96 protein-coding genes and 6 pseudogenes are annotated in these 100,273 nt (G+C 67.5%); 56 read left to right on the top strand and 46 right to left on the bottom strand.

Annotated elements, in window-relative coordinates:
- Positions 1 to 93: 93 nt before the first annotated feature.
- Genes GTO19_RS15950 through GTO19_RS15905 form a run of 10 tightly spaced genes read right to left on the bottom strand, consistent with a single transcriptional unit; the run spans position 94 to position 10,132 of the window.
- On the bottom strand, positions 94 to 1,776 hold the full coding sequence (locus GTO19_RS15950) for a tannase/feruloyl esterase family alpha/beta hydrolase (protein ID WP_291022886.1): 1,683 nt from the start codon (positions 1,774 to 1,776) through the stop codon (positions 94 to 96).
- Positions 1,777 to 1,814: 38 nt separating this feature from the next.
- Positions 1,815 to 2,570: an SDR family oxidoreductase gene (locus GTO19_RS15945; RefSeq protein ID WP_291022884.1), complete on the bottom strand. Its 756-nt coding sequence runs from the start codon at positions 2,568 to 2,570 to the stop codon at positions 1,815 to 1,817.
- On the bottom strand, positions 2,567 to 3,469 hold the full coding sequence (locus tag GTO19_RS15940; RefSeq protein ID WP_291022882.1) for an SDR family NAD(P)-dependent oxidoreductase: 903 nt from the start codon (positions 3,467 to 3,469) through the stop codon (positions 2,567 to 2,569). Before GTO19_RS15940 ends, GTO19_RS15945 begins: the two co-directional genes overlap by 4 nt.
- Before the next feature lie 15 nt (positions 3,470 to 3,484).
- Positions 3,485 to 4,417: a 3-keto-5-aminohexanoate cleavage protein gene (locus tag GTO19_RS15935; RefSeq protein WP_291022880.1), complete on the bottom strand. Its 933-nt coding sequence runs from the start codon at positions 4,415 to 4,417 to the stop codon at positions 3,485 to 3,487.
- Positions 4,418 to 4,440: 23 nt separating this feature from the next.
- Positions 4,441 to 5,151 carry an ABC transporter ATP-binding protein gene (locus GTO19_RS15930; protein WP_291022877.1) on the bottom strand — a complete coding sequence of 237 codons (711 nt, stop codon included), beginning with the start codon at positions 5,149 to 5,151 and terminating at the stop codon, positions 4,441 to 4,443.
- Positions 5,148 to 5,903, bottom strand: a complete 756-nt coding sequence (locus tag GTO19_RS15925; RefSeq protein ID WP_291022875.1) for an ABC transporter ATP-binding protein — start codon at positions 5,901 to 5,903, stop codon at positions 5,148 to 5,150. The genes GTO19_RS15930 and GTO19_RS15925 overlap by 4 nt, the downstream gene beginning before the upstream one ends.
- A complete protein-coding gene (locus tag GTO19_RS15920) occupies positions 5,900 to 7,126 on the bottom strand; it encodes a branched-chain amino acid ABC transporter permease (RefSeq protein ID WP_291022872.1) in 1,227 nt (408 codons plus the stop codon). Before GTO19_RS15920 ends, GTO19_RS15925 begins: the two co-directional genes overlap by 4 nt.
- An 8-nt stretch (positions 7,127 to 7,134) precedes the next feature.
- The gene (locus GTO19_RS15915; RefSeq protein WP_291022870.1) at positions 7,135 to 8,076 is read right to left on the bottom strand and encodes a branched-chain amino acid ABC transporter permease; all 942 of its coding nucleotides are present in this window, start codon (positions 8,074 to 8,076) and stop codon (positions 7,135 to 7,137) included.
- Positions 8,077 to 8,079: 3 nt separating this feature from the next.
- A complete protein-coding gene (locus tag GTO19_RS15910) occupies positions 8,080 to 9,315 on the bottom strand; it encodes a branched-chain amino acid ABC transporter substrate-binding protein (protein ID WP_291022867.1) in 1,236 nt (411 codons plus the stop codon).
- Positions 9,316 to 9,340: 25 nt separating this feature from the next.
- Positions 9,341 to 10,132 (bottom strand): SDR family oxidoreductase, encoded by a 792-nt coding sequence (locus GTO19_RS15905; protein ID WP_291022865.1) that lies wholly within the window; start codon positions 10,130 to 10,132, stop codon positions 9,341 to 9,343.
- Between the two features lie 155 nt (positions 10,133 to 10,287).
- Here GTO19_RS15905 and GTO19_RS15900 point away from each other — a divergent pair, with 155 nt between their 5' ends.
- From GTO19_RS15900 to GTO19_RS15860, 9 genes are all read left to right on the top strand, one after another.
- A complete protein-coding gene (locus GTO19_RS15900) occupies positions 10,288 to 12,225 on the top strand; it encodes a helix-turn-helix domain-containing protein (RefSeq protein WP_291022864.1) in 1,938 nt (645 codons plus the stop codon).
- A 102-nt stretch (positions 12,226 to 12,327) separates the two neighbouring features.
- Entirely contained in the window at positions 12,328 to 13,119 is a 792-nt protein-coding gene (locus tag GTO19_RS15895) for an SDR family oxidoreductase (protein WP_291022861.1), read from the top strand.
- A 4-nt stretch (positions 13,120 to 13,123) separates the two neighbouring features.
- Positions 13,124 to 13,552, top strand: a complete 429-nt coding sequence (locus GTO19_RS15890) for a PaaI family thioesterase (RefSeq protein ID WP_291022860.1) — start codon at positions 13,124 to 13,126, stop codon at positions 13,550 to 13,552.
- A 16-nt stretch (positions 13,553 to 13,568) separates the two neighbouring features.
- Complete coding sequence (locus tag GTO19_RS15885) at positions 13,569 to 14,585, top strand: NADP-dependent oxidoreductase (RefSeq protein ID WP_291022857.1); 1,017 nt, start codon at positions 13,569 to 13,571, stop codon at positions 14,583 to 14,585.
- A 16-nt stretch (positions 14,586 to 14,601) separates the two neighbouring features.
- A complete protein-coding gene (locus GTO19_RS15880; protein ID WP_291022854.1) occupies positions 14,602 to 16,251 on the top strand; it encodes an isovaleryl-CoA dehydrogenase in 1,650 nt (549 codons plus the stop codon).
- A gap of 40 nt (positions 16,252 to 16,291) precedes the next feature.
- On the top strand, positions 16,292 to 17,230 hold the full coding sequence (locus tag GTO19_RS15875) for a glutathione S-transferase family protein (protein WP_291022903.1): 939 nt from the start codon (positions 16,292 to 16,294) through the stop codon (positions 17,228 to 17,230).
- The gene (locus tag GTO19_RS15870) at positions 17,227 to 17,673 is read left to right on the top strand and encodes a GNAT family N-acetyltransferase (RefSeq protein ID WP_291022852.1); all 447 of its coding nucleotides are present in this window, start codon (positions 17,227 to 17,229) and stop codon (positions 17,671 to 17,673) included. Before GTO19_RS15875 ends, GTO19_RS15870 begins: the two co-directional genes overlap by 4 nt.
- A 34-nt stretch (positions 17,674 to 17,707) precedes the next feature.
- On the top strand, positions 17,708 to 18,613 hold the full coding sequence (locus GTO19_RS15865) for an SDR family oxidoreductase (protein WP_291022849.1): 906 nt from the start codon (positions 17,708 to 17,710) through the stop codon (positions 18,611 to 18,613).
- A 6-nt stretch (positions 18,614 to 18,619) separates the two neighbouring features.
- A complete protein-coding gene (locus GTO19_RS15860) occupies positions 18,620 to 19,177 on the top strand; it encodes a methylated-DNA--[protein]-cysteine S-methyltransferase (RefSeq protein WP_291022848.1) in 558 nt (185 codons plus the stop codon).
- Here the strand turns inward: GTO19_RS15860 and GTO19_RS15855 are convergent.
- Positions 19,174 to 20,226, bottom strand: coding sequence for a DUF72 domain-containing protein (locus GTO19_RS15855; protein ID WP_291022846.1), 1,053 nt, complete (start codon positions 20,224 to 20,226; stop codon positions 19,174 to 19,176). The two genes, GTO19_RS15860 and GTO19_RS15855, sit on opposite strands and share 4 nt — an antisense overlap.
- A gap of 8 nt (positions 20,227 to 20,234) precedes the next feature.
- A complete protein-coding gene (locus GTO19_RS15850) occupies positions 20,235 to 21,206 on the bottom strand; it encodes a GlxA family transcriptional regulator (protein WP_291022844.1) in 972 nt (323 codons plus the stop codon).
- Between the two features lie 113 nt (positions 21,207 to 21,319).
- On the opposite strand from GTO19_RS15850, the gene GTO19_RS15845 reads away from it, so the two are divergent.
- Positions 21,320 to 21,868: a cysteine hydrolase family protein gene (locus GTO19_RS15845; RefSeq protein WP_291022841.1), complete on the top strand. Its 549-nt coding sequence runs from the start codon at positions 21,320 to 21,322 to the stop codon at positions 21,866 to 21,868.
- 1 nt (position 21,869) lies between these two features.
- On the opposite strand, the gene GTO19_RS15840 is transcribed toward GTO19_RS15845, so the two are convergent.
- Positions 21,870 to 22,856 (bottom strand): response regulator, encoded by a 987-nt coding sequence (locus tag GTO19_RS15840; protein ID WP_291022839.1) that lies wholly within the window; start codon positions 22,854 to 22,856, stop codon positions 21,870 to 21,872.
- Positions 22,853 to 24,535 carry a sensor histidine kinase gene (locus GTO19_RS15835; protein ID WP_291022837.1) on the bottom strand — a complete coding sequence of 561 codons (1,683 nt, stop codon included), beginning with the start codon at positions 24,533 to 24,535 and terminating at the stop codon, positions 22,853 to 22,855. The genes GTO19_RS15840 and GTO19_RS15835 overlap by 4 nt, the downstream gene beginning before the upstream one ends.
- Before the next feature lie 198 nt (positions 24,536 to 24,733).
- Here GTO19_RS15835 and GTO19_RS15830 point away from each other — a divergent pair.
- The 5 genes and pseudogenes from GTO19_RS15830 to GTO19_RS15810 all read left to right on the top strand — a co-directional run bounded on the left by GTO19_RS15830 (position 24,734) and on the right by GTO19_RS15810 (position 31,153).
- Positions 24,734 to 27,081 (top strand): annotated as a pseudogene (locus tag GTO19_RS15830) (Tex family protein).
- A gap of 88 nt (positions 27,082 to 27,169) precedes the next feature.
- Positions 27,170 to 27,997, top strand: a complete 828-nt coding sequence (locus GTO19_RS15825) for an HDOD domain-containing protein (RefSeq protein WP_291022835.1) — start codon at positions 27,170 to 27,172, stop codon at positions 27,995 to 27,997.
- A gap of 97 nt (positions 27,998 to 28,094) precedes the next feature.
- A complete protein-coding gene (locus GTO19_RS15820) occupies positions 28,095 to 28,958 on the top strand; it encodes an HDOD domain-containing protein (RefSeq protein WP_291022833.1) in 864 nt (287 codons plus the stop codon).
- Between the two features lie 29 nt (positions 28,959 to 28,987).
- The gene (locus GTO19_RS15815; protein ID WP_291022831.1) at positions 28,988 to 30,085 is read left to right on the top strand and encodes a phospholipase; all 1,098 of its coding nucleotides are present in this window, start codon (positions 28,988 to 28,990) and stop codon (positions 30,083 to 30,085) included.
- 30 nt (positions 30,086 to 30,115) lie between these two features.
- Positions 30,116 to 31,153 (top strand): rhodanese-related sulfurtransferase, encoded by a 1,038-nt coding sequence (locus GTO19_RS15810; RefSeq protein ID WP_291022828.1) that lies wholly within the window; start codon positions 30,116 to 30,118, stop codon positions 31,151 to 31,153.
- Here the strand turns inward: GTO19_RS15810 and GTO19_RS15805 are convergent.
- Both GTO19_RS15805 and GTO19_RS15800 read right to left on the bottom strand, forming a co-directional pair.
- On the bottom strand, positions 31,102 to 33,204 hold the full coding sequence (locus tag GTO19_RS15805; RefSeq protein WP_291022826.1) for a winged helix-turn-helix domain-containing protein: 2,103 nt from the start codon (positions 33,202 to 33,204) through the stop codon (positions 31,102 to 31,104). The two genes, GTO19_RS15810 and GTO19_RS15805, sit on opposite strands and share 52 nt — an antisense overlap.
- A gap of 223 nt (positions 33,205 to 33,427) precedes the next feature.
- Positions 33,428 to 34,570: an iron-containing alcohol dehydrogenase gene (locus GTO19_RS15800; RefSeq protein ID WP_291022824.1), complete on the bottom strand. Its 1,143-nt coding sequence runs from the start codon at positions 34,568 to 34,570 to the stop codon at positions 33,428 to 33,430.
- 83 nt (positions 34,571 to 34,653) lie between these two features.
- Between GTO19_RS15800 and GTO19_RS15795 the strand changes: the two genes are divergently transcribed.
- Positions 34,654 to 35,640 (top strand): alpha/beta hydrolase, encoded by a 987-nt coding sequence (locus tag GTO19_RS15795; protein WP_291022822.1) that lies wholly within the window; start codon positions 34,654 to 34,656, stop codon positions 35,638 to 35,640.
- Between the two features lies 1 nt (position 35,641).
- A complete protein-coding gene (locus GTO19_RS15790) occupies positions 35,642 to 36,508 on the top strand; it encodes a YbgC/FadM family acyl-CoA thioesterase (protein ID WP_291022820.1) in 867 nt (288 codons plus the stop codon).
- Here GTO19_RS15790 and GTO19_RS15785 read toward each other — a convergent pair.
- On the bottom strand, positions 36,495 to 37,316 hold the full coding sequence (locus GTO19_RS15785; protein WP_291022818.1) for an NRDE family protein: 822 nt from the start codon (positions 37,314 to 37,316) through the stop codon (positions 36,495 to 36,497). The genes GTO19_RS15790 and GTO19_RS15785 overlap by 14 nt on opposite strands.
- 1 nt (position 37,317) lies before the next feature.
- Positions 37,318 to 38,232, bottom strand: a complete 915-nt coding sequence (locus tag GTO19_RS15780; protein WP_291022816.1) for a folate-binding protein — start codon at positions 38,230 to 38,232, stop codon at positions 37,318 to 37,320.
- A 75-nt stretch (positions 38,233 to 38,307) separates the two neighbouring features.
- On the opposite strand from GTO19_RS15780, the gene mltG reads away from it, so the two are divergent.
- The 8 genes from mltG (at position 38,308) to GTO19_RS15740 (ending at position 45,132) form a co-directional block, all read left to right on the top strand.
- On the top strand, positions 38,308 to 39,315 hold the full coding sequence (gene mltG, locus GTO19_RS15775; protein ID WP_291022814.1) for an endolytic transglycosylase MltG: 1,008 nt from the start codon (positions 38,308 to 38,310) through the stop codon (positions 39,313 to 39,315).
- Positions 39,316 to 39,320: 5 nt separating this feature from the next.
- A complete protein-coding gene (gene tmk, locus GTO19_RS15770; protein WP_291022900.1) occupies positions 39,321 to 39,962 on the top strand; it encodes a dTMP kinase in 642 nt (213 codons plus the stop codon).
- On the top strand, positions 39,959 to 40,966 hold the full coding sequence (locus GTO19_RS15765) for a DNA polymerase III subunit delta' (protein WP_291022812.1): 1,008 nt from the start codon (positions 39,959 to 39,961) through the stop codon (positions 40,964 to 40,966). The genes tmk and GTO19_RS15765 overlap by 4 nt, the downstream gene beginning before the upstream one ends.
- Before the next feature lie 95 nt (positions 40,967 to 41,061).
- Positions 41,062 to 41,433 carry a PilZ domain-containing protein gene (locus GTO19_RS15760; protein ID WP_291022810.1) on the top strand — a complete coding sequence of 124 codons (372 nt, stop codon included), beginning with the start codon at positions 41,062 to 41,064 and terminating at the stop codon, positions 41,431 to 41,433.
- A gap of 73 nt (positions 41,434 to 41,506) precedes the next feature.
- Entirely contained in the window at positions 41,507 to 42,313 is an 807-nt protein-coding gene (locus GTO19_RS15755; protein ID WP_291022808.1) for a TatD family hydrolase, read from the top strand.
- 53 nt (positions 42,314 to 42,366) lie between these two features.
- The gene (locus GTO19_RS15750) at positions 42,367 to 43,005 is read left to right on the top strand and encodes an ankyrin repeat domain-containing protein (protein WP_291022806.1); all 639 of its coding nucleotides are present in this window, start codon (positions 42,367 to 42,369) and stop codon (positions 43,003 to 43,005) included.
- Positions 43,006 to 43,115: 110 nt separating this feature from the next.
- Positions 43,116 to 43,601 (top strand): tripartite tricarboxylate transporter TctB family protein, encoded by a 486-nt coding sequence (locus GTO19_RS15745; RefSeq protein WP_291022803.1) that lies wholly within the window; start codon positions 43,116 to 43,118, stop codon positions 43,599 to 43,601.
- Between the two features lie 19 nt (positions 43,602 to 43,620).
- Positions 43,621 to 45,132, top strand: a complete 1,512-nt coding sequence (locus GTO19_RS15740; RefSeq protein WP_291022801.1) for a tripartite tricarboxylate transporter permease — start codon at positions 43,621 to 43,623, stop codon at positions 45,130 to 45,132.
- Between the two features lie 375 nt (positions 45,133 to 45,507).
- Here the strand turns inward: GTO19_RS15740 and GTO19_RS15735 are convergent, their stop codons facing one another.
- Positions 45,508 to 45,966 carry a hypothetical protein gene (locus tag GTO19_RS15735; protein ID WP_291022798.1) on the bottom strand — a complete coding sequence of 153 codons (459 nt, stop codon included), beginning with the start codon at positions 45,964 to 45,966 and terminating at the stop codon, positions 45,508 to 45,510.
- Between the two features lie 714 nt (positions 45,967 to 46,680).
- On the opposite strand from GTO19_RS15735, the gene GTO19_RS15730 reads away from it, so the two are divergent.
- Complete coding sequence (locus GTO19_RS15730; RefSeq protein WP_291022796.1) at positions 46,681 to 46,914, top strand: helix-turn-helix transcriptional regulator; 234 nt, start codon at positions 46,681 to 46,683, stop codon at positions 46,912 to 46,914.
- Positions 46,915 to 47,158: 244 nt separating this feature from the next.
- Here the strand turns inward: GTO19_RS15730 and GTO19_RS15725 are convergent, their stop codons facing one another.
- Positions 47,159 to 47,515, bottom strand: coding sequence for a helix-turn-helix transcriptional regulator (locus GTO19_RS15725; protein ID WP_291022794.1), 357 nt, complete (start codon positions 47,513 to 47,515; stop codon positions 47,159 to 47,161).
- 63 nt (positions 47,516 to 47,578) lie between these two features.
- Between GTO19_RS15725 and GTO19_RS15720 the strand changes: the two genes are divergently transcribed.
- A complete protein-coding gene (locus GTO19_RS15720) occupies positions 47,579 to 48,163 on the top strand; it encodes a hypothetical protein (protein ID WP_291022792.1) in 585 nt (194 codons plus the stop codon).
- The gene (locus tag GTO19_RS15715; protein ID WP_291022789.1) at positions 48,160 to 48,903 is read left to right on the top strand and encodes a 3'-5' exoribonuclease; all 744 of its coding nucleotides are present in this window, start codon (positions 48,160 to 48,162) and stop codon (positions 48,901 to 48,903) included. The genes GTO19_RS15720 and GTO19_RS15715 overlap by 4 nt, the downstream gene beginning before the upstream one ends.
- Here GTO19_RS15715 and GTO19_RS15710 read toward each other — a convergent pair.
- Complete coding sequence (locus GTO19_RS15710; protein WP_291022788.1) at positions 48,891 to 49,091, bottom strand: hypothetical protein; 201 nt, start codon at positions 49,089 to 49,091, stop codon at positions 48,891 to 48,893. The genes GTO19_RS15715 and GTO19_RS15710 overlap by 13 nt on opposite strands.
- Before the next feature lie 25 nt (positions 49,092 to 49,116).
- Complete coding sequence (locus tag GTO19_RS15705) at positions 49,117 to 49,530, bottom strand: hypothetical protein (protein WP_291022786.1); 414 nt, start codon at positions 49,528 to 49,530, stop codon at positions 49,117 to 49,119.
- A 293-nt stretch (positions 49,531 to 49,823) separates the two neighbouring features.
- Between GTO19_RS15705 and GTO19_RS15700 the strand changes: the two genes are divergently transcribed.
- The 6 genes from GTO19_RS15700 (at position 49,824) to GTO19_RS15675 (ending at position 53,545) form a co-directional block, all read left to right on the top strand.
- On the top strand, positions 49,824 to 50,594 hold the full coding sequence (locus GTO19_RS15700; RefSeq protein ID WP_291022783.1) for an HAD domain-containing protein: 771 nt from the start codon (positions 49,824 to 49,826) through the stop codon (positions 50,592 to 50,594).
- Positions 50,591 to 51,007 (top strand): hypothetical protein, encoded by a 417-nt coding sequence (locus tag GTO19_RS15695; protein WP_291022780.1) that lies wholly within the window; start codon positions 50,591 to 50,593, stop codon positions 51,005 to 51,007. Before GTO19_RS15700 ends, GTO19_RS15695 begins: the two co-directional genes overlap by 4 nt.
- A gap of 297 nt (positions 51,008 to 51,304) precedes the next feature.
- Positions 51,305 to 52,069, top strand: coding sequence for a metallophosphoesterase (locus GTO19_RS15690; RefSeq protein ID WP_291022778.1), 765 nt, complete (start codon positions 51,305 to 51,307; stop codon positions 52,067 to 52,069).
- Between the two features lie 60 nt (positions 52,070 to 52,129).
- Positions 52,130 to 52,957 (top strand): metallophosphoesterase, encoded by an 828-nt coding sequence (locus GTO19_RS15685; RefSeq protein ID WP_291022776.1) that lies wholly within the window; start codon positions 52,130 to 52,132, stop codon positions 52,955 to 52,957.
- A 2-nt stretch (positions 52,958 to 52,959) separates the two neighbouring features.
- Positions 52,960 to 53,226, top strand: a complete 267-nt coding sequence (locus GTO19_RS15680; RefSeq protein WP_291022774.1) for a hypothetical protein — start codon at positions 52,960 to 52,962, stop codon at positions 53,224 to 53,226.
- Between the two features lie 136 nt (positions 53,227 to 53,362).
- Positions 53,363 to 53,545, top strand: a complete 183-nt coding sequence (locus GTO19_RS15675; protein ID WP_291025877.1) for a hypothetical protein — start codon at positions 53,363 to 53,365, stop codon at positions 53,543 to 53,545.
- Between the two features lie 201 nt (positions 53,546 to 53,746).
- On the opposite strand, the gene GTO19_RS15670 is transcribed toward GTO19_RS15675, so the two are convergent.
- The 5 genes from GTO19_RS15670 to GTO19_RS15650 all read right to left on the bottom strand — a co-directional run bounded on the left by GTO19_RS15670 (position 53,747) and on the right by GTO19_RS15650 (position 59,203).
- Positions 53,747 to 54,379 carry a GTP pyrophosphokinase family protein gene (locus GTO19_RS15670; RefSeq protein WP_291022769.1) on the bottom strand — a complete coding sequence of 211 codons (633 nt, stop codon included), beginning with the start codon at positions 54,377 to 54,379 and terminating at the stop codon, positions 53,747 to 53,749.
- A complete protein-coding gene (locus GTO19_RS15665) occupies positions 54,376 to 55,392 on the bottom strand; it encodes a hypothetical protein (RefSeq protein ID WP_291022767.1) in 1,017 nt (338 codons plus the stop codon). Before GTO19_RS15665 ends, GTO19_RS15670 begins: the two co-directional genes overlap by 4 nt.
- Before the next feature lie 115 nt (positions 55,393 to 55,507).
- Positions 55,508 to 56,614 (bottom strand): XRE family transcriptional regulator, encoded by a 1,107-nt coding sequence (locus GTO19_RS15660; RefSeq protein WP_291022765.1) that lies wholly within the window; start codon positions 56,612 to 56,614, stop codon positions 55,508 to 55,510.
- Complete coding sequence (locus tag GTO19_RS15655; RefSeq protein WP_291022762.1) at positions 56,611 to 57,210, bottom strand: hypothetical protein; 600 nt, start codon at positions 57,208 to 57,210, stop codon at positions 56,611 to 56,613. Before GTO19_RS15655 ends, GTO19_RS15660 begins: the two co-directional genes overlap by 4 nt.
- Positions 57,211 to 57,505: 295 nt before the next feature.
- The gene (locus GTO19_RS15650; RefSeq protein ID WP_291022897.1) at positions 57,506 to 59,203 is read right to left on the bottom strand and encodes a phage integrase family protein; all 1,698 of its coding nucleotides are present in this window, start codon (positions 59,201 to 59,203) and stop codon (positions 57,506 to 57,508) included.
- A gap of 186 nt (positions 59,204 to 59,389) precedes the next feature.
- Here GTO19_RS15650 and GTO19_RS15645 point away from each other — a divergent pair, with 186 nt between their 5' ends.
- The 6 genes from GTO19_RS15645 (at position 59,390) to GTO19_RS15620 (ending at position 62,944) form a co-directional block, all read left to right on the top strand.
- Positions 59,390 to 59,995, top strand: coding sequence for a TlpA disulfide reductase family protein (locus GTO19_RS15645; protein WP_291022760.1), 606 nt, complete (start codon positions 59,390 to 59,392; stop codon positions 59,993 to 59,995).
- Between the two features lie 62 nt (positions 59,996 to 60,057).
- Positions 60,058 to 60,459: a disulfide bond formation protein B gene (locus GTO19_RS15640; RefSeq protein ID WP_291022758.1), complete on the top strand. Its 402-nt coding sequence runs from the start codon at positions 60,058 to 60,060 to the stop codon at positions 60,457 to 60,459.
- Complete coding sequence (locus tag GTO19_RS15635) at positions 60,456 to 61,127, top strand: thioredoxin domain-containing protein (RefSeq protein ID WP_291022755.1); 672 nt, start codon at positions 60,456 to 60,458, stop codon at positions 61,125 to 61,127. The genes GTO19_RS15640 and GTO19_RS15635 overlap by 4 nt, the downstream gene beginning before the upstream one ends.
- A complete protein-coding gene (locus GTO19_RS15630) occupies positions 61,124 to 61,744 on the top strand; it encodes an SCO family protein (RefSeq protein ID WP_291022753.1) in 621 nt (206 codons plus the stop codon). The genes GTO19_RS15635 and GTO19_RS15630 overlap by 4 nt, the downstream gene beginning before the upstream one ends.
- A gap of 3 nt (positions 61,745 to 61,747) precedes the next feature.
- Positions 61,748 to 62,437 (top strand): L,D-transpeptidase family protein, encoded by a 690-nt coding sequence (locus GTO19_RS15625; protein WP_291022751.1) that lies wholly within the window; start codon positions 61,748 to 61,750, stop codon positions 62,435 to 62,437.
- Positions 62,438 to 62,533: 96 nt separating this feature from the next.
- A complete protein-coding gene (locus GTO19_RS15620; RefSeq protein WP_291022749.1) occupies positions 62,534 to 62,944 on the top strand; it encodes a hypothetical protein in 411 nt (136 codons plus the stop codon).
- A 33-nt stretch (positions 62,945 to 62,977) separates the two neighbouring features.
- On the opposite strand, the gene lpdA is transcribed toward GTO19_RS15620, so the two are convergent.
- The 8 genes from lpdA to GTO19_RS15580 form a co-directional block, all read right to left on the bottom strand.
- Positions 62,978 to 64,390 (bottom strand): dihydrolipoyl dehydrogenase, encoded by a 1,413-nt coding sequence (gene lpdA / locus GTO19_RS15615; protein WP_291022746.1) that lies wholly within the window; start codon positions 64,388 to 64,390, stop codon positions 62,978 to 62,980.
- 86 nt (positions 64,391 to 64,476) lie between these two features.
- Positions 64,477 to 65,154: a thiol:disulfide interchange protein DsbA/DsbL gene (locus tag GTO19_RS15610; RefSeq protein ID WP_291022744.1), complete on the bottom strand. Its 678-nt coding sequence runs from the start codon at positions 65,152 to 65,154 to the stop codon at positions 64,477 to 64,479.
- Complete coding sequence (locus GTO19_RS15605) at positions 65,155 to 65,604, bottom strand: TlpA disulfide reductase family protein (protein WP_291022896.1); 450 nt, start codon at positions 65,602 to 65,604, stop codon at positions 65,155 to 65,157.
- 54 nt (positions 65,605 to 65,658) lie between these two features.
- The gene (gene lspA / locus GTO19_RS15600) at positions 65,659 to 66,153 is read right to left on the bottom strand and encodes a signal peptidase II (RefSeq protein WP_291022741.1); all 495 of its coding nucleotides are present in this window, start codon (positions 66,151 to 66,153) and stop codon (positions 65,659 to 65,661) included.
- Positions 66,154 to 67,569, bottom strand: a complete 1,416-nt coding sequence (locus GTO19_RS15595; RefSeq protein WP_291022739.1) for a TRAP transporter large permease subunit — start codon at positions 67,567 to 67,569, stop codon at positions 66,154 to 66,156.
- The gene (locus tag GTO19_RS15590; protein WP_291022737.1) at positions 67,566 to 68,138 is read right to left on the bottom strand and encodes a TRAP transporter small permease subunit; all 573 of its coding nucleotides are present in this window, start codon (positions 68,136 to 68,138) and stop codon (positions 67,566 to 67,568) included. Before GTO19_RS15590 ends, GTO19_RS15595 begins: the two co-directional genes overlap by 4 nt.
- Positions 68,135 to 68,761, bottom strand: coding sequence for a phosphatase PAP2 family protein (locus tag GTO19_RS15585; RefSeq protein ID WP_291022735.1), 627 nt, complete (start codon positions 68,759 to 68,761; stop codon positions 68,135 to 68,137). The genes GTO19_RS15590 and GTO19_RS15585 overlap by 4 nt, the downstream gene beginning before the upstream one ends.
- Positions 68,761 to 71,658 carry a heavy metal translocating P-type ATPase gene (locus tag GTO19_RS15580; RefSeq protein ID WP_291022733.1) on the bottom strand — a complete coding sequence of 966 codons (2,898 nt, stop codon included), beginning with the start codon at positions 71,656 to 71,658 and terminating at the stop codon, positions 68,761 to 68,763. The genes GTO19_RS15585 and GTO19_RS15580 overlap by 1 nt, the downstream gene beginning before the upstream one ends.
- Positions 71,659 to 71,748: 90 nt before the next feature.
- On the opposite strand from GTO19_RS15580, the gene cadR reads away from it, so the two are divergent.
- Positions 71,749 to 72,147: a Cd(II)/Pb(II)-responsive transcriptional regulator gene (gene cadR, locus GTO19_RS15575; protein ID WP_291022730.1), complete on the top strand. Its 399-nt coding sequence runs from the start codon at positions 71,749 to 71,751 to the stop codon at positions 72,145 to 72,147.
- 3 nt (positions 72,148 to 72,150) lie between these two features.
- Here cadR and nadE read toward each other — a convergent pair.
- Positions 72,151 to 72,698: pseudogene (gene nadE, locus GTO19_RS15570) on the bottom strand (ammonia-dependent NAD(+) synthetase); the annotation flags it as partial.
- Between the two features lie 326 nt (positions 72,699 to 73,024).
- Here nadE and GTO19_RS15565 point away from each other — a divergent pair.
- Positions 73,025 to 74,011: an arsenic resistance protein gene (locus tag GTO19_RS15565; RefSeq protein ID WP_291022893.1), complete on the top strand. Its 987-nt coding sequence runs from the start codon at positions 73,025 to 73,027 to the stop codon at positions 74,009 to 74,011.
- Between the two features lie 52 nt (positions 74,012 to 74,063).
- On the opposite strand, the gene GTO19_RS15560 is transcribed toward GTO19_RS15565, so the two are convergent.
- Positions 74,064 to 74,501 (bottom strand): helix-turn-helix domain-containing protein, encoded by a 438-nt coding sequence (locus GTO19_RS15560; RefSeq protein WP_291026684.1) that lies wholly within the window; start codon positions 74,499 to 74,501, stop codon positions 74,064 to 74,066.
- A gap of 427 nt (positions 74,502 to 74,928) precedes the next feature.
- Here GTO19_RS15560 and GTO19_RS15555 point away from each other — a divergent pair, with 427 nt between their 5' ends.
- From GTO19_RS15555 to GTO19_RS15535, 5 genes are read left to right on the top strand one after another with little or no spacing between them, the layout of a single operon-like run.
- On the top strand, positions 74,929 to 75,300 hold the full coding sequence (locus GTO19_RS15555) for a hypothetical protein (RefSeq protein WP_291022725.1): 372 nt from the start codon (positions 74,929 to 74,931) through the stop codon (positions 75,298 to 75,300).
- A complete protein-coding gene (locus tag GTO19_RS15550) occupies positions 75,300 to 77,423 on the top strand; it encodes a protein-disulfide reductase DsbD (RefSeq protein WP_291022723.1) in 2,124 nt (707 codons plus the stop codon). Before GTO19_RS15555 ends, GTO19_RS15550 begins: the two co-directional genes overlap by 1 nt.
- Positions 77,424 to 77,434: 11 nt before the next feature.
- Entirely contained in the window at positions 77,435 to 78,100 is a 666-nt protein-coding gene (locus GTO19_RS15545) for a thioredoxin family protein (protein ID WP_291022890.1), read from the top strand.
- The gene (locus GTO19_RS15540; protein ID WP_363302975.1) at positions 78,016 to 78,282 is read left to right on the top strand and encodes an ATP-binding protein; all 267 of its coding nucleotides are present in this window, start codon (positions 78,016 to 78,018) and stop codon (positions 78,280 to 78,282) included. The genes GTO19_RS15545 and GTO19_RS15540 overlap by 85 nt, the downstream gene beginning before the upstream one ends.
- The gene (locus GTO19_RS15535) at positions 78,225 to 78,542 is read left to right on the top strand and encodes an ATP-binding protein (RefSeq protein ID WP_291022720.1); all 318 of its coding nucleotides are present in this window, start codon (positions 78,225 to 78,227) and stop codon (positions 78,540 to 78,542) included. The genes GTO19_RS15540 and GTO19_RS15535 overlap by 58 nt, the downstream gene beginning before the upstream one ends.
- A gap of 154 nt (positions 78,543 to 78,696) precedes the next feature.
- Here GTO19_RS15535 and GTO19_RS15530 read toward each other — a convergent pair.
- Both GTO19_RS15530 and GTO19_RS15525 read right to left on the bottom strand, forming a co-directional pair.
- Positions 78,697 to 78,993: pseudogene (locus tag GTO19_RS15530) on the bottom strand (NAD(+) synthase); the annotation flags it as partial.
- Between the two features lie 9 nt (positions 78,994 to 79,002).
- Positions 79,003 to 80,229 carry a sterol desaturase family protein gene (locus tag GTO19_RS15525; RefSeq protein ID WP_291022718.1) on the bottom strand — a complete coding sequence of 409 codons (1,227 nt, stop codon included), beginning with the start codon at positions 80,227 to 80,229 and terminating at the stop codon, positions 79,003 to 79,005.
- A 175-nt stretch (positions 80,230 to 80,404) separates the two neighbouring features.
- Between GTO19_RS15525 and GTO19_RS15520 the strand changes: the two genes are divergently transcribed.
- Both GTO19_RS15520 and GTO19_RS15515 read left to right on the top strand, forming a co-directional pair.
- Positions 80,405 to 82,594, top strand: a complete 2,190-nt coding sequence (locus GTO19_RS15520; protein WP_291022714.1) for a thioredoxin family protein — start codon at positions 80,405 to 80,407, stop codon at positions 82,592 to 82,594.
- A gap of 69 nt (positions 82,595 to 82,663) precedes the next feature.
- Positions 82,664 to 83,281 (top strand): cation transporter, encoded by a 618-nt coding sequence (locus GTO19_RS15515; RefSeq protein ID WP_291022712.1) that lies wholly within the window; start codon positions 82,664 to 82,666, stop codon positions 83,279 to 83,281.
- A 116-nt stretch (positions 83,282 to 83,397) separates the two neighbouring features.
- On the opposite strand, the gene GTO19_RS15510 is transcribed toward GTO19_RS15515, so the two are convergent.
- Entirely contained in the window at positions 83,398 to 83,736 is a 339-nt protein-coding gene (locus GTO19_RS15510; RefSeq protein ID WP_291022711.1) for a copper-binding protein, read from the bottom strand.
- Positions 83,733 to 84,449 (bottom strand): annotated as a pseudogene (locus GTO19_RS15505) (efflux RND transporter permease subunit); the annotation flags it as partial. The pseudogene GTO19_RS15505 and the gene GTO19_RS15510, both read right to left, overlap by 4 nt.
- Between GTO19_RS15505 and GTO19_RS15500 the strand changes: the two are divergent.
- The 3 genes and pseudogenes from GTO19_RS15500 to GTO19_RS22405 all read left to right on the top strand — a co-directional run.
- Positions 84,449 to 84,646, top strand: a pseudogene (locus tag GTO19_RS15500) (efflux RND transporter permease subunit); the annotation flags it as partial. The pseudogenes GTO19_RS15505 and GTO19_RS15500 overlap by 1 nt on opposite strands.
- A gap of 13 nt (positions 84,647 to 84,659) precedes the next feature.
- The gene (locus GTO19_RS15495) at positions 84,660 to 86,027 is read left to right on the top strand and encodes an efflux transporter outer membrane subunit (RefSeq protein WP_291022708.1); all 1,368 of its coding nucleotides are present in this window, start codon (positions 84,660 to 84,662) and stop codon (positions 86,025 to 86,027) included.
- An 87-nt stretch (positions 86,028 to 86,114) separates the two neighbouring features.
- Positions 86,115 to 86,429 (top strand): annotated as a pseudogene (locus GTO19_RS22405) (enoyl-CoA hydratase/isomerase family protein); the annotation flags it as partial.
- Between the two features lie 396 nt (positions 86,430 to 86,825).
- On the opposite strand, the gene GTO19_RS15485 reads toward GTO19_RS22405, so the two are convergent.
- Entirely contained in the window at positions 86,826 to 89,207 is a 2,382-nt protein-coding gene (locus GTO19_RS15485) for a heavy metal translocating P-type ATPase (RefSeq protein WP_287493042.1), read from the bottom strand.
- 57 nt (positions 89,208 to 89,264) lie between these two features.
- On the bottom strand, positions 89,265 to 89,465 hold the full coding sequence (locus GTO19_RS15480) for a hypothetical protein (RefSeq protein ID WP_291022703.1): 201 nt from the start codon (positions 89,463 to 89,465) through the stop codon (positions 89,265 to 89,267).
- 114 nt (positions 89,466 to 89,579) lie between these two features.
- Between GTO19_RS15480 and GTO19_RS15475 the strand changes: the two genes are divergently transcribed.
- The 4 genes from GTO19_RS15475 (at position 89,580) to GTO19_RS15460 (ending at position 94,248) form a co-directional block, all read left to right on the top strand.
- Complete coding sequence (locus tag GTO19_RS15475) at positions 89,580 to 89,774, top strand: heavy-metal-associated domain-containing protein (protein ID WP_287493038.1); 195 nt, start codon at positions 89,580 to 89,582, stop codon at positions 89,772 to 89,774.
- A gap of 91 nt (positions 89,775 to 89,865) precedes the next feature.
- The gene (locus tag GTO19_RS15470) at positions 89,866 to 90,408 is read left to right on the top strand and encodes a MerR family DNA-binding protein (RefSeq protein ID WP_353844601.1); all 543 of its coding nucleotides are present in this window, start codon (positions 89,866 to 89,868) and stop codon (positions 90,406 to 90,408) included.
- A gap of 846 nt (positions 90,409 to 91,254) precedes the next feature.
- On the top strand, positions 91,255 to 91,584 hold the full coding sequence (locus GTO19_RS15465) for a four-helix bundle copper-binding protein (protein ID WP_291022699.1): 330 nt from the start codon (positions 91,255 to 91,257) through the stop codon (positions 91,582 to 91,584).
- Positions 91,585 to 91,857: 273 nt separating this feature from the next.
- Entirely contained in the window at positions 91,858 to 94,248 is a 2,391-nt protein-coding gene (locus GTO19_RS15460; protein WP_291022697.1) for a heavy metal translocating P-type ATPase, read from the top strand.
- Positions 94,249 to 94,273: 25 nt separating this feature from the next.
- On the opposite strand, the gene GTO19_RS15455 is transcribed toward GTO19_RS15460, so the two are convergent.
- The 3 genes from GTO19_RS15455 to GTO19_RS15445 all read right to left on the bottom strand — a co-directional run.
- Entirely contained in the window at positions 94,274 to 97,420 is a 3,147-nt protein-coding gene (locus GTO19_RS15455) for an efflux RND transporter permease subunit (RefSeq protein ID WP_291022696.1), read from the bottom strand.
- Entirely contained in the window at positions 97,417 to 99,078 is a 1,662-nt protein-coding gene (locus GTO19_RS15450; RefSeq protein WP_291022692.1) for an efflux RND transporter periplasmic adaptor subunit, read from the bottom strand. The genes GTO19_RS15455 and GTO19_RS15450 overlap by 4 nt, the downstream gene beginning before the upstream one ends.
- The coding region (locus GTO19_RS15445; RefSeq protein WP_291022689.1) for a TolC family protein at positions 99,075 to 100,273 on the bottom strand (1,199 nt) is incomplete at its 5' end. The genes GTO19_RS15450 and GTO19_RS15445, both read right to left, overlap by 4 nt.

Below are 100,273 nucleotides of genomic sequence, written 5' to 3'. Positions count from 1 at the left end.
CGTGGTAACTCCAGTCTCCCAGACCCTTCCGGGTGAACAACCTATTGAGACATCACATCTAGGCGGGCGCGCCGTCTCGGGCCACGCCGGCCCTCAGCGGTAGGTGCACTCGAAGGACGCGGCGGCGTTCACGTCGCCCGCCCCACGGTACCGGGGCCAGGCGGGGTACTCGCACAGGGGTCGCTGGCGCCCGGGCACGCCCACCGTGTCGGTGGTCACCTGTTCCCGCGGTGCCGCGCCCCTTTCCACCCAGTGCTCCAGGGCCGTCAGCGAATCCCAGGTGGCGTTGAACACCGTGCTCACCGCGTGCCCGTAGCCCGGCACCTCGTAGTAGCGCACGAAGTCGTTCACCCGGGCCGCCCCCATCTGCGCCTGCAGGCGCTGGTAGTACTGCTCCGTGGCGCGGGCGCTCACCAGCACGTCCGACACCCCGTGCGCGAGCAGCAGCTTGCCGCCCCGGGCGGCGAAGGCGCTGAGGTCCGTGCCGACGTCGAGCATGGTGCTCAGCGCGCTGAAGCGGGAGGCCCATGGGCCGGGGTTCTCCGGGTCCAGCGCCAGCGAATCGAAGGCCGGGTTGCGCGTGACGCCGAGCTTGATCACCTGGTCGAGCTGCTTGGTGATGTAGGGGGCGCCCGCCGGCACGGGCATGGCCGGCTGCTCGGTGCCCAGGTTGAGGAAGGTCTCGATCGGGTGCACCGGCGATGTGCCGGCCGCGCCGCCCAGCGACGCGCCCCAGACGTTGTAGCCCGGGTAGCCGCTGGAGCCGCTGGCCAGGAAGAAGTTGAACCGCGCCGCCGTGTTCATGGTGTTGAGCGCGGCGATCTGCGCGTCGGACAGGCAGGCGTCACCCGTATCGGTGCCGCCAGCGCAGCGCAAGGGCGCGCCGGCGACCTGCGCCACGGCCGGATCGAAGGCGGCGTTGCACTGCGTCTGGTGGCTCACCACGCCGTCGGCCACGCCGTCGAGCAGGTCGCAGGTTTCCAGCACCGCGCGCCGCAGCAGGGCGCGTTTGGCGGGGTTGGGGTAGGCGCCCGGTTGCGCCAGGGCCCGGCTGGCGCGGTGGCCGCCCAGCATGGCCGAGAGCTGGTTCCACGCCGGGTACCAGGCGATGATGCCGTCCCAATCGCCCGGCCAGCGCTGCGCCAGCGAGAGCGCTTCGCGTCCGCCGGTGGAGCCGCCGGCGAAGTACGCCTTCTTCGGCGCGCCCCGGCCATAGTGCTTGCCGATCAGGAACACGGCCGCGTCGCGCGTCTTCTTGAGCGCTTCGCCACCGAAGTTGCGCACCGCCTCCTCGTTCAACAGGAACCGGCCGTCCAGCGACCCGCTGGCGTTGGCCTGGTGCCCCGAATCGCTGGCGAACGTCGCATAGCCGCGCCCCAGTGGCGTGGGCTGGTCGGTCGGGCCCGCCGGCACATTGCCCGCCACGTTGGGCACCGTGCCGTTGAAGCCGCCGCCGCCGAACATCATCCCCTTGCCGTTCCAGGCCAGGGGCAGTGCCACGCGGAAGCTGATGGGCGGGGCCTGCGGATCGACCGGGGCGATCGTGCCGGTGAGGCGGCAGTGGCCGGGTGTGGCGGAGGCATTCGATCCGGCGGCCGGCACCACCACCGCCTCGCTGACCTGTGCGCCGCCCGTGGGCAGGCCGATGGCCGACGCCGGGATGCTCAGCCCCTGCATCTGCGCGCACGGCAGCGGCCGGGCCGCCTGGGCGTGAAGGGCGGCGGCCGGGCCCAGCAGGACCACGACACAGCCGCTCGCGACGAATCGATTTCTCATCACTTCTGTCTCCTTCGTTGGGGGTGGAAATGCCAGGCTTACAGGTCGTTCACGTACATGCGGTTCCAGGTGGGGCTGATGACGAGCTGGTTGATGCAGACCCCGGGCGGCAGCTCGGCGATGAACCGGATGGTGTGTCCCAGGTCGTCGGGCTGCAGCATGCGCGAGCGCTCCTGCGCCGTGGGCGGCGAGGGTCGCGTGTCCAGGATGGGCGTGGCCACCTCGGCGGGGCACAGGCAGCAGGCGCGGATGCCGTTCACGCCGTCCTCCATGTTGATGGTCTCGGTCATCGCGACCACGGCGTGCTTGCTGCCGTTGTAGGCGGGCCCCGTGAGCTTGGGGTGGTGCACACCGGCCCACGACGACACGTTGATGACCAGGCCGCTGCGGCGCGCGCGCATGGCGGGCAGGACGGCGTGCGTCGTGTAGAAGATGCTGTCCATGTTGGTCGCGATGACCTGGCGCCAGCCCTGGGCGGACTGGTCGTGCCAGAAGCGCTCGGGCGTGTTGGTGCCGGCGCAGTTCACCAGCACATCCAGCCGGCCGCCATGGCGCTGCAGCAGTTGCGAGGCGGTGGCCGCCACGGCCGAGGCATCCGTCACGTCGAGCACCGCCACCTCGGCCTGCCCGCCCGTGGCGCGGATGTCCGCGGCCGCGGCCTCGAGCAGACCGGCCCTTCGCCCGGACAGCACCACAGTGGCTCCCGCGCTCGCCAGCGCACGGGCCGCCGCCAGCCCGATGCCCGAGCCAGCCCCGGTGACCCAGGCGACCTGTCCTGGCAGTCCAGCGCTCATGCGGCACCTTCCACGGCGCGCTCGCCCAGTTTCAGCTCATGCGCGTACTGCTCCCAGCCCGACCCCGGAACACGTTCTCCCTCGCGGCTGCAGACCTCGTCCAGACGCCCGCACAGCTGCTCGCCGGCCTGGGCCTGGTCGGCGATGTGGATGCCCTGCGTCATGGTGATGTGAGCGGCCTCGAAGCTGCCCGCGCCGGCCAGCAGGATGGTCCGATTGGGCGCGTCTTCGCAGACCAGGGGGATGAGGGCGGGGCTGACCCGTTCCGGCGTGAGCCGGGCCAGCGCCTCGGGCGGCAGGATGCCGTGCGTCATGGCCGTGGCCGCCGACGGGGCCAGGCAGTTGACGCGGATGTTGCGCTTGTCCCCCTCCAGCGCCAGCGTCTGCATGAGGCCCACCAGCGCCATCTTGGCGGCCCCGTAGTTGGACTGGCCGAAATTGCCGTACAGGCCCGAGGACGAGGTGGTCATGACGATGCGGCCGTACTGCTGCTCCTGCATCTGCGGCCACACCGCCTTGGTGGCGTTGACGGCCCCCATCACGTGCACCTCCAGCACCAGGCGGAAGTCCTCCAGCGCCATCTTGGCGAAGGACTTGTCCCGCAGGATGCCTGCGTTGTTGATGAGGATGTCGATGCGGCCCCACCGGGCCATGGCCAGCTCGGCCATGTCCTGCATGTTGCCGGCCCGCGTGACGTCGCCCAGGTGCGCCAGCGCCTCGCCGCCCTGGGCACGGATGGCGTCCACCACGGCCTGCGCGGCGGCGCTGCCGGCGGGGCCGCCGAGTTCATTGACGATCACGCGCGCGCCGTGGCGCGCCAGTTCCAGGGCATGGGCGCGGCCCAGGCCTCCGCCGGCACCGGTGACGATGGCAACCCGTTCTTGAAGCAGTTTTTTCATGGTGTGTGGAGGTGGTCAGAAATTGACGGCGTCGGCGCCCTTGAGCGCGAGCAGGGCGCGGGCCTCGGCGGGTGTCGCGATCTCCAGCGACAGCTCATCGAGGATGCGGCGGATCTTGCGCACCTGCTCGGCGCAGCTGCTGGCGAGGTGGCCTTTGCCCAGGTAGAGGCTGTCTTCGAGCCCCACGCGCACGTTGCCACCCATCACCGCGGCCATGGTCAGCAGCGGCATCTGGTGGCGCCCGGCGCCGAGCACGGAGAAGCGGTAGCCCTCACGGCCGAACAGGCGATCGGCCGTGGTGCGCATGGCGACGAGGTTCTCCGGGTCGGCGCCGAGGCCGCCGAGGATGCCGAAGATGCACTGCAGGAAGATGGGCCCTTGGATCAGGCCTTCGTCGCGGAAATGGGCCAGCGTGTACAGGTGGCCCATGTCGTAGCACTCGAATTCGAAGCGCGTGCCGCGCTCGCGGCCCAGCACCTGCAGGATGTGCTTGATGTCGGCGAAGGTGTTGCGAAAGATCAGGTCCTCCATGCCTTCGACGTAGGGCTTCTCCCAATCGTGCTGCCAGTGCGTGATCTTTCGCGCCACGGGGTGGATGGAGAAGTTCATCGACCCCATGTTGAGCGAGCACATCTCGGGCGCCGCCTGCAGGGGGTAGGCCAGGCGCTCGGCCAGCGTCATGCGGGTGCTGCCGCCGGTGGTGATGTTGATGACCGCGTCGGTGGCGGCCTTGATGCGCGGCACGAAGCGGTCGAACACCGCCGGGTCGGGCGTGGGGCGCCCGTCCGCCGGGTCGCGCGCGTGCAGGTGCAGGATGGCCGCACCGGCCTCGGCGGCCTCGATGGCCTGCTCGGCGATCTGCTCGGGCGTGATCGCCAGGTAGGGCGACATGGTGGGCGTGTGCACCGAGCCGGTGACCGCGCAGGAGATGATGACTTTGTCGGACATGTGAAGGCTTGTGCGAAGTCTCTCTAGACGGCCAGCCACTGCGCGAGCAGCGCCGGATCGGATTGCAGCTGGGCGGGCGTGCCCTCGAACACGATGCGGCCATGGCCCATCACGCACACGCGGTCCGACACCTTGAGCGCGATGGCGAGCTTCTGTTCGACCAGGACCACGGACACGCCCTGGGCGCGCATGTCGCGGATGCACTCGGCGACCTGCGCCACGATCATGGGTGCCAGGCCTTCGGTGGGTTCGTCGATGAGGATGACGCGCGGATTGCCCAGCAGGGAACGGCAGATCGTGAGCATCTGCTGCTCGCCGCCCGACAGGCTGCCGGCCCGCGTGTGACGCCGCTCCTTGAGCCGGGGGAAGTAGTCGAACATCTGCTGCAGCGTCCAGCGCGGTGCGCCGGGCGCCGGGGGCTGTTCGCCCATGCGCAGGTTCTCGTCCACGGTGAGGTTGGCAAACACCTCGCGTTCCTCGGGCACGTAGGCCAGGCCGGCGCGGCAGATGCGGCTGGGCGGGCAGCCGGCCAGTTCCTGGCCGGCCAGGCGCACGCTGCCCCGGCTGGGCGTCACCAGCCCCATCAGGGCCTTGAGCGTGGTGGAGCGGCCCGAGCCGTTGCGCCCGAGCAGGCTGAGCACCTCGCCCTGGCCGACGCGCAGGCCCACGCCCTGCAGGATGTGGCTCTTGCCGTAGAAGGCGTGCAGGTCGTGCACCTCGAGCAGGTTCGTCATGCCGCCACCTCCTCGCCGAGGTAGGCCTCGCGCACGCCGCGGTGCTGGCGGATCTCGTCCGGCGTTCCGGTGGCGATGACCTGGCCATACACCAGCACGCTGATCCGATCGGCCAGCTTGAACACCACGTCCATGTCGTGCTCCACGATCAGCAGCGCCCGGCCGGCGGTGACCTCGCGGATGAGGTTCAGCGTGTACTCGGTTTCCTCGCTCGACATGCCCGCCATGGGCTCGTCCAGCAGGATGAGCTGGGGATCGGAAGCCACGGTCATCGCGATCTCCAGCGAGCGCTGCTCGGAATAGCTGAGTTCGCCGGCCAGGCTGGCGGCGCGCGTGTGCAGGCGCACCTGTTCAAGCAGCCGTTCGGTGGCTTCGCGCAGGCCGGGCAAACGCTCGACGCGGCGCCAGAACGCCGTGGGCTGCGGCTGCTGGCGCATCACCGCCAGGCGCACGTTCTCGTACACCGTCAGCCGGGGGAAGATGTTGGTGATCTGGAAGGAGCGCGCCAGGCCCAGGCGGTTCACGCGCTGCGGCGACCAGCCGGTGATGTCGCGCCCCTGGAAGGCCACCGTGCCCGAGCTGGCGGCCAGGTTGCCCGAGATCAGGTGGAAGAGGGTGGACTTGCCGGCGCCGTTGGGGCCGATCAGGGCGCGGCGCTCACCGCGCGCCACCTCGAGGTCGACGCCGCGGATGATCGGCGTGTCGCCAAACGATTTGCACAGCGACTTGAGTTGCAGGATGGGCTCGGTCATGCGGCGTCCTCCGGGGTGCGCAGGCGCCGGTGCGCGAAAGCCAGCAAGCCGCCGCCCAGGGCCATCAGGCCCAGCGGCCAGGCCCAGGTGCCGGGGCGGGTCACGTCCCAGCTGGCATCGAGCAGGGTCACGGGCGGCCAGCCGTCCGCCTGCGCGGCCAGGGTGCGGTAGTCCTGCGAGCACAGGCGCTGCAGCAGTTCGATGAGGAACACCGCGCCGGCGGCCAGCAGCAGGGCCGCCAGCAGCCAGGCCAGCAGCAGGGGCAGGGCGCGCGCGGCGCCCAGGCGCCGCACACGCGACGCCGCCAGGCCGCCCAGGCCCACCAGGCCCTGCGGCATGAACATCATCACCAGCACGAACAGCACGCCCTGGTAGAGCAGCCAGGCCTGGGTGGTGTCGGACACGGCATAGCCGAAGAAGCTCATGAGCGCGGCACCCAGCGCGGGCCCCAGGAACACGCCGACGCCGCCGATGTAGCTGTTGAGCACCACGCTGGCCGACACGGCGGGGTCGAAGACCACGTAGTTGGCCGCCTCGTTGGCGAGCACCTGCAAGGCGCCCGCCACGCCCGAGAACAGGCCGGAGATGGCGAAGGCCGACACGCTGAGCCGGTGCACGTCGTAGCCCAGGAAGCGCAGGCGGTGGCTGTTTTCGCGCAGGCCCAGCGTCAGGCGCCCGGCCGGCGTGCGCGTGTGGAAATGCAGCAGCAGCAGGGAGACCAGCACCCAGGCCAGCGTGAGGTAGTAAACCTCGGTGGTCGAGCCGAAGCTCAGGCCCCAGGCCGGCATGCGCATGGTGGAGATGCCCGATTCGCCCCCGAACAGGCCCTTGAGCTGCGGGGCCAGCGAATGCAGCAATTCCGCGATGGCCAGGGTGATCATGGCGAAGGCCGTGCCGCTGCGCTGGGTGGCGAACCAGCCCGCCACCACGCCGAAGACCAGGCCCGCGACGGCACCCACCAGCGGCATCAGCGGCGTGGGCAGCAGCCCGGTGCCGCCCAGGGCGTTCATGCCGTGGACGGTGGCAAAGGCGCCCACGCCGAAGTACGCCGCGTGCCCGAAGGAGAGCATGCCGGCGCGGCCGGCGAGCAGGCCATAGGCGCTGGCGAAGAGGGCGGCGATCAGCATCTGCACGGCGGCGTTGAGCAGCCCCGCGGACAGCAGGAACGGCAACACCGCGAGCAGGGCCAGGCCGCCCGACAGGAGGGAGATGGAGGTGCGCATGGGAAGGATCAGCTCTTGTCGCCCAGCAGGCCCTGGGGCCGCAACAGCAGGACGAGCAACATCAAGGCAAATGGCAGCGTGGACGCCAGGCTGGACAGCTTGAGCGTGAGCAGCCCGCCCACGCCTTCGGCCCAGGCCTGCGCGCCCACCAGGCCCAGCAGGTCGGCCAGGCTGCGGTCGATGCCCACGGCCAGCGAGGTGAGCAGGCCGATCAGCAGGGACGCCAGCATGGCCCCCGCCAGCGAGCCCAGGCCGCCGACCACCACCACCACGAAGACCATCACGCCGATCTCCAGCGCCATGTTCGGGCTCGTGGTGTAGAAGGCGCCGGCAATGGCGCCGGCCAGCCCCGCCAGTGCCGCCCCGACGCCGAACACCCCCATGAACACGAACTGAACGTTGTGCCCCAGGGCCTCGACCATGCGCGGGCGGTAGATGGCCGAGCGCACGATGATGCCCACCCGGGTGCGCGTGAGCAGCAGGTAGAGCAGCGCGAACATGGCCAGGGCCACGCCTCCCATGAGCAGCCGGTACAGGGGGTACTGCTGCCCGCCGAGCGAGAAGGCCGACACGTCGAGCGCCGCGGGCACCTGGTAGTTCACCGGGAAGTTGCCGAACAGCAGCTTGATCGCCTCGGCCACGATGAACGACAGCCCGAAGGTGAGCAGCAGTTCATGCGCGTGGCCATGGTGGTGGACGCGCCGCAGGAAGAAGCGCTCCACGACCGCGCCCACGCCCCCCGCCAGCAAGGTGGCCAGCACGACGGCCGCGCCGAAGCCCAGCACGCCCTGCAGCGTGTAGGCGAAGTAGGCGCCGAGCATGTAGAACGAGGCGTGGGCGAAGTTCAGCACCCCCATCATTCCGAACACCAGCGTCAGCCCCGCCGACACCATGAACAGCAGCAGACCGTAGATGACCCCGTTGAGCAGGGAGAACAGCAGGGTGTCCATGACTCAGGACGGCCGCTGCATCTTGCAGGCGGGCTGCACGGGCATGGCGGCGTCCTCGGCGCTGAACACCTTCACCGGCTTGAAGCCCATGTCGGTGCCGTCCACCTTGTAGCGGGCGTCCCGGCTCACGGTGGACACCACCAGCGGCATCAGGATCTGGTGGTCCGCGGCGCGCATGCTGGCTTCGCCCATCGGGGTCTTCAGGCGCGCGGTCTCCATCGCGCGGGCGAAGGCGTTCACGTTGAGCTTGCCGCCTTCGGGCTTGGTGCGCCGCAGGGCATCGGCCACCATGTCCAGGCCGAACACCGTCTGCGGTTCGACGAACACGGGCGGACGGCCCAGCTTGGCCGAGAAGTCGGCCACGAAACGCTCGCCCTCGGCACCACCCGCTTCGCCGTTGAAGGCGTGCACGATGAAGTGCCCCAGGGCCGTGTCGCCCGCGTTGCTGATGTTGCCCGGCTGGTCCAGGAAGACCGTGCCGAACGTGGCCTTGAGGCCGGCGCCCTTGGCCGCCTTCATCATCAGCAGCAGGTCGTTGGACCAGTTGCCGGTGAGCACGGTCTCGGCGCCCGAGCTGCCGATCTTGGCGATGTAGGGCGCGAAGTCCTGGATCTTGTTGGTGTCGTGCAGCGTCTTCTCCACCACCTGGTAGCCGCCCGCGGCGGCGTTCTCGACGATCGCGGCCTCCATGTCCTGGCCCCAGGAGTAGTTCTGGTTGATGGAATAGACCTTCTTGCCCAGCGCGTTGGCCTCCTTCATGCCCTTCACCAGCACCTTGGTGCGCACCTGCGCGTTGGGCGCCACGCGGAAGTGGTGGAAGTTGCACTTTTCGCCCGTCAGCTCCAGGGCCTCGGCGCCGACGTTGATGTAGACGATCTCCTTGCCCGGGTTGCGCAGGTTGTGCTTGCGCACGTCCTCGGTGATCTGCCCGCCGATGGCCGACGACGCGCCCTGCACGACGATCTGCACGCCGTCCGCGATGGCGGCCTTGAGCTTGTCCGACGCGCCGGCGGGCCCGCCCTGGTTGTCGTACTCGACGAGTTGCACCGGCTGGCCGTTCCAGCCGCCGGCCGCGTTCATCTTGTCGATGGCGAAGCGCACGCCGGCGCGGAAGGTCTGCCCCGTCGAGGCCTGCGGGCCCGAAAGGGTTTCCAGCAGACCGATCTTGACCGGGTCGGCGTGCGCGGCCGAGGCGATCAGCAGGGCCGCGGGAAGGGCGGCGAGGCGAAACGGGTTCATGGTGTGTCTCCTGTTGTGAATGGGGTCAGAGGTACTCGACGTTGCCGTCCACGCTGATCACCTGACCGGTCAGGTTGCGCGCGCCCGGCGAACTCAGGAACAGCGCCGTGGCCGCGACGTCGTCGGCGGTGACCATGCGGCGCAGGGAAATCTTGTTCAGGTACTGCTGGCGCATCGCCTGCGGGCTGATGCCCAGGGCGCTGGCGCGCGCGGCGATCACGCCGTCCATGCGGGCCCCCTCGACCACGCCGGGCAGGATGGCGTTCACCCGCACGCCCTGCGGCCCGAGTTCGATGGCCAGCGAGCGAACGAGGCCCACGATGGCCCACTTGCTGGCGGCATAAGGGGTGCGGTACGCGTAGCCCAGGCGGCCCGCGACCGAACCCATGGCGATGAGGTTCGGGCTGGCGCCCGAGGCCTTGAGCAGGGGCACCGCGCGCCGCGCGAAGTGGAACTGGCTGTCCAGGTTGACGGCCAGGGTGCGCTCCCAGCCCGCGGCATCGATGTCCTCGATGGCGGCGGTGGGGCCCGCGATGCCGGCGTTGTTGACCAGCACGTCCAGGCCGCCCAGGTGGTGTCGCACGCCTTCGAACACGGCGTCCACGTCGGACGCGACCGAGGCGTCCGCCGGCGTGCCCGTGAGACCGGGGGTTTCGGCGAGCCGGCGGTCCAGGGCCACGCGGTCGATGTCGCAGATGTGCACCCGGGCGCCGGCGGCGTGGAAGGCGTTCGCGAGGGCGGCGCCGATGCCGCTGGCCCCCGCGGTGATCAGCACGCGAAGACCGGGGGCGGGGCGAAGGGATTCGTGGAGGGCCATGGGCGGGGCGGTGAGCAAGCTGGAGGCAGTGTCGGCAATGGGCGTCGGCCGATCCATGTACTGACGCCACATAAACAGCGGCCTGTTTGTGTGAAGCCCACACATAAGGGAGCCACCGGGCTCTGATACCCTTGCCGTCCCATGCAGGAGGCGCCTTGGAATCTCCCCCGTCGATCGCGCAGGCCCTGATCGAGCTGCTGCACCGCGCCGCGCCCGCCGAGGACTTCGCCGAGGCGCTGGCCCGGGTCGAGGCCTTACCCGCCGGGCGGGCCGACAAGGCCAGCCTGGTGGAGACGGTGCGCATGGCCATGGCCGTGCACAACCGCATCGAGGTGCTGCAGCAGCGCGAGCAGGGCATGGTGGCCTTGATGGAGTCGGCCCAGGACCTCGCCGAGCAACTGGACCTGGGCAGGCTGCTCGATGCCATGGTGGCCAGGACGCGGCGCCTGCTGGGCGCCGACATGGCCTGGCTGTCCGAACTGGACGAAGGCCGTGGCGTGTTCCAGGCCCTGGCCGCCGAAGGCGGTCTCACGCGCAGCTCGGTGGCAATGAACATCCGCAGCGACCGCGGCGTGGCGAGTGTGGTGATGGCCACCCGCATGCCCTTCACCACGCCGGACTACCTGCACGACACCCGCTTCAGCCACGACCCGCGCTTCGACGACATCTTTCGCGCCGAAGGCATCTGCGCGCTGGTGGGCGCGCCGCTGATCTGGCAGGACCAGGTGATCGGTCTGCTGTTCGCGGCGGACCGCTACCCGCGCGTGCACACGACGCAGAACATCGCGGTCTTGCGCGCGCTGGCCACCCACGGCGCGCTGGCCCTGAAGAACGCGCGCGACTTCAAGCGCATCCAGCTGGCGCTGGACAAGGCGGACGAGGCCCGAACCGAGCTGGAGCGCCACATCCGGGGCGTGCAGGCCGCCGCCGACGCGCACGAGGAAATCACCCTCTTGCTGGCACGGGGTGCCTCGCTGGCGAGCCTGTGCCAGGCGGTCGCGGGCCTGCTGGGGGGCAGCCTGCTGGTGCTGGACGAGCTCAACCAGGTCATCAGCCAGGGCGCGGCCGAGGGCTACGGCGGCACCGGCGCGCAGGGCTACCAGCCCCATGGCGAGCGCAGCGCCGACGTGGCCCGGGCCCTGCGCCAGGCGCGCCTGTCGGGCCGCTCGGCCCAGGCCTACGAAGCCGATGGGGAGTACTGCCGCGTCATGCCGGTGATCGGCGGCGACGACGCGCTGGGCGCCATCGTCCTGTTCCACCGCAAGCCCCTGGAGGAAGTGGCCGAGCGCACCTTCGAGCGCAGCTCGAGCGTGATCGGGATCGTGCTCCTGTCCCAGGAGCGTCAGGAGGCCAGCAGCCACCGGGACATGTCGGCCCTGATGCGCGCGCTGGTCTCCCCGCGGCAGGACGAGCTGGCCCTGCTGGGCGACCGGGCCGAGCGCTTCGGCCTGGACCTCACCCAGCCCCTGTCGCTCCTGATGATCGAGCCCAGCGGGCCGAGTGCCGGCTTCATTGCCCGCCGCCTGCTCCAGGTGCCCGGGGTGAGGCCCTGCCTGATCGACGACATCGACGGCACCGTGGTCGTGGTCTTCAGCACCCTTCGCGCCCTGGAGCTGAGGCAGGCGCTGTCCCAATGGCTGCGCCGGGAGGTGGGCAGGTCCTTCCGCGGCGTGCTCTCGCGGCCCATGGCCTCACCGGCCGAGCTGCCCTCCGTGTTTGCGACGATCCGGCGATCGATGGGTGTTCTGCGCCGCCTGGGCCTGCAGGAACAGCTCATCGGACAGAACGAGCTGGCCCTGTATTCCACGCTGTTCGAGACCCACGACGCCAGCAGCCTGGATCAGTTCCTCGACGCCAGCATCGGGCCCTTGATCCGGCACGACCGCAAGCGCCGCACGGCCCTCACCGACACCCTGCTGTGCTTCTTCGACTGCAACCAGAACGCCAGGACCACGGCGCAGCGGCTGGGCATCCACGTCAACACGGTGCGCCAGCGCCTGAGCACCATCGAAGGGCTGCTGGGCCACCTGGGCCAGGCCTCGCGGGCGCTCGAGGTGCACGTGGCCCTGCGGCTGTGGAGCCTGCGCGCCTGAGTGGCCGCGGGGCGCGCCACTGATGTGACACACGCGCGCCGGCCGCGGGGCCACAATGGCCGCTTTCGACGGTCCAGACAACACACACGAGGCAGACAAGACATGACCCGCACCATCTCCCAACTCTTCGACCTCAAGGGCAAGACCGCCCTCATCACCGGCGGCTCGCGCGGCCTGGGCCTGCAGATGGCGCACGCGCTGGGCGAGGCCGGCGCGCGCGTGCTGATCAGCTCGCGCAAGCAGGCCGATCTGGAAGAGGCCACGGCCGAGCTCAAGGCCGCCGGCATCGATGCGCAGTGGATCGCCGCGGACGGCCAGAGCGAGGAGGAGTGCCGCCGGCTGGTCGATGAAACGATGAAGCGCCTGGGCAGGATCGACATCCTGGTGAACAACGCCGGCGCGGCCTGGGGCGCGGCCGCCGAGGAGCACCCGGTGGAGGCCTGGGACAAGGTCATGGACCTCAACGTGCGCAGCTACTTCATCCTGAGCCAGGAGGTGGCGCGCCGCAGCATGATCCCCAACAAGGGCGGCAGCATCATCAACACCGCGTCCATCGCCGGCCTGGGCGGCAACCCGCGCGGCATGAAGACCATCGCCTACAACACCTCCAAGGGCGCGGTCATCAACTTCACGCGCGCGCTGGCGGCCGAGTGGGGCGACCATGGCATCCGCGTCAACGCCATCTGCCCGGGCTTCTTCCCGAGCAAGATGACGCAGGGCACGCTCAAGGCCATGGGCGAGGAGAAGCTGGCCGCGCACGCGCCGCTGGGCCGCCTGGGCGACGACGAGGACCTGAAAGGCCTGACGCTGCTGTACGCCAGCGACGCCGGCAAGCACATCACCGGCCAGTGGCTGGCCGTCGATGGCGGCGTCTCCATCATCACGGGAGGCTGAACGCTTGGAGTTTTCTGTCCGCATCCCCTTCGTCGACCTGCTCGGCTTTCGGCTCACCCGCATGGACGGCGGCGAGGCGGAGATCACCTACGAGCCGGTCCCCGAGCACCTGAACTCCTTCGACGTGGTGCACGGCGGCGCCAGCATGACCCTGCTGGACGTGGTGATGGCGCACGCCGCGCGCTCGGTCCAGAACGACATGGGCTGCATCACCATCGAGATGAAAACCAGCTTCATGCGCGCCGCCAGGGGCCCGCTGGTGGCGCGCGGCAAGCTGCTGCACCGCACCGCCACCCTGGCCTTCACCGAAGCCAGCGTGTTCGACGCCGCCGGCAAGCTGTGCAGCCACGCCACCGGCACCTTCAAGTTCGTGCCCCGCCTGCCCACCGGGCCGGGTTCCGTGAACCCCCTCAACCGCATCTCAACCGACTGACACCGGGAGACACACCATGCCCACCAACCGCCAGATCCTGCTCGACAACCGACCCAAGGCCGAGGCCACGGTCGACAACTTCAAGCTCGTGAGCAGCGAGACGCCGGCCCTGAAAGACGGCCAGGTGCTCGTGCGCCACCACTTCCTCAGCCTGGACCCGTACATGCGCGGACGCATGAACGACAGCAAGAGCTACGCGGCCTCGCAGCCGCTGGGCGAGGTGATGATCGGCGGCACCGTGGGCGAGGTCGTGGAATCGAAGCACCCCAGGTACGCCGTGGGCGACCAGGTGGTGGGCATGGGCGGCTGGCAGGAGTACAGCGTGGTCGACGCCGAGCAGCCCGGCGCGCTGCGCAAGGTCGACACCACCCACGTGCCGCTGAGCCACTACCTGGGCGCCGTGGGCATGCCCGGCGTGACCGCCTGGTACGGGCTGGTGAAGATCATCAACCCCAAGGCCGGCGACACCGTGGTGGTGAGCGCTGCCACGGGCGCGGTGGGCAGCGCCTTCGGTGCGCTGGCCAAGGCGCGCGGCTGCCGCGCGGTGGGCATCGCGGGCGGGCCGGAGAAGTGCCAGTACGCGGTGGAGGAACTGGGCTTCGACGCCTGCATCGACTACCGCCTGCACAAGGACATGTACTCCCTGGCCAAGGCGCTCAAGGAGGCCTGCCCGAACGGCATCGACGGCTACTTCGAAAACGTGGGCGGCATGATCCTGGACGCCGTGCTGCTGCGCATGAACGCCTTCGGCCGCATCGCCGTCTGCGGCATGATCGCCGGCTACGATGGCCAGCCGCTGCCGCTGGCCAACCCGGCGCTGATCCTGGTGAACCGGCTCAAGGTGGAAGGCTTCATCGTGAGCGAGCACATGGACGTGTGGCCCGAGGCGCTGAAGGAGCTGGGTACGCTGGTTGCCACCGGCAAACTCCGCCCCCGCGAAACCGTGGCGCAGGGCATCGCGTCGGCGCCCGAGGCTTTTCTGGGCCTGCTGAAAGGCAAAAACTTCGGCAAGCAGTTGGTGAAGCTGATCTGAGGCGAAGGGGGTTCACATGATCGCGACGCACGAGGTCTTCAACCAGCCTGCGCCGCTGGTGGACGTGAACCTCTTCGAGACCAACCGCGCCCTGCAGGCCGCGCTGTCCTTCAATGCGCCGGGGCTGGACACCAGCGGATTGCGCGCGCTCGGCGCCACGGTGGGCAGCGCCGACATGCAGACGCACGCGCGCCTGGCCAACGTGTTCACACCGCAGCTCAAGACGCACAGCCGCGTGGGCGAGCGCATCGATCAGGTGGAGTTCCACCCCAGCTACCACGCGCTGATGCGCGAGGCGGTGGGCGCGGGACTGCACGGCCACGCCTTCGCCCCCGACGAAACCGCGAGCGGCACCGCCCACCTGCGCCGCGCCGCGGGCTTCATGCTCTTCACCGAACTCGAGCCCTCGGTGCTGTGCCCCATTTCCATGAGCTACGCGGTCACGCCCGCGCTGCAGGGCAACGCGGCCATCTACCGCGACTGGGCGCCCCAACTCACCAGCCGCGCGTACGACCCCGCGCTCAAGGTCTGGCGCGACAAGCCCGGCGCCACCATGGGCATGGGCATGACGGAGAAGCAGGGCGGATCGGACGTGCGCGCCAACACCACGCGCGCCGAACCGGCGGGCAGCGACGGCTGGGGTCAGCGCTTCACCGTCACCGGCCACAAGTGGTTCTTCTCGGCGCCCATGTGCGACGCCTTCCTCATCCTGGCGCAGACGGCCAGCGGCCTGAGCTGTCTGTTCCTGCCGCGCGTGCTGCCGGACGGGTCGGTCAACGCCATCCACATCCAGCGCCTGAAAGACAAGCTGGGCAACAAGGCCAACGCCAGCTCCGAGGTGGAGTTCCACGGCGCCAGCGCCTGGCTGGTGGGCGAAGAAGGCCGCGGCGTGCCGCAGATCCTGGCCATGGGCACCATGACGCGCCTGGATTGCGCGCTGGGCACCAGCGGCCTGATGCGCCAGGCCCTGTCCATCGCGCTCAACCACACCACGCAGCGCAAGGCCTTCGGCAAGCTCCTCATCGACCAGCCGCTGATGCAGAACGTGCTGGCCGACCTCGCGCTCGAATCCGAGGCCGCCACCGCGCTGGCCCTGCGCCTGGCGCGCGCCTTCGATCGGCAGAGTGACCCGCACGAGCAGGTGATGGCCCGCCTGCTCACGCCCGTGGCCAAGTTCTGGATCTGCAAGCGCGGCAGCCACTTCGCGCAGGAGGCGATGGAGTGCCTGGGCGGCAATGGCTACGTGGAAGAGGGCGGCGAGGGCATCATGGCCCGCATCTACCGCGAGATGCCGCTCAACTCCATTTGGGAAGGCGCGGGCAACATCATGGCCTTGGACCTGCTGCGCGCCATCCGCAAGGCCGACGCGGCGGCCGCGCTGGCGCAGGAACTCGCACCCGCCAAAGGCATGCACGCCGCGCTGGACCACCTGGCCGCGCGCCTGCCGCTGCGCGTGGAGGAGATGGCGACCGAGATGGAAGCCCGCCGCCTGGCGCAGGACGTGGCGCTGGCCGTGCAGGCCGCGCTGCTGGCGCAGACCGCGCCGGCCGAGGTGTTCAACGCCTTCTGCGATTCGCGCCTGGGCGGACACTGGGGGTACAGCTTCGGCTCGCTGTCCTCGGGCGTCGACGTCGACGCCATCATCCAGCGGGCCATGCCGCGCTGACGCCGTGACGCACGAGCCCACGGCCATGCACGCCACCACCATGCACGATCTGATTCTTCATCACTACCCCATGTCGCCTTTTGCCGAGAAGGCGCGCCTCATGCTCGGGCACAAGGGCCTCGTCTGGCACAGCGTGCACATCCCCACGGTGATGCCCAAGCCCGACGTGGTGGCGCTCACCGGCGGGTACCGCAAGACGCCGCTGTTGCAGATCGGGGCCGACATCTACTGCGACACCGCGCTCATCGCCGACGTGCTGGAGCACCGCGAGCCCGAGCCGCCGCTGTTCCCCGTGCACGCGCGCGGCCTGTCGCGCGCCGTCGCGCAGTGGGCCGACTCCGCGCTGTTCTGGGCCTCCATGGGCTACACGCTCAGCCCCAAGGGCGCGGCCAAGATGTTCGCCGGCCTGCCGCCCGGCGAGGGGCAGGCCTTTGCCGCCGACCGCGCCACCATGCGCCAGAACATGACGCTGCTGCGTCCCGCCGATGCCACCAGCGCCTACCGCAGCTACCTGCGCCGCCTGGCCAACATGCTCGACGAACAGCCCTACCTGCTCGGCGAGGTGCCGTGCATCGCCGACTTCGCCGCCTACCACCCGCTGTGGTTCACGCGCAAGCTCAACCCCGGCATGGCCAGCATCCTGGACGCCACGCCCGACGTGCTGGAGTGGATGGACCGGCTGGCCACCATCGGCCATGGCCGCAGCGAACGCCTGAGCAGCGCCGACGCCGTGGGCATCGCGCATGCGGCCACCCCCGAGCCCATCAAGGCCGACGAGGTGTTTCAGGACGACCACGGCATCGCGCTGGGCAGCCGCGTCAGCATCGCCGCCGAGTCCTTCGGCACCGAGGCGAGCGAGGGCGTGCTGCTCGCCGCCACGCGCACGCGCTACACCATCGCACGCCACGGCGACCGCACGGGCACGGTGCACGTGCACTTTCCGCGCGTGGGTTACGTGTTGCGCGAGGTGAAGGCTTGATCGCCTGGCGCTGCCCGCGCTTCGACGAGCTGTCCGCGCGCGAGCTGTACGAGGTGCTGCGCCTGCGCAGCGAGGTCTTCGTGGTCGAGCAGCGCTGCGTCTACCTGGACGCCGACGGCGCCGACCCGCAATGCCACCATTTGCTGGGCGCGGGTGACCACGGCGAGTTGCAGGCCTACGCGCGCCTGGTGCCGGCGGGCCTGAAGTTCGCCGAGGCGAGCATCGGCCGCGTGGTCTGTGACCCGTCCACGCGCGGCACCGGCCTGGGCCACGCGCTCATGCGCGAGGCCGTGGAGCGCGTGCGCGCGCTGTGGGGGCCGGGGCCCATCCGCATCGGCGCGCAGGCGCACCTGGAGAACTTCTACCGGCAGCACGGCTTCGTGCCCGACGGCCTCCCTTACGACGAGGACGGCATTCCCCACATCGAGATGCTGCGCCACTGAACCGCACACACCACCCCAACGAGGAGACGTTTCCATGATTCAGGACTTCCAGGGCAAGACCGCCGTGCTCACCGGCGCGGGTTCGGGCTTCGGCCTCGAATGCGCGCGCATCGGCGCGCAGCGCGGCATGCAGCTCGTGCTGGTGGACGTGCAGGCCGACGCGCTGGAGCGCGCCGAGGCCGAGATGAAGGCGGCGGGTGCCACCGTGATGGCGCGCCGCGTGGACGTGTCCGACGCCGCGCAGATGGAGTCGCTGGCCGAGGAGGTGTACCGCCTGTTCGGCGCGCCGCACTTCGTCTTCAACAACGCGGGCGTGGGCTCCTCGGGCCTGATCTGGGAGAACAGCGTGCGCGACTGGCAATGGGTGCTGGGCGTGAACGTCTGGGGCGTGGTGCATGGCGTTCGCCTGTTCACCCCCATGATGCTGGACGCCGCCAAAGCCGACCCGGCCTGGCGCGGCCACATCGTCAACACCGCCAGCATGGCGGGCCTGCTCACGCCGCCCAACATGGGCATCTACAACGTGAGCAAGCACGCGGTGGTGGCCTTCACCGAAACGCTCTACCAGGACCTGCGCCTCGTCACCGACCAGATCGGCGCCAGCGTGCTGTGCCCGTACTTCGTGCCCACCGGCATCAACCAGAGCCACCGCAACAAGCCCGCCGAGATGGCCGACGAGTCCCTGACCCGGGCCCAGGTCATCGGCCAGGCCATGAGCGACAAGGCCGTGGGCTCGGGCAAGGTCACGGCCGCCGAGGTGGCGCACAAGGTGTTCGAGTCCATCGAGGCCGACCGCTTCTACGTCTTCAGCCACCCCAAGGCCCTGGGCAACGTGCGCTCGCGCATGGAGGCGATCGTGAACGTGCAGAACCCGCCCGATCCCTTCCTGGAGCGGCCGGAGGTGGGCGAGCAGTTGCGCGCGGCGCTGCGCGGCGGCTGAGGCGCCATGGACGCGCCGGCCGCGCGCGGGCATTGCCTGTTCGCCACCGCCATCGGCACCTGCGGCATCGCCTGGGGGCCGGCGGGCATCGTGGCCGTGCAGCTGCCCGATGCGGACAACGAGGCCACGCGCCAGCGGCTGCTTCGCAACGCGGGAGAGGCCTTGCCTGCCGCCGAACCGCCGCCCGAGGTGCAGGCGGCCATCGACGGCGTGCAAGCCCTGATGGCTGGCGAACGGCGCGACCTGCTGGAGGTGGCGCTGGACATGGACCGCGTGAGCGAGTTCCACCAGCGCGTGTACCACTTCGCGCGCCGCATTCCCCCCGGGCAGACGCGCACCTACGGCGACGTGGCCCAGGCCCTGGGCGACCCGCAACTGGCGCGTGCGGTGGGGCAGGCGATGGGCGCCAACCCCTTCGCGCCCATCGTGCCCTGCCACCGCGTGATGGCGGCGGGGGGCAAGCCCGGCGGGTTCTCGGCGCGCGGCGGCGCGGTGACCAAGCTGCGCATGCTCGGCATCGAAGGCGCGCTGGAGCCGGACCTGTTCGGGCCGGCTGGCGGTTAAGGGCTCGCCAGTCGCTCCGCCAGCGCCCGCGCCGACTGCGGCGCGCAGCCCTCGGCCTTGTTGCTGATGGTCACGTAGGCGTTCTGCCCCGCGCCGGTGACGCCGCGCACCGTGCGCACGATGAGTTCGCGCGTGTCCTCGTCGACGTCGTGGATGCGGTCGTAGGGGCTGTACTCGCGCTGCGCGTCTTCGTAGCCGTAGGCGCCATGCAGCGGGTTGAGGTTCCAGCGGCACACCAGCGGGCCGGGCCACAGGGCACGCAGCAGCGGCAACTGATCGGCCAAACGCGGCATCTTGGCGTGCAGGCCCAGGCAGTAGGTGGCGCCGGTCTCGCGCAGCACCTCGGCCAGCGTGGGCGCGATGCCTGGTGCGAGCCACTCGGGGTCGCGCACCTCCACTGCCACCACGCCATCGGGCGTGGCGCCGCGCACGTCCGGCAGAGCCTTGAGCATCGCGCGCAGGCGCTCCAGCAACTGCGGCAGGCGCTGCAACTGCATGAAGGGCAGAGGGCTCAACTGGAACACCAGCGCGCCGACCTTGTGCCCCAGGCCGGCGAGCGCGGGCTCGATGAATTCCTTCGCCGCGACGGCGGGGTCGAGGAACAGCGGGTTGGGCTCGCGCCCCTTGCCGTCCTCGCTGCGGATCTGCGCGTCGCACACCAGCGCGGGGGCTTTCACCACGAAACGGAAGTCGGCGGGCACCTGCTCGGCGTAGTGTCGGAACTGCACCTCGGTGAGGGCGCGGTAGAAGCTGCGGTCGACGCAGACCGTGCGCAGCAGGGGGTGCTGGCCGTAGGCGGTGAGGCCTTGTTTCGAGAGCGTAGCGTCGGGGTGGTCGCGGTCCCACACCAGGCCAGTCCAGCCGGGGTAGGTCCAGGACGAGGTGCCCAGGCGCAGGCGCGGCGGCAAGGCGGCGGCGAGGGCGCGCAGGGCGTCGCCGTGTTCGGCGGGCTGCACGCCGGTGCGGGGGCGGCGGGGCGGGGTGGTGGCTTCTGGGCGCGGAGGCGCTGGGGGAGGCGGCGGCGGTCCACCGAACAGGTCGTCTTGCATCGGGCGCGTCACCCCGCCTGAAACCGCCGCCGGTACTCGCCCGGCGTGAGGCCCACGATGCGGGCGAAGACCTTGCGGAAGGCGCCGGTGTCGCTGTAGCCCACGTCCCAGGCGATGCGGTCCACCGGCAGGCGGCCGAACTGCAGCATCTCGCGCGCCCTGCCCACGCGCAGGCGTTGGCAGTACTCGGTGGTGGTCATGCCGGTGGCCTTCTGGAAGCGGCGCAGGAAGGTGCGCTCCTCCAGTCCGGCGCGCGCGGCCAGCGCGGGCAGGGTGGCGTCCCTGGCGTCGGTGGCCTGCAGCCAGTGCTGCACCTTGAGCACGGCCGCGTCGCCGTGCCGCAGCCGGGGCGAGAAGGCGCTGTAGTAGCGCTGCTCGCGCCCCGGTGGATCGACCAGCAGCGAGCGCGCGGTCTCCACCATCACGGTGGCGCCGAGGGTGCGGTCGACGAGGCGCATGCCCAGGTCCGTCCAGGCCATGGCGCCACCGGCGGTGACGATGTCGCCGTCGTCGACGATGAGCTGGTCGGTGTCCAGGTGCACGCCGGGGAAGCGGTCCTGGAAGGGCTCGGCGTAGCGCCAGTGCGTGGTGATGGTGCGCCCGGCGAGCAGGCCGGTTTCGCCGAGCACGAAGGCGCCCGCGCACACGGAGGCCAGGGCCACGCCGGCCGTGTGCTGTTCGCGCAGCCAGGCGCCGATGGGCGCCGCCGCCTCGCGCGGCAGCGGCGGGTTCAGGCTCGGGGGCAGCACCAGCACGGCGGGCGTGCCCACGGGGCTTGGCGCACTGTCGAATACACGCACCGGCGGGCCCTCGTCCTGCGGCTGCCAGTGGCTCACGCGCAGGGCAGGGGTGTGGTGGCCCACCCGGCGCGCGGCCGTGCGCGAGGCGAAGTCGAACAGGTCGCTCATGCCCAGCACGGCGGCCAGCTGAGCGCCGGGGTAGAGCACCAGGCCGATTTCGATGGGGTCTGGGGTGGACATGTGTCGATTCTGCCCTCTGGAATGTCGATGCCGCCACTTTTCGCGGCGCAGGGCGGGACGGATCATTCCTGCATCCCGAACCGGGATGCGAACCCTGAACCTTGGAGACCCGAATGCCCCAGCGCGCCCTGCTCGTGATCGACCTGCAGAACGAATACTTTCCCACCGGCAAGCTGCCCCTGGTCGGCATCGAACCGGCCACCGCCAACGCGGCGCGTGTCATCGCCGACGCGCGCGCCAAGGGCGTGCCGGTGATCCACGTTCGGCATGAGGCCGGCAAGCCCGACGCACCGGTGTTCACGCCCGGCACGCCGAACGTGCAGATCCACCCCTCGGTGGCGCCGGTCGAAGGCGAGGCGGTGATCGTGAAGCACTTTCCCAACTCGTTTCGCGAGACGCCGCTGAAGGCGCTGCTGGACGAGCAGGGCGTGCGCGAACTGACGATCGTCGGCGCGATGAGCCACATGTGCATCGACGCGGGCACGCGCGCCGCCGCCGACCTGGGTTACGCCGTGACGGTGGTGCACGACGCCTGCGCCACGCGCGACCTGGTGTTCGGTGGCGAGACCGTGCCGGCCGCGCAGGTGCATGCGGCGTACATGGCGGCGCTGGGTTCGTCCTATGCCCAGGTGATCAGCACCGAGGCTGTGCTGGGCCGGTGAATCAGCCGCCACGGCGTTCGCGCCATGCCGGCGGCAACCAGTTCGCGAGCCAGCGGGGGCGGCGTGTCAGGGCAGCGGCGGCGGCCGCAGGCGCCGGTGTCGTCGATGCCTGAACGGGGGCGGCAGCATGCGGCAGTGACAGGTGCCGCGACAGCGGGCCTCGCCGCAGGTGCTGGTCGATGGCGCTGACGATGGTGCGGGCGATGTGGCCGCTGTCCGCCGGCAGGTACAGGTAGCGGTGGATCAGGCCCTCATTGATGAGTTGCTGCAGGGCCTGGATGTCGTGCGAGTCGCTGGCCAACACCACCGGCATGCGCCGGCGCTTGCGCCGGATCGCGCGCACCAGCTCCACGGTGCCACGCGGATCGCCCTGCTGCTGCAACACCATGGCCACCGGTGCGCGTTGCGACAGCAGCGTGAGCGCGTCGGCGAGGTCCTGCGCGATGAGCAGGCACGGCTGCCGCGGCACCTTGTTGCCGCAGGCTTCGGCACAGGCACGGGCGAAGTCCGCGTCGGGCTGAACCAGCAGCACCTCATGGCGCGTATCCGTCGGACCCGCCTCGCTCACCGTGTCAGCGAAGTCGCTCCACGCCAGGCGCGAGACGCGCGACAGCCGCGCCGCTTCCTGCACGCAGCGGATGAGCTTGTCGTCGTCCCAGGGCTTGCTGATGTAGCGGAACACGTCGCCCTCGTTGAGGGCCGCGACGACGGCGGAGAAATCGGCGTAGCCGGTGAGCAGCAGCCGCACGGTGAGCGGCGAAACCTGCTGCGCCAGGCTGAGAAACTCGGATCCGCACATGCCCGGCATGCGCTGGTCGGACAGCACGACGTCGAACCGATCCGCGGCGAGCAGCGCCAGCGCCTCGCGCCCGCTGCTCGCCACCGCCACGTCGAATTCGCGGCGCAGCAGCCAGCGCAGTGAACGCAGCAAAGGGGGTTCATCGTCCACGCAGAGCACCTTGGGCAGGCGCTCGGAATTCGGGTTCATGGGTGGGCTCCGGCGGGAAGGGGCAGGTGCAGCGTGACGGTGGTGCCGAGGCCGGGCTGGCTGGACAGGTCGACCCGGCCGCCGTGTTGCTCGACGATTTCGCGCACGACCGACAGGCCCAGCCCCGTGCCCTGACCGGAAGGCTTGGTGGTGAAGAAGGGTTCAAACACGCGTTCATGCAGCGAAGGGTGGATGCCGTTGCCGGTGTCGGCCACAGCGATGCGCACCGCGTGCGCGTCGCTGTGGGTGCTGACGGTGACCAAGCCGGTGCCGGCGATGGCCTGGGCGGCGTTCATGAGCAGGTTGAGCACGGCCTGGTTCAGGCGCGCCACGTGCACGTTGAGGTGAGGCAGACGCTCGTCATAGCGCTCCTCGATGCGGATGTGGGGCGGCACCACGGACCGCGCGATGTAGACCACGCTGGCGATGGCCGCGTTGAGGTCCACGTGGTCCGTGGGCGCCTGGTCGAGCCGGGTGAAGCCGCGCAGGTGCCGCACCAGCTCGTCCATCATGAGCACACCGCCCAGGGTGTCGTCCAGCATCTGGCGGGCGTCGCTGCGGTCCTGCTCGCGCAGGGGCCCATCGGTCGTGCAACGCGCCAGCAGTTCGCCAAGCAGGCGCAGGTTGGTCCGGCAGTACGCCAGCGGCGTGTTGAGCTGATGGGCCACGCCGGCCACCATGCGGCCCAGCATGACCATCTTGTCGAATTGCACCAGGTGTGCTCGGGAACGCTGCATCTGCAGGGACTGCTGGTCCGCCAGGCGCGAGGCGCGGCGAACGATGAGCAACAGCAGCAGGTACACCGTCAGGGTCAGCAGCAGGGCGACCAGCGTGAGGCCCGTGCCGGAGGCGTCGAGCGTCTGGCGCATCTCGTCGAGCCGGGCGTTCATGGTCCGCCCGCGCTCGCGCGCGCTCTCGTGCAGCGTGGCGCTCGCGTGATCGAGGCGCCGCACGATCGCGGTGGCGTCCGTGTAGGTTTCGATCACCGCGACCGTTTCGCCCGAGCCGGGCGGCTGCAGCGGCAGGTACGCGCTGAGGATGTCGCGCCGTTCCGGGCTGGCGCCAGGGGTGTGGGGCTCGCCGCGCGCGCTCAGTTGGCTCCAGGGACTGCCCTCGCGTGCGGCGATCCAGCCGGGGGAGGTCGAGGCGTCTTCGCCTATGTGTTCGCGGTCTGTGGCGTACACCGTGAGGCCACGCAGGTCGAACAGCTTGAGGCGAAACACGCGCGAGTCGTGCACGGCGTTGCGCAGCCGCGCGTCTGCTGCCGCGAAACCGGGCAGGGCGGTGAGTCGCTGGTTCAGATGACGCCGACAGGCCGCGCGCACCGGCGGCAGCGCCGACGCACCGGGTGCAGCGGCGCGCGGACAGGAAGCGAGGTCCAGGCGCTGCGCCTCGTCGAGGTAGGTGCTCAGCGTGTCGCTCCACAACAGATTGGCGAGCAGCCGGGTGGAGTCCAGGTTGCCCTGCTCGTGCAGCACGAGCAGATCCCGGCGCACGGACTCGGCCGACAGGGACACGAGACCCGCCTGCAGGTCGGCCATGGCCTTGTTTTCCTCGCGCTGGATGTCGTGCAGGCCGTCTCGACGCAGATCGTCCAGCCGGTACAGCAGGATGGCGAACAGCAGGAAGACCGCGAAGCTGCTCAGCATGAAATGGCGGGTGAGGCGAAACGGCTGCATGACGAGGGCTTCTGCGACTCGGCGGCATGCTAGGAAGGGCGTGCCCTTGGCCACATACCGCCGTTGCACTATTCGAGCGTTTGGGGGTGGCTGGGCCGGATTTCTTGAGAACTTGCAAAAGGAAGTCGGCGCGGTGGCGTATGGCAAACTCCCGCGCTTCGTGAAAGAGCGGCCCTTGATCCGGGGCCCGGGAGACCCATGCAGAAGATCGTTGCGCGCCTCGCGCAAGACCTGAAGATTCGTGAACAGCAGGTGCAGGCCGCCATGGACCTGCTGGACGGCGGGGCCACGGTGCCCTTCATCGCCCGCTACCGCAAAGAGGTGACGGGCAACCTCGACGACATCCAGCTCCGCGAGCTCGACGCCCGCCTGGCCTACCTGCGCGAGCTGGAAGACCGCCGCGCCACGGTGCTCAAGAGCATCGACGAGCAAGGCAAGCTGACGGATACGCTGCGCGCGGCCATCGAGGCGGCCGACACCAAGCAGGACCTGGAAGACCTGTACCTGCCCTACAAGCAGAAGCGGCGCACCAAGGGCGCCATCGCGCGCGAGGCCGGCATCGAGCCCCTGGCCGACGCGCTGTGGGCCGACCCCACGCTGGACCCACAGGCCGCGGCCGCGCCCTACGTGAAGACCGAGAAGGGCGAGGACGGCAGCGACTTCACCACCGCCGCCGCCGTGCTGGACGGCGTGCGCGACATCCTGTCCGAGCGCTGGGCCGAGGATGCGGCGCTGGTGCAATCGCTGCGCGAATGGCTGTGGGCCGAAGGCCAGATCACCAGCAAGCTGGTGGCCGGCAAGGACGAGAACGCGCCCGAGGTGGCCAAGTTCCGCGACTACTTCGACCAGCGCGAGCCCATCGGCAAGGTGCCCTCACACCGCGCGCTGGCCATGTTCCGCGGGCGCGGGCTGGAGATCCTGGACGTGAAGCTGGCGCTGCCCGAAGAGCCGCAGCCCGGCCAGCCCAGCCTGGCCGAGGGCCGCATCGCGCGCCACCTGGGCTGGAGCCACCAAGGCCGCAAGGCCGACGACCTGCTGCGCAAGTGCGTGGCCTGGACCTGGCGCGTGAAGCTGAGCCTCTCCAGCGAGCGCGACCTGTTCGCCCGCCTGCGCGAAGGCGCCGAGGGCGTGGCCATCCAGGTGTTCGGCGCCAACCTGCGCGACCTGCTGCTGGCCGCGCCGGCCGGCCCGCAGGGGGTGATGGGCCTGGACCCGGGCATCCGCACGGGCGTGAAGGTGGCGGTGGTGGACGCCACCGGCAAGCTGGTCGACACCGCCACCGTGTACCCGCACGAGCCGCGGCGCGACTGGGACGGCGCCCTGCACACCCTGGGCCGCCTGTGCGAGAAGCACGGCGTGTCGCTCATCGCCATCGGCAACGGCACCGCCAGCCGGGAGACCGACAAGCTCGCGGCCGACCTGCTCAAGCGTTACCCCAACGCGCAGAAGGTGGTGGTGAGCGAGGCCGGCGCCTCGGTGTACTCCGCCAGCGAATACGCCAGCCAGGAAATGCCGGACGTGGACGTGAGCCTGCGCGGCGCCGCCAGCATCGCGCGGCGCCTGCAGGACCCGTTGGCCGAGCTGGTGAAGATCGACCCCAAGAGCATCGGCGTGGGCCAGTACCAGCACGACGTGAACCAGAGCGAGCTCGCGCGCACGCTGGACGCCGTGGTGGAGGACTGCGTGAACGGCGTGGGCGTGGACCTGAACACCGCCAGCGCGCCGCTGCTGTCGCGCGTGTCGGGCCTGTCGGCCTCGCAGGCCAAGGCGGTGGTGCGCTGGCGCGAATCGAACGGCGCCTTCCGCAGCCGCCAGCAATTGCTGGACGTGGCCGGCCTGGGCGCCAAGACCTTCGAGCAGGCGGCCGGCTTCCTGCGCATTCGCGGCGGCGACAACCCGCTGGACATGACCGGCGTGCACCCCGAGAGCTACCCCGTGGTGGAGAAGATCATCGCCGCGGTGGGCGAGCCGGTGGACAAGCTCATGGGCCGCGCCGACTGGCAGGGCCGCCTCAAGCCCGAACAGTTCGCGGTGGACGGCGTGGGCGCCATCACGGTGAAGGACATCCTGAAGGAGCTGGAGAAGCCCGGCCGCGACCCGCGCCCGGACTTCAAGGTGGCGCGCTTCAACGAGGGCGTGGAAGACATCAAGGACCTGCGCGAGGGCATGATCCTGGAGGGCACGGTGAGCAACGTGGCCCAGTTCGGTGCCTTCGTCGACCTGGGCGTGCACCAGGACGGTCTGGTGCACGTGAGCCAGCTCAGCCACAAGTTCGTCAACGACGCGCGCGAGGTGGTGAAGACGGGCGACATCGTCAAGGTGAAGGTGCTGGAGGTCGACACGGCGCGCAAACGCATTTCCCTGACGATGAAGCTNNGACGATGAAGCTCGACGCCGCGCCCGCGCGGCGCGAGGGCGGGGGCGCCGGTGCGCCGCGCGGCGGGCGCGATGGCTTCGCGCGCCACATGGGCGGCGGGCGCGACGCGGCCCAGGCGCCCTCGGCCATGGCCTCGGCCTTCGAGAAGCTGCGCGCGGGCAAGCGCTGAACGGCACCCGCCCGGGGCATCAAGTTCCGGGCGGAAATGCCGATAGCTGGGGGGTGTCAGTCCGAGGTATTCACTCATCCGCCCCGCCATGGAACTTGAAGCGCTCCTGAACTACCCCGGTGCCCTGCCGGCGATGTCCCGCACCGTCGCCGACCTGATGTCGGAGATGAACAAGGACGACCCCAGCCCCAAGCGCGTGGCCGAGCTGGTGGGCCAGGACCCTTCGCTCACCACGCGGGTGCTGCGGTTGTCCAATTCGTCCTTCTTCCGTGCCAGTCGCAAGATCGGCAGCGCCGAGGAGGCCGTGGCCATGCTGGGCATGACCCACGTGCGCTCCCTCGTGATGGCCGCCGCCCTGGGTTCGAGCTTCAAGAACGTGCCGGGCGTGAACCTGCCGCAGTTCTGGCGCTACAGCCTGCGGGTGGCCGACATCTCCAAATCGCTGGCCGGCCTGCTGCGCCAGCAGGAGGCCAACGCCTACACGGCCGGCCTGATCCACGCCATCGGCGACCTGGTGATGCACATCGCCATGCCGGACGAGATCGCTCCGCTGGACATGGGCACGCCGCCGCTGGACCTGCAGCGCGCCCAGGCCGAGCGCAACCGCTTCGACTACACCTACGCCGAGGTCGGCGCGGGGATGGTGGAGCGCTGGAATTTCCCCACCGCCATCGTGAGCGCCCTCAAGCACCAGACCGCGCCTTTCGATGGCGACGTGTACGACCCGCTGGCCGGCATCCTGCACCTGGCGTCCTGGCGCGCGCGGGCCGAGGAGATCCAGCTCGACGACGGCGGCCTGGCGGCCACTTTCCCCGACATGGTGGGCCTCACCCTGGGCCTGGACCTGGGCAGCGTGCTGGGCAAGGATCCGGCCGAGTGGGAGTTCACCGACGCGCTGTCCGCCTTCCTCGACTGAGCGCCGGTTACACATGTCGTCGATAGTTCTAAAGAATCGCAGCCAGGGAACGATAAACAAGACAAACCACCGACGCACCACCCGCAAGAGGATCGCCATGCACCTCGACAAACTGCTCAAGCAACCCCAGGCCCTGCCATCCGTTCCGAAGGTCGTGCGGCGCCTGATCGAAACCTTCGAGCAGGCCGACGTGGACCCCATGCTGGTGGCGTCGCTGATCGAGGAAGACCCCGTCCTCACGGCCAAGCTGCTCAAGACGGCCAACTCGGCCTTTTTCGGCCTGTCGCGCAACGTCACGAATGCGCGCGAGGCGATGAACATCCTGGGCCTGATCAAGGTGCGCGCCCTGGTGGTGGCCAGCGCGCTGGGCGAGGGCTTCCACACGGTGGGCGGCGTGAACCTCAACCAGTTCTGGCGCTACAGCCTGAACACGGCCAACCTGTCGCGCTACATCGCGCTGCCGATCCGCATCGACGAGAACACCGCCTTCACGGCGGGGCTGATCCACGCCATTGGCGAGCTGGTGATGCACGTGGGCATGCCCGAGACGATGATCGAACTCGATCGCAACGTGCCCATGCTGGACCTCAAGCGCGCCAAGGCCGAGCGCAGCCTGTTTGGCTACAGCTACGCCGAGGTGGGCGCGGCGCTGGCGCGCGAGTGGAAGTTTCCGCGCCGCATGATCAACGCCATCGAACACCAGACGGCCCCGTTCGACAACGACGTGTACGAACCCATCGCGGGCGTCATCCACATCGGCTCCTGGCGCGCCCGCGCCGAGGAGGCGGACCTGCGCGGCGAACTGCTGATCAACACCTACCCGGACCCGGTGGGCGTGGTGCTGGGCATCGACCCGGACACCGTGGTGGCCGAGCGGATCCCGTCGATCTCGCGTCACCCGCTGGAGGAAGGCGAGCCGCAGGTCGAGCCATTCAAGGACTCCCTGCCCCAGGGAACGTGAGCCCGCGGGCTCGGTGACAATCCGGGCCCATGCGAGCGCTGCGACTGTATGCGGGCCCTGCGGCCTTGTCCCACCTGAATGAACGGGGCCTGCGTCCCTCGGACGTCGGCGTCATCCCCGCCGCGGCCGGCGGCCCCAAGGGCCTGATCCTCGGCCCCATCGACCGCCTGCTGTTCGGCCACTGGCTGGCCGACGCGCCGCAGACCATCCACCTGGTCGGCGCCTCCATCGGCGCCTGGCGCATGGCCACGGCCTGCCTGCCCGACGCGCCGGGCAGCTTCGAGCGGCTGGAGCACGACTACATCCACCAGCACTACGAGCTCCCGGCCGGCCAGCGGCGGCACACGCCGCAGCAGTTGAGCGACCAGTTCTCGCTCAACCTGCGCACGTTCTATGACGGACGGGTCGAACCGGTGCTGCAGCACCCGCGCTGGCGGCTGCACATCGTCACCGCGCGGGGGCGGCGCCTGCTGGCCAGCGAGGGGCGCTGGCGCACGCCACTGGGCTACCTGGGCGCGTTCGCGGCCAACGCGGTCCGCCGTCCGGCGCTGGGCGGCTGGCTGGAGCGCGTGGTGTTCTCCGGTCCCGATTCGCAGGCCGGCACCACCAGCGCCTTGCCCTTTGCCACGCACGACCTGCGCACGCGTCAGATCCCCATGGGGCCACACAATTTCATGCAGGCCCTGCAGGCCAGTTGCTCCATTCCGTTCATGCTGCGGCCGGTGGTGGACATCCCGGGCGCGCCGCACGGCCCCTACTGGGACGGCGGCATCACCGACTACCACCTGCACCTGCATTACCGGCACGACAGCGCGGCGCCGATCGTGCTGTACCCGCACTTCCAGAAGGCGGTGGTGCCGGGTTGGCTGGACAAGGCCTGGAAGCGACGCCACCGCAGCAGCGCGGCGCTGGACCACATGCTGGTGGTGGCGCCCGACCCGGATTGGGTGAAGAAGACCCTGCCCGAGGGCAAGCTGCCCGACCGCACGGACTTCGTGCGCCATGGGCAGGACCTGGCGGCGCGGGTGAAGGCCTGGCGTGCGGCGGTGGTGGCGGCCCGGCAACTGGCCGATGAGCTGGGGGAGTGGCTGGCCAGACCGGATGTCGGGCGGGTGGAACCGCTCTGAGCCCGGCGGGCCGCGCGGGATAATCCGCCGGTGACCGCGTCTTATCTCACCGCCGCCCTCTACAAATTCGTCGACCTGCCCGACCACGCCGACTGGCGCGAGCCGCTCATGGCCTTGTGCCGTGAGCACCGGGTCAAGGGCACCCTGCTGCTGGCCCCCGAGGGCATCAACGGCACCATCGCCGGCCCCGAGGCGGGCGTGCAGGCCGTGCTGGCCTGGCTGAGGCGCGATGCGCGCCTGGCCGATCTGCAGCACAAGGCCTCGTGGTCCGATCACCCGCCGTTCCACCGCCTCAAGGTGCGGCTCAAGCGCGAGATCATGACCCTGCGCGTGCCCGGCCTGCGGCCGCAGGAGAACGCGGGCCGGTATGTGAAGCCCGAGGACTGGAATGCCTTGATCGCCCAGCCGGATGTGCTGCTCATCGACACCCGCAACGACTACGAGGTGAAGATCGGCAGCTTCGATGGCGCGATCAACCCGGGCATCCGCGCCTTCACCGACTTGCCCGGCTGGCTGGCCAGTCAGCCCGCCTTGCAAGGCGCCGCCAAGCCGCGCGTGGCCATGTTCTGCACCGGCGGCATCCGCTGCGAGAAATCGACGGCCCTGTTGCGCATGCAGGGCTTCGACGAGGTCTATCACCTGGAGGGCGGCATCCTCAAGTACCTGGAGCAGGTGCCCGAGAGCGAGAGCCGCTGGCGGGGCGACTGTTTCGTGTTCGACGAACGAGTGAGCGTGGGCCACGGCCTGCGTCCTGGCGCCCACGCGCTGTGCCGCTCGTGCCGATGGCCGCTCAGCGAGGCCGATCGCGCTTCACCGCTGTTCGAGGAAGGTGTGAGCTGCCCGCACTGCCACGGCCGACGCGACGACGGAGAGCGCGAGCGCTTGGCCGAGCGTCAGCGGCAGGTGGCATTGGCCCGCGAGCGGGGCCTTGCCCACATCGGTGCCGACGCCATGCCCCCGGCGGGCTCGGCGACGGGTGGGCAGGCCGGCCAGGGCGCGCCAGACCGCATGGGTGCTCAGGGCGCCCAGAGCCAGCCCAGGTCCGCCTCGGGTTCGGCGACGCGGTAGTGCTCCGGCCTGGCGGCCGTGAACTCGCTTTGCGGGCGCCGGTGCAACTGGTTCAGGCGCTGGCCGTTCGATGAGCGGTGCAACCACGCGCCCGCCTGCGACAGCGCCTGATCGAGCGCCTGCGCGTGCGGCGGGCGGCGCCACAGCATGGCGGTCGCCGCCGCCATGGCCAGTTGGCGTTTGGTGCTCGAGGACGGCGCGGTCTGCCAGGCGCGCAGCATGAGCTGACAGGCCTGCGGCTTGTCGCGTTCCAGCAGCGCGAGGGTGGCATCGGCCGCCAGGGCAATGGCCGCGATGCTGCGGTTGTGCTGCCGCGCGTGGCCGCCAATCGTGTCGCGCAGCGCCGCCAGCGCGGTTCGCGAACGCGTCTGCCAGGCCGTGTCGATGGCGAACAGCCAGGCTTCGTCGCGAAACCACAGGCTGCAATGCGAGAGCACGGGCAGGGCCTTGTCCACCAGGGCCCAGGCCGCCGGGGCTTGCCCGTTCAGCCGCAGCCGGCGTGCCTGCAGCCAGTCGTTCACGGCGCGCCAGCGGGGCAGGCCGCCGATGGCAAGGTGCTCCAGGCCTTGCAGGCAGGCGTCGAGTCGCGCGCGGTCACCCAGCCGCGCGGCCAGGTCGCCCAGCGCCAGCCGGCTGAGCAGGCGCGGGATGAGCCAGGGCGAACGTTCGGCCAGATCGTGGGCGCGGGCCCATTCGCTCAAGGCGGTGTCCAGGTCGCCGTCGGCGTGACGCATCTGGCCCGACAGGGCATGCAGCAGGGCCTGCAGGCCCTCGCAGCCAGGGGCGACATGGCTGCCCGCGTCGCTGGTGCGGTGAAAGGCCAGCCCACTGGTTGCGTCGCGCGCGATCTGCCTGTGCAGGTTGGCCAGCCGGTGCCAGCGGCGGATGCCGGCAGGGCCATCGACGATGGGCGCGTCTCGCAGCTTGCGCCACCAGGCCGGCTGGGCCCAGTCGCCGCCCACGGCGGCCATCAGGTGTTCGGCGATGGCCCCCGCACGCACCGCCAGGGAAGTGCTTGTGGCCTGGTCAAAGTGGGTGAGCGCGCGGTCCACGAGGTGGGCCACGCGGCGCGGGTCGCCAGCCGTCCATTCGTAGACGGCCAGGCAGAGGTCGGACCAGCCTTCAAGGCGGCTGGCGTCCGCCCGCGAGGCGCGGCGCCGAAACTCGTTGGACTCGTGGGGCGTGCGCGGGTCTCCGCGCCAGGCACCTTCCATGAGGATGTCGGCCTCGGCGTCCAGGCCGCGCTCGACCAGAGAGCGGCACCACAGGGCGGGCAGGTGCTGACTGCAGGCGCCCATTTGCGGTGGCGGGTGCCCCACGAGGGCGGCCAGGCGTTCCCAGCGCCGCTCCACCTCGCCGGGTGACGTGGACAGGAGGATCTGGCGCAGGCGCAAGGCGAGGGCCGCGGAGCCGGCGGCCCGCCACGCGGCTTCGAATGGTGAACCCGCGCTGGCGCTGACGCCGGTGCGCCAGCCGGGCGCCGTGAGTTCGACCTCCAGCACGAAGACCGGCGGGCCATCACCGCCATCGGCCTTGGTGTCCGCCAGGCGCAGCAGGCCCCTGGCCTGCACGGAGTCGTCGTGCAGGCTCGCCGCGCGTTCCGCGTCGATGGGTTGCACGCCATGCGCCTGCAGCGAGAGCACGCTGAACCCGGCCAGGGCGCCAGGCAGCCAGGGCGGCAGGTTCAGCCCGTGGGCGAGGCGGGGGGCCGGCCACAGCACGGCGAGCAGCGCCGGGCCGCGGCCAGTCAGCCCCGGGGCCACGCGGCGGTGCCGCACCTCGCCCACCACGCGGTAGCCCACGCGGTGCACGGTTTGCACCGGGCAGTCGAAGCCGGGAACGTCGCTCAAGGACTTGCGCACCTTGAGCACCGCCTGGGCGATGACCGAATCGGTCACGCAGCGGCGCTGCCACACCTGTTCCAGCAGCTCTTCCTTGGCGACGACCCGCCCGTGGTGCTTGAGCAGGTAGTGCAGCAGATCGAAGGCCCGCCGCTCCATGGGGCGCAGCACACCGTCGCACATGAGCTCGCGGTGGTCGGAACGCAGCACGAACGGGCCGAACGTGAATTCGTCCCCACCGGCCGGTGCCTGCCCAGCGGGCGGGATGGCGGCAACGACCGGAGTCTTAGCGGGCAATTCGGGGGCGGCTTTGACACGCCCCGCTGCGCTGTGCTTTCGCATGACGGCTCTTCCTCACCTGAAAAGGCGATTACAGCACTGCGAAAGTCATCAATTTTTCGTGAACACAAATACAAAAGAACTACAAAAGTTCTCAAGCCATCAAGGACGACTCCAGCATGGCCCGGTAGTCCTGCGGCGATGCCAGCCGGGGATTTGTCTTGTGGCAATGGTCGGCCAGGGCGCCCTCGATGACGCGGTCGAACAGGGCGCGGTCCACGCCCATGGCTGCCAGGCCCTTGGGCAGGCCGAGGCGCTCGCTCATCGCCGCCACGGCGGCGGACACGTCGTCACCGGCACTCAGCCCCATGGCCTGGGCCATGCGGTCGAGGCGCTGCTCGCGTTTCATGCTGTCGGCCTCGGCGTTGAAGCGGATGACGGCCGGCAGGAACACGGCGTTGAGCGTGCCGTGGTGCAGGCGCGGGTTGAGGCCGCCCAGGCTGTGGCTGAGGCTGTGAACGCAGCCCAGGCCTTTCTGGAAGGCCATGGCGCCCTGCATGCTGGCGCTCATCATGTTCAGCCGGGCTTCGCGGTCGCTGCCGTCTCGCGTGGCGCGTTCGATGTGGGCCCAGCCGCGGCGCAGTCCGTCCAGCGCGATGCCGTCGGCCGGCGGGTTGAAGGCCGCGCTCATGAAGGTTTCCATGCAGTGCGCGATGGCGTCCATGCCGGTGGCGGCGGTGAGCAGCGGTGGCAGGCCCAGGGTGAGCTCCGGGTCGAGCAGGGCGGTGCGCGGCACCAGGTGCCAGCTGTGAAAGCCCAGCTTGCGGCCGTCGTCCACGATGAGGATGGCGCCGCGGGCGACCTCGCTGCCGGTGCCGGCGGTGGTGGGCACGGCGATCAAGGGCGGCACGGCCGCGGTGATCCTGGGCGAGCCGCCCTCGATGGTGGCGTAGGTCTTGAGCGGGCCCTCGTGCGCGGCAGCGATGGCCACGCCTTTCGCGCAGTCGATGGCGCTGCCGCCGCCGAGCGCGATCAGGCCATCGCAGCGGTCTCGGCGGTAGATCTCGACGGCGGCGCGCACCGCGGCTTCGGTGGGGTTGGAGGGGGTCTGGTCGAACACGGCGGCGGGCGTGCCTTGCAGGGCGGCCTGCAGCTTGTCGAGCAGGCCGGCGTTGCGCACGCCAGCGTCGGTGACGATCAAGGGGCGGCGCATGCCGATGCGCTCGCACTCGGCGGGCAATTGCGACAAGGCCCCGTAATCGATGAGGATGTTTGTCACGTAGAGGATCTGGGCCATGTCTGTCTCCGGTTATGGTTCGGGCAGCGAAAACTATACGGACGCGCCGCGTTTGCGCGGTCGCCGAGCCGACAAGCCCACCCATGTCTCACCACCCCGATCCGCGTGCGCGGCTCACGCCGGCCATGCGCGGCGTCATCGATCGCATCGCGCGCGCCGGTCACCCACCATTCCACTCGCTGACGCCCGAGCGGGCGCGCGAGGCCTATGCCGCCGGCGCGGGCGTGCTGGAGGTGTCGCCACCGGCGATGGCCCGCACGCAGGACCTGCGCATTCCCACGCGCGACGGTGCCGAGCTGCCCGCGCGGCTGTTCCTGCCGACCGAGGCGCACGGCCTGCCGGTGCTGCTGTATTTCCACGGCGGCGGCTTCACCATCGGCAGCGTGGCCACACACGAGCCGCTGTGCCGCACGCTGGCCCACCTGGCGGGCTGCGCGGTGCTCTCGGTGGACTACCGGCTGGCGCCCGAGCGCAAGTTCCCCGGCGCAGTGCACGACGCCTGGGACAGCCTGGCCTGGCTTCGCGACGCGGCCGGCGCCCTGGACCTGGACCCCGCGCGCATCGCCGTGGGCGGCGACAGCGCGGGCGGCACGCTGGCCATCGCGACCGCGCTGCAGGCGCGCGACGCGGGCTGGCCGCTGGCGCTGCAACTGCTCTTCTACCCGGGCTGCGCCGGCCACCAGGACACACCCTCACACCGCACCTATGCGCACGGCTTCATCCTGGACGAGCCGAACATCAACTACTTCTTCGGCCACTACTTGCGCAGCCCGGCGGACCGCGACGACTGGCGCTTCGCGCCCCTGGATGGGCGCGACGAGCGTGGCGAATGGAAGGAACTGGATGGTGCGGCCCCGGTGTGGATGGGCCTGGCCGAGTGCGACCCGCTGGTGGACGAAGGCGTGGCCTTCTGCGACCGTCTGCGCCTGGCGGGCGTGCCGGTGGACCTGGAGATCTACGCCGGCGTGGTGCACAACTTCGTGCAGTTCGGCCGCGCCATCCCCGAGGCGCGCAAGGCCCACCAGCACGCCGCGCGCGCCCTGAAGAACGCTTTTGGAGGAGACGACTGAGATGAACCGACTGACCCGCGACGACTTCCGCTTCTTTCACCGCCTGCGCGTGCGCTGGGCCGAGGTGGACATGCAGAAGATCGTCTTCAACGCGCACTACCTGATGTACTTCGACACCGCCATCAGCGACTACTGGCGCGCGCTGGCGCTGCCGTACGAGGAGTCCATGCATTCGCTGGACGGCGACCTGTACGTGGTGAAGGCCACGGTGGAGTACCACGCCTCGGCGCGCGCGGACGAGCAGATCGACGTGGCGATGAAATGCAGCCGCGTGGGCACCAGCTCCATGGCCTTCACGGGGGCCATCTTCCGGGGCGACGAGCACCTCATCACGGGCGAGATCGTCTACGTGTTTGCCGACCCGGCGACGCAGCGCTCGCGCCCCGTGCCGCAGGCGCTGCGCGACATCCTGCTGGGCCACGAGGCGGGCGAGGACATGCTGGACCTGCGCGTGGGCTCCTGGGCCGAGCTGGGCGAGGGCGCTCGGCAGTTGCGCGCCGAGGTGTTCGTGCAGGAGCAGGGCATTCCGCTGGAACTGGAGATGGACGCGGCCGACGCGACGGCGGTGCACGCGGTGGCGCGCAACCGCCTGGGCCGCGTGGTGGCCACGGGCCGGCTGCTGCGTGGGGCGCCCGGGGTGGGCAAGATCGGTCGCATGGCGGTGCACCGCGTGCTGCGCGGCGGCAGCCTGGGCAAGCGGGTGCTGATCGGGCTGATGGACGCGGCCCGCGCGCGCGGCGACCGCGAGGTGGTGCTGGACGCGCAGCGCAGCGCGGTGGGCTTCTATGCGCGCCTGGGGTTTGCGCCGCGCGGCGAGGCGTTCGAGGAAGCCGGCATCCCGCACCAGACCATGGTCAAGTCACTCTGACCCGCTCTTGCCGGTGCGCCTGCGCGGACAGCGCGGGCGTGGCGGCGGCGCCGTCGTGGGTCCATTCGTCGATGCGCAGCTCACCGTCGGCGCCCAGGCGCAGCAGGGTGGAGCAGCGCGTGCCGTAGGCCTGGTCAGGCCAGCGCACGAAGGGGCTGGAGAGCACGCGCTCCACCGTGTCGGGCACGCCGGTGCGCGGCAGCTCGGCGTCGGCCGCGGGTGTGGTGTCGATGAGCGCGCCGGTCAGCGGCATCGCTTGCTCGTCGCGGCTGTCGAGCGCATCGCCCAGGGCTTTGGCGAGCCGCCGCGCCTTCGGCCAGGGCGTGTTCAGCGTGGCATTGGACAGGGTGTGCACGCCGGGGCCGATGGCCCGCCAGTGCCGCTCGGGTGCCTGCTCGGCGTGCGGCGCGTCGGGGCGTCGGTTGCCGATCCAGGCCCACTCGCCGCGGTGCAGGTCGCCCACGACCAGGTTGAAGCCAGCGTAGGCGGCGGGGTCCAGGGCCTCGACGAAACCGGTGCTGTCGGTGTCGCTCTGCAGCCAGCGCGAGACCAGTTCGCCCCGGCTGCGCCCACGGTGCTCGGCGGCGGGCTGGCGCACGTTGGTGAGCCAGGCGATGCGCCCCCTCGGGCCCAGGCCCAGCCAGGTGCCGCCGTCGCGCAGGTCACGCCCGGCGATAACGGGGGTGCCGTCGTCCAGCGCCCAGCGGTGCAGCGCGGCCGTGGGGCGGGCCCAGTACTCGTCGCGGTTGGCGGCCACCAGCAGGGGCACGCCGGGCGCGGCATCGATCGCGAAGGCGATCAGGCACATCTCAGATGTCGTCGAGCAAGGGGTAGGGCAGCGGCAGCAGGTGCAGCGTGGCCTCGCCCGCGCGCAAGGGTGCGCCGTCGGCAGAGCCGGTCTGCATGGAGACGATGGCGTCCCAGCCAGCTTGCGGGTTGGGCGCGGCCTGCACCACGGTGCCGGTGGGCTGCTCGGCGTCGCTGCCGTGGAAGACCTCCTGGCCGGACTGCAGCGGCGCGTCGGCGTGCGCCACATAAGCGCGGCGCTTGAGCGTGCCGCGGAACTGGCTGCGCGCCACCACCTCCTGGCCGGGGTAGCAGCCCTTCTTGAAGTTCACGCCGCCCACCGACTCGTAGTTGAGCATCTGGGGCACGAAGGCTTCGACCACGGGCTGGCTCAGGGTTGCCACGCCGCTGGTCACTTCCAGCCAGTCCCATTGGGCTTCGGTGAGCGCGGGACCACCGGGCGTTGCGTCGGCCGGCCCCACCCACAGGGCGCGCGGCGTGTCTGCGGCGGGGTACAGGCGCACCAGGCTCACGTCGCCGTCGGCCAGGTGGCTCCAGGGTGCGGTGCCCAGCCCGGCGGGCACGGCGTCGCCAGCCAGGCCACGCAGCGCGAACTCATCGCTCGCGTCGCGCAGCTTCACTTTGGCGCGCAGCACGAACATCTGCAGGCGCTTGAGCGTGGCCGGCAGCAGGTCGCGGCGGCAGACGAGCAGGATGCGGTCGTGCGCGCGCTTGAAGGCGACGAAGCTGGCCAGCATGCGCCCCTTGGCGGTGCACAGGGCGGCCAGTCGCGCCTCGCTCACGCCGAGCAGGGCGAAGTCCTGCGTGAGCTGGCTGTGGAGGAAGGACGCGGCCTCGTCTCCCTCGGCGGCGATCACGCCGAGCGATGGCAGGAGGGCCACGCCGTGCAGGCGGGGGAGGGGGGTGACTTGGGACATGCGCGCTGAATTATCATGGTCCGTCTGTCGCGCCGTCGCCGCCCGGCGCCTTCTCCCTGCCTTCAGCACGCCTACATGCGCCTGTTCAAGAACCTGGTGGTCGTCCCCTTGCTGCTCGCCGTCCTGGCCTACATGGCCGGCCACTGGTGGGTGCACCGCCCCCTGAGCCTGCCGGCCACGGCCAGCGACAGCGCGCCGCTCGAATTCGACATCCCGGCGGGCAGTTCGGCGCGCACGGCCGCCAACCGCATCGAGGCCGCCGGCGTGCAGGCGCCCGCCGCGCTGCTGTACGCCTGGTTCCGCCTCTCCGGCGAGTCGCGGGGCATCAAGGCCGGTGTCTACGAAATCGCCCCCGGCACCACGCCGCGCAGCCTGCTGAACAAGCTGGTGCGCGGCGAGCAAGCCATGGTCAACGCCCAGATCATCGAGGGCTGGACCGCACGCCAGGCCATCGACGCGCTGCGCCGCTCGCCCGACCTGACGCAGGACCTGGAAGGCCTGAGCCCGGAGCAGACCATGGAGCGCATCGGCTACCCGGGCCAGCACCCCGAGGGCCGCTTCTTCCCCGACACCTACCGCGTCACCAAGCGCACGCCCGCGTCCACCGTGCTGCGCCAGGCTGCGCGCGCCATGGACGAGCGCCTGGCCCAGGCCTGGGCGCAACGCGATCCGGGCGTGCCGCTGCAGTCGCCCGAGGAGGCGCTGATCCTCGCCAGCATCGTCGAGAAGGAAACCGGGCAGCCGGCCGACCGCGGGCGCATCGCCGGCGTGTTCGCCAATCGCTTGCGCATCGGCATGCGGCTGCAAACCGATCCGGCCGTGATCTACGGCCTGGGCGACGCGTTCAACGGCAACTTGCGCCGCGTGCACCTGGAGACCGACTCGCCCTACAACACCTACACACGTGCCGGCCTGCCGCCGACGCCCATCGCCCTGCCGGGCATGGCGTCCATCATGGCGGCGGTGCAGCCGGCCCGCACCAACGCCATGTACTTCGTCTCGCGCGGCGATGGCTCCAGCCATTTCAGCGCCACGCTCAACGAGCACAACGCCGCCGTGCGCCGCTTCATCCTGCGCCGCTGATGTCCATGTCGTCCACTGGCCTGTTCATCAGCTTCGAAGGCATCGACGGTGCCGGCAAGTCCACGCACATCGACATGCTGGCGAAGGCTTTCGACGCCGCCGGGCGGCGCGTGGTGCTGACGCGCGAGCCAGGAGGCACGCCGCTGGCCGAGAAGCTGCGCGCCCTGGTGCTCAACGACCCGATGGACCCGCTGAGCGAGTCGCTGCTGATGTTCGCCGCCCGGCGCGACCACCTGCAGCAGGTGATCGAGCCCGCGCTGGCGCGCGGCGAGGTGGTGCTGTGCGACCGCTTCACCGACGCCACCTTCGCCTACCAGGGCCACGGGCGCGGGTTCGACATGGCCGTTCTCGGACAACTGGAGCGCTGGGTGCAGGCGCGCGCCGACGGTGGCTTGCGCCAGCCCGACCTGACCCTGTGGTTCGACCTGCCGGCTGCGGTGGCGGCCGAGCGCCTGGCCGGCGCCCGCGTGCCCGACCGCTTCGAAGCGCAACCGCAGGCCTTCTTCGAGCGGGTCAGCGCGGGCTATGCGGCGCGCGCCCAGGCCGAGCCCGCGCGCTTCGTGCGCATCGACGCGAACCAGCCCCGCGAGCGCGTGGCGTCGATCGTGCGGGACGCGTTCCTGCAACGGGGCTGGTTGCCCGCATGAGGGAATCGCCATTGGCCCCCTGGCTGCAACGCCAGCTGGAATCGCTGCTGTCCTGGCGCACCCACGCCGTGCTGCTGGCCGGGCCGTCGGGCCTGGGGCAGTACGAACTGGGTCTGGCCCTGGCGCGCGCCTGGCTGTGCGAGCGGCCTCGGCCCCATGGCGCCTGCGGCGAGTGCCCCAGTTGCCACGCCATCGACGTGCGCACGCACGCCGACCTGTGCGTGCTCATGCCCGAGACCCTGAGTCTGGAACTGGCCTGGCCGCTGGACGAATCGACCCAGCGCGAGCTCGATGACAAGAAGCGCAAACCCAGCAAGGCCATCCGCGTGGAGGCCGCGCGTCAGGCCGTGGCCTTCACCCAGACCACCAGTGCGCGCGGCGGAACGCAAGTGGTGTTGGTCTACCCGGCCGAGCGGCTCAACGTCGAGTCCGCGAACACCCTGCTCAAGACGCTGGAAGAACCCAGCCCGAGCGTGCGCTTCGTGCTTGCCACCGAGGCCGCGCACCTGCTGCTGCCCACCATCCGCAGCCGCTGCCAGACGCATACCCTGCAGTGGCCCGACGAGGCCGAGGCCTTGCCCTGGCTGCAGGCGGCCGCCGAGGTGACGCCGGCCGCCGCCCAGGCCTGGTGGCGCGCGTCCGGTGGCCGGCCCGATGAGGCACTGGCCTTGTCCCGCCGCGGCTTCACGCCTGAGCAATGGGCCGGCCTGCCGCAAGCCCTGGCGCGTGGCGACTGGAAAGTGCTGGGCGAGCAGGCACCCGCGCAGCAACTCGACGTGCTGCAGAAGCTCTGTCACGACCTCATGGCGCGCGCGGCGGGCGCTGCGCCTCGCTTCTTTCCGGCCGAGCAGCTGCCGCCGTCGCCGCCCTGGCGCGTTCTGGCGCGCTGGGCTGACGAACTCACGCAAGCCGCCCGCAGCGTGGAGCACCCGTACCAGGCCGGACTGCTTCAGGAGGCCTGGGCTGCGCGGGCGCGTCAGGCCCTGGCGACCGCTGGTCGCTGAAGTGCAACCGGCTGCATCGCCACGCTGAAAACTGCACGACCCTCGCGCTCTGTTATCGGCCTTTCGGCCGGGCCCCAGCCCCTACACTCGACCGCATGAGCACCAACCCGTCCACCACCGGCGCCGCGGCGCGGCCCAGCGTCATCCAGCTCTCGATCAAGGAAAAGGCCGCTCTGTATGCCGCCTACGTGCCCCTGTTCGCCGACGGCGGCATCTTCATCCCTTCGTCGCGCGAGTACCGGTTGGGTGATGACGTCTACGTGCTGCTGAGCCTGCCCGACGACCCGCAGCGCTACCCGGTGGCGGGCAAGGTCGCCTGGGTCACGCCGGCCAAGGCCCAGGGCGGGCGCACGCAGGGTGTCGGCATCCGCTTCCCGGCCGACGAAAAATCGAAACAGCTCAAGCTCAAGATCGAGGAGATCCTGGGCGCCAACGTGAACTCCGAGCGCCAGACGCAGACGATCTGAACCGGCTCGCCTCGCGAAACGCCTCGCCGCCGCCTGGCCGCGAGGCGTTTCGTTTTTGGGGGATCATTGGCGGATGTTCACTGACTCGCATTGCCACCTGAATTTCCCCGAGCTGCGCGAGCAGTTTCCGGCCATCCTGCAGGCCATGGCCGACGCCAAGGTCGACCGCGCCCTGTGCATCTGCACCACGATGGAAGAGTTCGACGAGGTCCACGCCCTGGCGCGCGACCATGCCCACCTGTGGGCCACGGTGGGCGTGCATCCCGACAGCGAGGATGTCATCGAGCCCTCCCTGCAGGACTTGCTGGACGGCGCGGCGCGCCCCAAGGTGGTGGGCATCGGCGAAACCGGCCTGGACTACTACCGCCTCGGCGATCGCGGTCTGGCCGACATGGAGTGGCAAAGGGAGCGGTTTCGCGTGCACATCCGCGCCGCGCGCCAGACGGCGCTGCCGCTGGTGATTCACACGCGCAGCGCGTCGGACGACACGCTGGACATCCTGCGCGAAGAGGGCGGCTTTGGTCCTGGTGACGGTCGTGCACTAGCGCGGGGCGTGTTCCACTGCTTCACCGAGACTGCCGAGGTCGCTCGCGCCGCACTCGATCTGGACTTCTACATCTCGTTCTCCGGCATCCTCACCTTTCGCAACGCGGCCGACCTGCGCGAAACCGCGCGCCTGGTGCCGCTGGAGCGGCTGCTGATCGAGACCGACAGCCCCTACCTGGCGCCCGTGCCGCACCGGGGCAAGGTCAACACCCCGGCCCTGGTGCCGCACGTGGCCGCTCAGGTGGCCGAGATCAAGGGCCTGCCGGTGGAGGCCGTGGCCGAGGCCACCAGCCGCAATTTCGAACGCCTTTTCTCTCGGGTCATCGCCTCCTGAACCTCAGGTTCTGCATTAAAAAGATGAAAAAGCGCCTTGTTTTGAAATGCCTTATGGCCATAGGGGTGCTGGGCTCCAGCGCCTGGGCCAGTTCGTACGACGATTTCTTCTCTGCCATCAAACGCAACGACCCGGACACCCTGGCGAAGCTGGCCCAACGGGGCTTCGACCTCAACACGCTGGACCCCGCTGGCCAGCACCCGCTTTATCTGGCCTTGCGCGACGAGTCCGATCGCGTGGCCATGTACTTGTTGAGCCGGCCCGAGGTGAAGGTCGAGCACCGCAACACCAAGGGCGAGTCGCCGCTGATGATGGCCGCGCTCAAGGGCAAGCTCGAACTCGTGCGCCGGCTCATCGACCGCCAGGCCGAGGTGAACAAACCCGGGTGGGCGCCGCTGCACTACGCCGCCACGCACGCCAGCGAGCGCAGCCTGCCCGTGGTGCGCCTGCTGCTGGAGCACCACGCCTTCATCGATGCCCAGTCGCCCAACGGCAGCACGCCGCTGATGATGGCCGCGCTCTACGGCCACCCCCAGGTGGTCCGACTCTTGCTGGAGGAGGGCGCTGACACGGCGATGAAGAACGAGCAGGGGCTGAGTGCCATCGACTTCGCGCACCGGGCGGGCCGCAAGGAAACCGCCGACGCCATCGCCGCCGCCATCCGCGCCAAGCAGTCGACCGGCCGCTGGTAGCACCAAAGCCGAGTCAGGCTGGTGTCAGCCATAGGTGTATCCCACATGCCCGCCGCTCGGTCATGCGCGGACAATGCGCAGGTTTTTTGCATCCCCAGGAGACAGACGTCGTGAAAATAGCGAGCCAGAAGGACTTCGCGTCCGGCCTCATGTTCACCATCGTAGGCATAGCCTTCGGGGTGGGCGCCACCAACTTCGATATCGGCAGTGCGGCCCGTATGGGGCCGGGCTATTTCCCTTTGTTGCTGGGCATCCTGCTGGCCGTTCTGGGTGTGGTCATCACGCTCCAGTCCTTCGGCAAGCACGTCGGTGACCAAGCGCTCGGCAGCGTCGCCTGGCGTCCCCTCATCTTCATCCTCGGGGCCAACCTGGCCTTCGGCGCGCTGCTGGTGGGCATTCCGTCCTGGGGCATTCCGCACTTCGGCCTCATCGTGGCCATCTATGGCCTCGTGCTGATTTCGGGCTACGCGCGCCCGGGCCACAAGCTCAAGGAATCGGTCATTCTGGCCACGATCCTGGCCATCGGCAGCTACGGCGCCTTCGTTTACGCCCTCAATCTGCAGTTCCCGGTTCTGCCGTGGTTCCTGGGCCACTGATCACGGAGACAACAACACCATGGAATTGCTCGAACACCTCTCACTGGGCTTCAGCGTCGCCTTCACCGGGCAGAACCTGCTGTACGCCTTCGTCGGCTGTCTGCTGGGTACGCTCATCGGCGTGCTGCCGGGCCTGGGCCCGCTGGCCACCATCGCCATGCTGCTGCCGGTCACCTATGGCCTGGAGCCCGTGTCGGCGCTGATCATGCTGGCCGGCATCTACTACGGCGCGCAGTACGGTGGGTCCACCACCGCCATCCTCGTGAACCTGCCGGGTGAATCGTCTTCGGTGGTGACCGTGATCGACGGCTACCAGATGGCGCGCAAGGGCAGGGCGGGTCCCGCGCTGGCGGCCGCCGGCCTGGGCTCGTTTTTCGCGGGTTGCGTCGCCACGCTGGTGCTGGCCGCCTTCGCGCCGCCGCTCACCGAGATCGCGCTGAGCTTCGGCCCGGCCGAGTACTTCTCGCTCATGGTGGTGGGCCTGATCGGCGCCGTCGTGTTGGCTTCCGGCTCGCTGATCAAGGCGCTGGCCATGATCGTGCTGGGTCTGCTGATCGGTCTGATCGGCACCGACATCAACTCGGGTGTGGCGCGCTTCTCGTTCGACATTCCCGAACTCACCGACGGCGTGAGCTTCGTGGTCATCGCCATGGGCCTGTTCGGCTATGGCGAGATCATCAGCAACCTCTCGCACGACGAGTCCAAGCGCGAGGTCTTCACCGCCAAAGTCACCGGGATCATGCCGACGGCCGAAGACTTCAAGCGCATGTTCCCCGCCGTGCTGCGCGGTACCGCTCTTGGCTCGGCGCTGGGCATCCTTCCAGGCGGCGGTTCGCTGCTGTCCGCGTTTGCGGCTTACACCATCGAGAAGAAGACCAGGCTCAAGCCCGGTGAAGTGCCGTTCGGCCAGGGCAACATCCGCGGCGTGGCCGCGCCGGAGTCGGCCAACAACGCCGGTTCGCAGACCTCGTTCATCCCGCTGCTCACGCTGGGCATTCCGCCCAACGCCGTGATGGCGCTGATGGTGGGTGCCATGACCATCCACAACATCCAGCCCGGCCCGCAGGTGATGACCAGCAACCCGGACCTGTTCTGGGGCCTGATCGCCTCCATGTGGATCGGCAACGCCATGCTGATCATCCTGAACCTGCCCCTGATCGGCATGTGGATCAAGCTGCTGACGGTGCCTTACAAGTGGCTGTATCCGGCGATCGTGCTGTTCTGCGCCATCGGCGTGTATTCGACCAACAACAACAGCTTCGACGTCTGGATGGTCGCGCTCTTCGGCCTCATCGGCTACATCTTCATCAAGCTTGGCTGCGAGCCCGCGCCGCTGCTGCTGGGCCTGATCCTCGGCCCGATGATGGAAGAGTACCTGCGCCGTGCGCTGCTGATCTCGCGCGGCGACTGGGCGGTCTTCGTCACGCGTCCCATCTCGGCTTCCTTGCTCGTGGTCGCGGTTCTCCTCTTGATCATCGTGCTCTTGCCATCGGTGAAGAAGAAGAGGGAAGAGGCGTTCGTGGAGGAGTGACCGGATCGCAGCAAAGGCCGCTGCATCCCCCGATGAACAAAGCCCCTGGTTCGAGTCGATCGAACCAGGGGCTTCTTGCTGGAGCGGCTCGTCAATAGCCGCTTGTGGGTCAAGGCAAGCTCGCAGGGTGCAGAGTGGGCAGGCTGTTGAGGTTGGCACGGAACAGCTGCTGCAGGCGCTCCATGGTCTGCGCTGCATTCAAGCGCTGCGGCGGCAGGGAGCGTCTTAGAGCCTCAGGTGGCACGCCAGCTCTGATGTAGAGCACCGGCGTGCCACTCGGGGTGGTAACAAGGGCTGACGGGAGAACGGCAGATGAAGCTGCGGGGTTGATAGTGAGCATGAACGATAGCGGCGCTGTGTGGAGGTGATCGGGTCTCAGACCAGAAGATCGAGTCCGTGCAGGGTTTGCGAGTCGGGCACTTGCGGAGCGACAGCGGCGAGTGGCTGATTGACCACCTCGCGCCACAGGCTTGCTTGGGCGGCCACGTCGTCGAAATAGGCGCCCAGCGCCTCGGGTGATACCGGGTCCATGGGCCAACGCGTCAGCAGTTCGTAGCGCTGGTCGCTGGTCAGGTTGATGGTCGGCACGGGGATCACGCCCTGGCAGCGCACGATCAGCTCGTTGATGGCGGCGCGCTGTGTAGCGTCTTGCACGAGGCCGAGTTCAACTTGAAACCGCAACTCGCAGCGCTCAGGGTCGTACTGGGCGTCGACCATCGACTGGTCTGGCAGAACGATCACCCACGAGGCCTCGGCAGCTTCGCGTATGACTGCCCACACGCTGGATTGCTCTGCGGCGCGTTCAAGACAGGATTCGATGGCGTCCAGATTCATGGCAGGTCCCGATGGATTGAAGCGGCACTGTGTGCAGCCGCCGAGATCCTTGGTTCCTGAACAAGCGTTCAAACTGGTTCTACGATGTATATTATGTAAACATACTGATGCGACGATCCGCGCTTGACCTTCCCCCCGTGTCAGGCCTGAGTGGCAGACCCACCTTAACTTCCGAGCGGACGGGCCCGGAACGTCCTGGACACCGCAGTTTTCTAGCTCGCGGCAGTTCCCAGCGTCAGTTAACCCTGTCTCCGGCAACCTCCAACCAGTTTTGACCCATGCTTGGGCCTGTCCGAACCAAATTGACCTGGACTTGGCGGAGCGCATCCGGACCCAGTTAACCCAGTCGCCGGCGGCCGTTGACCAGCTTTAACCCCTCCTGGGCCTGTCCAAATCGAATTGACCTGTGTGAGGCACAGGATGAAAGCCCGGGGGCGCTCGAGACCTCACGTCGAGGCGGAACGCCGACAAGCCTCGAACCCGCAAGCATCCGTCCGGCCGAGCTCCGCAGCGCGGCGGCGCCGATATGCCTGATCAGCAGACCGAACAGCTAGCCCTCTTTTGAGCTCGCCAGCCATAACGGCATCGTTGTCAGCTCCAAACCGCAATCTGAATTATGGCGTTTTCCCATAATTCAACTTCCCTCTGATCCTGCGCGGCCGCGTAAGCAACCGCAGCAGAATGAGAAGCCCGCTTTATAGTGAGAAGTATCAGTTGTTCCTCGAGGAACTCAACACCCTCAGGACGGGTGCGGGGCTAAGTCAATCGGAACTGGCGGCGCGGATGCAGATTGGTCAAGACGTCGTCAGTCGCTGCGAGGCCGGCCGTCGGCGCGTTGATGTGTTCGAGTTGGCGCTCTGGACCCATGCCTGTGGCACCACCCTAGAGGCCTTCGTCAAGAAGCTTGATGAGCGCATCCAACGCCATCAACTGCCCAGCCTGCTATAGCCGGGCGCTGGTCAGCAGGTCGACAAACGCCTGAAGCTGGACCAAGTCGCCGGCGTCGCAGCGGCTGAGGAAGTCCGTTGAGGGATAAAGCCCGAGCTGCTCCGCAGCTTCCCCGCGCCATTTGGCCTGCAGGCCGGCGTCGCGGGAAAGCGCCTCCAGCGCGTCACGTCCTCAGATCGGATTTCTTCGCCTTTCGCCCGGAGTGGTCATCTGCGGGTTTTGGCGGGTTGCTGCATCACGCCGGTCATCTTTCGCTGAGTGGGTCGAGCTGAAATAGCTGGCTGAGCCGTGACGGTGCCGGCCTCACTGCCCGCTTGCCCGCCTTGCCGGGCTTCGCCCGCAGTTGCAGAGCGTCAAGCCGGCGAAGGTCGACGTCAAGTTCCTTCAGGAAGCGCAAGAAATCGTAGTCCAGCGCCTCCAGCCAGTCGCGCAGGCCGATGATGTCCAGGCGGGTCTGGCCACATTCGACGTAGCTGACCGCGCCCTGGCTGCGGCCCAGCAAGAGCGCAAGGTCTGCCTGACGCAGGCCCCGGGATTCCCGAAGCTTGCGCAGCTTGTCCAAAAAAATCTTGTTGTGGCGGCTATGCAGGGTTTTGGCCATGGATTTCTCTCAGTCTCCACCGTAGCCCAGCCGGCTTCGTATCAAAAATCTGGATATGGCCGCATGCCGCGAACAATTGCCACCAGGCAAAAAAATTCAATCGCTGAACACCCCGCTGTTCGCGGCAGCAGCCCGATGTTTCTTTCGCTCCCTCAGTACGAGTTTCAGGTCCCGCAGGGGCTCGCAGAACCAGGCAGCAAGCATTGGCGGATCGTCGAGATACCGCTGCACGCGCCGTGGTTCCTTTTGACGGTCTCGTACCCAGATCCTGAAGGCGTCAGTCTCGGCATGAGCTTTACCTTGTGCATCGCCTGGGAGTTGGACTTGGCCGAAGCGCTGCAGTCGATAGAGGCTAACCGCGTGCGCGGCCTCGTCGCGATGATGCCGGCCTGGTCATCGCCGACGGGTCAGTGGTCCTCACGGACAGTCACGGAGGTTTGGCTGGATACCGACGCGACCGGAAAGTTCGTGACGTTCATCGACGCCAGTGGGGAGAGGTTCGACGGGTGGGTTCGCGGAAATCCGCCAACAGCCGGAGCCGAGTCAGAGTTGTTGCTACGGCTACCGCCTGTCAAGACCGGGACGCTGGGGCGGCGGTCACTGGGGACCGGTCGTGGTCAGCAACGCGCCGCGCGGGCGACTGAATGAGCGCGGAACACTACTTCGAGATCCGCAAAGAGATCGGGCTCGGGTTCTTCAACGGCAGAGAGCAGTACGACCAACTAATCAAGCCAAGTCAGGGCTTCCTCTTGTTCAACGGACGCGACATCTGCTGGGTCGTGGACGGTCAAACGCGGATGTCCGACACCGTCAACGAGGCCATCTCGATTTGGCTGGAGCAGAGGCGCATCGAAGAGGTGCACATGCAGAACCATGGCCGATTCCGAGATCCCGCCCGCTTCCTGGTAGCAATGATCCTTTTCTTCGACACCGAATTCACGGATTTCCTCGACATCGAGCTCATCTCGATCGGGCTTGTAAGTGAGGATGGCCACCATACCTTCTACGCCGAGCGCAGCGACTATCGCGCTGTAGCCTGCAGCGAGTTCGTTCGACAGGCTGTCGTACCACTTCTCGGCAAGTGGCCGGATCGGATTTTCACGAGGGAAGCACTTTCGCGCGAACTCTACTCTTGGCTCGCTAGTCTGCACGGCAGGATCCTATTGGCCTGCGACTCGGCACATGATCGGGATTTGCTCCTGGACGCGTTAGAAGGTGAGCTGCCCAAAAACGTCCTGGCCAGGCCGCTCTCGCTAGCAAACTACCACGCTGATCCGGTCTTCAATGCGGCTGAAAGCAAATACTTTCAGGACAACGGTGTCACTCGGCACCATGCCCTGCACGACGCGCTGGGACTGAGGGCTGGTTGGCTGGGTCAGCGCGGCTGACTGACGGGCGCGGAGGTCTTGCGCTTCACCATGTACACCGTCACACGCTCCTCAAGCAGGCCCTGGATTGCCCTCACCCGTTCGCGGTCCAGAGACAGACCTCGGGCGATGCGAGGGGCCATGATGACAGTCAGCGTCAGGCGCATGCTGGCTCTGAGTTCTTCAGGATTGAGACGATCGGCGCTCATACTCGTCTTTCTTGGCTGGGATGGGCTACGGAGCGGGCTTTGAAGAGTGAATAGTCTTCATAGCCATCCACGTTGTGGTCTTCGCGTGAGCTGCGAACTCCTTCTTCGTCGCGCCAGCCTTGCTCTTTCGGATCCAGGTCTCTCCGGACGGCAGCTGATACGTCACGCCCACTTCAGGAGGATTGCCGGCACTGTCGAGGTCATTGCGCTCCTTGGGCCGTGTGTCGGGCGGGCGGCCAACCAGTTCCGCCAGCGTCGCCTCCGCCTCGAAAGACTTCATCATCTTGATCAAATGGACGACGGCGTCTTTCTTGGTCTTTCCCATGTGGGCGAGCTTGTCTGAGAGGAAGTTCATCGTGGACTCGAACTCCTTGGTTGACTGCTCCTCTGCCTGCTTCATCAGCTGCTCCGCGTATTCACGGAGTTCAGTCGCGCTCATGCGTGATGTATCTCGTTCAGTGTTTGTCACCAAGGACGCTCCTGCGAAGGTATTGAATGCGGGTGAATGGAGCTGACGTGCCGGAAGCGATGCGTAAGGCGAAGCCCACGGCCGGGTCAGATGCAGATTTCTGCAAGGAATGAATGAGTCTATTCCACCGCATCAGTTCGGCTTCGATTGCGAATTTCTCAAAGATGGTCACCTGGCTTCGTCCCATAAACGGTCACCATTGTTTTTATAGGCTCGATTCGATAGTCTGTGTTGTTCTGAACGGATCAACCACTGAATCGAGCGTGGGCAAGACATCACCTATTTCAAGTTCACCGCGGGGCGACGTCACGCTGTTCCTGGACGTCGATGGCGTGCTGCATCGCCGTGCCCCAGGAGCTGAGAAGTTCACGGCCTTACCGCAGCTACAACAATCGATACGCCGCCATCCTCGACTAGAGGTAGTCATCTCGAGTTCCTGGCGTGAGGTCTTCGATTTCGAGGACCTCGTCGAGCTCTTCGATGAAGATCTGCGCGCTCGGATCGTCGGCAGCACACCGGTTCTAGAGCAGGACACGGAGTTCGTCCGCCAGCGCGAGTGCGAACAATGGATGCGCACTCACTGCCCGCCAGGCCAAGAGTGGATTGCCCTCGAAGACGAGAAAGCGTTGTTCCAGCCTGGTTGCCCCCAGCTGCTGCTGGTCGACGGGAGCAAGGGGCTGCAGCTCGAGGACCTGATGCGTCTGGAAGAGCGTCTCTGCGAGGCCTTGGCGCGAGTGTCCGAGGTCACGTTGGCGCGCGAACGCGGGGCGCGTGCAGAGGAACATCTGCACTTGAGCTGTGTCGTCACGGCCAGCGGTGACGAGCTGCTTGCTGAGATCACGTACGGCAACAAGCGAGAGACCCTTCGCCACGCCGATGCGGCAGAGCTTGGCCTGGCGCTTCTTGCGCGCGGCATGAAGCCTGAGCATGTGAGTTTTCCGGACTGGAAAGAGGGATTCCATGGCATGAGCGCGGGACAACGTGCCGCCCTCTTCGGGGCCATGCGCATGGGGCGCAAGCAGAGGACAGCATGAACCACGAACACAACCAACAGCTGTTCGAGCGATATCCGAAGATCTTCGAACATCGAGAGCGACTCTGGTGCCGAGACGGCTGGTTCGATCTGATCGACGCGCTGTGCGCGAGGCTTCAGGAGGTCTCCGATCGAACCGGCTCTCAGGTGGTGGCTCGCCAGGTAAAGGAGAAGTTCGGGGGTCTGCGCTTCTATGTGAGCGAGGGGACGACGGAGCATGCCGATGCCATCGCAGAAGCCGAACAGGCTTCACTCCACATTTGCGAGGTGTGCGGTCAGCCAGGGGTGGTCAAGGTCTCTGCAGGGTACGTTCAATGCAGATGCCCTGACCATATGCCAGAAGGGGCCCGCAGCTTGGAGGAGCACAAGGAGGCTGTCCGTGCTCTACGAAAGGCTCAAGATGAGAAGGCCTGAAGCAATCACACCCGCAGAGCGCCTCCTACGGCTTCGCGCCCGTGCCCAGCAGAGGCTCGTGGAAGAAGCCAAGTTGAATCGGCATAAAGAGGTCGCTTCGCGGCTCCTAGCCGCGGACGAAGAAGTCCTCCGATTGCTCCTCGCGAGGGCTCGTGCCTGGGTACGAACGTGGCGTGAAACAGAGGTCTGCTGGCTCGACTACATCGAGCGCTGGGAGGCGATGCTTGAGCTCCCGATCGAGCGGTTGGCTGCCGAGATGGTCGGCGATTGCAATGGGTGTGGTCGGGCGCTCAGACAATGCTCACCGTTCGCCGGAAAGCCGTTTCAATGATTCTGTTCTGCGGCGACCCCCACGGCCGTTTCGAGCACATCTTGGAGGCCGCCGAGCAACACCAGGCTGTAGCAGTGGTATTGCTTGGTGATCTGGAAGCGCTGGCGCCGCTGAGTGAGCTGATGGCGCCCTTCCGTGAGATCACGTGGCTTATCCACGGCAACCATGACACGGACAGCGAGACCAGCTTCAGGCACTTGTGGGATGACGAGCTGGCGGCCCGCAATCTCGATGGTCGAGTGGTGACCTTGCCCAATGGCGTGCGGGTCGCCGGGCTCGGCGGAGTCTTCCGCGAGGCGGTCTGGCACCCAGACCCAGGATCCAAGCTCAATGGCCAGCCGGCCTTTCGCAGCGCCCAGGAGCACGCCGCGCGCACTCCCCGCCAGGATCGATGGCGGGGCATGCAGCACCGCAAGCACTGGAGCTCGATCTACCCCGCCGTGGTGGACCGCCTTGTGGACCTGCAAGCCGATGTGCTTGTGACGCATGAGGCGCCCGGATACCACCCCTACGGATTTACGATCCTGGATACCCTGGCCCAATCCATGGGCGTGCGCCTGGTGGTGCATGGCCACCAGCACGATCGGCTGGACAGCTCAGCGAGCTGGGAGGGTCAAGGGTTCAAGAGCCACGGCGTTGGACTGCGTGGGATCAGCGGCCTGACCAGCGCCGGCGAGATGGTGGTCATCCGGCCAGGTGAACTGGACGAACGAAGGGTCGGACGGTCATGAACGCCCTCGCACCATGTGCTCTCTGACAGCCTAGTTTGCCCCACTTTGTACGTGTCCACCATGCGCGCCCTCGTTCTCTCAGACCTTCATCTGGAGTTTTGTGGCTTCGATCTCATGCACAACGGTCGCCCGATCGACGACGGTGCCGACGTGGTCATCCTGGCGGGGGACATCGCCGCGGGGAACGACGGCATCGCGTGGGCCCGCAGGGCGTTCCCAAGCAAAGAAGTCGTCTACGTGGTGGGCAACCACGAGTTCTATGGGGCGGTTTACGAGCTGCGACTGGAGGACCTGCGCGCCGCAGCGAAGAGCGAAGGCGTGCGTTTGCTCGAGCGCGACCGGGCGACGATCTCGGGCATCACCTTTCTAGGCGCAACCCTGTGGACCGACTTCAAGCTGTTCGATGAGCTGGAGTTTTCGATGGAGGAGGCGTACTACGGTCTGAACGACTTCGGTGCCATCAAGACCCACCTGCCCCGTGGCGAAGAAGAGGCGTACCAGATTGGCGTATACCCGGGTCAGTCACCCTCTCGCTCGCGCAAATTCTTACCGATCGATTCCGCGAAAATCCATGCGATGACTGTCGACTGGTTGAGCGATGAGCTGGCCGCGGTAGATTCAGCGAGAACGATCGTGGTGACCCACCACGCACCGCACAGAAAGTCGATCCATCCGAGGTATCAGGCCGATGGGCTGACGCCGGCCTTCGCTTCAGATCTCGAACACTTGATGGGCCGCAGCCGGTACTGGATCCATGGCCATATGCACGACAGCCAGCGCTACGTCGTCAACGGAACCGAAGTCGTTCTAAATCCGCGTGGGTACCCCATGTTCAGCGGCGGCTTTGAGAACAAGAACTTCCATCCAACGCTGCAGATCGAGGTCTGAACATGGCCAAGCCACCTGACCCGCTGCCGACTGCCAACGTCGCCGGATTCGTGGCAGATCTTGCACGCGAGCATGGCGTGGTCGTAGTGCGAACAAAACTCGATCAATTCGCAGAGAAACTGACTGAGCTCTCAGGCGATGACGTCAGGCTCGATGCCACAGAGCTCGCCCTGGTGAAGCTCACGGAGCGCGGAGTCATCACCCCTCGGGAGATGAACATGCTCATCCTGAACCACATTCGCGAGCAGCGCCGATCTGGGTTGTCGTGACGTCCGCCAAGCGGACTACTTGCTTATGCCTCCACCAAAGCCCCCCTCCGATCTCACGGCTGGATTTTCCGACCAGATTCCACCCAGGTATCAGGCGATGCACCGGGCCGCGATCTCTATGTACCAATCGCGCGGTGTGAATCTGGTGCTCTATCAGGACTTTCTGCGTACGAGGCAAGAGGTCTTCGGTGGAAGTACCGGAACCGAGTTCCTGCTCGGGCGTGCAGCCAATCCTGCGCTGCGAAATCTCGGAACGGAAGAACTGGCCGCGCTATTCCTGGAGCTTGCTGAAGAGGACCTGCACAGAGCGACATCATGAGACGCCAAGCCCGATTCATTGCCTTCAGTCGGAAGTCGGCAGCGGGTTCGAATTTCCACGACCTGCGACCGTCCCGCTGGAAGAAGCCTGACATCCAGCGAAAGAATGAAGGCCTGGACCTCTCGGGGTTGGGCTTGGGCCATGCCCCCCGTGGTAGCGCGCAGGTACAGGATGGTGCCGGGTTAGAGCGATTCGCGCGACTCAGTTTGCCGCTGGCGGTGCGCCATCCAGTTCAGAGTGAAGCTGCGCAAAAAGCATGTCTGATCCCCATGCCTGAGCAGCGGTCAACGCAACTTGTCTCTTCTGCAGTGGGGTGAGGGGCTTCTCCGGCTTATAGGCCATGTCGTGCCCTGCCTCGCTCCATGCATGTTGGAAGAGCGTTTTCACCTGCAGTTCGAAAAAGACTGGAGATCGATCGCGATCAGCGCCGTCGTCGAAGACGTCCTCTGGCAATGCAAGCACAAAGTGCTTTCCGACGTAACCGAATTCGCTCTCAGACTCGGGGATGAGCATGCGCCGTTCAATGGAGTTGAAGTAGCGTTCGATGACTTGACTCACTACGTCCACGTCCTGCTTGTAGAAAACGACGACACGCGCACCCACAAGATCCTGGATCTGCTCGAAGGGATAATCGTACTTCGCTTGGCCATCTTCGTTGGTCTTGAGAGCCTTCTGCAGAAACCTATCCGGGCTCTTTGCACGTGCCGAAATTCGATCTATTCGTTCGATGCCCCTCAAATGATCCTGCAGGTGATCCGCTACGCGGGCTGCCAGCGGCACAAGGAGTCGTGTGTGACGATCCTTGTACTCGGCCAGTAAAGCTTCGCTGCTCATTTGGTCTTCTTCAGTCGTTCGTCGATAACGAGGCCGGTGGTTGAGAAGGTGTGCTGGGCTCCGTGCCCTCGACGCTGGGTCGCCTGGAATACATCTTCGAAGCGGTCGGCCGGAGCCGTCAGTACCGCGCCGTTGTCAAGCTCAACTTGCTTGTACTTAATGTGGCTGGCGAATTCGCCAGCGTCAAAGCGAAAACGCTCATTTACCAGTCTGGATGGCTTCACTTTACTGAGTACAGCTTCCTTGGTTTCTGGCGCAAATCCGAAGCGGTCACAGAAGTCAGAGATGCTCATCGTACGGGCCGGCAAATTGCCCGCAAGCTGCGCTGCCGCGGCAATTTGTGTTTTGACTTCGACTGAAGTCACCGACGCGATGGCATCCTTCATGGCATTCGCAAGCCTTTTGGTCCCGGCTGCGGCTGTGGTCGCAAAGTCAGACTTCAAGAAATCAATGATCCAGTAGTCCGCGACCGCTTTGCTCCCCGCGTTGATCTGGCGATCAACGATGTGCCCACTCCACAGCTGATCCGCGCGACCCGTCGCGACGTAGGTCGCGGCCTTGTAGGAATATGCGCTCTTCAGGAAGACCTGTTCGACGAATTGGACCGTCAGTTGCGCCGCGTTCCTTTCAGCCACGATGCCTTCGTCGGCAGGAAAGCGCGACAGAACCACGCGTCTTCGACCGCCATCGTCGCCAAGGCAGATGAAGAGCAGTCCCATGCCAGACTGCCCTGACGTGGAGAGTTGCAACCGGGCTGCCAACGGGGTGGCGGTCCGCAAGTTTGGTCGAGCAACGAGTGCAAGCAGTTCGTCTCGTACAGGGTTGACCTGAGCGTCGTCGGACGAAAATATCACAGGAACAACGCAATCATTCCCTGCGTTGTTGAACACACCTCCCAACATGCTGCAGAGCTTGTCGTTTGCGATGGGGATTTGAACGCCTGGTGCCAGCGGCTCTTCTGGCCGGTTGCGACGCGGATAGGTCAGAAAGCTGAATATCGTGTCAACCGCCATATGCTCCTCCCCTTGTTTGCTCGCTAAGTGGAAACCCCGTCGCTGTCACCCAAGCTGCGCCCTCGAGTACACCGATAGTCCAAGAGCTTTTGCGCAGTCTCCCCCTGACCGACCGTCAGGACGCAAGCCTGGTTGTGTGATGCAGACTGATGACGTTACTTTTCAGCGTTGAGTGAGGAGTTTTTAACAACTCCTGTAGCAACCTGGGCTGCACACGCATTTCGCGCGCGACAGTGGCCTGCGGAATCCCAAAGTGCTCCTCCATGACCTTGAGGCTTTCCGCGACGACTTCGGGTGCCTCATGAGCAACAAGGTGGTCTTCGCTCTCCTTCAGGGCCTCTCCGTGACGATTCAGGCCAACGTACCCGGAGCGAGCTTGATCATCGGTAAGCACACCCAGTTGGCGGGCGCGAAAAATGATCGCGGCCTTGGAGACGCCCCAACGCAGTTTCAGCTCCGATAGGCCACTCCAGTTCAATCGCGAGCCGCGCAGGGCGAGGCCACATTCGGAAGCAAATGCTGCACGCGGCATCAGCAGCGCGCTAGCAAACCGGTTGGCCTGGGCCTCGGTGAGCTTGTCTCCTGTCAACACACCGAGGTGGATCGAGAAGTGCCCCAGCTCGTGCGCAACGCCGAAGCGCTCCCGGCAGGCAGATCTGCCATCGTCGTTGAGCGCGATCAAGGGTCTCTTGGTCGCAAAGGAGATGGCGTCTATCTCGTGAGCCAAGCCGTGCACGCGCATGACCACCGCGCCCGCGTTCTCCGCGATGCGTGTGACGTTGCTCAAAGGGCCGAACCCCAAACCGAACTGTGCGCGAAACGCTTCAGCGGCCTTCTCAATGGCCTCGTTGGTCTCCGCATCCGTAGCGCTCACCTGGTATCGCGGTAGCTCGACATGCTCGTCGAGCACCCCCACCAGGCGCTTGAGCACCTCACCGCGGGCACGGGCCACTTGGCGTTGGGCGACCTTGGTCGTCAGTTGACGGCGAAAGTGGCACTGCTCGTCGGCGATCGGGTTGGTGTCGACTTCGCGGAAGAACTCCGGCAGCACTTGAAGCGCATCGGCCAGCACTGTCTCCAGTTGGGAGGAGACGGTCTCCGCGCCCGTCTCGAGGCGGCTCAGGTACTGCTTGGACACACCGACCTGCTCGCCCAGGTCCGTGAGTGACAGATCGTGAAAGAGGCGAATGAGTCGAAGGTTGCTGCCAATGAACGCGCTCATCGCACGGCTTCTGCTGCTGCATCGCCCTCATCGCGGCGCTTGGGTCCAATCTGAGGCTTGGCCACCGGTACGCTCGGTGCGAGCGACGGATTACCCTCCACCCTAAGCACGCGCACGGTATCCGATACCCAGCGGCAGGCCACGGAGTCACTCGGCGAGAAACCAAGGAACTCAACGCGAGGGGCGTCGGCCTCGCTTACACCACGATCGACGACAAAGCAGAATCGGCCAGGCTCGCCCTGCTCGACGAACTCCAGAAAATCCGTTTGATAGCGATTCGCGGTGGTTACGGCCTCCTTGGTGGGGTTCGAAGGATCGTCGTTGCTGAAGCGGCACGGCACACCGCCGATCTTGAACACGAGGTCGTTTTTGCTGCTCGACAGTTCCAGCCAGTCGTGCTTGCCCGACAACGCCTCCTTGATGATGCGCTTGCGCTGGCGGCCAAAGGTGGTGCATCCACGGGTATAGCGACTGTCCGTGAAACGAGACAAGTCGTCCTCGGTGGCGTAGAGCTCTTCAAGCAGCCAACGAGCTACCGTTTGCAGGCGTTCGGAGGTCAGGACGGGATAAAAGGTCGCAGGCAGCGGCAGATTCATTTGTGCAAATCCGGAAAAACGTCAACGCGATTTTTGTGCATCTCTGGATTTTCGTCAACCATGTCGGGGTAATCGTCCCTTCGGTGCAGATTGACACGCTTGACCGAAAAATTCCCTTATGAATCAATGCCCTGCGGCTTTGGGTGAGCCGCAGGATGCCGTGCTTTTCCTGCAAATTGACACTCCGTACTCAAGTTGACGACCCGACGTGCGTTTATCCAGTTTTAGCCAAAACCGATAATTTGTACTTTCCATAAAAATCGACCGCCAAAGTACAAAGACCGCGAATCGGCAGTCATCGAGTCGCGAACACCTTCCCGAGCTGGCGCGCGCGTTTGGTGTCGTCGCCATGGAGGTACATCGATGTCGTCGATATCGACGCATGCCGCAAGTTGTCGCGCACGGTCGTGAGCTCGGCGCCTTGTGCGAGCGCGTGCGTGCCGTGGGTGTGGCGCATCCAGTGCGGACTGGCGCGCCGCAACTTCTCTGCGGCCGCGGGGTTCTCCTCTTCGACGAGTTCGGCCACCTGCAGGAAGAACCGCTTCATGACGGCCCACACGCGCGTTGCCGTGACGCCGGATGGGCTGTCCTGGGACAAGCTGCCGACCAATGGCGTCGCAGGATCCCACCGCGCACGCGTCGTCGACAACCCACGCTGGGCCAGGTAGCGGTCCAGCGCGGCGCGCCCGAGCGGCGGCAAGGCGACCTTGCCGGCCTTGTTGCCCTTGCCGACCACATTGAGCCAATGATCGCCACCGCCATCGACCTCGATCATGCCCAGCGTCGCGCCCACGAGTTCGCCTACGCGCAGGCCGGTCGCGTACGCGAAATCCAGCACGAAGCGCAGTCGCTGCGCGGCCGCTAACTCCCAGCCGTACGACCATTCCAGGCCTTCCGCGACACTCTGGATCAGCGCCCATTCCCCTTCGCTGAAGACCCGCTTGGCCGCGAGCGGTGCTGTGCGCGACGCTCCGCGCACCTTCAACCCAGCGAAGGGGTTAGCCAGGAGGTAGCGCTGCTGGATCAGCCACCGGTACAGCGCGCCAACGACCGACAGCGAATAGGCCCTCGATCTCGCCGACAGATCGCCGGCAAAGGGCCGCCACTCATGTGAGGACCGCGGCCGCGGCGGACCCACCCATCGCGCGCGCGGCGACGGATGTCGCAGGAAAGTTCGGTACGCGACGGCATCCTCGGTCGTGAGCGAGGACAGCGCCCGAGCACGTTCGACGATGGCCCAAAGGATCAGGCGCTCGGCTTCCTTGCGATAGGCGCGCTGCGTGGCCTCGGACTCATGCAGCGCCAGCCAGGCTTGTACCGCCTCGTAGTCATTGTTCGCGCTCAGCGTGCAGGTCGAGCGCGGCGCGCGGAATGTGCCGCGCGAGCCATCGACTTCGTGCGGGAGGACCAGGCGCTCCCAGGGCACGATGTCCTGCGGGCCATCCCGCACGATGAGCGCGCGGGCCCGCTCGGTGAGTTCGGGATGGCGCCCGAAGAAGTCCTCCACCGCACGCGCGCCAGACTGTCCGAGGCCGGCAATTCCAACCCACCAGCGCCGCCGGCGTGGAACACGCACCGTCAAATCCGCCAGCGTGCGCTGGCCATGCGCCCGCACGGCAGCGGCGATGCGCGCAGGCAGCCAGCGCTCCACCGGATCATCGATCAGTGGCTGCGGTTCAGGCGCGCGGCGCAACTGCTCGATTGCCGCGTTGACAGCGCGCGCATGCAGCATCCGCTGGGCGGCCGACGTTTCGAACAACTCGGCGAGATCGGCGCGGTGACGCTGCCGCGCGATGTTGGCCAGCCGTCGGCGAATGCGCCCGAGCATCGAGCGCGACGATTGTCCATCGGCCTTCTTGGCGCCGAGGTAGCGAGCGACGGCCTCACGCGCGCTCAGGCCCTCGTGCCAGGCGCGCAGCGCCGCCAGAGAAGACTCCTCGGGGAAGTCGTCCACCACGCCCCGCGAAGACGGCGAACTTTTCACGAGCGACAGTTTAGCCCGCCGATGCCGCTATTGCGATAAGAGAGATTATCCGTATAGCAGGCGAAAACGCGTCCACGGGCCACGCTTAGGCGTCGGCGCGCCGAGGCAAGCCACTCCTCTACTGGAAATCCGGCTGAGCACTCGCCCGCGCTTGACTCTCTACCTAGTAGAGGATGTCCAATCGGCGCGGTTGCCATGCCCCGCACTTTCCGAGTCTCTGTCATTGGTGTTGCCCTGCTGGCACTTGTTGCTTTAGGTTTCTTCACGCACATCGCCATGGAAGGGGATTCCCTTCAAGGCGACGCGTTCGCCGGCGCGCCAGTGGCATCGAAAGCCGTTGAGCTCGGCGGCCAGAAGTTCGAACGATGGGGCGCCCCACGTCCCCTTCCGGACTTGAAGTTCTCGGATCCGGCCGGCAGACCGGCCAGCCTGGCCGATTTCCGCGGCCGGCTTGTCCTCCTGAACCTGTGGGCGACCTGGTGTCCCCCGTGCCGTGAGGAAATGCCTGCCCTGGACCGCCTGAATGCCCGCTTGGGTGGCGACAAATTCGTCGTGATCGCACTGGCCCTCGACTCGCCGGGCAAGGCCGAGGCGTTTCTCAGGCAGATCAAGGCGGGCACGCTCGGCGCCTACACGGACTCGCAGGGGCTGGCCTTGAGCACGCTGCGCGTCACGACGGTTCCGACAACGCTGCTCATCGACGCGCGAGGCCGCGAGCTTGGCCGACTGTCCGGTGCGGCGCCCTGGGATGAGAAGCCAGCACTCGAATTGATCCAGTCCTATCTCAAGGAGCCAACCTGAATTCCGCACAAGCCACCGCTGCATCATCGGCGGCTCTCAAAATGCCTCGCAGAGCGTGGCTCTTGTTGCTGCTCTCATGGCTGGCCAGTCTGGCTGCCACGCTGGGCAGCCTATTCTTCAGCGAGGTGATGCAACTGCAGCCCTGCCTGCTGTGCTGGTACCAGCGTATCGCGATGTTCCCTCTGGTTCTGGTCTTGGGCATCGGGTTGTCCCGCGAAGACGCTGGCAGCATTTTGTATGGCCTGGGCCTGGCCTCTGCCGGGTGGCTGGTGGCCGGGTATCACACCCTGCTATACGGCGGCTGGATCCCCGCCAGCCTTCAGCCGTGCAGCAAGGGCCTCTCGTGTGCACAAGTCGATTTGCGAGTCGCCGGCTTCCTCACGATTCCGCTGATGTCGCTGCTCGCGTTCAGCTTGATCCTCGCGCTGCTCCTCGCTGCCCGCGGGCAAGAGGGACGCACATGAACCGGCAGCGCATCATGGTCGTCAGCGCTGCTGCGCTCTTGCTCGTCTTTGTCCTGGGCGCGTTCGGCCATTCGTGGCTGGAGGAGCGCCGCCTGGTGGAGTTGGCCGCCAAGGCCGATTCCGTGTTCAATCGCCCCCATTCACCGACCTACGGCCCCGCCGGCGCCAAGGTTCGGATCGTCGAATTCCTGGACCCCGCATGTGAAACCTGTCGCGCCTTCTATCCCTTGGTCAAGGACATCGTTGATTCGCACCAGGGACGCGTCCAGCTGGTGGTCCGCTACACGCCATTCCACGCCGGCGCCGATACCGCCGTGGCCGCGATGGAGGCCGCTCGGCTCCAGGGCTTGTTCTGGCCGGTGACACAACGGTTGCTGCGCGACCAAGGCACCTGGGGCGCGGACCACAATCCGCGCCCGGACCTGATCTGGGACCTCCTCGATGGCACCGGCCTGAACTTGCAGAAGGCGCGCGAGGATGCTGCTTCGTCGGCGGTGCGTGCGCGGGTGGAGCAGGACCTCGCGGATGCGCGGGCTCTGGGTGTCACACGCACACCCGGCTTCTTCGTGAATGGCAGGCCGCTCAAGCGTTTCGGCGCAGACGAGCTGAAGCAGCTGGTGCAAGATGAGGTCCGCCGGGTGTACGGCCAATCCGGGAGCGCACCGTGAGCCAGACCGTGTCACCAGTCCCCCGGCGTGCACTGCTGATCGCAGGGAGTTCGGCGCTTGCAGCCGGAGCCCTGGCGTTCTGGTTGCCCCAGCCCAGTCGCGAATTCAAGAGCGTCGACATCACGGGAGCCGACTATGCGCGCGACTTCTCCTTGCCCGATCACACCGGCCGATTGCGCAAGTTGCAGGAATTTCGCGGACGCGTCGTCGCCGTGTTCTTCGGATTCACGCAGTGCCCCGACGTTTGCCCCACCACCTTGACCGAAATGACGCGCGTCAAGCAGCTGCTCGGAGACGACGGCAAAAAGCTCCAGGTGGTCTTCATCACCGTGGATCCTCAGCGCGACATACCCGCGGTGCTGCAGGCCTACATGCGCAATTTCGACCCGCAGTACCTGGCCCTCGTGCCGACGGAACAGCAGCTGCCGGAAGTCGCGAAGGAATTCAAGATCTACTACAAGAGGATCGAGGGCAAGACGCCGAGCGCCTACGTGATGGAGCACTCGGCCGTGACCTTCATCTTCGACACCAAGGGGCGCGTGCGGCTGTATTCACGCTATGGCTTGGAGCCGGAAGCCCTGGCCTCCGATGTGCGCAAGCTTTTGAAGGAGGCGTAAGCGATGCAGGCGTTCATCGGGCGATTGGTGCTGTACGCGGCGCTGACTGTGCCCGGCTTGGCCGCCTCTGCGTCCGATGGAATCAACGCCCGCGGCGCCGCGGAAGCGCGGCTTGTGCAGGTGTACCGGTGGGTGGGTGCGGGCGATACCCGCCAGGCGCTGGCGCATGCGCAATCGCTTGTCAAGGACTTTCCCAATTTCCAATTGGCGCAGCTTGTCTATGGCGACCTGCTCATGGCCCACGCGCGGCCGCTGCGCCGCATGGGGGATGTTCCACACGACTTGGCCTTGGCCGGCGCGGAGAGCCTGCAGGACCTGCGGCGCGAAGCCGAACTGCGCCTGGCCGGCCTCAAGTACCGGCCGCCGCCGGGTGCAATCCCGGCTCAGTTTCTGTCGCTCTCTCCCGCCAATCGTCATGCCATCGCGGTCGACGTGTCGCGTGCCCGCCTGTACTTGTTCGAAAGCCGCAATGGCGAGCTTCGCCTGCTCGCGGACTTCTACATTTCGGTGGGCAAGGCCGGTATCGGGAAAGCGAGCGAGGGCGACAAGCGCACCCCTTTGGGCGTCTACTTCGTCACCAGCAACCTCGACCGGCGTCGGCTGACGGACTTTTACGGCTCCGGCGCGCTGCCGATCAACTACCCCAATGCCTACGACGTGCGCCGCGGCCGGGGTGGCAGCGGCATCTGGTAGCACGGCTCACCTCCAGCCCAGTACGCACGCGCGCCACAGGCCACCGACGGCTGCGTCGCGGTTGCCAACCCCGACCTCGAGCACATCCTGCGTACCGTGCAGATCCGGACCACGCCGGTGCTGATCGCGCAGCAGATCTCCTGGGTGCCGCCGCGGTCGCTTGCCAACGAGAAGCAGTCGATCGAGAAGATGCTGGACGTTTGGTCGCGCGCGAAGTCCGCCGGCGATGCCGCGGCACTGGCCGCCTTCTACGCGCCGGATTTCAGCGCGGACGGCCGCGACCTGGCCGCACACCAGGCGCTATTGAGAGCCGACGCCGCGCGGCTGCGCAGCCGGGCGCTAGCCTTGAAGGACGTGTCCATCCTTGGCTGGTCGGAGGGCACCGACGTGCGTGTGGTCACCTTCGCGGAGGTGGCGGCCGGTGCCCGGACCGGAAAGCAAACGCGCCAGTATTGGGAGCGGCGCGGCGCCGCGTGGAAAATCGTGTACGAAACGGAGTTGAGATAGGGCGGGCTCTGGACCGCGTTTGGCGACCTCAGCCTAGATGTGCAACGCCCTGTCGTGGACTGCCAGGGCTGCTTCACGCAGCGCCTCCGGCAAGGTCGGATGGGCGTGGCAGGACAGCGCCAGATCCTCCGCCGAGGCCCTGAAATCCATCGCCACGACGGCTTCGTGGATCAGGGAGCCTGCCTCCGGCCCGATGATGTGCACGCCCAGGATTTCATCGGTGGTGGCATGCGCGAGCACTTTCACCAGCCCGGCCGTGTGTGCCTTCGCTTTGGCCCGCGCACTTGCCGCGAACGGAAAGCGCCCCGCCTTGTAGGGGACGGAGGCAGCCGTGAGCGCTTCTTCCGTCTGCCCGACGGATGCCACCTCCGGCGCCGTGTAGATGACCGAAGGAATGGTGTTGTAGTTCACGCGCGGCTTTTGCCCGGCGAGCATCTCCATCAGTGCAATGCCTTCTTCGGAAGCCTTGTGAGCGAGCATCGCGCCCCCGATCACGTCGCCGATGGCATAGATGCCGGGCACCGCGGTGGCGAACGAAGCGAGGTCCACCGGGATGAACCCACGTGCGTCCGTCTTCAGCCCGCCGGAGTCGAGCCCGAGGCCTTCGGTATGCGGCTTCCGGCCGACGGCGACGAGGATGGCATCGCATGAGAGCGGCGACTTTGCCGCCTGGTCCTGGGCCACCGGTGCGACGTCGACCTCGAGGTCCTCGCCCCTGGTCCGGGCGCCGGTCACCTTGGTGCCAAGCATGAACTCGAAGCCGGACTTCTGCAGGATCTTGAGCAGCTGCGCCGCCATCTCCGCGTCCAGGCCGGGCGTGATGCGGTCGAGATACTCCACGACCGTGACTTTCGCCCCCAGGCGTGCCCACACGGAACCGAGTTCGAGGCCGATGTAGCCGCCGCCGATGACGACGAGGTGCTTGGGCACCTGCTCGAAGCTGAGCCCGCCCGTGGAGGACACGATCCGCCGTTCGTCCACCTGCACTCCCGGCACCGTGCTGGGCGCCGAGCCGGTTGCCAGGATGACCGAACGCGCAGTGATCGCCCGCTCGGCGCCGGACTTCGCGTCCCGCACCATAACCCTGCCCGGGCCATCCAGCCGGCCCGTGCCGTGCAGCCGGGTGATCTTGTGCTTGCCGAACAGGAAATCGATGCCGCGCCCGAGTTCGTCCACCACGCCGTCCTTGTGCGCCAGCAGCCGCTGCAAGTCCAGCTGCACGTCGGTACAGATGACGCCATGGCGAGCGAAGCCGGTGCGCGCCTCGATGAAGCGCTCCGAGGACTCCAGCAAGGCCTTGGAGGGGATGCAGCCCACGTTGAGGCATGTTCCGCCCAGTCGCGGGCGGTTTTCTACGCAGGCAACTCGCATGCCCAGCTGAGCGCCGCGGATGGCGGCCTGGTAGCCACCGGGGCCACCACCGATGATGATGACGTCGAAGTCCATGAGGTTCTCCCTTTCCGTTTGGCGCATCAGTGCCGCGGCACGCGCGCTAGGACCAGCTCAGATGGTCATCGGCCCTGGAGCCAGTCTTACTTGCCCGCCTTCTTCGCCAACGCGATCAAGTGATCGGCGACGGCCAGCGAGCGCGGGTTCGATCCAGCCAAGGACCCCGAAGTGAGCCACCTGCCATCGACCCCGAGCGACGGTGTGCCTTCGATCTTGTAGCCGGCGGCCAGTGCCGTGGCCTGCCTGACCTTGCCGGCGACGCCGAACGAATTCATGGTCTCGACGATGCGCTTGCCATCGGCCCCGTTCTTGGCGGCGAAGGCCGCGATCTCCGGCGCAGCGGCCAGGCGCTGACGCTCGCCATGGATGGCGTGGAAAACCTTTCCGTGCAGCTGTTCGACCATGCCCAGCGCCTCCAGCGCGAAATAGAGCTGCTGGTGGATGACGAGGTCCTCGCGGAAGGCCACCGGGATCCGCCGGAACAGCACGTCGCGCGGCAGCTTCTTCAGCCAAGCCTCCAGCGCAGGCTCGAACGCGTTGCAGTGCGAGCAGCTGTAGGCAAAGAACTCCAGCACCTCGACCTGCTTGGCATCCTTCGTCGGCTGGCGAGGGGACACCTCCAGGTAATGTTTGCCTTCCAAAAATTGCTCCTGAGCGTGGAGGGGGGTACTCGTTCCCGCCACCAAAGGCAGCGCCAGGCCGCAGAAAACACGTCGCTTGATCATGATGAAGAAGTCGTTGAAGAGAAAAATGGATGCCACTCAACTTTCGGAGAGCAGCCGGTCGATGAGTTGATGCAGTTCGGCGAAGTCCGGCTTGCCTACGAAGCGCTTGACGATCTCGCCGCGCTTGTTCACGAGGAACGTGGTGGGCGTCAGCTTGACGTCACCCCACGCCGTCGCGACAGCGCCCGTGTTGTCGATCGCGACCGGAAATGGCAGCTTGCGCGTCTGCGCGAAGTTGACGACGTAGGTCGGCGGGTCGTAGCTCATGGCCACGGCGATGGTTTCGTAGCCGCGGCCGCGAAACTTCTCGTAAGTGCTCACGAGCATGGGCATCTCCGCCACGCAGGTGGTGCAGCTCGTCGCCCAGAAGTTGATGAGGGCCACCTTGCCTTTGAGGTCGGCGGTGCTCCTGGTCGAGCCGTCCAGCAATGTGAACGAACTCTGGGGGGCGGCCGACGAGTTCAGGCAGCCGGCAAGCGTCAGCATCACGACGACGGCAATCAAGGATTTCAACAGGTGCGACATGTGCTCTCCACTCGGTCAATGTTCCTTGTTGGTCTGGCGACTCTCGACGCTCATCAGCGACAGCAGGACCAACGCAACCGCGCCGCCCACGATGGCCATATCGGCGAGGTTGAAGGCCGGCCAGTGCCAGCCGCGCAGGTGGAAGTCGAGATAGTCGATCACCTGCCCGCGGACGGCGCGGTCGAAGGCGTTGCCAATGGCACCGCCCAGGATCAGGCTGTACGAAAGGGCTTCCAGTTTCCGCAGCGGCCGCGACAGCTGCCATGTCAGCCACGCTGAAACGGCGAGCGCGATCGCCAGGAAAAACCATCGCTGCCAGCCGCCGGCGCCGGCGAGAAAACTGAACGCAGCGCCGGGGTTGAGCACGTGAACCAGGTTGAAGAACGACGTCACCTCGTGCGACCAGCCCAGGGGCCGCGTCACGTCGATGTAGCTTTTGGTGGCCTGATCGCCGGCGAATACGGCAAGAGCGAGCGCGTACCAGCGCGCTTTGTGAATCGATTCGTTCATCTACTTCTTCTCGGGTTCTGGGATTTCCGGCTCGGGCACCGGTTCGACGGGAGGGGCCCGCAAAGCATCCTCGATCTCCTGCTCGGTGGCCCGCACCTGGACCTGCTGGGTGGTCGCCAGGTTCGGAAAGGCGACGAGGACGCCCACCATCAGGAGCTGGATCGCGAGGAACGGGATCGCACCTACGTAAATCTGCGTCGTCCGGACCGTGGCCGGAGCGACGCTGCGCAGGTTGTACAGCGCGATGCCGAACGGGGGGTGCATGAAGGAGGTTTGCAGGACCACCGCGATCATGACGGTCAGCCAGACCATGTCGACCCCGAGCTTGCGGGCCACCGGCGCGATCAGGGGAACCACGATGAAGGCAATTTCGAAGAAGTCGAGGAAGAAGCCGAGCAGGAAAATCCCCAGCGTGACGGCGATAAGGAACGGCGCCTGCCCCTCAGGCAAGTGCCTGAAGATGCCTTCGATCCACACTTGGCCGTCGAACCCCCGGAACACCAGCGTGAAGAACGAAGCGCCGAGCAGCAGGAAGATCACGCTGGAGCACAGCACGCCCGTGCTCGTCAAGGCCTGGCTCAGGCGCCCGCCGGCAAGCCGGCGGCGAACCGCGGCGATCGCCAGTGCCCCGCAGACGCCGATGGCCCCGCCTTCGGTGGGCGTGGCCACGCCGAAATAGATCGACGCCAGGATCGTGAGAATCAGGCAGAGCGGCACGCCGGCGGCCACCGCGGCTTGCAGCCACACCTGCCTGCGCGATACCTCCGCCGCGGCGGTGATCGGCGGCGCGAGCGACGGCCGCCAGGCAGTGGCGGCCAGCACGAACAGCAGGTAGAGGCCCACCAGGATCGCACTGGGTAGCAGCGCGGCATGGAAGATGTCGACCAGGGGCACCTCCACCTGCTCCGCCAGCACGATCAGCACCAGGCTGGGTGGCAGCATCTGCGCCAGGGTGCCGGCGGCGGCGATCGATCCCGTTGCCAGCCGCGCGTCGTAGTTCGCCTTGAGCATCGCCGGCAGCGAGATCAGGCCCATGGCGATGACCGATGCCGAGACGAATCCGGTGATCGCGGACAGCACTGCGCCGACGATGATGGTGGCGTAGAGCAGTCCGCCTGGCGCGCGTCCGAACAACCGGCCGAGCGCGACCAAGGTGTCCTCCGCGACGCCGGTGCGCTCCAGGATCAGCCCCATGAGCACGAACAAGGGCACCGCCAGGAAGTTGTCGCTGTTGAAGACGCCCTGCACGCGCAGCGGCATCGCGAGGAGAAACGGCGCGTTGAAGTGCCCGAGCGCCACGCCGAGTACCCCGAAAGCCGCCGCCACGGCGGCCAGCGAGAAGGCCACCGGGAATCCCGCGACCAGGACCACGACCAGCGTGGTGAACATCAGCGGAGCGAGCAGGTCCGGGCTCATGCGAATCCGTGGCGGTCGGGATGCTCGGACCCGAGCGGCCGGGGCGCCACGCCCGCCAAGTGAGCAACGCAGCGGACGGCCTCGGCCGCACCCTGGGCGGCGAGGCTCAGGAACCCGAGCGGGATCATCCCTTTCATGATCCAGGCGGGAAACCGACTGAGGCTTTCGCGGCTGGCGCGGGTCTCGCCCGTGACGAATGAGGTGACGAAGTCGGGCCAGGTCACCCACACCGCAGCCAGGCACAGCGGCATCAGCACCAGCGCGATGCCGGCCAGATCGAGCCACGCCATGCCACGCGGGCCAAGGAACCCGGAGAAGACGTCGATGCGCACATGCTCATCGCGCTTGAAGGTGTAGGCTGCCATGAGCAGCACCGCTGCCGCGAAGAAGTGCGGTTGCACGTCGTACATGGTGGAGGACGCGACACCGAACAGCTTGCGGCTGATCGCATTACCGGCGATCAGCAGGGCATTGACCAGCAATCCCCACCGGACGATGAACGCAAGCCGGCGGTTCGCGGCGTCGATCGCGCCGGCGCCACGCAGCGCGGCCCGGAAGGCTGCGTTCATCGGCGTGCTCCAGCGGCCAGCAGTCGCCGCGCAAGTCGTTCAGCCCATGGACCCACAGAAGCGACGCACATCCCGCCGAGCGCCATACCGACGATGACGTCCGCGGGGAAATGCGCGCCCAGCACGATGCGCGACCAGCCCACCGCCGCGGCGAACGCGAGCAGCCCGACCCTGCCGCCCCATCCGAACAGGGGCCAGAGGGCCACCGCCAGCACACCGACGTAGACCGAATGGCCGCTCGGCAGCGTGTAGCGGCTGTCGGGGCCGGAGGCCGCCCGGTAGACGGCTTCCCCGAGCACCAGGGACGGACGGGGCAGCGCGAAAGCCATCTTGGCGACTGCCGCGGCGGCCATCGCAAGCGCGAATCCCAGCACGAAACTGCACAAGGACGCATCCAACGAATCCGCACCTCGGCGCGCCTGCATCCGGCGCCACACCAGCAACAGCAGCACCACCGCCGGCGCTCCCCAATAACTGCCAACCGTGCTCAGCACCTCAGGCAGCCAGAGCCAGGCATCGGGCCAGGCGCGCTGGATGGCGAGGAACGCGTCTACGTTGGCACCGCCCCAGTCATACAGCCAGTGCCTCACCGGCTGCACGGTGGACGGCGCCAGGGTGTCCATCAGGCCGTCTTGAGCTTCAGCAGGCGCAGGCCATTGAAGACCACCAGCAGGCTGGCCCCCATGTCGGCGAACACGGCCATCCACATGGTGGCATGCCCGGTGAACGTCAGTCCGAGGAACACCGCCTTGATGCCCAGGGCCAGAACGATGTTCTGCGTGAGGATGGCCGCGGTGCTGCGCGACAGCCGGATGAACGCGGGAATCTTGCGCAGGTCGTCGTCCATCAAGGCCACATCCGCGGTTTCGATGGCGGTGTCGGTGCCGGCCGCACCCATCGCGAAGCCGATGTCCGCGCGTGCGAGCGCGGGCGAATCGTTGATGCCGTCGCCCACCATGCCGACCTGGCCTTCACCGCCGATCAAGGCTTCGATGGTCTTGAGCTTGTCTTCGGGCAACTGGTCGCCGCGGGCTTCGGAGATCCCGACCTGGGCGGCGATCGCGGCGGCCGTGTGCTGGTTGTCCCCGGTCAGCATCAGCGTGCGCACGCCCAGGGCCTGCAGGTCGGCCACGGCCTGGCGGCTGGTGTCCTTGACGGTGTCGGCGACGGCGAAGATGCCCATCACCGTGGCGTCGTCCATCAACAGGATCGCGGTCTTGCCCTGGCGCTCCAGGCCTTCGAGCCGGGCCTGCAACGCCGCTTCGCTGCGGCCCAACTCCTGCGCGAGCCTGTGGTTGCCCATGTGCAGCATCCGGCCGCCGACGCGACCACGCACGCCGCGTCCGGGCAAGGCCGAGAAGTCATCGACCTCTTGCAGGACGATACGGTCCCGGCTCGCCTTGCGCGCGATGGCTTGCGACACGGGATGGTCCGAACGCGAGGCCAGGCTCGCAGCCCAGATGGCAACCTGATCCGCATCGCCCGCCAGGGGCAGGTAGTCGGTCTGCTCCGGTTTGCCGTGGGTGAGCGTGCCAGTCTTGTCCAGGGCGAGCGCCTTGAGCTTGCGGCCGCCCTCCAGGTACACGCCACCCTTGATCAGGATGCCGCGGCGGGCCGCAGCGGCCAGGCCGCTGACGATGGTGACCGGCGTGGAGATGACGAGCGCACAAGGGCAGGCGATCACCAGCAGGACAAGTGCCTTATAGATCCAGTCGAACCAGGCGCCGCCGAAAGCGAGCGGCGGAACAACCGCGACCAGCACGGCCACCGCGAACACGGCCGGTGTGTAAACCCTGGCGAACTGGTCGACGAACCGCTGCGTGGGCGCGCGGCTGCCTTGGGCGGACTCCACCGCATGGATGATGCGCGCGAGCGTGGAGTCGCTGGCGCCCGCCGTCACCTGGTACTCGAAGGAACCGGTTTCGTTGATCGTGCCTGCGAACACCGGGTCGCCCTCGGCTTTCTCCACCGGCAGGCTTTCGCCGGTGATCGGCGCCTGGTTGATGGCCGACCGGCCCGCCGTGATCTGCCCGTCCAGCGCGATGCGCTCGCCGGGACGCACGCGGACGACCGCCCCTTTGGCGACCTCCTTGGCCGCGATCTCCTGCCATGAGCCATCGGCCTGCCGGACGGTCGCGGTCTCCGGTGCAAGGTCCATCAGGCCCCGGATCGCGTTGCGCGCGCGGTCCAGCGACTTTGCCTCGATCACTTCCGCCAGCGCGAACAGGAACATGACCATGGCCGCCTCGGGCCAGTGCCCGATCGCCATGCCGCCCGTGACCGCGATGGACATCAGGGCATTCATGTTCAGGTTGCGGTTCTTCAGGGCGATCCAGCCCTTCTTGTAGGTGCTGAGGCCTCCCGTGAAGATGGACACCAGGGCCAGCACGACGACCGCCCAGTGGTTGCCATCGTTGACCCAGTACACACCTTCGGCGAGGACGGCCGCGACGCCGGACACCGCCATCGGCAGCCAATTGGTCTTCTGCGGGGACGCCTGCGGATCGCGCGGCTCGCTGGTGGTCTGGACCTCGGTTTCCATCCCCAGCGACTCGATGGCTTCGACCGCGGGCTTGATCGCGTCGGGTGCGTGGCGCACGGTCAGCGTGCGCTGCATGAGGTTGAAGTCCAGGCCCTGCACGCCGGGCATGCCCTGAAGCTTGCTGCGGATCAGGCTTTCTTCGGTGGGGCAGTCCATCTTCGCGATGCGAAGGACCGTGGTCACGGACTCGAGGTCCTGGCGCTCGGCGCGCATCCCGATGGAAGCAAGCGCCTTTTCGATCGGCTCGGTGGAGTTGAGCGTGTGCTGCACCCCCAGCACGCGTTGCATCAGGTTGAAATCCAGTCCGCTGACGCCCGGCTCCTTGCCCAGCCGGTCACGGATGAGCGCCTCTTCCGTCGGGCAGTCCATGTTCTCGATCCGGTAGGTCACGCCCTCGCCAGCTACCACGGGGCGGAATTCAGCCTGCTGGGCCGTTGGCTGGACCGCAGCCTCCGGAGGCACCGGGGCAGGGGCACTGGCGCTCTGCTCTTGTGCCCGCATGCCGATGGCGGCCAGGACCCGCTCCATCTCAGCGCGCGCTGCCGCCAGGTGCTTCACCGAGAGCGTGCGTCCGGGCAGGTCAAAGTCCAGGTCCTGCACGCCCTCGACGGGCCCAAGGTGCGAGCGGATGAGCTTCTCCTCGCTCGGGCAGTCCATGTTCTCGATGCGGTAGGTGGTGGTCACCGCTGGGTCGCGCGCGTGCTCTGCTTTCATCCCGACTGAGCGGAGCGCCTGTGCCAGGGAATCCGCCGAGACGCCGCTGTGCAAGACAGTCAACTTGCGTTGTGGCAGGTCGAACTCCAGCCGCTCGACGCCGGGCCGGCCCTCGAGGGTCCGTCGCACCAGCGCTTCTTCATTGCGGCAGTCCATGTTGCTCACGTGGAAGACGGTCGACTCGGCGCCGGCCGGCTCCTTCGCGCAGCTTGCCTGCCGGCCGCTGCCGCCGCAGCCGCATGAGTTGGAGGGATCCTTGTTCATCTTTGGCAACCTCGTGGCCGGGATATTCCGGCCGTGGCATGATTGGACATCCTCTAGTTGCTATAGAGTCAAGTTCTTCGGAGTCGAACCATGCTGCGGATCGGTGAATTGGCCAAGAAGGCGGACTGCCTGGTGCAGACCGTGCGCTTCTACGAGTCCGAGGGTCTGCTTCCTGAGCCGGCGCGCAGCGAAGGCAATTTCAGGCTGTACGACGATGCGCATCTGCAGCGCCTGCAGTTCATCCGCCGCTGCCGGGCCAAGGACATGACGCTGGATGAGATCCGTCAGCTGCTGAGCTTTCGCGACCGGCCCGAGCTGGACTGCGGCGAGGTGAATTTGCTTGTCGATTCGCACATTGCCCAGGTCCGGGCCAAGATCAAGGAGCTGCGGGAGCTCGAGCGCGAGTTGATGGATCTGCGCCGCTCTTGCGATACCGCGCGCACGGCGCGCGAATGCGGCATTCTCAACAGCTTGGCCGAGGCGGCCTGAATCTCAGGCGGCGCGGGCGGCTGCCGGGACGGCGGGCAGTGCGCGTTTGTGGGCGGTGCGGCGGAACGTCTGCAAGATGACCTCGGCGTTGGCCGGGTCCACCTCCTTGCCTTCCAGGAAATCGTCGATCGCCTCATAGCTGACGCCCAGAGCTGCTTCATCGGGGCGCAGCGGCCGCATGGACTCCAGGTCCGCTGTCGGCACCTTGTGGGCCAGCTCCGAGTTGGCACCGAGCGCCAGGGCCAGGGCACGGACCCGCCGCTTGGTCAGACCGCCCAACGGGCTCAGGTCGAACCCACCATCGCCGTACTTGGTGAAGAAGCCCATCACCGCCTCGGCAGCATGGTTGGTGCCCACCACCAGCCCGCCGGTCGCGCCGGCAACAGCGTATTGGGCAATCATGCGTTGCCGCGCCTTGATGTTCCCCAGCACGAAGTCTTCCTGCCAGTGGTCGTTAAAATGGAGCCCGCCAGCTTCAGCTGCCGGAGCATGGCGTCGGCAGCCGGCTGAATGTCGACGGCCAAAGTTTCGTCCGGATCGATGAAGGCCAGTTGCGTATTCCGGTGGTGATGGACACCGTGTTCGGCGAAGTTGACGTCTGGTTCGGCCGCGAGGACAGTTCTAGGAATCCTTCAACTGTAGATAACCCAGCTCGGCCGATCGATTTTGGATAACAAGACGACCTCCGGCCAGTAGTGGACCGTAGCTAGATCTATCTGGCGCATGTCAGCCGGCGCGCGTCTATGATCATGTTGGGCTTGCGCCACGAGCCGCCCCAGTGCACCCCCATTGGGCATGCGTCCCCTCGACCTACAAGTGCCTGTCCCCTGTGAAGCCAGATTGGCGCTGCCTCCAAGCTTGGATGAACGAGAACAACATGAGCAGCCTACGCGACCTTCTTGAACAGCGGCAAGTCACCATCTACTTTGCGGCTGTGGTGGTTGCGGCTGGTGCAGCTCTCCTGGTTCCGGGGACGAACGCGTTGGAAGCCGCCATCAATCCGGCGCTTGCGGTGATGTTGTTCGTGACGTTCCTGCAGGTGCCGCTTGCCGAGTTGAGCCGCGCCTTCACGCGTGTTCGCTTCCTTGTGGCACTAATGGCGTCAAACTTCATCGGCGTTCCCCTGCTGGTCGCTGTACTGGTGCAGTTCCTGCCGCCTGACCCGATGCTGCGGCTCGGGCTGCTGCTGGTGCTGCTGACGCCTTGCATCGACTATGTGGTGACGTTTTCGCACATCGGCCGCGCCGACGCGCGCCTGCTGCTCGCTTCGACGCCGGCGCTACTCATCGTGCAGATGCTGCTACTACCGGTCTACCTTGGCTTGTTCCTGGGCGACGCAGCGGCCGACCTGGTTCGGCTGGGTCCGTTCGTTCATGCATTTGTCTGGCTGATCGCGGTTCCGCTGGTATGCGCAGCGGCAGTCCAGTTGTGGGCGGCTCGGAACAAAGGGGGCGCACGTGTGGCGGCCGGCCTGGGCCTGCTTCCGGTCCCTGCGACAGCCCTGGTGCTGTTCATCGTCGTGGCCGCCGTCGTCCCACAGTTGGAGACGGCGATCGACGCCGCCATGAGGGTCGTGCCGCTCTATGCAGCCTTTGCGATGGCCGCGCCCGTGATTGGATGGACTGTCGCGCGCCTAGCTCGCCTTGATGCACCGGCCGGCCGGGCCGTGACGTTCAGCTCTGCTACGCGCAATTCCTTGGTGGTACTGCCTTTGGCTCTGGCTGTGCCAGGTGCCATTCCGATCTTGCCAGCCGTCATCGTCACTCAAACGATGGTGGAACTGGTCAGCTCGCTCATCTACATGCGCGTGATGCCGAAGCTCGGCACTGACTCGGCTTCCCCTTCGGCAGCCCCCGGAACCTGAACGCGTTGGAGCCGAGCCGGGCCGCGGGCTCATCAATGTGGCTTCCGACAATCTACCCGCAGCACCGACCGGGTGTGGCGAGCTGGGAGTCCTCCAGGCTCAAATCCTTCAAGATGGTGCACTTGGGTGCCGGTCCGCCGACGCACTGGTCGGTGCAGGCCTGCACGAACTTGGAAAGGCTGCGCTCCAGGTTTTGCAGCTCTGTCAGTTTCGCTCTGACCGCATTCAGGTGAACCTGAGCAATCTCGCGAGCTTCGACGCAGTCCCTGTCGTCGCTGGTTGAAAGCGACACCAGCGCCCGTGTCTCCTCGATGGAGAACCCGAAGTCCCGACAGTGCTTTACCAGCGTGAGCACCTCCTGCACCTCGGGTGAGTAGACCCGGTGACCACTTGGGCGCCGGGTGGCCGGCGGAATCAGCCCGACCTCTTCGTAGTAGCGAATGGCCGACACGTTGAAGCCGGTTCGCTGAGCCAGCGTCCCGATCGTCAATTGCCCTGTCGCTTGTAGGCTATTCATCAAGCACCCCTTGCATCTCAAGTTACTTGAGGTTCTAGAGTCAGTGTACGGGATCTGTCCCGCATAGCTGAGGACCTCACATGAAAAAACCAGCATTGGCAACCATGGGCGTGGTCGGCGCCTGCGCTGCCTGCTGCACCATCCCGCTGGCCATCCCCCTCCTGAGCGGCTTGTCTATTGCCGGCTTGGCTACCCTGAACTGGGGCGCATCTGGTGCCTACGTTGGGGTGATTGCCGCTGGCGTCGCAGCATCCGCGGCAGTGGGTGCCGGGATTTGGTGGAGCCGCAGGCGCAAGGCAGCGGCAAGGTGTGTCACACGATCCAGTAGCCCGGCCGAGCTAACGCAGCCAGCGAGTGGCGGCTGCGGCTGTTCCGTGGTGGCTTCCACCAAGGAGGCGTCGTGAACACCGCCATCGCCTGCACCCTGGGCCCGGACGACCTGAAGGCGCGACTGGATCGAATCGCCACACTGGCTCGCCAGCATCTGCTGGCAGAACGCCAGGAGGGACGGTCACTGCAGCTGCTCTACGCCAGCGCGGCAGCACAGGACCTCGAGGAGATCGTTGCGCTGGAGCAGCAGTGCTGCGCCTTCCTCGTCTTCGAACTCGAAGAACGAGCCAACGTGGTCGAACTGACGATCACGGCGCCCGCTGACGCGGGTGAGTTCGCCGGCTTTCTGTTCGAGCACTTCCGATCCTCGGCAGTCACCGCCGCGGCTCCGCGCTGCGGCAGCGCCTGTGGGTGTCAGAGCGCACGTTCTGCAACTCTGTGATGAACAGCGCCGCCTCAATGTTCCGATACCTCCTGGCCGTGGTCCTGGCGCTTGTGGCCGCAGTGGCTGTTGCCCAATCTGTGGGCAAGACAGTGGTTCAGACCGAGCGTGTGCGCGCAGAGCTGCTCGCGCATGCACCGGAGGGCATCACTTCCGGGAAAAGCGTTTGGGTCGGCCTGCAGCTCGCGCACGCGCCCCACTGGCATACCTACTGGAAGAATCCTGGCGACTCGGGACTGCCGACCAGTCTCGCGTGGGAGCTGCCGCAAGGCGTGAGCGCCGGCGACATCCAGTGGCCATTGCCCAAAAAGTTTCCCATCGGCGATCTTGCGAACTACGGGTACGAAGGCACAGTACTTCTGCCGGTACCGCTCACGATCGGACCGTCGTTCCGCCCATCGCCGTCAGGCACCTTGGATCTGCAGCTCAAGGCGTCATGGCTGGTGTGCAAGGAAGAGTGCATCCCGGAGGAAGGTGAGTTCGTGGTCAAGTTGCCGGTGGCCAGTGCCACTGCGGTGCATGCGTCCGCCTTCCAGGCCACGTTCGATCTCGCCCCGCGCCGCGTTGAGGCAGGTAGCTTCCACGTGGACGGCGAGACGATCCGCCTGGAGCTAAGCGACCTACCGGCCAGGCTGCGTGGTAAGCCGCTGGAAGTCTTCCCGGAGCTTGGTGGCATTGTGGAGCCTGCTCGCGCGTGGACGCAGGCCTGGGATGGTGAGCGCTGGAGTGCGACAACTCAGCTGTCCTCTCAGCGAAGCGATAGCCCATCGATCATCCCAGTGGTGCTCACCGATGGTCAGATGGCTTGGCGAACGGAGGCCCCCGTCGCCGGCGGCTGGCCTTCTGCCACGGGTAGAAGTGCTGGCGCTGAAGCGATTGCCCAGGATGCAACGCCGGCTCGGCCGGCTGCCACCTCCTTGATCGTGGCCATCTTCGGTGCACTGATTGGTGGCCTCATCCTCAATCTCATGCCGTGTGTGTTCCCCGTGCTGGCGATCAAGATGGTCGGGTTCGCACAGCATGGCAACGACGGACGGGCGCGCCACCTCGGCGGTTTTGCCTACACCTCCGGTGTCGTGCTCTCATTCCTCGCGCTGGGCGGACTGCTCATTGGGCTGCGTGCCGCCGGCGAGCAGCTAGGTTGGGGATTTCAGCTGCAGTCGCCAGCATTTGTCGCGGCACTGGCAGCGCTCTTCACGGTACTTGGCCTCAACCTTGCGGGTGTGTTCGAGTTCGGGCAGTTCCTGCCCTCCCGCGTCGCCACTCTGCAGGCAAGGCACCCGGTAGCCGACTCCTTCCTCTCTGGCGTCCTGGCCGTGGCAGTCGCGTCGCCTTGCACTGCGCCATTCATGGGTGCCTCGCTCGGCCTGGCCGTGGCACTCCCGCCCGCCCAAGCCATGCTCGTATTCGGCGCACTCGGCGCAGGCATGGCCTTGCCCTACCTGGTGGCCGCTCTCGTGCCAGCTGTAGCGCAACGCATTCCGCGTCCCGGCGCCTGGATGGACGTGTTCAAGAAGCTGATGGCGTTCCCGATGTTTGCCACGGCGGTGTGGCTGGTGTGGGTGCTGGGGCAGCAGACGGGTATCAATGGCGCCGGTGCGTTGCTCGCGCTTCTGGTGGCCCTGAGCATGCTGGTGTGGTCGTTCACGCTGTCGGGCAGCAGCCGCGCTGCCATCTCGGCCATGGCCGCCGCTGCGTTCATCGGGCTCGCGCTGCTGGTCGGTCCCAGCGTGACCAACGTACAGGCCGCGCCAAACAGGCCGGACGCCGCCCAGTGGCAGCCTTGGGAGCAGAACAAGGTCGAAGCGCTCGTCAGGAACGACCGGGCGGTCTTCGTCGACTTCACCGCGGCCTGGTGCATCACCTGCCAGTACAACAAGCGAACCACCCTGGCTGACGAATCGCTGCTTGCCGATTTTGCGCGCCGCGGTGTCACGCTGATGCGCGCCGACTGGACCAACCGCGATCCGGCCATCACGGCCGCGCTGCGTTCGCTCGGGCGCAGCGGCGTGCCCGTGTATGCCCTCTACCGCAAGGGGCGCGAACCCTTGGTCTTCTCGGAAATCCTGACCGTGGACGAAGTCCGTGCGGCCATCTCCTCCCTTGAACCCACAGCTCCATGAAAGCCGTCAACATGCTGCGTCGATCCTTTGTCGCTGTTCTTCTCGCCCTGCCGTTTGGCATGGTGCACGCCGCCGCTGCCGTGGGCCAGCCCGCGCCGGACTTCTCCGTGCGCGATGCCAACGGGCAGGAAGTCAAGCTCTCCCAGTTCCGCGGCAAGCATGTGGTGCTGGAGTGGATGAATCCGGGGTGCCCGTTCGTGCGCAAGCACTACGACAGCGGAAACATGGCGGCCGTCCAGAAGGATGCCTTGGCGAAAGGCGTCGTTTGGCTGAGCGTGTACTCCAACGACGATGAGAGCTGGGGATACACCAAGCCGGCCAAGCTCAAGGACTGGCTGCGGGAACGCAAGGCATCGCCCACTGCCTTGCTGATGGACGGCAGCGGCGCTGTGGGCAAGGCCTACGGTGCCCGGACCACGCCTCACATGTTCCTGATCGGACCCACGGGCACGCTGGTGTACGCAGGTGCCATCGACAGCATTCCCTCGGCCGACAAGGACGATATCGCGAAGGCAACCAACTACGTGCGTCAGGCCGTCTCTGAGGCAGTCGCGGGCAAGGCCGTTTCAACGCCAAGCAACCGGCCATACGGATGCATGATCAAGTACAAGTCACAAGGCACTGGTGTCCGCCTTGGCCCAGCTGCAGTTGGGTCACCCGGCGGCATAACCTCATGATCCTTGGACCGACGGGCGTTGGCAAGACGTGGCTGGCCAGCGCCTTCTGCCAGCAGGCATGCCGCGTCGGTATGACCGCGGCGTTCCACCGCGTGAGTGACCTGTACGCCGCCATTTCGGGGCCGTGCCGGATGCCTCTCTGCCAAAGCTCAAGGCTTCGATCTACAAGCCCAGCCTACTGATCCTCGATGACTTCGGCGTTGGGGAGATGACGCCGGCGCCTGCGCAGGTACTGCTAGACGTGGCGGATCGACGCATGCGCTCGGGCTCCCTGCTGATCACCAGTCAGTACCTGTCCGAGAAGTGGCACGACTTCTTCCCTGATCCGACCGTTGCCGATGCAGTGCTGGACAGGGTGGTGCATCAGGCGCACCGGCTCCAGCTCAAAGGCGAGTCGATGCGAAAGCTGCGAGGACGTGCTGCGTTGGGGACGCCGGCGTGAACGTCAACCTCGCCGACTGAGTGGACGTGCTGCCGATCATGCTGATCGCGGTGCCGATCGGCTAAGCCGTCTACCGTCGGCGGACTGGGCGTCCGCTTGGTGCCGAATCTGGTGTCCAAGATAGGCCGATCTGAGTGTCCATGAGCGGCCGAAATATGCAGGCCAGCGCTCGTTGCGCGTCCGCCTGATCGGCCTGGACGCCGTAGGGCAGCCGCATCGCGATGAACCGCAAGGGCAGGCCCGCGGAGCGCAGCTGCTCTGCCGCCAACTGGCAGAGCCGCCCAGCGACGCTGGAATCCACGCCGCCGCTGATTCCGAGGACGAGTGATTTGGCGGCGGCCGCTCGGGCGTAGTCCACGAGGAACCGAGTTCGCCGGGCAATCTCGGCCGCCGCGTCCAAATGCGGCGCAACTCCCAGCTCCGCGGCAATACGCCTCTGTTCTTCCTGCATGCCCCGATGCTAGCGGCGTTGGAGCGTGGCGGGGTCCAGCTCCGAAGGCCAGGTGCCGTGCTCCATCACGCCAAAACGTCCGGTGCCGACGTTCTGCGGCGGCGTGCGGCCGAGGGCGTGACCCACAGGTGCCAGCACGAGCCGGACGACCTGCGCCACCACCTCGGCGGTGTTTCGGCTCCTCCAGGCCAGGCCAAGCATCCCCGCGTGGCTGCGCAGGTGCAGCCCAAGGTAGGGCTGGGCCACGATGTGTCCAAGCTCATGAGCACGCCACGCGGCGCGCAGGTCGCCGGTTGTCTCGTGGAACTCCGCCGTCCTCGTTTCGCGGATGAATGCCGCCCTGGCCTGCGCGTACTCGCCAGATGAAGCCGCGGCTGGCCTGCTGCGGAACGGATAGACCAGCTGCGGGCCGTAATCCATCGGAAAGTCCGTTTCCTTCAGACCCACCTCGTTCGCGCCCAGCTTGTACTTGGGCAGCCGAAAGGTGCCGAACACATGGTCCCACAGCATCCAGAACTCGCCATAGTTGACCTGCGCGTCCTCGTACTCGCGCTTGTGGTGCCAGCGGTGCACTTCCGCCGCCCCGATGACAAAGCGCAGCGGCCCGACACGGTAATCGAGGTTGGAATGCTGGAACGCAAGATGCACGGCGAGCAGTCCGAGCCACGCTCCAACCGCCAACGCCGGCGCTCCCAGCAGCACGACGGCGAGCAATCCCGGCGCAGCCATCATGCCCGCATGCAAGGGATGCCGGCGTTCGCCGTTGAGCCAATAGAGGCGCTCCGAGCTGTGGTGGATCGCATGGAAGCGCCACAGCCATGGCACCTTGTGGCTCAGCCAGTGGACGCTGTAGAGGCTGAGGTCGAGCACCGCACCGACCGCCAGGGCCTGCGCCCACAGGGGCCACTGTTGCGGCCACCACGTGCCGGTCACCCACAGGGGCGCCACCGCCGCCAGGACGCCATGCACCGCAAGGAGAACCGCGAGATTCACGAGCGCGTGGATCGCGTCGCAGACACTGTCCCGGTGATCCTGGCCCCAGCTTGCATGGAAAGGCAGTCGACGTTCTAGCAGCGCGACGCACGCCAGGGCGGCCGCGACAATCAGGGGCACGGTGGGGAAGTACGGCCAGTCGGCAGCGAGGCCGCCAAAGAGCACCGCCGCCGTTGCACCCAGGATCAATGGGTAGCTGCCATAGCGGATCGTGGTCTCCAGCATGTTTTCTTTCGTATTCATCTTCTTTCCTCAGGGCTTGCGAACAGGATTGGAAACTCTCTAGCTGCAGTAGAGTCAAGCAAGGTTGGCAGAGACCCGCGACCGGCGGTGGCTGCTGCGAATGGGCGTCCGCAACGGCCCTATAGTCCGCGCGTCGGCGTGCGTCGCATGCCCCCGAAAAGAGCCGCTTTTTCCCATGTTCACGACTGTTCGATTGCTGGCTGCGCGCCTGTTGGTGCCGCTTGTCCTGCTGTGCGCCGGCGCCGCGGCGGCGCAGCCCGCCGCCAAAAGCGTGGTCGTCACTGAGCGCACGCGCGCCGAGCTGCTGGCCCATGCGCCCGAGGGCGTCGAGCCGGGCAAACCGGTGTGGGTCGGGCTGCAGCTGGCGCACCAGCCGGAGTGGCATTCGTACTGGAAGAACTCCGGCGACTCCGGCCTTCCCACCAAGCTGGAATGGAAGCTGCCCGCCGGCGTGCAGGCCGGCGAGATCGCCTGGCCCATGCCGCGCAAGTACCCGATCGGCACGCTGATCAACTACGGGTACGAGCACACGGTGCTGTTGCCGGTACCGCTGACCGTCACGCCCGAATTCAAGCCCTCGCTCCTGGGGGGCGCGCTGGAGGTCAAGCTCAAGGCGACTTGGCTGGTGTGTCGCAAGGAGTGCATTCCGGAGGAGGGCGAGTTCTCGCTGGCCATCCCCGCCAAGAGCGCGACCGCCTTGCACGGCCCTGCTTTCCAGGCGAGCTTTGCGGCGCAGCCCAAGCCGCTGGCCGGCGAGGCGAGCGCGACGATCGAGACGGATGCCCTGCGCGTGCGGGTGAGTGGGCTGCCCGCCCACTTGCGTGGGAAGCCGCTGGACTTCTTCCCCGAGACAGCGGAGGTGATCGAGACTTCGGCGCAATGGAGCCAGGCATGGGAGGGCGAGGTTTGGACCGCACGGGTCCCGCTGTCGCCTCACCGCAGCCAGAGTCCGCAGACGATGCCGATCGTCCTGACGCTCGCCAACGAAGCTTGGAGCATCGATGCGCGCGTGCAGGGCGCATGGCCCGCGACCGCCGCCCCGGCGGGCCTGTCCCCGGCATTGCAGGAAGCACTGCGCAACAACGCCTCGTCGGGCGACGCCGGCGCTCAGTTGACGTTCATGGCGGCCTTGCTGGGCGCATTGCTCGGTGGGCTGATCCTGAACCTGATGCCTTGCGTCTTCCCCGTCCTGGCGATCAAGGTGGTCGGGTTCACGCAGCATGCGAACGACAAGCGCGCCCGCCGCCTCGATGGGCTCGCGTATTCGGCTGGCGTTGTTGCGTCATTTGCGGCGCTGGGCCTGCTCGTCGTCGCGCTGCGCGGCGCCGGCCAGCAGCTGGGCTGGGGATTCCAGTTGCAGATGCCCGGCGTCGTTGCCGCGCTCGCGCTGCTGTTCACCCTGATCGGCCTCAACCTCGCTGGCGTGTTCGAGCTGCGCCAGCTGCTTCCCTCGCGCTGGGCTTCGCTTCAAAGCAGCCATCCGGTGCTCAATGCCTTCCTGTCCGGCGTCTTGGCCGTCGTGGTGGCCTCGCCCTGCACGGCGCCCTTCATGGGCGCTGCGCTCGGGTTCGCGGTCGGCTTGCCCACCCCTCAGGCGCTGATGATCTTTGCAACGCTGGGCGCGGGAATGGCATTGCCTTACTTGGTGGCCAGCTGGGTCCCGGCCGCGGCCCGCATCCTGCCCCGGCCGGGCGAATGGATGGTGACGTTCCGCAAGTTGATGGCGTACCCGATGTTCGCGGCGGTGGTGTGGCTACTGTGGGTTTTGGGACAGCAAACCGGGATCGATGCAGTCAGCGCCCTGCTCGTGGTCCTGGTCGCCACTGGCATGCTGGCCTGGAGCCTGGGTCTGCACGGCCGGACGCGGCTGGTCCTTGGCGTTGTCGCGCTCGCGTGGACGGCCGCGTTCGCCTGGCTGCTTGCGGCGCAGATCGGGGCAGCACGGCCGGAGCGCGCGGTCGCGGCGAGTGATGTGTGGCAGGCCTGGGAGCCCGGCCGGGTTGAGCAGCTGCTGGCCAGCGGCCGCCCGGTGTTCGTCGATTTCACGGCCGCCTGGTGCGTCACATGTCAGTACAACAAGAAGACCGTGCTGCAGAACCCGCACGTGTTGGCGGATCTCGCATCCCGGGACGTAGCACTGTTGCGCGCCGACTGGACGCGGCGCGACCCCGCGATTACCGCCGCGCTGGCGGCGCTGGGCCGCAACGGCGTGCCGCTCTATGTGCTCTACAGCAGCGGTGCGCAACCGCAGGTTCTCTCGGAAATCCTGAGCCCGTCAGAAGTGCGTGCGGCCGTGGCGGAGCTGCCCCGGCCGACCCTATCGCCGGCAGCCCGGCCGCCGCACGTCCGTCTCCTCACTCCGTGATTTCCGATGCCGTGCTTGACTCTTCAGCCACTGCAGCCTGCACAGTGCGGGCAATGACAGGAGCAACACGTGGCTGACAAGGACGATGACGACGAACTCGAGGGATTGGACGCCAGCAACGCGGCGGACCGGAGGATCTTGCGGACGGTGCTGCTGATCAACCTGGGGCAGTCCGCGGCCGGCATCGGACTCGGCGCGTGGGCCGCTTCGACCGCTCTCATGGGCGCGGGCCTTGATAACCTGGCCGACGCATCCGTCTACGCGGTCAGCCTCTACGCCGTGGGCCGCGCGGCGAAGGTCAAGGTGCGGGCAGCCCGCCTTTCGGGCTTCTTGCTGATTGGCCTTGCCGTGCTGCTGTTCGTCGAAGTCCTGCGCCGGTTTGCGGGCGGCGAGGAGCCTGTGGGGCCGGCCATGATGGCCATGGCGGCCGTCAACGCAGCCTTGAACCTCGTGTGCCTCAGGCTGCTGCGCCGCCACCGCGGCGAGGATGTGAACTTCAAGGCGTCGGCCATCTTCACGAGCAACGATTCCATCGTGAATGGGGCCATCGTGCTGTCGGGCGTGCTGGTCATGTGGCTCGGGTCGAACATCCCGGACCTGGTGCTGGGTGTTCTCGTGGCCGGCATCGCCGCAAACGGCGGCCGCGAGATCCTGCGCGAGGCGTCCGAAAGCGCGCGAGAGGTTTGAGCGCGCCAGGATTATGGCGTTTTCGGACTTAAAGGCCCGAGGTCAGCACCATCTGAAAGCTCCCGGCACCTAGGGCCAAGGCAAGAGAAGACGCCGACCATCCGGCCCGCCATCGTCTACTTGACCTTCGTGACGACGTACTCCTTGTTCTGCTGCACGAATTCGACCTCGACGGACTTGCCGGCGTCGAGCTTGTCCAAGACCTTCATGTCCTTGACGCGGAACGTCATCGTCATCGGCGGCCAGTTCAGCGTCGCAACCGGGCCGTGCGCGAGCACGACCGTGCCCGCCTGCTTGTCGACACTCTTGACAGTGGCCTTGGCCTCGTGAACCTTGGCTGGGGCCGTCTTGGCGCCCATGTCCATGTCCTTCATCGCGCCCGTGGTTTGCTGGGCAAGGGTCGGCGACGCGGCGGCGGCCACGGCGATGCCGAGGCAAATAAGAATGGCTTTCATGCGGTAACTCCTTGGGTTGGTGGGACGTGGAAAAGGCGGGCCCGGCTCCGCTGGCGCAGGAGCAGGTAGGCCGCCGGGATGACAAACATGGAAAGCAGCGGGGCAGTGATCATTCCTCCGACCATGGGCGCGGCGATGCGCTGCATGACCTCCGAGCCCGTGCCCGCACCCCACATGATCGGAAACAGGCCGCCCAGGATGACGGCCACGGTCATTGCCTTTGGCCGCACGCGCATTACAGCTCCTTCGCGGATCGAGTCGAGCAGGTCCGTGTCCGCGTCCCTACCCATGTGAAGCCGCTCCTGCCACGCGTTCTTCAGGTACAGCAGCATGATCACGCCGAACTCCGCTGCGACGCCGGCCAAGGCGATGAAGCCGACGGCACCGGCGACCGACAGGTTGTAGCCAAGCAGGTAGAGAAGCCAGATTCCGCCGACCAACGCGAAGGGCAGTGTGGCCATGATCAGGAGCGCTTCATCGAAGCGCTTGAAGGTGAGATACAGCAGCACGAAGATGATCAGCAGCGTGAACGGCACCACCACCTTGAGCTTGGCCGTGGCACGCTCCAGGAACTCGAACTGGCCCGACCACGACACGGAGTAGCCGGGCGGCAGCTTCACTCTTTCAGCGACTACGCGCTGCATGTCCTGCACGGCCGAACGCAGGTCGCGGCCCCGGATGTCGACATAGACCCATCCCGACAGGCGTGCGTTTGGCCTTCGTGATGGGCGTGCTGCCCCTGGTGTTCGCCAGCGGCGCGGGCGCCGAGATGCGCGCTGCAGTGGGCGTGGCGGTGTTTGCCGGCATGCTGGTCGTCACCGTGGCCGGCCTGCTGTTCACACCGCTGTTCTACGTGCTGCTGCAACGCCGCCGCGCACGGCACGCGGCACTCGATCTCGCACTGAACTGAACCGGAGGCTGACATGACCCGATCGAAGTCCCCCTGGCGCTGGACGGCCCTGGCCGCAGCGGCCCTGCTCGCCGGCTGCGCCGCACCGGGCACAGCGACCCTCGACCTGACCAAGTCGGACGCACCGCGATTCGCAGGCGCCCCCGAGCTGCCCCGCAGTGCACCCGCGGCCCGCTGGGGCGCCTTGGGTGACACCGCGTTGATGCACCACATCGCGCGCGCGCTCGCCGGCAACCTCGACGTCGCGCAAGCAGTGGAGCGCGTGCAACGCTCGCGTGCCCTGGCCGCTGCCGCGTCGGCTGCGCGATGGCCGGCGCTTGATGCCACCGTGGGCGCCAGCGAGCGCGAAGACCGGCAGCGCAGCGGCAGCACCAGCGCCGGCATCGACCTGGCCTGGGAGGTCGACGTGTTCGGGCGCCTGCGCAACGCAAGTCATGCACAGCGGTTGCGTAGCGACGCCTCCGTGGCAGACGCCGAAGCGGTGCGCCGCGCGGTGGCGGCCGAGGTGGCCCAGGCCTGGTACGCGCTGGCCAGTGCGAACGAGCGCCTGGCGCTCACACAAGCGGTCATCGAGAACCGCCGGGCCACACTGGCCCTGGTGCAGCACCGTGCGCGCGCCGGCCTGAGCGCGCCACTGGACGAAGCGCGCGCGCGCAGCGATCTGGCCGCCGTGCAAGCCGATGTGCCAGCCTTGCAGGCCCAGGCCACGCAGGCCATGAACCGCCTCGCCGTGCTCGCGGGCGACACGCCCGGCGCGCAGGCCATTCCTGCAAGCGACAGCGCCCCCGCGGATCCGGCTGCGATCACCCTGGGCCTGCCGGACGGCGAGACCTGGCTCGCGTCGCGTCCCGACATCGCGGCGGCCGAAGCCCGTCTGCAAGCCCTGGCCATGGATGCCGAGGCGGTACGCGCCGAGTTCCTGCCTCGCATCTCGGTGGGCGGCTTCGTCGGCTGGCTGGCCGGGTCGGCCGTCGGCCTGAGCTCGGCCGGCACGGGCGCCTGGTTGATTGCGCCTTCGATCAGCCTGCCGGTGTTCAATGCCGGACGACTGCAGGCCCGCCTGGACGCCGCACGCGCCCAGGAACGCGAGGCCCTGCTCCACTACCGGCAGCGCGTGTTGCTGGCCACCGAAGAGGTGGAGAACGCGCTGGCACAGGTGAGCTTCGGCCGCGCCCGCCTGACGGCACTGCAGGAACGCAGCCGCGAAGCGGTGCGCGCGGAGCAACTGTCGCGGCTGCGCTACCAGGGCGGTGCGTCCGATCTGCTGGAACTGCTCGACGCGCAACGCAGCGCGCAGCAAGCCCAGCTGGGTTTGGCCGAGGCGCTCGGGCAGCACCGTCAGGACGTGGCCTTCCTGCTTCGCGCGCTGGGCGCGGTCTAACGAACGGCGGGTGGGCGCGGTCACACCGCCCCCTTCCCCCTCGTCCAAAGGACCATCGCGCGGCAAGGTGCCGCCTCAGGAGAAGCGATGGAGACTGTTCACTACCGCCGCGAGGACCGCATCGCGTGGATCACGCTGGACCGTCCGCGGGCGCACAACACCATCGACGACGCACTGGACGCTGGACTTCTCGAAGCCTGGCGTCGCTTCGCCGCAGACGACGAGGCCTACGTGGCCATCCTCCACGGCGAAGGTCCGTCGTGCTGCGCTGGCGCGGATCTGAAAACCGTGATCCCGCGCTGGAGCCAGGCCAACTTCGGCGATCTGCGCGCCAACGTGGCGCGCGGGCTGGGCGGTGGCATCACTCGCGGGGGCGACCGCCTCTACAAGCCCATCGTGGCGGCGGAGCACGGGCATACGGGTGGTACCGGCTTCGAATTGGCCCTGGCCCGCGACATCCGCCGGCTGCGATTGGTCGGCCATGTGGTGCCGCACGAGGCGCTGCTCGACAAGGCACTGGAGACCGCACGGTGCATCGCGGACAGCAACCGTGTGGCGACCACCGAACTGGCGCTGGTGTGCACACAAGGCATGCTGATGGCACCGGAGCCGGGTCAGCGGCTGGCCTACCTGCTCGGCGCCTGCAGTCGGTGGCCCCGCTGTTTCGCGCCCATCCGCAGCACACCGCGTCACCTGACCTCGCGCAGCAGGTGCGCGAGCAAGTGGTCTACACGGTGTTTGGCGGGCCGGGGCACAAGGCCCCGCCCGCCTGACGACAACCGACAGGAACAGCCGGCGTCAGCGGCGCCAGCCGCGCAGCAGCAGCGCGTTGCTCACCACGCTCACGCTGCTCAATGCCATGGCGGCGCCTGCCACCACCGGATTCAGCAGCCCGGCCGCGGCCAACGGGATGCCGATCACGTTGTAGGCAAAGGCCCAGAACAGGTTCTGGCGGATCTTGCGGTAGGTGCGGCGCGAGATGTCGATCGCGTCGGCCACCAGTGCCGGGTCGCCACGCATGAGCGTGATGCCCGCCGCGTGCATGGCCACGTCGGTGCCGGTGGACATGGCGATGCCCACGTCCGCCGAGGCAAGCGCGGGTGCATCGTTGATGCCGTCGCCCACCATGGCCACGGTGCGCTCACCGTCCTTCAGGCGGTTCACGATGGCGGCCTTGTCCGCGGGCAGCACCTCGGCCTCGACGTGGTCCACGCCGAGCTGGCTTGCCACCGCGGTGGCGCTGCCCAGGTTGTCGCCGGTCACCATCACCGAGCGCACGTTCATGCCACGCAGGCGCTCGATCGCCTGCAGTGCGCTGGCCTTGGGGGCATCGCCGAAGGCCAGCAGGCCGACCAACTGCGGGCGGTCGGTGACGTCCGCCAGCCAGGACACGGTGCGCCCGTCGTCCTGCAGGGCATTGGCTTGTTCGCGCAGGGCCGCGGTGTCCACGCCGAGTTCCTGCATGTAGCGCGGGCTGCCCAGACGCAACACGCGGCCCTGCACCTCGGCCGACATGCCACGGCCCGCCACCGCGCTCACCTTGGCGGCCGACAGCAGCGGCACACCGGCGCGCTTCGCGGCGTCCATCACCGCGCGGGCCAACGGGTGCTCGCTGCCGGCCTGGATGGCCGCGCTCCAGGGCAGCAGGTGGGTTTCGTGTCCGAGCGCGGCCGTCGCTGCCACCAGCGTGGGCCTGCCTTCCGTGAGGGTGCCGGTCTTGTCGAACGCCACCGTGTCGATGCGGTGCGCGAGTTCGAGCGCCTCCGCGTCCTTGATCAGGATGCCGTGGCGCGCGGCCACGCCGGTGCCGGCCATGATGGCGGTGGGTGTGGCCAGGCCCAGGGCACAAGGGCAGGCGATCACCAGCACCGCGACGGCGTTCAGGATGGCCTGCTCCCAGTCGCCAGTGGCCACGCCCCAGCCCAGCAGCGTGAGCGCGGCCAGTACCAGCACCACCGGCACGAACACCGCGCTCACGCGGTCCACGATGCGCTGGATGGGCGCCTTGCGCGCCTGGGCCGACTCCACCATGCGCACGATGCGCGAAAGCGTGGATTCGGCGCCCACTGCGGTGGTGCGCACCAGCAGCAAACCTTCGGCGTTGATCGCGCCGCCCGTGACCTTGTCGCCCTCATGTTTGGCCACCGGCAGGCCCTCGCCGGTGATGAGCGACTCGTCCACCTGGCTTGCGCCTTCGACCACCACGCCGTCCACCGGCACGCGCTCGCCCGGACGGATCACCACCAGGTCGTTCACTTTCACGCGCGCCAACGGCAGGTCGATGTCGCCACCGTCGGTGCGCACTCGCGCCACCTCGGGCTTCAAGGCATTGAGCGCTGCGATGGCGGCGGTGGTCTGGCGCTTGGCGCGCGATTCCAGCCACTTGCCCAGCAGCACCAGCGTGATGATGACGGCCGAGGCTTCGAAGTACAGGTGCGGAGTGCCGTGCTCTGCGTGCTTGAACAGCAGGTACAGGCTCAGGCCGTAACCGGCGCTGGTGCCCAGCGCCACCAGCAGGTCCATGTTGCCGGCGCCAGCGCGCACCGCGCGCCAGCCGGCACGGTAGAAGCGGGCGCCCAGCCAGAACTGCACCGGCGTGGCCAGCGCGAGCTGCCACCAGCCATCTATCATCCAGTCGGCCCCGAACAACATGCCGACCATGGGCAACACCAGAGGCAGGGACAGCGCAGCGGCCAGCAATACCGGCCAAAGCGATTCACCCCTGGATGCAGTGACCGGTCGCGAAGGGTTGTCCTCGAACATGACGGCTCGGTAGCCCGCCTTGTCCACCGCTGCCATCAGCGCACCTGCCGATATGCCGACAGCCTTGACACTGGCGCGCTCCGTCGCGAGGTTGACGACGGCCTCTTGCACGCCGACCACGGACTTCAAGGCCTTTTCGACGCGCGCCACACAGGACGCGCAGGTCATGCCCTCGATCAAGAACTCGAAGCTCTCGGCGGCCACGCTGTAGCCCGCTTTGTCGACGGCCGCGATCAACGCAGCGCCCGATGTGCCTGCGGCCACGTTGACCGTGGCGCGTTCGGTGGCCAGGTTGACGTCAACGCTCGCCACGCCCACAACCGACTTGAGGGCTTTCTCGACACGGACGACACACGATGCGCAGGTCATTCCCTCGATGGGAAACTCGTGTGCCACGAGGGTGCTGGAAGTGTTCATGCTGGATCTCCTTGAGAAGGGGTGGGCTGGATACTCGGCCTTGCCACGGGGGCAAGGTCAAAAGGCCGTGACCTGAAACCGGCGATGGGCCCAGGCCCGTGCCATTGGCAGCCAGTGGCGCCAGCCTTGCGAATCGCGCCAGGCGCGCGCCTGCACGGGCTGGCGGCCGAGCACCTTCAAGAAGGGGCCGAAGCCGGCGTGGGACAGAAGGCAGTCGGTGGGCATGGCGGTGCTCCGGTAGAGGTTGGAGCTGCGCATGCTTGCGTTTGACACGTTGTCAAGGTCAAACGCCGTGCGTTGCCTTGGGGTGCTTGCGCTTGTCACTGTGGCAAGCCCCACGCTGGCAGCTCCTCAACCCTTTCGGAGCCCTCCATGCACGAATTCCACCTTCCCGACATGACCTGCGGCCACTGCGCCTCTACCGTCAACCTCACACTCAAGCTGGTCGACCCGGCGTGCGAGGTTTCTGTTGACGTCGCCAGCCGCAAGGTGCAGGTGAGCAGCCGCGAAGACCGTGCGGCGCTGGTCGAGGCGCTGACGGAATCGGGCTACCCACCCGCGGCCTGACCGTCGGTCGGCCAGGCCCGAGCCGGCACTTGACCTTCCCACGGGGTGAAGCTTCAAGCTTCACCCCGTTGCGCATTCTTCGGAGATTCCCATGTCCACGCTCATGAACATCGGCCAGGCGGCTGCCGCAGCCGGCGTGTCGCCCAAGATGATTCGCCACTACGAATTGATCGGTCTGTTGCCCGAGGCCGACCGCAACGAATCGGGGTATCGCCTCTACAGTGAGCGCGAGGTATCAGTGCTCCGCTTCATCGGGCGTTCGCGCCACCTGGGCTTCTCGATCCCCCAGATCGCCGAGCTCATCGGACTGTGGAGCGACTCGGCGCGCTCCAGCCGCGAAGTCAAAACGGTGGCCGAACACCACCTCGCCAGCCTCGACGAGAAGCGGCGCGAGATCGAGCAGATGATGGCCGGCCTGTCTGAACTGGTGCAGGCTTGCCCGGGCGATGACCACCCCCACTGCGCCATCCTGGACACGCTGTCGCAGCACAGCCTGGACAAACACCAACCGCGGCACCGGCCGAAACTCAAGAAGGGCAACGCCAAGGACAGTGAGCAAGCCGCAACGGGCTCGGGTCACATCGATCTGATGGCCTGGATGCGCGGCGTGCACGTACACCACGGCGCTCACTAAGCGTTACATCGCCGGACAGTCAACCGGCAACGAATCCATGCCGACGCGTCGCGCGGCGCCAGCGTGATGCACCTTGCGGTGGATGCCGCTTCCCGAGACCATGGCGATGACGGAGCCATCGCGAGCGGCCACACTATTCAGTGACCTGTAGACCGCAGCAGTGGCCGATCGCCTGGGCTCTGTGTAGGGCGTCGGCTCAAGCGAGCGCGCCGTGTGCAAGAGCCAGGGTGCACAGGACAAGTCCCAAAGGCGGCACACGGATTGCCCAGAGGGCCGTGCATTCGACCCCTCCGCATGATGAGCCGCCTCGTCAGCTTCGAAAAATCGTTCTTTGAACGACCCCCTGTTCCCAAGGCACCCCCGCAGAGGAGCCGCTGGGCCGCGAGACTGCAAGCGTTACGGCACTTGTGGTGGCGTCGTGTGGTGCTGGCTGTGGCGCTTGGGGTGTTCTTGCCAGTGGTCAGTGCCACCATGGCCTGTCAGATCGACTGCGTGTTTTCAGCGCTCCACCCTGCGGACACCACCGCAGGTCAGTCGACGTTACACGTGGCCACCGGGCACGAGACCGTGGATGCCGGTTTTGATGAACATTCGCAACATCTTGGGCCCTGCCACTTGGGCTTCATGACCTCGGTCGCCAGTGACACCCGTGAGGACCTGGCTCAAGCCCCCCGCTTTTGGCACCTGATGCCTTCGGCTCTGGTCCGTTCGTGTGTCTGGCCGCCGCCGCGGCACCCGCCACGAACCTGATCTATCCCCAATCCACCTCATTTCGCCCTCGGGCGAAGCCCTCTTCGCGCGCAGCGAGCGCGCGGAAACCGAACTTCGGGAAACAAGGAGATTGTCATGGCCCACGAGATTCACCAAGCCTGCGTCGATGCGTGCAACACCTGCGCCGACGCCTGCGACCACTGCGCTGCCGCCTGCCTGCAGGAACCCGACATCAAGATGATGGCCCGCTGCATTGCGCTGGACATGGACTGCGCGGCCATCTGCCGCATGGCCGCCGGCTACATGGCACGCCGCAGCGAGTTCGCCAAGTCCTTGTGTCAGTTGTGCGCCGAGGTTTGTCAGGCCTGCGGCGATGAGTGCGCGAAGCATCAGCAAGAGCATTGCCAAGCTTGCGCCAAAGCATGCCAGCAGTGCGCCGACGAGTGCCGCCGCATGGCCAACTGAACCGGTGATGCGGATCGTCGCCTCTCGCGACTGCGACGAATGCCGCTTGCAAGTGCGTAAGAAGGGAGTCCTCGCCGGTGCAGCCGTGCGGGGGCTCCCATGATGCGCTCGACGTGACCCGAACACTGGGGCTTGACATTCCCATGGGGGGAAGCTTCATGCTTCGAATTAGCTACAAGTCGTATCCACCCGTGTGCCCGGAGGGAGAGAGCTTGCGGAAGCACCTGCAGTAGCGATCTGATGTCATTTTTCACATTCTTGGGAGCCATGTCGATGAGTACGCCCAACCGTCAGCACCATGACGATCATCACCATCACGCTGGTCACGAGACAGCGCATGCGCCTTCCGCGCCCTCATCCAGCGCTGGACTCAAGGATCCGGTGTGCGGGATGAAGGTCGATGAAAGTTCGAGTTTCCACGTCGAGCACAACGGTCGCCCCTACTATTTCTGCAGCTCGAAGTGCCTGAGTCGCTTCTCTGCGGAACCGGCGAAGTACGTTGGCCCGGTCGCTTCACCGACAGCAGACGCTCAACAGGCCGAGCAGGATGTACCGCCGCCAACGGACGGGACCATCTACACCTGCCCCATGCACCCCGAGATTCGCCGGGATGCGCCGGGTGCCTGCCCGATTTGCGGCATGTCGCTTGAGCCGCTGATCCCTGAGCTGGAAGCCGACGACAACCCCGAACTGCGCGACTTCGCGCGGCGCTTCTGGTGGACCCTTCCTCTGACCGCGGCGGTTTTCGTGCTCGGCATGTTCGGCCATCGCCTCCAGTGGTTCGACATGGTGACGCAGAGTTGGATCGAGCTGGTGCTCTCAATCCCCATCGTGCTCTGGGCGGGTTGGCCCTTCTTCGCGAGGGGGTGGCAGTCGCTGAGCAACCGCAGCCCCAACATGTGGACGTTGATCGCGCTGGGCACCGGTGCCGCCTTTGTCTACAGCGTGATCGCGACGGTCGCGCCAGGCGTCTTCCCGGAGTCTTTCATTTCAATGGGTCGTGTGGCGGTCTATTTCGAGGCGGCCGCGGTGATCATTTCGCTCACGCTGCTGGGGCAGATCCTGGAACTCAAGGCACGTTCGCAGACCTCAGCGGCCATCAAGTCCTTGCTGGGACTGGCCCCCAAGACGGCCCGACGCGTTCGCACCGACGGCACCGAGGAGGACGTCCCCCTCGCGCATGTGCACGTGGGCGATCTGTTGCGCGTGCGCCCGGGCGAAAAGGTGCCCGTGGACGGCGTCGTCACCGAAGGCAGCAGTGCCGTCGACGAGTCCATGCTCACGGGAGAACCGATTCCGGTGACCAAGCGGGCTGGCGACAAGGTCATTGGTGCCACGCTCAATACCAGCGGCGCCTTGATGATGCGCTCCGAACGGGTCGGCTCGACCACCATGCTGTCGCAGATCGTGCAGATGGTCGCTCAGGCACAGCGCTCCAAGGCGCCAATGCAACGCATGGCCGATGTCGTCGCGGGGTACTTCGTGGTGACGGTGGTTCTGATCGCCCTGGCCACCTTGCTCGTCTGGGGCCTGTTCGGTCCCGAGCCGCGCTGGGTCTTTGGCCTGATCAATGCGGTGGCCGTGCTGATCATCGCCTGCCCCTGCGCCCTCGGCCTGGCCACGCCCATGTCCATCATGGTGGCGTCGGGCAAGGCGGCCACACGCGGTGTGCTGTTCCGAGATGCCGCCGCCATCGAGAACCTGCGCAAGGTCGACACGCTGATCATCGACAAGACCGGCACGCTCACCGAGGGACGTCCCGCCTTCGATCAGTCGATCGGCATCGAAGGCCTCAGTGCCGACGAGGTCCTGCGCCTGGCGGCCAGTCTCGACCAGGGCAGCGAGCACCCTTTGGCCGACGCCATCGTGCACGCGGCCCGCGAGCGAGGCCTCGCGCTGGACAAGCCTGAAGCCTTCGAATCGAGCTCAGGCATTGGCGTTCGAGGGGTGGTGGCGGGTCGCCGGCTGGCGCTGGGCAACACGGCGCTCATGGAGCAACTGGGCGTGTCTGTCGACGAGCTCACCGCCGAGGCCGAATCCTGGCGCTCGCGCGGCGCCAGCGTGATGCACCTGGCGGTGGACGACAAGCTCGTTGGGCTGCTGGCCGTGTCCGATCCCGTCAAGGCCTCAACCCCGGAAGCGCTGTCCCTCCTCAAATCGGCGGGGCTTCGGATCGTGATGGCCACCGGCGATGGCTTGACCACCGCCCGCTCGGTCGGCGAACGCCTCGGCATCGATGAGATTCATGGCGAGGTCAAGCCCCAAGACAAGCTGCGCCTGGTGGAACGCCTGCAGGCCGAAGGCCGCGTGGTGGCGATGGCGGGGGACGGCATCAACGACGCCCCTGCCCTGGCGCGGGCCGACGTGGGCATTGCCATGGGAACCGGGACGGACGTGGCCATGAACAGCGCGCAGATCACGCTGGTCAAGGGCGACTTGCGTGGCATCGCCGTGGCCCACAGCCTTTCTGAAGATACGGTGGCCAACATGAAGCAGAACCTGCTGTTCGCATTCTTCTACAACGCCCTCGGGGTGCCCGTGGCTGCCGGCGTTCTGTACCCCCTGACCGGCTGGTTGCTCTCGCCGCTGATTGCGGCACTGGCCATGAGCCTGAGCTCGGCGTCTGTGATCGCCAATGCCCTGCGGCTGCGCGCCGGCCGCTGACCCGCGGTGCGAGGCACGTTGCGGCTCATGGCGTGCGAGCTCGTGCAGCACCTGACCCCCGGCCACGCATCAGGCGAAACACCACCGGCACCACGAACAGCGACAGCAAGGGTGCGCTGATCATGCCCCCCACCATGGGCGCTGCGATGCGCTGCATCACCTCGCTGCCTGTGCCGCTGCTCCACAGGATGGGCAACAGCCCCGCCACGATGGTGGCCACGGTCATGGCCTTGGGTCGCACGCGCAGCACCGCGCCCTCTCGGATCGCGTCCAGCAGCGCGGCGGCGTCGGCTTCACCCCGGGCGAGGCGCGCTTCCCAGGCCTGCTTGAGGTAGACCAGCATGATCACGCCGAATTCGGCCGCCACCCCCGCCAGTGCAATGAACCCCACCACGCTGGCCACCGACAGGTGGTGGCCCAGCGCCCAGAGCAGCCAGATACCGCCGATGAGCGCAAATGGCAGCGTGGCCATGATGAGCAAGGCCTCGTCCAGGCGGCGGAACGTCATGTACAGCAATACGAAGATGATGAGCAGGGTGAACGGCACCACCACCTTGAGCCGGGCGCTGGCGCGTTCCAGGAACTCGAACTGCCCTGACCAGGACACCGAGTAGCCCGCCGGGAGCGCGACGCGTTCGGCCACCGCCCGCTGCATGTCGAGCACCGCGCCGCGCAGATCGCGGTCGCGCACGTCCACGTAGACGAAGCCCGCCAGCCGGCCGTTTTCGCTGCGCAGCATGGGCGGGCCGTCGCTGATGCGCAGGTCGGCCACGTCGTCGAGCACCAGGCGCTGGCCGCCGGGCGCGAGGATGGGCAGCGCACGCAGCGCCGGCATCGAGTCGCGCAGCTCGCGCGGGTAACGCAGGTTGATGCTGAAGCGCTGCAGCCCTTCCACCGTCTCGCCGATCACCATGCCGCCCACGGCACTCTCGACGATGGCCTGCACGTCGGCGATGTTCAGGCCGTAGCGCGCCGCCGCGTCGCGCTGGATGTCGACGTCGATGTAGCGTCCCCCCGTCAGCCGCTCGGCCAGCGCGCTGCTCACGCCCTCCACGCCTTTCACCGCGCGCTCGATCTCCCCCGTCAGTCGGTCGATGACCGCAAGGTCGGGGCCGGCCACCTTCACGCCCACCGGGCTCTTGATGCCGGTGGCCAGCATGTCGATGCGGTTGCGGATCGGCGGTACCCAGATGTTGGAGAGGCCGGGCACGCGCACCGTGCGGTCCAGCTCGTCCACCAGGCGATCGGGTGTCATGCCCTCACGCCATTGGTCCCGGGGTTTGAACTGGATGGTGGTCTCGAACATCTCCAGCGGCGCCGGGTCGGTGGCGGTGTCGGCGCGGCCCGCCTTGCCATACACGCTCTGGACTTCGGGGATCGATTTGATTAGCCTGTCCGTCTGCTGCAGCAACTCGCTCGCCTTGGCGGCGGACAAGCCAGGCAAGGCGGTGGGCATGTAGAGCAGGTCGCCTTCGTCCAGCGGCGGCATGAACTCGCTGCCGATGCGCTGCAAGGGCCACAGGCTGGCGAGCAGCAGCAGCACGGTCACCATCAGCGTGGCTCTGGGCCAGGCCAGCACCGCGTCGAGAACGGGCCGGTAGATCGCGATCAGCCAGCGGTTGATGGGATTGCCCTGTTCGGGGGGGATGCGCCCGCGGATCAGGTAGCCCATGAGCACCGGGATGAGCGTGACCGCGAGCCCCGCCGACGCCGCCATGGCATAGGTCTTGGTGTACGCCAGCGGCGAGAACAGCCGCCCCTCCTGCGCCTGCAGGCTGAACACGGGGATGAAGCTCAGCGTGATGATGAGCAGCGAGAAAAACAGCGCGGGCCCTACCTCGGCCGCGGCCTCGCCGATCAATCGCCATCGGGGCTCACCGGCCAGCGTCTGGCCGGGGTGGTCGTGGGCCCAGCGCTCCAGGCGCTTGTGGGCGTTCTCGACCATGACGATGGCCGCATCCACCATGGCGCCGATGGCGATGGCGATGCCGCCGAGCGACATCACATTGGCGTTGACGCCTTGCTGCTGCATGACGATGAAGGCCACGAGCACACCCAGCGGCAGCGTGACGATGGCCACCAGCGCGCTGCGCAGGTGGAACAGGAAGGCCAGGCACACCAGCCCCACGACCACGAATTCCTCGATCAGCTTGGTCCGCAGGTTGTGCACCGCGCGCTCGATCAGGCCGGAGCGGTCGTACACGGGCACGATTTCAACGCCGGCAGGCAAGGCGCGCTGCAAGCCGCTGAGCTTGGCTTTCACCGCGTCGATGGTGTTCAGCGCGTTCTTGCCCGAGCGCATCACGATCACGCCCCCGACGGCCTCGCCTTCCCCGTTGAGTTCGCCGATGCCGCGGCGCATCTCCGGCCCGATTTGCACGCGTGCCACGTCACCCAGGCGCACCGACACGCCCGCGGGCGTGGTGAGCAAGGGGATGGCACGGAAGTCCTCCAGCGATTTCAGGTAGCCGCTGGCGCGCACGGCGTACTCGGCTTCGCCGAGTTCCAGCACGGAGCCGCCCGCCTCCTGGTTGGCTCGGCCCACGGCTTCTCGCACCTGTTGCAGGGTGATCCGGTAGGCCGCCAGCCGGTCCGGATCGAGAACGATCTGGTACTGCCGCACCATGCCCCCCACGCTGGCGACCTCGGCCACGTCCGGAACGGTCTTCAATTCAAAGCGCAGGAACCAGTCTTGCAGCGCGCGAAGCTGCGCCACATCCTGCTGGCCGCTGCGATCGATCAGCGCGTACTGGTAGATCCAGCCCACGCCGGTGGCGTCCGGGCCGATGGAGGAGCGCGCGGCGGCCGGCAATCGCGCCTGCACCTGGTTGAGGTACTCCAGCACGCGCGATCGGGCCCAGTACAGGTCGACCCCATCGTCGAACAGCACGTAGACGAAGCTGTCGCCGAACATCGAGAACCCGCGCACCGCCCGGGCCCCGGGCACCGACAGCATGGTGGTGGTCAGCGGGTAGGTGACCTGGTTCTCCACGATCTGGGGCGCCTGCCCAGGCCAACTGGTGCGGATGATGACCTGGGTGTCCGACAGATCGGGCAGCGCATCGAGCGCTGTGCGCTGCACCGCCAACACGCCCCAGGCGGCCACGATCACCGTGGCAATGAGCACCAGGAACCGGTTGGCGATGCTCCAGCGAATGAGTGCGGCGATCATCGCGGCTCTCCCGCTGGCACCCGCTCCAGGCGCGTGATCTGCGGCACATCGCCGTCCTGCAGGCGGAACTCGACGCGCACCCGCTCTCCGACCTTCAGATCGCGGGGCAGCGACCCACCCGGCGGCAACTGAAACCCCATGACCATCGCGGGCCACTGCAGCGAAGCGATCGGCGGATGGTCCAGCGTCAGCGTCTCGCCCTTCATCTCGGTGATGGTGGCCTCGGTTCGATGGGTGGTCGCGGGCGGTGCGGCGGGCGACGGGCTCGCCGGGGTCGTCTCCGGGTTCAGGCGTGCCTCGAGGCCGCGCAGGCTCGCCTCGGAGTCGATCAGGAACTGGCCCGAGCGCACCACGCGCTGACCCAGTTGCAGGCCGGCGGTGATTTCGGCCTGATCGCCCACCTCCTGCCCGACCTGGACCTCCACCGGCCGGAAGCGCCCCCCCTCCTCCGCCAGCATCACCACGCTGCGCCGCCCGGTGCGGATCACCGCATCACTGGGCACGAGCAGACGTTCTTCCAGGCTCGGGCGAGCCAGGCGCATCTGCACCAACATGCCGGGCACCAGGCGCCCTCCGGCGTTGTCCAGCTCCAGCCGTGCCTTCAGGGTGCGCGTAGCAGGGTCCACCGCCGGCAACCATGCCTGCAGGTGCCCCTCGAACACCTGTCCGGGCAGGGCCGGGCTGGTCACGCTGACCGCCAGGCCGGCTTGAAGCCCGCTGCTCTGGCTTTCGGGCACGTCGGCCTCGGCCCACACACGAGCGGTTCCCTGGATGCGCAGCAGCGGCATGCCGGGTGTCACCGTCGCGCCCTCGCGCACCTGCAATTCGGTGAGCAGCCCGGACTGCGGCGCGTGCAAGGTGAAGCGTGGCTGCAGGCGGCGCCCTTGCACCACGCTGGCCACTTGCGCGTCGCTCATGCCCGACTGGCGCATGCGCTGAAGCGCCGCCTCACGCAAGGCATCCAGCCCCTCTGCGGACACGCGCGCCAGCGCAAGGTAGTCCTCCTGCGCCGCCACCCAGTCGGGCACGTACACGTCCAGCAAGGGCGCGCCCCGCGCCACGCGGTCGAAGGTGGCGCGCACGTGCAGCTTCTCCACGAAACCCATGGCGCGGCTGCTCACCACCGTCTGGTCGCGCTCGTTCCAGGCGATGTTGCCCACGGCCACGACCTCGGCATCGAGCCGACCCTGCTCCACCAGGGCCGTCCGCATGCCCAGGTTCTGCTGCATGCGCGGGCTCACCGCGATGCTTGCGCTGTCGCTCCCTTCGGCGCCTGGCCCGCCGGCGTATCGCGGCACCAGCATCATGTCCATGAAGGGCGATTTGCCGGGCGCATCGAAGTTCTTGCCCGGCACCATGGGGTCGTGGTAGTTGAGGATGCGCCGCCCTGTGGCGGGGTCCACATCGCCGGCCTTGAGGCCATCGCGGATGTGCCGGCGCGTGGCTTCCTCGCCTTGGGGAATGCCCCATCTCGACGGGTCCACCACCGCGGGCGGCGCGGATGAAGCAGTCGCGATCGGCGAGGCGCCCGTGTCCGAGGCCTGCCCCTGGCGTCTGCCAGCATCCACCCCCAGTTTCCAGGCGCCAAAGGCGACAACCACCATCAACAGAACCGTGACCAGCACCCGCCACCGCTTTGGGTTGAAGTACGTGCTCATCGCTCACCTCGCGTCGGTGGGTTCATGCTCAGGGCTTTGGTCGCCGACAGCGCCTCCAGTGCCGCCCAGGGGCGTGCCACGCTCAGTTCCATCTCGATGCGTTCCAGGGCCAGCACCAGACGTGTCTGGCGTGCTTCCAGCACAGCGCTCAACGGCGCGGCGCCCGATCGATAGGCCGCGAGCGCCAGATCGACCCGTTGCCGGGCCAAGGGCAGACGCTCGCGGTCGATCAACTCGCGCTGTGCCAGCGCGGCCAGACCGTCCTGCTGCCAAGTGGCGATCTGCTGGCGCCGGCTGCGCTGCGCCTCCTGCCACTCGGCTTCCATGGCATCGGCCTGTGCCAGGCTGGCTGCCAGTTCGCGGTCCTGGCGCCGGCCTCGGTTGCTGGTGAGCGGTATCGACACCGCCACGGACAACATGTCCGAGTACGCCGAACCGCGCTGGCTCAACATGAGCTCCACGCCCCAATCGGGGTCGCGTTCCTCTCGCGCCACCGCGGCCACGGCGCGGGCCACCTCCACGCGGCCTTGCAAAGCCCTCAGTTCGGGGTGCTGACCCAGCGCCGTCTCCAGCGCCGGCCAGGTCTCGCGGCGCCACAAGGCGGTGGGTGGCTCGGCCAGCGGCTGCTCCGGTGCCAGGCCGGTCCAGCGAGACAGGGCGTTGCGGGCCGTGACCAGCTCGGCATGCCCTTTCAAGCGGTCCTGCTCCAGCTTCCACAGCGCGTCGCGAGCGGCCACCCAGTCGATGGGTGATCCCTTGCCGCCGCGCACCGCCGCCTCGGCGGCCTGCACCTGCAGTCGTGCCTCGGCCAACTGTTCGTCCAGCAGCACCAGGCGCTGCTCCGCTGCCCGGCGTTCGAACCAGGCCACCGTGGTGTCACGCTGCAACTCGCTTGCCTGCCATTGGCGCAGCACCCCGGTGGCTTGGGCCTCCAGTTCGAAGCGCCGTGCACGCGCCTCGCGCTTGCGCTGGCTGGGCAAGGCCTGCATCAGGCCGATGGAGCGCATGGTCATGAAGTCGCGCGTCGTGCTCCAGCGGTCGGGCCCGTTCACGGGCAGGTTGTCCAGCGAGAGCCGCAACACGGGATCGGGCCGCTGGCCTGCGACCACCGCGGTCTCTCGGGCGGCCAAGGCATTGGCCTCGGTGGCCTTGAGCGCCTGTGACCGCTGCCATGCGGCCGCCACGGCGGCGGGTA

Source organism: Hydrogenophaga sp., assembly GCF_011772445.1.
In the GTDB taxonomy this organism is placed as follows: domain Bacteria; phylum Pseudomonadota; class Gammaproteobacteria; order Burkholderiales; family Burkholderiaceae_C; genus Hydrogenophaga.
The sequence above is the reverse complement of the archived record's forward strand: the minus strand, read 5'-3'. Positions and strand labels throughout refer to the sequence as shown.

Excerpts from the sequence above, each read along its gene's own strand:
- GTO19_RS15950 (WP_291022886.1), bottom strand. The coding sequence starts at position 1,776 with ATGAGAAATCGATTCGTCGCGAGCGGCTGTGTCGTGGTCCTGCTGGGC.
- GTO19_RS15945 (WP_291022884.1), bottom strand. The coding sequence starts at position 2,570 with ATGAGCGCTGGACTGCCAGGACAGGTCGCCTGGGTCACCGGGGCTGGC.
- GTO19_RS15940 (WP_291022882.1), bottom strand. The coding sequence starts at position 3,469 with ATGAAAAAACTGCTTCAAGAACGGGTTGCCATCGTCACCGGTGCCGGC.
- GTO19_RS15935 (WP_291022880.1), bottom strand. The coding sequence starts at position 4,417 with ATGTCCGACAAAGTCATCATCTCCTGCGCGGTCACCGGCTCGGTGCAC.
- GTO19_RS15930 (WP_291022877.1), bottom strand. The coding sequence starts at position 5,151 with ATGACGAACCTGCTCGAGGTGCACGACCTGCACGCCTTCTACGGCAAG.
- GTO19_RS15925 (WP_291022875.1), bottom strand. The coding sequence starts at position 5,903 with ATGACCGAGCCCATCCTGCAACTCAAGTCGCTGTGCAAATCGTTTGGC.
- GTO19_RS15920 (WP_291022872.1), bottom strand. The coding sequence starts at position 7,126 with ATGCGCACCTCCATCTCCCTCCTGTCGGGCGGCCTGGCCCTGCTCGCG.
- GTO19_RS15915 (WP_291022870.1), bottom strand. The coding sequence starts at position 8,076 with ATGGACACCCTGCTGTTCTCCCTGCTCAACGGGGTCATCTACGGTCTG.
- GTO19_RS15910 (WP_291022867.1), bottom strand. The coding sequence starts at position 9,315 with ATGAACCCGTTTCGCCTCGCCGCCCTTCCCGCGGCCCTGCTGATCGCC.
- GTO19_RS15905 (WP_291022865.1), bottom strand. The coding sequence starts at position 10,132 with ATGGCCCTCCACGAATCCCTTCGCCCCGCCCCCGGTCTTCGCGTGCTG.
- GTO19_RS15895 (WP_291022861.1), top strand. The coding sequence starts at position 12,328 with ATGACCCGCACCATCTCCCAACTCTTCGACCTCAAGGGCAAGACCGCC.
- GTO19_RS15885 (WP_291022857.1), top strand. The coding sequence starts at position 13,569 with ATGCCCACCAACCGCCAGATCCTGCTCGACAACCGACCCAAGGCCGAG.
- GTO19_RS15880 (WP_291022854.1), top strand. The coding sequence starts at position 14,602 with ATGATCGCGACGCACGAGGTCTTCAACCAGCCTGCGCCGCTGGTGGAC.
- GTO19_RS15875 (WP_291022903.1), top strand. The coding sequence starts at position 16,292 with ATGCACGATCTGATTCTTCATCACTACCCCATGTCGCCTTTTGCCGAG.
- GTO19_RS15865 (WP_291022849.1), top strand. The coding sequence starts at position 17,708 with ATGATTCAGGACTTCCAGGGCAAGACCGCCGTGCTCACCGGCGCGGGT.
- GTO19_RS15860 (WP_291022848.1), top strand. The coding sequence starts at position 18,620 with ATGGACGCGCCGGCCGCGCGCGGGCATTGCCTGTTCGCCACCGCCATC.
- GTO19_RS15855 (WP_291022846.1), bottom strand. The coding sequence starts at position 20,226 with ATGCAAGACGACCTGTTCGGTGGACCGCCGCCGCCTCCCCCAGCGCCT.
- GTO19_RS15850 (WP_291022844.1), bottom strand. The coding sequence starts at position 21,206 with ATGTCCACCCCAGACCCCATCGAAATCGGCCTGGTGCTCTACCCCGGC.
- GTO19_RS15845 (WP_291022841.1), top strand. The coding sequence starts at position 21,320 with ATGCCCCAGCGCGCCCTGCTCGTGATCGACCTGCAGAACGAATACTTT.
- GTO19_RS15840 (WP_291022839.1), bottom strand. The coding sequence starts at position 22,856 with ATGAACCCGAATTCCGAGCGCCTGCCCAAGGTGCTCTGCGTGGACGAT.
- GTO19_RS15835 (WP_291022837.1), bottom strand. The coding sequence starts at position 24,535 with ATGCAGCCGTTTCGCCTCACCCGCCATTTCATGCTGAGCAGCTTCGCG.
- GTO19_RS15825 (WP_291022835.1), top strand. The coding sequence starts at position 27,170 with ATGGAACTTGAAGCGCTCCTGAACTACCCCGGTGCCCTGCCGGCGATG.
- GTO19_RS15820 (WP_291022833.1), top strand. The coding sequence starts at position 28,095 with ATGCACCTCGACAAACTGCTCAAGCAACCCCAGGCCCTGCCATCCGTT.
- GTO19_RS15815 (WP_291022831.1), top strand. The coding sequence starts at position 28,988 with ATGCGAGCGCTGCGACTGTATGCGGGCCCTGCGGCCTTGTCCCACCTG.
- GTO19_RS15800 (WP_291022824.1), bottom strand. The coding sequence starts at position 34,570 with ATGGCCCAGATCCTCTACGTGACAAACATCCTCATCGATTACGGGGCC.
- GTO19_RS15795 (WP_291022822.1), top strand. The coding sequence starts at position 34,654 with ATGTCTCACCACCCCGATCCGCGTGCGCGGCTCACGCCGGCCATGCGC.
- GTO19_RS15790 (WP_291022820.1), top strand. The coding sequence starts at position 35,642 with ATGAACCGACTGACCCGCGACGACTTCCGCTTCTTTCACCGCCTGCGC.
- GTO19_RS15785 (WP_291022818.1), bottom strand. The coding sequence starts at position 37,316 with ATGTGCCTGATCGCCTTCGCGATCGATGCCGCGCCCGGCGTGCCCCTG.
- GTO19_RS15780 (WP_291022816.1), bottom strand. The coding sequence starts at position 38,232 with ATGTCCCAAGTCACCCCCCTCCCCCGCCTGCACGGCGTGGCCCTCCTG.
- mltG (WP_291022814.1), top strand. The coding sequence starts at position 38,308 with ATGCGCCTGTTCAAGAACCTGGTGGTCGTCCCCTTGCTGCTCGCCGTC.
- tmk (WP_291022900.1), top strand. The coding sequence starts at position 39,321 with ATGTCGTCCACTGGCCTGTTCATCAGCTTCGAAGGCATCGACGGTGCC.
- GTO19_RS15765 (WP_291022812.1), top strand. The coding sequence starts at position 39,959 with ATGAGGGAATCGCCATTGGCCCCCTGGCTGCAACGCCAGCTGGAATCG.
- GTO19_RS15760 (WP_291022810.1), top strand. The coding sequence starts at position 41,062 with ATGAGCACCAACCCGTCCACCACCGGCGCCGCGGCGCGGCCCAGCGTC.
- GTO19_RS15755 (WP_291022808.1), top strand. The coding sequence starts at position 41,507 with ATGTTCACTGACTCGCATTGCCACCTGAATTTCCCCGAGCTGCGCGAG.
- GTO19_RS15750 (WP_291022806.1), top strand. The coding sequence starts at position 42,367 with ATGGCCATAGGGGTGCTGGGCTCCAGCGCCTGGGCCAGTTCGTACGAC.
- GTO19_RS15740 (WP_291022801.1), top strand. The coding sequence starts at position 43,621 with ATGGAATTGCTCGAACACCTCTCACTGGGCTTCAGCGTCGCCTTCACC.
- GTO19_RS15735 (WP_291022798.1), bottom strand. The coding sequence starts at position 45,966 with ATGAATCTGGACGCCATCGAATCCTGTCTTGAACGCGCCGCAGAGCAA.
- GTO19_RS15725 (WP_291022794.1), bottom strand. The coding sequence starts at position 47,515 with ATGGCCAAAACCCTGCATAGCCGCCACAACAAGATTTTTTTGGACAAG.
- GTO19_RS15720 (WP_291022792.1), top strand. The coding sequence starts at position 47,579 with ATGCCGCGAACAATTGCCACCAGGCAAAAAAATTCAATCGCTGAACAC.
- GTO19_RS15715 (WP_291022789.1), top strand. The coding sequence starts at position 48,160 with ATGAGCGCGGAACACTACTTCGAGATCCGCAAAGAGATCGGGCTCGGG.
- GTO19_RS15710 (WP_291022788.1), bottom strand. The coding sequence starts at position 49,091 with ATGAGCGCCGATCGTCTCAATCCTGAAGAACTCAGAGCCAGCATGCGC.
- GTO19_RS15705 (WP_291022786.1), bottom strand. The coding sequence starts at position 49,530 with ATGAGCGCGACTGAACTCCGTGAATACGCGGAGCAGCTGATGAAGCAG.
- GTO19_RS15695 (WP_291022780.1), top strand. The coding sequence starts at position 50,591 with ATGAACCACGAACACAACCAACAGCTGTTCGAGCGATATCCGAAGATC.
- GTO19_RS15690 (WP_291022778.1), top strand. The coding sequence starts at position 51,305 with ATGCTCACCGTTCGCCGGAAAGCCGTTTCAATGATTCTGTTCTGCGGC.
- GTO19_RS15685 (WP_291022776.1), top strand. The coding sequence starts at position 52,130 with ATGCGCGCCCTCGTTCTCTCAGACCTTCATCTGGAGTTTTGTGGCTTC.
- GTO19_RS15680 (WP_291022774.1), top strand. The coding sequence starts at position 52,960 with ATGGCCAAGCCACCTGACCCGCTGCCGACTGCCAACGTCGCCGGATTC.
- GTO19_RS15670 (WP_291022769.1), bottom strand. The coding sequence starts at position 54,379 with ATGAGCAGCGAAGCTTTACTGGCCGAGTACAAGGATCGTCACACACGA.
- GTO19_RS15665 (WP_291022767.1), bottom strand. The coding sequence starts at position 55,392 with ATGGCGGTTGACACGATATTCAGCTTTCTGACCTATCCGCGTCGCAAC.
- GTO19_RS15660 (WP_291022765.1), bottom strand. The coding sequence starts at position 56,614 with ATGAGCGCGTTCATTGGCAGCAACCTTCGACTCATTCGCCTCTTTCAC.
- GTO19_RS15655 (WP_291022762.1), bottom strand. The coding sequence starts at position 57,210 with ATGAATCTGCCGCTGCCTGCGACCTTTTATCCCGTCCTGACCTCCGAA.
- GTO19_RS15645 (WP_291022760.1), top strand. The coding sequence starts at position 59,390 with ATGCCCCGCACTTTCCGAGTCTCTGTCATTGGTGTTGCCCTGCTGGCA.
- GTO19_RS15635 (WP_291022755.1), top strand. The coding sequence starts at position 60,456 with ATGAACCGGCAGCGCATCATGGTCGTCAGCGCTGCTGCGCTCTTGCTC.
- GTO19_RS15625 (WP_291022751.1), top strand. The coding sequence starts at position 61,748 with ATGCAGGCGTTCATCGGGCGATTGGTGCTGTACGCGGCGCTGACTGTG.
- lpdA (WP_291022746.1), bottom strand. The coding sequence starts at position 64,390 with ATGGACTTCGACGTCATCATCATCGGTGGTGGCCCCGGTGGCTACCAG.
- GTO19_RS15605 (WP_291022896.1), bottom strand. The coding sequence starts at position 65,604 with ATGCTGACGCTTGCCGGCTGCCTGAACTCGTCGGCCGCCCCCCAGAGT.
- lspA (WP_291022741.1), bottom strand. The coding sequence starts at position 66,153 with ATGAACGAATCGATTCACAAAGCGCGCTGGTACGCGCTCGCTCTTGCC.
- GTO19_RS15595 (WP_291022739.1), bottom strand. The coding sequence starts at position 67,569 with ATGAGCCCGGACCTGCTCGCTCCGCTGATGTTCACCACGCTGGTCGTG.
- GTO19_RS15590 (WP_291022737.1), bottom strand. The coding sequence starts at position 68,138 with ATGAACGCAGCCTTCCGGGCCGCGCTGCGTGGCGCCGGCGCGATCGAC.
- GTO19_RS15585 (WP_291022735.1), bottom strand. The coding sequence starts at position 68,761 with ATGGACACCCTGGCGCCGTCCACCGTGCAGCCGGTGAGGCACTGGCTG.
- GTO19_RS15580 (WP_291022733.1), bottom strand. The coding sequence starts at position 71,658 with ATGAACAAGGATCCCTCCAACTCATGCGGCTGCGGCGGCAGCGGCCGG.
- cadR (WP_291022730.1), top strand. The coding sequence starts at position 71,749 with ATGCTGCGGATCGGTGAATTGGCCAAGAAGGCGGACTGCCTGGTGCAG.
- GTO19_RS15565 (WP_291022893.1), top strand. The coding sequence starts at position 73,025 with ATGAGCAGCCTACGCGACCTTCTTGAACAGCGGCAAGTCACCATCTAC.
- GTO19_RS15550 (WP_291022723.1), top strand. The coding sequence starts at position 75,300 with ATGAACAGCGCCGCCTCAATGTTCCGATACCTCCTGGCCGTGGTCCTG.
- GTO19_RS15545 (WP_291022890.1), top strand. The coding sequence starts at position 77,435 with ATGCTGCGTCGATCCTTTGTCGCTGTTCTTCTCGCCCTGCCGTTTGGC.
- GTO19_RS15540 (WP_363302975.1), top strand. The coding sequence starts at position 78,016 with ATGCATGATCAAGTACAAGTCACAAGGCACTGGTGTCCGCCTTGGCCC.
- GTO19_RS15525 (WP_291022718.1), bottom strand. The coding sequence starts at position 80,229 with ATGAATACGAAAGAAAACATGCTGGAGACCACGATCCGCTATGGCAGC.
- GTO19_RS15520 (WP_291022714.1), top strand. The coding sequence starts at position 80,405 with ATGTTCACGACTGTTCGATTGCTGGCTGCGCGCCTGTTGGTGCCGCTT.
- GTO19_RS15510 (WP_291022711.1), bottom strand. The coding sequence starts at position 83,736 with ATGAAAGCCATTCTTATTTGCCTCGGCATCGCCGTGGCCGCCGCCGCG.
- GTO19_RS15495 (WP_291022708.1), top strand. The coding sequence starts at position 84,660 with ATGACCCGATCGAAGTCCCCCTGGCGCTGGACGGCCCTGGCCGCAGCG.
- GTO19_RS15485 (WP_287493042.1), bottom strand. The coding sequence starts at position 89,207 with ATGAACACTTCCAGCACCCTCGTGGCACACGAGTTTCCCATCGAGGGA.
- GTO19_RS15480 (WP_291022703.1), bottom strand. The coding sequence starts at position 89,465 with ATGCGCAGCTCCAACCTCTACCGGAGCACCGCCATGCCCACCGACTGC.
- GTO19_RS15475 (WP_287493038.1), top strand. The coding sequence starts at position 89,580 with ATGCACGAATTCCACCTTCCCGACATGACCTGCGGCCACTGCGCCTCT.
- GTO19_RS15470 (WP_353844601.1), top strand. The coding sequence starts at position 89,866 with ATGTCCACGCTCATGAACATCGGCCAGGCGGCTGCCGCAGCCGGCGTG.
- GTO19_RS15465 (WP_291022699.1), top strand. The coding sequence starts at position 91,255 with ATGGCCCACGAGATTCACCAAGCCTGCGTCGATGCGTGCAACACCTGC.
- GTO19_RS15460 (WP_291022697.1), top strand. The coding sequence starts at position 91,858 with ATGAGTACGCCCAACCGTCAGCACCATGACGATCATCACCATCACGCT.
- GTO19_RS15455 (WP_291022696.1), bottom strand. The coding sequence starts at position 97,420 with ATGATCGCCGCACTCATTCGCTGGAGCATCGCCAACCGGTTCCTGGTG.
- GTO19_RS15450 (WP_291022692.1), bottom strand. The coding sequence starts at position 99,078 with ATGAGCACGTACTTCAACCCAAAGCGGTGGCGGGTGCTGGTCACGGTT.